Genomic DNA, 115,343 nt, shown 5'->3' with positions numbered 1-115,343 from the left:
TTAGTAAAGCCTTTAAAAAATACTTCAACCAAAGCCCAAGCAATTACCGCAAAACACTAAAAAATTAAGCAAAAAGCGTTAAGATTCTCTTACCTAACGTTTTTTTACAACACCCAAAATCCTCCAAGAGACTAAGCTCTTGGGGGTGAAATGAAATATATAACTAATCGACTTTAACAAGTCTGACGTTATCGATGTTTAACCATTTGTTAGCAGAGGCATTGACGTAAATGCCGATTTCACATTGTCCGTTTGTGATTTGGATGTTATCAATCGTGTACGTTTTCCATGTGCTAGAGTCTTTAAGGGAGATGTTTTGCTCACTGCCGCCATAATTTTTGATATAAAGCTGAGCAGTCTCAAGGCTAGTGTCCCCCATAGCATCAATACTTAATTTGTAAGTACCTGAGCCGAGGTTGCTAATCATTTGATAAATGGAACTTTCAAAAGCTGTGTCTGACCAGAAAGTGAGCTTGTAACGTGTATCGTCGTAAACTTCTGTCTTGATACCTACATTTTGACTGTTGGTCCATTTGTTCCAAGAAGATGGGGTTTCGGTATAACCGTTCCATTCAAAACTGTTATTAGCAACAACGTTTGTTAGGTTAGCGTAATTAAAGGCTTTGACGGCGCGTAGAGCATTTCCTGAGAAATCAAAGACCGCTTGATTTTCCCATTCATTACCCGTCACATCTGAAACACCAAGATATGACATACCTGCTTGTGTTGCCCATGAGACATTGCCGTTATACCAGAGTGGTTCCCAATAGAAGAAACCGAGACCGTTGTTATTTTTGACGTCTTTAATTTTATCAACCAAGTCTGTCAAAAATTCATACTGACCGTCTTGGCTAGCTTTGTAACCACCAGCAGTCTCTTCTGTTGCCGTAAAGGCATTTGTTTTCTGGTCAGCATTATCAAGGGTATTTGCATAAGCTGTTTCAACCACAACAACTTTTTTGTTATAACGTTCGCTGATATTATCCATATTTTCAGAGAGTTCTGCTAATGTGCCATGCCAATATGGGTAATAGGAAATGCCGACAATATCAAAATCAACGGATTGATTGGTAATTTCATCAAGCCACCATTGGAAAGCTGATTTGTCACCGCCGTCTGCTAAATGGAGCATGATAGGTGTATTACTTGTCTGCGTATCTTTCACAGCTTGAACACCAGATTTTAGGAAATTTGCTAGGCGAGTGAATTCTTGACCGTCACCACCCCAACTTTTCCCGTAAGGCCAAAGCATGCCGCTGTTTAATTCGTTTCCGATTTGCACCATATCAGGGTAAATGCCTTGTGATTTCATCTGATTAAGGACATCAGCCGTGTAAGAATACACTGTTGAATTTAATTGTTCAAAGGATTGATTCTGCCAAGCTTTGGGAAGATTTTGTTTTCCAGGATCAACCCAGAAATCGCTGTAATGAAAATCGAGTAAGACTTTCAAGCCTTTATCTTTAGCACGTTTGGCTAATTTGAGTGTTCTGTTTAAGTCATTGGTCCCTGCGCCGTAAGCATTGCCATTTGCATCATAGGGGTCAACCCAGAGTCGCAAGCGAACGTAGTTAACACCATTTTCTTTCAGAATGGTCAGCGGGTCTTTTTGAGTACCATTACTCTTATAAATCGCTCCGCTTTGTTCCATTTCATCAAGAATCGAAATATCAGCTCCGTTGATGAACTCATCTGCTTTAGTCACGGTATTTCCAAGCGCAGCAAGACCAATAAGTGCAACAGTCGTCAAAAAAATCTTTTTTAGTATTTTCATAATCTTTCTCCCTAGCTTTTTTAGAATAGGTTAGGAAAAATAAAACATTACAAAGGCTACGGCACTTTCTGGGTCACGTGTTAATTTAATGTATTCAGCACCTTTTGTAGCTGCTAACTTTATACCAAGCGCGTCAGTATCTTTCTTAATATCTTCGTAGAATGAGTTGACTTGCGGAGCAAGCACAATCATGTCAAAATCTCTCATAATCTCATAATGTGAACCGTAAGCACCTGCTGACGCTGTGATGTTTGCACCTGTGGCAGCGGCACCTTCAGTAAGAGCATTAGCAAGCATAGCACTTGTACCAGCACCAGCACAAAGGACCAAAACGTTGATTGGTTTGTCAGTTGTGACTTTGACAGCTGGTTTTTCCTCAACAACTTTTTCAGCTGCTGCTTTTACTGGAGTTGCACTTTCAGCAGCAGTTTCTTGCGCAGCAATTTCAGCTTCTTCTTCAAGAAGTGATGCGTCATAAGCTTTAATGAATGGGAAGTAGATAATCGCATCAACAACGATTAAAACAAGGACAAGAACAACAGCTAGAAGGCTAACGCCTGTACCAAGAATAAGTCCGATTGGCGCTGGTGTTGCCCAAGGAAGAACATACATGAAGCTATTCATCTGAAGCACATCAACAAAGAATTTGAAAATCCAAACGTTGGCAATTGGTGCCAAAAGGAATGGAACAAAGAAATAAGGGTTAAGAATAATTGGTGTTGCAAAAAGCAAAGGTTCGTTAACGGCGAAGCTGACTGGGATAAATGAAGCCTTACCAACAGCTTTCAATTGTTTTGATTTGGCAAATAGCAAGAAAAGATAAGGGACAACAAGTGTTGCACCAGTACCACCCATAGTACCAACGAAATTACCAAGACCAACAGTCAAAACGTTTGAAGCATGTTCACCAGCTTTGAATAATTGAAGGTTCGTTTCAACATTAGCATAGATAATAGCTGCGATAGCTGGCTCTACAATTGACGGACCATGCACACCAACGAACCAGAAGAGCGCCATAGCACCCCAGATAATAGCAATTCCAAGATAACCGTCTGCTGCTGTAAACAATGGTTGAAGAAGTGTAATAACAGCTTCTGCAAATGATGCTCCAAAGAAATAACGAATGATAGTATCAATGATAACAGCTGCAAATACGGCAAATGAGAATGGGAAGATATCACGGAATGTTTGCGAAATCGTTCCTGGTACTTCTTTTGGCATCTTGATAGTGATGTCACGAATAACACAGAATTTGTAAACATTAACAGTGATAAAGGCAGCTACAAAGGCGGCGAGGATACCTTTTGTCCCCATATAACCACTAGCAAAACCACCGTCAAGCTCATCAGCACTCAACATCAAGAAGCTGACAATTGAGGCAAGCATAACAGAAACCGCATTGATTTTCTTATTACCTGGCATCTTACGGTTAACAGATTCTGCCAAGCAACGTGCAGTTGTTGCTGAAACCAGAAGCGCAACGACACCCATTGAGTAGTTATAAATCTTCCAAAGCCAATTTGAGAAATCTTCTGGCAAAGTCACTCCGAACACATCTGGAATCGATGCAATCAAGATAAAGATACTAGAAAAGAGAATCGCTGGCATTGCCGCAAGGAAACCATCACGAATGGCACCTAAATAAATGTTACGAGAAACTTTTTCAAAAAAAGGTTTCCCTTTTTCAATTTGTTGAATGAGTTTGTTCATGATACAACTCCCTAAGAACCTAGGCTTGGCTAGTCATCTCTAATACGTCTTAAGGGTAAGCAAGACCTGTCAGAAATGACTATTGAGAATAAGGATACTCACTGAAAATCGAAGTCAGGCTAGGCGACGCTGATGCAGATTAAACTGAAGTTCATCAAATCAAGTCAACAACGCCTGCATTTGATTTTCAAAGAGTGTAAGATTTTACCAAGCCATGTTCCGTCCTTTCTTTTTTCAAAAATTAGCGATTTTTATATAATTCAATAAAATCCGTAATGAGGTCACGTAGCAATAAGGTTGTCATCAAGTGGTCTTGACCGTGAACAAAGATGAAACCAAGTTCCAAATCTTCACCGCCTGCTTCTTGTGCTAACAATTGTGTTTGCGCATTGTGAGCTTTAGCCAAATTTTCGTCAGCATCTTTAATCGCTTTATCAACATTATCAAAGTTGCCAGAGCGAACTTCCTTAAGCAATTGAAGAAGTGTGCTCCTTGCATCACCTGAGTAAGCCACAATTTCAAAACCTAACATTTGTAATTCTTTTTTATCCATTTTCTAAATCCCCTATTCTACAATTTTTGTATCGCTAATGTGTTTGTACCAGTAAGCTGACGCTTTTGGATAACGTTTTTGTGTTTCAAAATCCACATAGAACAAACCATAGCGTTTATTATAACCATTTGACCATGAGAACAAATCCATCAATGACCAAAGGAAATAACCTTTAACATTAACCCCAGCATCAATTGCTTTGGCAAGAGATTGCAGGTAAACTTTCAAATAATCAATACGCGGTTGATCTATGATGATACCATCGTCAAATTCATCTTTATAGCCCATACCATTTTCTGTGATATAGATTTTATTGTAATGTGGGTAATCTGCTTTGATACGAAGAAGCAAGTCATACAGACCTTCTGGATAGATAATCCAATCCCAGTCCGTTCTTGGAATACCTTCTTTGTAAATGCGTTCGCCAATACCTTTAACTTTGTAAACAGATGTTCCTTTGTCACCTGTACCGTTGTGATGAATGGCATTTTCGCCATTGTAGGCTTTAACAAAGTGACATTGGTAATGATTGATACCAAGATAATCGTTGCGGTGACTGGCTTTTTTCATTTCCTCAAAGTCACTATCAAGGAAATCGTAGCTGGCATTGTTAGCTGCGCAGATTTCGTTAAGCGCTTCCATTGTTTCGTTTGAATAATAACCTAAATAAGTTGCATCCAGTAAAAATCGAATAGAAAGGGCATCATCTAAGAAAGCAGCATGTTTATCTTCTTTACTATCTGTTGCTGGGTATTTTGTTTCAAGAGAATGTACCACACCAATTTCACCTTGGTAGCCACCGTCTTTGAACAAATTAACCACACGCGCATGCGCATACATCATATTGTGCAGACATTGAATGACTTTTGACAGGTCATATTTGATTCCTGGTGGGAAAATACCAAGCAAATATTGGTTGGTTGCTACTGGGTAAATTTCATTGAATGTACTCCAATGACGAACTTCTGTAAATTCTTCAAAACAGAATTTTGCATAGTTAACAAAAGCTTCAATCGTATCACGGTTTAAAAAATCACCATTGTCAAACAAAACTTTTGGCGTGTCAAAGTGATGAAGCGTGACAAAGGCTGTGATGTTACGTTTTTGACATTCCGCAAACACTTTGTGGTAATAATCAACTCCTTCTTGGTTGACCTCACCAGTACCATTTGGGAAGATACGGCTCCAAGCAATGGATAACCGAAGTCCGTTGACACCAAATTTTTCACAAAGTTCAATATCTTGTGGGTATTGATGATAAAAATCACTAGCAGGGTCTGGACTGAAACGCCCTTGTTCTGCTAAGAAATCATCCCAAGCTACTGGACCTTTACCGCCTTCTTTAGTAGCTCCTTCAACTTGGTAGGCTGCTGTTGCACCACCAAAAATAAAATCTTCTGGTAATTGATACATAATTTTCTCCTTATTTCAATAAGCGTTGAATGTGAATCACAAGGTAAACACGTTCACTACGCGATAAATCTATTTTTAATTCTTGTCCAATCAAATCATAAATGGCTTGCCCAATTTGATAGGCTTTCGGATAATCTGATTTCACATATTCTTCCAAATTAATCAACGATGCATTGTCTTGCTGGTTCATCTGCAATCGATTAATGAGGTAGGTTAAATGAATCATCAAACGGTCGTAAAGATTACTATTTTCTGTGCTCCGCTTGATATTATTTTTTGCCAATTTGTCCTCAATCAAAGCTAGTACTTTTTTAGTTGCATCCTCTTTGTTATTATCAGAAACTTCGTAATCACCTTTAGCATTAATGAAATGCAGAGCCATTCGTCCGACTTCATCATCTGGAAAAGTTACTGACAACTTTTGACCTAAAATAACAACAGCTTCTTGCGCCATTTGAAACTCGGTAACATACGCCGCTGAAATATCTGGTAAATGACTTTCCTGATAAGCTCCCTTTAAAAGCTTTTGATATACCGAATAAACGTGGTCGGTAAGGGTTACATACAGGTATTCCTGAACCGGAAAATGATATTTGGCTACCAAATCATCAATCATATTATAAGTCACCGTTAGAATATCAAGCGGAATATTTTTCAAAAGGGTTAAAAAATTTTCTTTGGATTCCTCTGTTTTCAAAAGGAAAACTTTCTCGACTTTGCTTGGAGTGATTAAATCACCTTTTTTCTTTTGAAAGACTATCCCTAGCCCCATGACAACGGCTTGTTCATCCTGCTCATTTTTTACCAGAGCAACATTATTGTTGAGCGCTTGTACAATCCGAAACATTCTACTCTCCTCACGTGGTTCCTAGACAAATAAAAAAACCACAAACAAACTAGAATTCTCCCTCCTAGATCATTTGCGGTCTTGCCTAATGTCTTAGTTACAATCCACTCTATTAATTTCTACGGTTATAATATAACACACAACTTTAATTTTGTAAACCCTTTCTTTGTATTTTTTTGTTTATTTTAAACAAATTCAAAAAATCGTAATATCAAAGGATTTTTCACTCATTTCGCCACTCGCCACAAAAGTCACTTGGCGTTTATCTTCTAAAATATCACTTTCATCAAGTGACGTTGACAAGCCGCTCCACGGCTCTAGAGCAATAAAAGGACTCTTATTGACGGTTGACCATAAAATCAAATTTGGAAAATCTTCAAAATCCAAACGCAATCCTTTTTCGTGTTTATGAGATTTCAAAGAAACGCTGCGTGAAGCTAATTTATCCAAAGTAACAACGTCTTTGGCAAACAAAGCATAATCCAAATTTAGAATGTTTTGCTTTTCCAAAAAAGGCGTACGCTTGTTCACATCAAGAAGCCCTGTTTCTGGAAACGATTCTGGAACAGTACAAGTTTCCTCTTTTTCAAATTCGAGATAATAATCTTCATAACATTCATCAGCAAGCAATGGGCAATTAAACCCAGGATGCCCACCAATAAAGTAAGGCATAGCCTTTTCTGTCTCACGATTGGTCACTTGGTAACTTGTTTTAATCGTCTTTCCAGTCAAAGTGTAAATGATTTTCAACTCAAAATCATAAGGATAATTTGCCAACATTTCCGCATCAGGGGTGATTGAAAAAGCAAGGCTATTTTCAGATAATGGTTCATAAGTAAAAGTCTTCTTACGCACCAAACCATGTCGCGGTATCACACCTGTAAAATGGGGACGGCTACTAGGACGATAAATAGCTTCATCATCACGTAAGCTCCCACAAATCGGAAATAATACTGGTGCTTGTGAACTCCAATACTCTGGATTTCCTTGCCACAAATATTCGACGCCGTCTTTATCTTTTATGGATGACAAAGCACCACCAAATTCCTTAAACTGAACTGTTAAGAAATCATTTTTTAATTCAATAACCATTATTTTCTCCTAAATAAAATGAGAATGAACAGCCTCATAACTGCCATTCTCATCACGCGTAAAAACAAAATAATAAAAGAAGTTTTAGTGAGTTAGATTAGATGTATTACTATTTGGCTTCTTGATAAGCTTGATTACGTTTTTTCATTTCTCCTTTATACCAGAAGAAGAGTAACGTGTAAACAACTAAAGCAATTGCTGCATAAAGAACGTAAGTCAAATCACCAGTTGAAGCTTTACCAACAAAGAATGCCAAGAATTTTTCAATTGGACCTTCCATTGTTGTGTGAGAAATCATGGTCGAAGCATCTAAACCACTTGGAAAGGCACCCACTTTTTTAGCAGTTTCTGTGATAAATGGTGCAATCAACGTTCCTGACCACAAGAATAGCGGTAATTCAATAGCACCAATGACAATCATGCGGATTAATTTACCACGTGTCACAACTAGCAAAGCAGGAGTAACCCCCATCGCAATAATACCTGCGAGCGGTAATAATTTATTTCCTGGTAAAACAATTGCTTCTAACAACATAATTGGAGCTAAAATATTAGCGGCAGCCCATACTTCTGCACGACCTGCAATGAATGGCCAGTCCAAACCAATATTTAATGTGCGTCCTTGTAGTTTTGAAGAAGCAAAGTCAGTAATACCTTGAGAAAGTGGTTCAACAGAAGCGATAAACCATGATCCAATCAATGAGAACAATTCCAAGCAGACAGCTGCTGTAAAAGCTAAAGAAGCAATTTCTGTTGGTGTTTGACCTGCTAATAGGCCAACAAAGATTCCTAAATAAATACCAATTGCAAATTTTGAACCCCAGAAACCAATTTTAGCATTTAATTTAGCAGCATCGAAGTCATATTTATCAAGCCAAGGGAAAAGCTTGTCAAAAATTTTATCGAATACCATAATAATTGGATTCATCATGTAGTTCATGTGAGTTGTTGTCATCGGATTTTCATCACCAGCACCCAATAAATCATTAAAAGTAGGTTTCATAAGGTCTGAATTGATAATTTTTAAAATACCGATAAAAATAACCAAAATCGTTGCAATCATGAGGTTTGCTCCACTATAAATAGCAAACAAGCCAACAATTGATAAGTGCCAAATATCGAAAATATCAACATCAAGCGTATTGGTTTTATTCAATACCAACATAATGATATTTACAATGACCATTACCATCAAAAAATATAGGGTATAAGGTGAGCCCCAAGTGATAGTTGCCAACGGTGCCCAACCAACGTCAGTGATATTTAATTCCAAACCAGTTCGGGCAACAAAGTCAGCCATAGCACCCGAAAATGCCGTTGACAAGATATTGATAATTGCGCTAATACCTGTTAAGGCAATTCCTAGTTTAATACCGCCTTCTAATGCTCTAGTGAATTTCACTTTAAAGAAGAGGGCAATGACAGTCAGGATGATTGTCATTAACGGAGCGGCGCCAAGATCAATAATTGGTTGGAAAATCGTATTTGCAAAGTCGATAATTACATTCATTTCATCTCTTACCTTTCTTTCGAAAGCGCTTTAATTTATTTGTTTAAGCTATTAATAACGTCTTCCATTTTCTTATAAACAGGTTCTGCCATTGCTGGAATACGATAAAGAATAGCACCAGCATCAACAACTGGAAGCTTAACATCAAAACCTAAATCAGTCTTAGAAATTTGTGCAAAGATGTCATAATGCGATAACAATTCTTCATTAATATCTTTAATCATAACAGCATCACACGACACTTGATAACCACGTTTAGTCAATTCTGTTTCTAGGGCGTTTTTAATTTGATGGCTTGAGTTAACCCCGGCTCCACACGCTGCTAAAATTTTAATCATGAGAAATTCCTCCTTAAAAATTATTTTTCAAAAATTGATAAATTCTTTCTGTATTTTCAGAATTAAAAAATTTAATTAATGCTTCCTTATCTTGTCTATTAATAAAATCCATTATTGCTGCCAATAAACCAGCTTGCTCTTTTTCTTCATTGTTTAAAATCATGAACAAAAATGAAACCTCTAGTTTTTCATCTGGCAAAATCATATTATGAAATGTTATCGCATGTTCCAGTTTAACTGGAACAATACGAGTAACATTTACAAACTGACTTTCTGTATGTGGAATAGCAATATTAGGAAGACTCGAATCAATTGGACTTAACGGTAAGGCAGTCGGATAATTTTCCTCTCTATCGATTAAATTATCCAAGTATTCTTCTGTTACAAGACCTTTTTCAAATAATTTCTGAGCAATTTCTTTAAAAACACTTTTTTGATCTTGTTGTTCAGATATATATACCGTATCTTCTGCAAATAATTGAGTCATTTGATCACCTTCTTACACTTTCTCAGTCCAAGAGCTAGCTGTTTTGGCAAGGACTTCATTAAGTTCTTCAATGTTTTTACGTCCTTGTGTTCTTAACCAATCACGGGCTGCTGCTTCGCCTTCTTCGATATACACTTGTACAGAGCCAGCCCAAGTAGCACGTCCACAAAGGACACCGTTGAATTTAGCACCTGACTCAGCCGCAAATACCAACGTTTCTTGGAAAAGTTTTGCTGAAACACCCGCGCTAAGATAGATATATGGCAAATGACTTGCTGCTTCTTGATCTTTGAAAGCTTTAGCGGCTTCTTCTTTAGTGTAAACCACTTCACCTTCCGCAAAACCTTCAACATATGTCATGTTGACAGGGACTTCAACCTTGAGCACATCAATACCAAAGCGGGCATCAGAGAAAACTTTCATGGCTTCGTTAACTTTGTGAGGTTTTACTTTGGCAAAGGCTGCGCTTGTATTATCAGAGATAGTTTCATCATAAGTTAAGATTTCAAGGAAGAAAGGCACATCTTCAGCTTTACATTCTGCACCAATACGTTCGATATAAGCTTGTTTTTGAAGATTAACGTATTCATCACCATCAACGTCATAATAAAGCAAGAATTTCACTGCATCAGCTCCCGCTTCTTTAAGACGTTTAGCTGACCATTCTACCAAACAATCTGGTAAACGACTTGTTGTTGTCGCATCGTAACCTGTTTTTTCATAAGCTAACAAGAGACCTGAATCCGCATCACGAACCTTACTTGCTGGCAAACCATACTCAGGGTCAAGAAGAATAGATGACGCATACGGTGTCAATTCTTCTGAAACCAGGGCTTTCAATTGTTCGATTTGTTCAACACTTGGTTCTTCTGTTTGATAGTTTGCCATCATGCGTTTAAGTGCTCCTCGTTGGTCAAATGCCAAAGCAGAAATCACGCCATCACGACTAAGCTTTTCAAGCAAGTTACGTTTTTCTTGTGTTAATACCATGTTTTCTTATACCTCTTCTACCTGAATCTGATTAAATAAGTTTTCGTAATTTGTCATATTGACATGACCTGTCATTTTTTCTTGAGCATTTAGCATGCCGAGGGCATTCGCATGACGTAAGAAATCTTTGTCGGAAAGATTATGAACAATCGCTGACGCAATACCAGCCACCGTTGAATCACCAGAACCAACAGGATTGACCACATTGATTTTTGGAATGATAACACGGTAATAGTGGTCACCATGTTTCGCAAAAGCTCCTTTGCTGCCTAGTGAAACAACCACCCAATCAATCCCTGCAAACAAATCATCTTGCAAGATTTGTTTTAACTCATCCACATCATCGCTCACTTCTCTTCCAACAAGTTGTGATAATTCTTCTGTGTTTGGCTTGATAACAAACGGTTTATCATTACCTGTTAAAACAGCTTCCAAAGCCTTACCAGAACAATCTAGCACTACTTTTTTGCCTTGGGAATTAGCAAGTCCAATGACTTTTTGATAATAATCGCTTTCAAGCCCCGCTGGAAGGCTACCCGAAATTGTGATGACATCATAAGACGGGCAAAGGTAACGAAAATGATTAAGAAAACCATCTGCCTCATCTTGGTCAATCATCGGACCTGCTTCCAAAACTTCTGTCTGCAAGCCTTCATGCAAAATCGCAATGCAATTGCGGGTTTCCCCATGAATCGGAAAGAAACGATGTTGGATACCATTTTGGTCAAGCCTACTTGTTAAAAAGTCACCTAGCTTTCCACCGATAAAACCTGTCGCAGTCACATTATCGCCAATTTCTGACAATACACGTGTGACGTTCAAACCCTTACCACCTGCTGTTTTTTTAACCTCGGAAACACGATTGACCGTATCCAAAGTTAGCTCATCAAGCGGATAAGAAATATCAATTGACGGATTCAATGTTACAGTAAGAATCATCTGATTTTCTCCTAATCCTGATATTCGCCACGATTCCATTTTTCAAGAAATTCATCAAAGAAATCTGGTGATGTTTGGTCCTCATTGACCGTTTCGACTTGTGCAATTTTTTCAATCAAAGCTTTATTTTCTGCTGTTGGTTTGTATTCAGCTTTGATAAATGCTTCAATAATGTCGCACATGAGTAATTCACCTGTGATTTTACCACCAAAACCGATGACATTAGCATTTAATTCTTCTTTGGCGTAAATCGCTGTTGTCATGTCGCGAACCAAAGCTGAGCGAATACCTGGAACTTTGTTGACAGAGTTGTTGATTCCAACACCTGTTCCACAAATACAAACACCTAGGTCTGCTTGACCGCTTGTCACCGCTTCACCGACTTTTTTACCAAAGATAGGATAATGTGTGCGTGTGTGGTCATATGTTCCACAATCAATAACCTCATAACCTTTTGATTTCAAGAAATCTGACACTGCCATTTTTTCTGTTGTTACGATATGGTCACATCCAATTGCAATTTTCATTTTATCTTCCTCGCTCCTAACACATTTTATTCAACATATCAACACGGATTTGGTGACGACCACCGTCATAGTGACCTTCCAAGAACCCTTTGGCAATATTTTTAGCTAATTCAACACCGACAATTTCTGCCCCCATAGTAATCATACGAGCATTGTTGTGAGCACGTGTCATGTAAGCAGAGCGTTCATCTGAAACTTCCGCTGCGACCATCCCTTTGATTTTAGTTGCTGTCATAAAGCTACCAGCACCATAAGCATCAATCATAATGCCAAGATTGCCTTCAGCCGCATTGACACCCGCTGCAACAGCAAGCGTATTATCAACAAAATCTTTAGTCACATCTGTCACATCATTAACATCATAATCATTTGCAAGCAAGTATTCTTTGATAATATTTTTCAAAGTTTCACCTGCGGCATCTGAACCAAGAATAACTGTCATTTTAACACCTCAAAATTCTTCTTTTATCTAGATAATTTTTAAAAACGTTTTTTTATATTTATATAATAAAACCAAAACAAACATTTGTCAACACATTTGTTTAATATTTTTTGTTTTGTTTGTTGTTTTATGTTTACCAATAATGTAATTATATCCACAAAACTAATGATAACATCAGAGTTATCAGCTTTATTACAGTTTTATTTCGTAGTGTTTCTTTTTTTTCTTATTTGTTGAGTTCGTCTATTTTTTATGATAATATAGAAGTAAGATATCATTTATTATGCAAATGGAAAGGAGATTATTATGCTAAAAAAAGAACGCCTCCAGTGGATTCTTGAAAAAGTCAATGTCAAAGGCATCATTACCGTTAATGATGTCATTAAAGAGCTTGGCGTTTCAGATATGACTGTCAGACGAGACTTGGATGAGCTTGATAAAGACGGCTTACTTATCCGCATCCACGGTGGTGCACAGAGCATTGATAGCCCAAAAATCAGAAGTAAACACGAAAAATCAAACACTGAAAAACAAGAACTTCAAATTGAAGAAAAACGTGCTATCGCTAAATTCGCTAGTCAGCTTGTTCAAGAAGGAGAAACAATTTTTATTGGACCAGGAACGACACTCGAACATTTTGCAAGTGAACTCGTCGCCAAAAATATTCGAGTTATTACAAACAGTTTGCCTGTTTTTAACATTTTAAATGAAAATAAAAACACCGATTTAATCTTAACTGGTGGAGAATATCGTGATATTACAGGCGCTTTTGTCGGATCTTTGACTGCCAACTACCTCCAAAACCTAAAATTCTCAAAGGCTTTTGTGAGTGCCAATGGTGTATTTGGTGATTCTATTGCCACATATAGTGAGAGTGAAGGAGAAATTCAACGTATCGCACTTGATAACGCCATTGAAACATTCTTGCTCGTTGACCATGAAAAATTCGACAAATACGACTTTTACGATTTCTATCGCATTAGCGATATCAATCATCTGGTAACCGATTCTGCTATTACCAGCGACACCAAAGAAAAATTCGGTCCACTAACCGATATTATCGTTGCCACAGACTGATTTTAGTCACAAAGAAACTGCTTATCCCCTGATAAACAGCTTTTTTATGAATTTATCAATCAACAAAAAATCCCTACACTTGCTGGTGTAGGGATTTTTATATTGTATTCTAGAATAGTTTTGTTTTGGAAAAATTAGCGAATAGCTGCTTCTGTTTCAGGGTCGAAGAAGTGACCTTTAGCCACATTTAAAGTCAATTCAACTTGTTCACCTGGTTCATAAGTATCACGCGCATCTGTACGTGACACGAGTTCAACATCACCAGATTTGACATAAAGCATTGTTTCAGCCCCAAGCAATTCTGACACAGTTACTTCTGCTTTGATTGTTGCACCAGGATAAGTATCGCGGACCAATGGATTGTTTGAAATATCTTCCGGGCGAATACCAAAGATAACTCTTTTACCATTATACCCTTTTGTTTCAAGCAATTTCTTTTGACCTTCTGGCAAAGTTATCTTGAAGCCAGCATCATTGACCAAAGCATCGCCTTCAACCATTGCTTCAAAGAAGTTCATGGCGGGGCTACCGATAAATCCTGCAACAAATTTATTAGCAGGACGGTTATAAAGTTCTTGTGGTGTACCAATTTGTTCGACACGACCAATTGTTCCTGAACCGTCAGGATTTTTTGTAGAACTCATGATAACAATACGGTCAGCAAGTGTCATGGCTTCTGTTTGGTCGTGAGTAACGTAGATTGTTGTTGAACCAATACGACGGTGGATTTTGGCAATTTCAGCACGCATTGACACACGCAATTTAGCATCCAAGTTTGACAAAGGTTCGTCCATCAAGAACACTTTGGCATCACGGACAATGGCACGCCCCATGGCAACACGTTGTCGTTGACCACCTGAAAGGTCAGCAGGTTTACGTTGAAGAAACTCTGTCAAGCCAAGAATTTCAGCAGCTTCACGAACACGTTTGTCAATGTCATCTTTTTTATATTTTCTAAGTTTTAGCCCAAATGCCATGTTATCGTAAACAGTCATGTGTGGGTAAAGGGCATAGTTTTGGAAAACCATGGCAATGTCACGGTCTTTTGGTGCTTTGTCATTAACAACTTCACCATCAATTTTAAGTTCACCTTCTGTGATGTCCTCAAGACCAGCAACCATACGAAGTGTTGTTGATTTACCACAACCTGAAGGTCCTACGAAAACGATAAATTCTTTATCTTTGATGTCAAGATCGAAATCTTCAACAGCATAATGACTTGCATTTGGATATTTTTTGTAAATGTGGTTAAGGTTTAATTCTACCATTTTGTAACTCCTTTAATCTATGTGGCTTTATTATAACAAAGATAACGCTTACATACTATAGACAGAAATGACAAGATTTTTTGTGCAAAGTGCCCAAAAATTATGGCATCATGATTAGGAGATAGCAAAAAGCAAGGCTATCAAGATTTTTCAAATTCAAACCAGACAACAATCGAAATTTTTCTAATTTATATTGAAGTGAATTTCGATGAATATAAAGACTTTGTGCCGTTTTGGCAAGATTTCCCTGCTCCTGCCACATGGCAACAATGATAGCTCGAATATCCTTGCTATCATCAATAGATTGCAATATTTTGTGTTTTATCGTTGGAATATCAAGATGACGTGCAAAGTCTAACAACAACATTTCAGAAAACGTCGCCACCCGTTCGTTACCACGATAGTGACTCACATCAGAAAAAAGCTTGGTTTCTTCATCGAAATAAGCCTGCAAATCATTTGCTTGCAATTTACTCCAGCCATTGCCAAAGAAAACAGTCAATTTAATCCCAAAATCATTTTCCAAAGTTGGTAAAACATCTTTTACCAATTCTTCTACCTCAATCAGCTCTGATTGATCCAGCAAAAGAATGGTCCGATTATCTGAAAGACTGACTTCTGTAATCATATTTGGTAAAAGAGTTGCTAAAAAATCAACCAATTCTTCTGGTAATCGATATTGATGGTCAATGTAAATCATCTGAAGGCGTTTGTACTCTTGGGGTAAACTGCCCTTTTTTTGCACCAAATACTGATACCAAGGATTTTCAGAAACACGACTAGCTGAAATCGTCATCTTTTTAAGCGTCAGCAATGCTTTTTCACGCTCACTAAGACTGGCTAGAGGAAGATAATAAGACGTTCCATTTTCTTCTAAAATAAGCCATTCTTCTGGATTTTGGATATTTCCTTTTGATGTCGCTTCAGGAAACAATTCATCTAGTGACATGATTTACCTCCATTTTTAATAACTGTTGCGAAATTAATACCAGTTTTATATTAATTCAATGCAATAAGTCTCTACTTCAATCAAGGGATTAGCGTGCCTTAGTATCCAAGATAATGGTAACAGGACCATCATTGACAAGACTAACATACATATCAGCTCCGAAAACGCCTGTTTCAACAGGAACGTATTGCGCTAGTGCTTCATTGAAGGCATTGTATAATTGCTCGGCTTTGTCAGGTTTGGCAGCACCAGTAAAGGCTGGTCGGTTACCCTTTTTCGTATCCGCAAACAAGGTAAACTGTGACACCGATAAAATGCTTCCCTTGACATCTTGAACAGATAAATTCATTTTTCCCATATCATCTGAAAAAATCCGCATATTCGTGATTTTTCGCACCGCATAATCAAGGTCCTCTTGCTCATCATCTGGACCGACCCCAACCAAAAGCAACAAGCCTTGTTTAATATCACCGACAAGCTCCTCATCAATCACGACTTGGGCTTTCTTGACACGCTGAATAACAACTTTCATATACAATCCTTTCTAAAAAAGCGGGCTGACAAAGTCAACTCGCTTGAAAAACGCACTCATTACCCATTTGTTCGTTTGACAGAGTAAACATCTGGAATAATTTTGATTTTATCAACGACAGTTGTCAATGCTGTTAAGTTTGGAATGGCAAAGCTGACGTGAATATTAGCAAATTTCATATCTTTACTTGGTTGGGCATTGACAGTTGAAATATTCTTAGTGGCATTTGATAACACTTGAAGCACATCATTGAGCAAACCTGAACGATTAAGTCCGTAAATGTCAATTTCAGCCAAGTAATCATTGCTGGCACTAGTATCATCCCATTCAACTTCAATAAGACGTTGTTCGTAACCCTCTTGGCTCTTGATATTATGACAATCTGCACGGTGAATAGCCACCCCACGCCCCTTAGTGATATAACCTTCGATTGGGTCTCCTGGGACTGGGTTACAACATTTGGCAATACGCATCAAGAGACCTGAAGCTCCTTGGATAATAACGCCATTTTCGCTACGAACTTTCAGAACATCTTTGTTTTCGGTTTTAACTTCGCCACCGTTCATCAGTTCTTCGGCTTCAGCTTTCGCCTTCGCACGTTCTTCTTCACGGCGTTCTTTTTCTGTCAATCGATTAAAGACAGAAGCAGCGCTAATTTCACCAAAACCGACAGCAGCGTACAAGGCTTCTTCGCTACGAACGCTAAAGCGTGGCAAAATTTCTTCAATATGCTTTTTATCAAGGTATTTGTTAGCCACATAGCCTTGCTCTTGGAAATAATCCACTAAAAGCTCGCGACCTTTATTAATTGAGGTTTCTTTATCTTGATTTTTGAAAAATTGGCGAATGCGATTGCGAGCTTTATTGGTTTTGACAATTTTAATCCAATCACGACTTGGACCAAATGAATTAGGATTAGTGACAATCTCAACCACATCACCTGTTTTCAATTTAGCGGTCAGTGGCACCATACGTCCGTTAACCTTAGCACCAACTGCTTTTTCCCCAACCTGCGTATGGATAGCATAGGCAAAGTCAATCGGACCTGAATCTTTTGGCAATTCTTGCACGGCACCTGTTGGTGTAAAGACATAGATACGTTCTGAGAAAATATCCTGCTTAACCGAATCAACGAAATCAACCGCATCACCGTTTGAAGCGTCTTGCAATTCCACCAATTCCTTAATCCAGTTCATGCCGACGGCTTGTTCTTGGTTGTCAACTTTCCCTTTGATACCTTGCTTGTAAGCCCAGTGAGCAGCAACCCCGTATTCGGCAACTTGGTGCATTTCTTTGGTACGAATTTGAATCTCAATCGGACCTTTTGGACCATAAACTGTCGTATGAATAGATTGGTAACCATTAGCTTTAGGCGCAGCAATGTAATCCTTAAAACGACCAGGCATTGGACGCCACAATTCATGAATATAGCCGACCATGGCATAAACATCGCTCGGCGTTTCCATAATACAACGAATGGCAATCAAATCGTAAATTTGGTCAAAACGTTTTTTCTTGTCACGCATTTTGCGATAAATCGAGTAAATGTGTTTTGGTCGTCCGTAAACTTCACCATAAAGCCCTTGTTCTTGCGTGTAATCCTTGATTTTCTTAACAATTTCATCAACCAAAGCTTCACGTTCACGACGCTTTTCTTTCATCATGTGAGAAATCTTGTAGAACTCAATTTCATCAAGATAACGGAAGGACAAATCTTCCAATTCCCACTTGATACGGCTAATCCCCAAACGATGAGCTAGGGGTGCATAGATTTCCATTGTTTCTCGTGAAATACGCTCTTGCTTATCTTTACGCAGATGTTTTAAAGTGCGCATATTGTGGAGACGGTCTGCCAATTTAACCAAAATAACACGAATGTCCTTAGACATCGCCATCAACATTTTACGGTGATTTTCTGCCAATTGTTCTTCATGTGATTTGTACTCAACTTTACCAAGTTTTGTAACACCATCGACAATATCACGAACATCTTTGCCAAATTCCGCTTCAATGTCATCTAAAGTAACTTCAGTATCTTCAACAACATCATGCAAAAAACCGCAAGCTACCGTCACCACATCAAGATGCAAATCTGCTAAAATACCTGCAACTTGGATAGGGTGAATAATGTAAGGCTCACCTGATTGCCTAACTTGAGAAATATGTGCTTTTGTTGCGTAATCCAATGCCTTTTGAACAATTGCCACATCAGATTCGCTCATGTATTGGGCTGTGAGTGCAACCACCTCTTCGCCCGTTAAATTCACAGTTTTTGCCATAAAGACCTCTTCAGATTGATATTGTATTTATTTTAACACTAAACTGCCTAAAATACCAATTCATAAGCCAAAAAGCCACGTTTTGGAAGGAGAAATGTGCTAAATATTATCCAAATAAGAAATAGCCAAACTTAGAACAAATAAAATCTGGCGAATTGGCGCTTATTCCTCATTTCTTGCTGACTGACCGACAGCCTAAACCACCGCGTATAGCAATATAATGACATAAAGAAAGCTGAGCACTTTTGTCTCAGCTTTCTTTCACTCTTTTTCAACTTACTTTCCACCTAAAATCTGGTGAACCTTGTCGTTAAATTTTGGCAAGTATTCGTGACCGTATTCTGGGTAAAAATAAAGTTTTTTCGGTGCTTGAATGTGGTTATAAACAGCAAATTGTGTTTTTGGGTGACAAACTCGGTCTTCTAAGCCCATCGCCCATATCACTTCTGCTTGGATACGGTCCACCAAATATTGAATATCAACATAATCTAAAGCAGCAAATACAGCTTCTTCTCGTTCATGAAGTGGGTCACGATAGCGGAAATAGTATGCCAACTCCTCATAAGCTGATTGTGTGACCTCTAAACCATATGCGGTACGATAATCGCTTAAAAAAGGATACTGCACAAATGTCCGTTTAACCTTTGGACACAGCGCCGCACAGACAAGCGCTAAAGCTCCGCCTTGTGATACGCCGTAAGAAGCCATTTTAGAACTATCCACAAATGGCAGACGACTCACCACATTTGTCAGTTGGTAAACGTCCTGAAAAACCGCACGATAAAAAAGCTTCTCTGGACCGTCCTCAATGCCACGGATAAGGTGTCCTTTCAAGGTGCCACCACTTGTTTGCAAACGGTCTTCTGACTCGCCACCTTGCCCTCGAACAGACAAGGCAACCACAACATAGCCTTCAGACACAAAAGCTAATTTATCCGACCAATCACCGACATCACTATGATAACCATGAAATTGAAAAATAACAGGGTGTTTCGCACTTGATTTCTTTGGCAAAAGCAGTTGAGCATAGATTTTTGACTCATGAACACCTGTAAAATACAAGTCATAACACTCTGCCACTTTTGATGTAAAATCAGTCGGTGTCAATTCATAATGAAGCCCCAGCGAATCCACCTCTTTTTTGGCTTTATCCCAAAAATCGTCAAAATCATCAGGCTTATCTTGACGCCCTTGGTAATCGCCCCACTCTCTCAAAGCATCTTCTGTTTTCATTGCCTACCTCTACTTTCAATAAATAAACGTTAGGCGTTTTAGGATTTCTTGAGCAATGATATTAGCGCCAACCAATGTTGGGTGAACACCGTCATCACCTGTCAATTCACGTCTGCCATAAAGCAATGCCTGCTCATTCATCAAGCCATCCAAAGGAACCAATTCCAATTTAAACTCACGCGCAAGATGACGGACAATTTGAATCTTAGGGTCCAAATCTCGACGCCATTCCATACGGTCTTCTGGATAGTCCAACACAAATGGTTCCATTAACAAAATGCGCTCAATTCCTGCTTGTTTCAATGCTTGCAGAAGCTGACGATAGACATTTTCAAAACGTTGTTGTTCTTCTTGACTAGCAAAGCCATCTTTACCAACCAAGTGCCAAACATCATTGATACCAACCATTAAAATGACAGCATCGGGTTGGCAAGATAAGCAATCGTCCACACGATTTAACAAATCTTGAACCTTATCACCACCAACACCTCGATTGTAAAAATGCAATCCTAACTCTGGAGAACGATCCAGTAAATCTGCCGCTACAATGCTCACATAGCCATGTCCTAGACTATCTGGATTACTTTTATCACGTCCCCACTCCGTAATGCTATCTCCGAAAAAAACGATACGGTCATGTTTCTTAATTTCCATAGGCTACCTCACTTAGTGTTTAAAAAATTTGAAGCGGCTCCTAATAAGTTGGCGTCATTTTTAAATTGACAACTTTTAAGTTCGTAAGTTAATTCACTGGCTTCAGTGTCATGAATTAATTTTTGAATACGTTTATCAAGTTCAGATACCAAATCTGGTCGAACTGAGATACCGCCACCGATACCGACCAAATCTGGGTTGAAGCTGACAAGGCAATTGAAAATACCAGTAGCCAAAGCATCATACAAGCCTGCCAAAGCAGCCTTAGCTTCTTCATCTCCACTATCTGCTAAATCAAACAAGTCTTTCCCAGAAAAATCAGTTAAACCATGAGCTTTAGCATAACGGTCAGCTACTTGAACTGGACTAGCAAGCGTACTTAATGTCTTACCATTTTCGATAATCATATAGCCAAATTCACCACCGAAAAGGCTGCTACCTTTGTACAATTGACCATTTTGACAAACTGCACCGCCAATACCAGAACCAATGATAAAGTAAAGGGCATTTTTGCTGTCTTGACCAATACCAAATTTGCTTTCAGCTAGACCTGCACAGTTGGCATCATTTTCAATAGCAACAGGAAGTCCAAACAAAGCTTCTAATTCATCAACAATTTTGAAGCGATGAATATATGGAATCGCACTAAGCCCTTTGATAACACCTTCTTCTGTATCTACGGCACCCGGGCTTGATATGGCAACACCTTTTGTATCAGCATCTGATAATTCTTTAAAGACTTGATACAGATTTTCTTTCATTTCATCCCAAGTTTTTGGCGTAGCAAAAGAACTTTTCTTTTCGATACTACCATCTTGGTAAAGACCGTATTTTACAGATGTTCCACCAATATCAAACACAACTAAATTCATTTTTTTCTCCATTCTAAGTGACAGAGATTGCCATTAATTATGTGTTAAAACAATCTCCACTGAAAATTCATCATAACGATGGGTACTGATTGAATACTCAAAAACGGCACCTGTGCTTAGGTAACCTGTTTGAACGGCAATCGCAACTGGGTCCCCTTTTTCCAAGTCTAGGTATTCAGCTTCCATATCCGTTGCACGACGTACTGTAATCGTACGGTGACCAGATTGGATTTTTAGCCCTAAACCACTTTCGATATAATCATAAATTGAGCTTTCAACATGCTCTAATTTCAGACCGTTAATTAAATCAATCGGCATATATGTTTCTTCAATAACCGTTGGTTTATCATCAACAATACGCACACGATGAATTTTGTACACAAAACTTGTTTCTTTAATTTTTAATTTGTCTGCAATTTCAGGCGTTGCTTTTACCACAGAAAAGTCAATCACCTTACTTGTAATGTTTTTGTCTGGATAGAATGCGGTTGTCCCCATCATTTGAATGTCCATCAACATTTTTTCCATTTTTTCAACAGATAGGTCCATCACAAAAGTTCCAGCACCACGACGCTTGTAAATTAATCCCTCTGCAACTAGCATATCCAAAGCCTTTTTAACCGTCATTTTACTAACATCGTAAAATTGACAAAGGTCTTTTTCAAAAGGTAATTGCTCATTTGGCTGATAAACACCTTCTAAGATTTTCTTGCGAACATCATTTGCAATACGATTATATTTTTCCATTTTTTCTCCTCTGCTCATTTTGATTACTCTTTTCCTTACTTTTATTGTAAACTAGAACGCAAGAAGTTCCAAATGTTATTTATCAATTTGTTGCAAATAATAAATTTTTCCGTTAAAATCACCCGGCATTTCGCGCGACCAATACTCATTTTCTCTACTGATATAATTTTTTCCTAAAACAATACCGATAGAAGTTAGGTCACGTCCATACCTTACCTCGTCTTTATCTTTTCCGAGAATATGATAGGCTTTATCAGGGTCGAGACCAACTAATTTTAAACGTTCGTAAATTGGATTTGGTTGCGCCAAAATCGTATAATAGCCAACCAAAGCTTCTGTTCTTTCTTTATTGACAACCAGCCAGCCGACATGGTTTTTGTCCATCAAATCCAAGCGATAGAAAATACCATTTTGAATCAATTCTTGATAGGTATGGTATTCTTTAATCTGCGCTTTTACAGCTTCTTTTTCCTCTTCTGTCAAAGCTAATGGATTTAATTCGTAGCCAAAGACACCAAACATGGCAACGTCTTTTCGCATATCAAGTGATGTCACACGTGCGACTTGATGATTAGGCACCGCTGAAACATGGGCACTCATGGTTGATAACGGATAGACCATAGAAGTCCCCCATTGAATAGTCAAACGTTCCACCGCGTCCGTATCATCGCTTGTCCAGATTTGTGGCGAATAATAAAGCATTCCAGGGTCAAAACGTGCCCCGCCACCCGCACAAGATTCAATAAGAACATCAGGAAATGCCTGATTTAGTTTTTCGTATAAGCTGTAAACACCCAAGATGTAACGGTGGTTAACCTCACCTTGCTGTTTACTTGGCAAATGACTTGAAAAACTTTCTGAAATGTAGCGGTTCATGTCTAACTTAATGTAATCAATCGGCACCGTTGATAACAAACGTGCCATTTGATTGTAAATTGCTTCGACCACTTCTGGATTGCCAAAATCAAGCACAAATTGATTACGACCATGCGAAATGTTTTTTTCTGGATTGCCAATGACCCAACCTGGATGTTCTTTAAACAAATCAGTATCATCAGAGACCATTTCTGGCTCAAACCAAAGCCCAAATAACATTCCTTTTTCTTTGATAGCCTTAGCTAAATAAGCAAGTCCGTCTGGTAATTTTTCTTTGTTTTCCGTCCAATTACCAAGTGAACCCGTGTCACTATTTCGCTTGCCAAACCAACCGTCGTCCAAGACAAAAAGTTCAATTCCTAATTTACTGGCTTCCTCAGCCACTTCTAAAATCTTTTCTTGATTAAAATCGAAATACATCGCCTCCCAACTATTTAGTAAAACAGGGCGTTTTTTATTTTTCCATGAACTTCGTATTAAATGTTCTTTATAAAAATCATGAAAAACCTGACTCATCCCATTAAAGCCCGACTGGTTCACAACCAAGACAGCTTCAGGAGATTCGAACAGTTGTCCTGGATAAAGTTGCCAATCAAACTGGAAGGGATTGATACCCATTTGTATGCGTAGGGTATTGTAGTTGTCTAATTCAATTTGGGCTAAAAAGCTTCCACTATAAATCAAACTAAAGCCATATACTTGTCCATTATTTTCGGTTGCTTCTGGTGAACAAATGGCAAGGAAAGGGTTGTGAACATGACTGCTGTGCCCTCTCGTGCTTGAAATATTTTGGATACCTTTTTGAATGGAACTACGCGACAAATGATTTTCACGTGCCCAAGCACCATCTAAATGAACCCAGTCATAATTCTCATTTGGAAGGTCTAAACTAAAACTAGCAAAACGTTTAATCGAGACCGTTTGTGTGTCCTTGTTAATGATTTTTTGCTGACGCGTAATGATAGGATAATTCGCATAAATCGCATAATGCAATTCAAGCTCTAAATCAGCATAGTCATCTTTCAAACAAACAATCAACGTTTCAACATCTTCTTCATTTCCAAAAGTCCCTGGAAGAGCACCCGTTACCGTCTTTCCTTTTTCAATACGATAGCCCACATAGCGAAAATGTGAAATCAAATCTCCCGTCGGATATTGAATTTCTAAAGCAGGATAGCGAAAATCCGTCGTCCCAAATACGGGATACTCTTGCTTAATATGCTCAAGCGACATTAAGCTCGACCCCATATAAAGATTATTTCCTGGGCGAATTTCACGCTCAATCAAAAAGGTAAACGATTCGTAATCAGAAATGGCAGGTCCGCAATATAATTGCTCTAAAACCCCTGTTCTCTCCATTACTCTAAACACATACGATACTTTTCCATTGGTCAAATGAAAAGAAAGTTCTTCCTCATTAATGAGAATCATGACTTGACTCCTTTAAATTGTACTTTTTGAATACGTCCAACAAGATAAAAATAAATTCCTGGGAACAATAACCAGCCCAACATTGTTTTGGTTAATGTTAACCACACAAAGATAAAAGCAAGAAGAAAGGCTAAAATAACCTTTTGAAAGTCCTGTTTCATTTCAAGAAGGCTTTGATAAAACTGATTTTCTCCGCTTGACGACTGTGTTTTAACGTAATAAATCACGATAACTAACCAGACTAGCCAAGCAAGCCCACCAATATAAAACATGGCAAACGATAACTGGCTGATATTGACCAGACTAAGTAACCAACCAGTCAATCCCAAGCTAAAGAAGAAAGTCATCATAGCCGAAATCACTTTAGCATAAGGAATACTTTCTTTTTGCTTTAACAAATCTCTAAATCGCAACGTCTGAGGATTTTCAGAAGTGAAATAAAGAGACACTATCTTTATGGCAAAGACCCAGCCATAAACAAAACCTCTACTTAGCAAAGCCAGCCAGAAGAGCACTGAGCCCTTCATGACGGTATAAACTAAGTTAACAGCATCTATCAAACGCGATGATTTTTCGGTCATAGCTGTTCCTTTCTAGACAATTTCTAAATCTTTCTATTTTACTGAACCAGCAACACCATTGTAGATGTACTTTTGAAGTGATAAAAAGACAATTAAAATTGGCAAAATAACGATGACAACCCCTGCCAAAATAACAGGCCAATTAGTTCCGTAAGGTCCCTTAAAGGCAAAGAGCGCTGTTGAAATAACTTTCAAATTACGGTCTGGCATATAAAGGAAAGGATTGTAAAAGTCATTGTAAACACCGACACCACTGATAATTAACATGGTAACAATCGGAGCTTTCAAATTTGGGAGAATAATGCGCCAGAAAATACCAAAATGACTAGCACCGTCAAGATAAGCTGATTCATCAAGAGAAATTGGAATTTCATCCAGATATTGTAAAAAGACATAGACGGAAATAACATCAGTTCCCAAATTGAGCAAAATAACTGACCAAATTTTGTTAAACAATCCAAGTGAATTGATGATTTGGAAAGTTGCAACTTGGCTAGTGATACTCGGAATCAGCATTGCCAACATAAAGAGCGTCAAGATAAGCTTTTTCAGTTTAAAATCAAATCGACTAACCGCATAAGCAAACATTGAGGCAAGAGTCAATTTCCCAACCATACTAACCACAAAGATAAGCAACGTATTTTTAAAACCGAGCAACATTTGCCCATTCACAAAAGCCGTCTTATAATTTGAGAAATCTAGTGATTTTGGTAATTCCAAAACACCCGTACTCAAAAATTCAGTATTTGATTTGAATGAGCCGATAAAGACAACCAAAATCGGCAAAATCGCAACGGTTGCTCCAATTAGCAAGATAAGGTATTGAAGAATTTTTCCAACTGTTATTTTTTTCGTTTTCATCAGACATTCTTCCTTTCACTAGTAACAACCTTTTGAATCACAGAAACAACAATAACGATAAACAAGAGAATGATTGCCATAGCCGATGCCAAACCGACTTTATTGTACTTGAAGGCTGTATCAATGGTTTGAATAACGAAAGTTGATGTTTCATTTGAACCGCCTGTCATGATATATGGAATATCAAAGACGCTTAGTGAACCACTCACACCCAAGATAATGTTAAGAAAGACAATGTTTCGAATACTTGGAATGATAATGTATCTAAATTGATTCCAGCGATTAGCACCGTCAATCTCAGCTGCTTCATAGACTTCAGGGTTAATAGACTGAATCGCTCCTAAGAACACCAAGAAATTAAACCCTGTGTAACGCCAAACAGATGTAAACGCAAGCGAGATATTATTGATTGAACGGTCTCCCAACCAAAGTCTGATTTGGTCTCCAAGACCAATAGCTTTCAAAACCGTATCAAGCGTTCCACCGCCTTTATAGAAATAAAGGAAGATAAAACCAATCGCAACACCATTTAGAAGATATGGGAAGAATAAAATCCCTTTCCAAAAATTAGCAAACTTCACTTTGAATGAAAGAATCGTAGCAAATAACAGTGCAATTCCTAATTGGAAAAATGTTGCAATAAAGTAGTAGAGACTTGTTTTAAAAACTGAAAAGTAATTCGGATTTGTTAAAACCGTTTTATAATTATCAAGCCCAACAAAATTTGAATTTTGACTATAGCCATTCCAATCTGTCAAACTGTATTGGATCATTTTTATCAATGGATAATATGAAAAGACAAGCAACAGAAGAACTGGAATAATGGTGAAAGAGAAAACAAGAATCCGTTTTTCCCATTCTTTACTCAATTTACTTTTTGTCATAATAACCTCCACCATGACAAAGATGCTTTCGCATATTTAACACTAAATGAGCATAAGTAAGGAAGCCAGACATTTTTCGACTCCCAAACTTTCCCATCTCACTAAATTGAATTTTAGTTATCTGAAACCACCTTGATGGCGTTAGCCCATCGTGTGTTAAAGTCTTTCATAATGTCATCAAATGATTCTTTTGAATTTCCAACAGCAGCGTCAATGATACGTTGTTTTTCAGTATCAGTAGAACCGATACCTAATTCAGATTCATTATTAATGTCGCTAAAGAGTGACTCTTTACCTTCTGGAGCTGGATTTTCTTCAATCAATTCAACGCCCGCATCTTGACTATCTTGAAGTGCTTTTGGATATTCTGCGCCTTTCACAGTTGGAATACCACCATTGTCAACTGCGTAGTCAGATTCATTAACCATCCAGTCGATGAATTTTCGGGCTGCTTTTTTGTGTTTACTGTTAACATTAATACCGTAGTTGTAGTCACCACCGATTGGCATATATTGTTTGCCATCAGATGCTGTTACTGGGAATGCTTCAAACATAATGTTGTCCGCATTATCTTCATTGATTTTTTGAATTTGTGGAACTGCCCAACTTCCAAGTACCATAACAGCTACTTTACCATTTGCCAAGTCAACTTTTGATTGTTCCCAATCACTTGTTGTAGGGTCAGATTCAATCAACCCTTCTTTAGCTACTGTGTAAAGAGTGTTGTAGATAGTGTACATTGTGTCACCTTCATCAAAGGGTGATGTATCTGAAGTCATTTCATTAGTGAAATCAGGGTCACCTGATACACCTGGACGCGTGAAGTCCCAGTTAGATAAGGTCCAACCAGCAGCATAGTTTGTATAAAGTGGGACAATGCTACTATCATTTTCTTTTATTTTCTTAAGTGCAGCAATGAAATCCTCTGTTGTCTTAGGGAATTCTGTAATACCTGCATCTTCAAAGACTTTCTTATTAACAACCAAACCAGTTGCATTCATTTGGCTCGGAATACCGTATTGAACACCTTCATATGAACGGTCATTAAGCCCTAAGTATTTTTCTGATAATTCTTCTGTGTCACCAAGTGGTTCAAAGAAGTTTTCATAATCTTTCGGGCTAATATCACCAGGAATCATTAAAACGTCGCCGTACTCTTTACTGTTCATACGAGTTTTCATTTGACCTGCATAATCAGTAATGGTTTGTACTTCAACTTTAATATCAGGATATTTCTCGTTAAATTTTGCAATGTACTCATCCCATTTACCGTTAGTTTCCCAATCGGTCTTATGGTTGATGAATGTAATTGTTTCAACATCGCTATCACTGCTTCCGCTTGAACAACCAACTAATGTCACGGCTGCTAATGCAGTCATCCCAATTGTAAGCAAACCTTTTTTCATAGGTTCTTCCTCCTAATTTTAACTTCTTTTTTGTTTACGCTTACAGTATAACACTTTATGTCACAAAAGTATATACTTTTGTTGAAAATATTTTGTGCTTTATTTTATTGCAATAAGTTGACCGAGGGGCAACTTGGTTTCTTTACATTATGTGACATAACAAAAGGCTTATATAATTTTTAAAAATTCAAATTTATTTTGATTTTATATATACTTTTAAGACATTGTATTATAATCATTTTAGAAACACATCCTAAAAGTTTTGTATTATTTTTGTACACATCTACTAGTAGTTTGTAAAGGAGGAGGCTTTTTTCTGAAAAACATTATTTCATAACATTCAGAGATGACATTATGTCCTAACGCTTTTCTTGGGAGGAGAAAAAACATTATGAAAAAAGCATTAGTTGGATTTTTAGCGCCCCTAACTGTCGTTGCCGGTCTCGCATCAGCTCAAGGGGTAAAAGCTGACGAAATCATGTCAGGAAATACTTCCAAAGTTACCACAAAACATAGTGGTAAAGCTCTTGACGTTGCAGCAAACTCTAATGATGACAGTGGTGACCACGTCATCATCATGTCTTACGCTAGCCTAACACCAGAGGAAACAAATCAACTCACACGCTTAACACATTACAAAAAAGCAGGTCGCTTATACACCAAGAAACTGAATAATAATGAGACTAGGATAAAAGTACCCAGCTTCTTTGTTTATATAGTTATTATTTACAAGATGCAGTAGTTGAGTGGGTTCTAATAAGCTTTTACAACCCTCTTTTGACATCAAGCTGCACTTGACTCCATTTCCCACCTCGAAAGCTTCCCCAAATCTTTCGAGCCATGTATGGGTTGGTTATAAAGGTTCGGGGAAGCCTTTATAATCGGGAAATAAAGCTTACGAAGTAAGTATCACAAAATGGTCTGGGAATAGACCACTTTAGGTCAGAAACAAGAAATTAAGACTTACTGAGAAATCGAATTTCTTCGAAATTACCGATTCGCTTTTTACTTTTTAGGCTCATGAATAAAGTATCCAGTGGAGACTGTCTAACAATTACCCCCAACACAATTTATCAATATCATCATTTTAAAAACGAAAACAATTTAAATTGTCGGCAAATCATTCTACTGCTCAATAACATGGTTCTAGTTAAAACCGGAATTTATTTCTAGGTGAGAATATAACAAAAGAGTTCTGGAATCACTCCAGAACCCTTTGTTTCAATCATATTTATGAACAATAATTATTTTTCGTTTGCGTGACTAGCAATAATTTCTAGCTCGCCATCAAATTCCCATGATTTAACATCATTCGGAAGGATAAAGTGGTCACCTTTTTTGATGTTATAAACACGGTTATCAATATTCAAGCTACCTTGACCTGAAAGAACACTTACCAACAAGTATGGTGCTGTTTGTGTAAGATTAACGACACCAGATACCACCCATTTATAAACAGCAAAGAATTCATTTGAAACCAAAAGGCTTGAACTCAAGTTGTCAACATCAATCGTTACAGGTGTACTGTTAGCAGGTTCACCAATTGTTAAAACATCAATTGATTGCTCAATGTGTAAGTCACGAAGATTGCCTTGTGCATCACGGCGGTCAAAATCATAAACACGGTAAGTTGTATCACTTGATTGTTGTGTTTCTAAAATTAAGATGCCTTTACCAATAGCGTGCATTGTACCACTTGGTACGTAGAAGAAATCCCCAGCTTTTACAGGGATTTTTGTTAACAAATCATCCCATTTCCCAGCTTCAATCAATTGACGAAGCTCTTCTTTTGATTTGGCATTGTGTCCGTAAATAATTTCAGAATCTTCATCCGCAGCAATAACATACCAGCACTCAGTTTTACCAAGTTCGCCTTCATGTTCAAGAGCGTAAGCATCATCTGGGTGAACTTGTACACTAAGCCAATCATTGGCATCAAGAATTTTTGTCAATAATGGAAAGACTTCAGATTTTGGATTGCCAAAAAGTTCTTTGTGTTCACGATAAAGTTTATCTAGACCTTCACCTTTATAAGTACCATTATCTACGATTGAAACACCGTTTGGATGAGCTGAAATTGCCCAGTATTCACCAGTTGTTTCTGTTGGAATGTCATAACCAAACTCATCACGAAGTTTAGTTCCCCCCCAGATTTTATCATGCATTTGTGACTTTAGAAATAATGGTTCTGCCATAAAATTTTCCTTTCCTTCAAGCAAAATATGCTTGTTCACCAAGAAGAAACCCAAAGCATTTTTGGGTTTCTTAGTTAAATGTTCTTAACATCCAATAATGAATAACCTCTAGTATCGAAACGATTTCTACTACGAGAGTATTCAATCGGTCTCCCATTTTCCAAGTAAACAACTTGTTCGACTTGCAAAATGGGATCATCATCTTTGCAGGCTAAATAATCTTTGTCATAATGATCTGGCTTTTCAGCCGTGATATGTCGGTAGGAACCTGCAAATTTGAGACCGAGTTGATGCCAAAGGTAATCATAAACAGATGTTAATAAGATATCATCATCCAAACCAGGTGTTAAATCGCAAGACATATGAGTGTGTTCCAAAGCATAGGGTTTACCGTCTAATAAACGAAGTCGGATAATTTTGTAAACAGGTGTTGCTGAATCAACTTGGAGCCGCTCTGCTATTTTAGCATCTGGAAATTCGACAGTAAATTCAATGATTTTACTTGTCAATTTCCGAGGGTCGTCTTTCATATCATAGCTCAACCCATTATAATTGTTCAAACGGAATTTTGAGTCCTCCTTATCCCAAAACGAAGAATTTAAAACCTTTGTTCCATTTCCTTGTTTTGAAAGGACCAAACCTTCGATGGTTAACATCTCAATAGCCTTTTTGATTGTCATACGGCTTACCCCAAATTCTTTTGCTAAGTCCGATTGAATCGGTAGCATTGAATCAATTGGATAAGTACCGTCTGAAATCCTCGTTCGAATAATACTTGCAATCTCTTCATATTTTGACATAGATCGCTCCTACTATACTTGTATAGACTAATTTTTTTAAACTATAGTTCTATTATAACGCAGAATCAGGTTGTTTGTCTAGCATACGTAAGAATGGATACCAAATAAATCCGACGATGAGACAGTCAACGATTTGAAGAAGTCCACCTGCAAGTGAGTTTGTAGCAATCATACCACTAAAGAATACTGGTACAGTCCAAGGCACTGATACACCTGTTGGAGCAGGTACAAGACCAATTGCCATTACGAAATAGTTAAGCGCTGTAACGATGATTGGTGAAATTACCCAAGGAATAAGAATTGTAGCATTCAACACAATTGGCAAACCGAAGATAACAGGTTCGTTAACGTTGAAGATACCAGCACCTAATGCCAAACGGCCAACATCACGATATTGTCTTTTCTTCATAACAAATGCCATAAGGATAACAACTGCCAAAGTCATACCTGATCCACCTAAACCAACAGTAAATGTTTCCATGAATGGTTTAGAAATAATGTGTGGAATATGTTCACCAGCTTTATAAGCATCCAAGTTGTCGTACATCAATGTATTCCAGATTGGATCCATTACTGAGTTAACAAGGATTTGTCCGTGAAGTCCAAAGAACCATAGAAATTGGATAAAGAAGATTGCGATCAATGTTGCCCAAATACTACTTCCTAGACCCACTAAAGGCATTTGGATGACATTATAGATAACATCATGAAGGTTTGTATTGAAACCAACTGTTACAATAGCATTAAGAGCTGTAAAAATTGATAATGTCAAAATAGCTGGGATAAGCGCTGCGAATGATTTAGCAACTGCAGGTGGAACACTGTCTGGCATTTTAATTTGCCAACCTTTTTTACTGATACGGCAGTAAATTTCTGTTGCAATGAAAGATACGATCATACCAAGGAACATCCCTTTGGCACCAAGACGATCAAGGCTCAAAATATTTGAAACTTGTTCACCACTGTCAGTAGTTGTAAAGAATGGTGTCAATAGGAGGAAGCTTACAAATGAAATGGCGCCACCGAAAATACCATCTTCATCATAAGATTTTGATAGATAATAACCAATCCCCCAAGTAACAAATACTGTCATAATAGACATTGTTGCACTTTGTGCACTACCAAAAAGTTCAGACAAAAGCGATTTCAAATCATCGCTTAAAAAAGGAAGGTTACAAATAACCACGACAATTGAACCAAACATAGTCAATGGAAACGCCAACATGAAGGCATCTCGTAAAATAGCTAGGTAACGGTTAGAACCTAACTTGTTTGCCAAAGGCAAAAGTTTGTCACTGATAGCATCTAGAAACTTGTTCATAAATACTCCTCTTTCCATTAATTGTTTTTACACTATAACTATATATTATTTATCATTAAATGTCTAGTCTTTTTTATAAAAAATATTGTCTTTTTATTTAAAAGGTGTATAATTATATTTGTAAATGAAAATATTTTAAGGAGAATCTAATGGCAACTTACACATTCCCAGAAAACTTTTGGTGGGGCGCTGCTACATCTGGTCCTCAAAGCGAAGGGCGTTTCGATAAGAAACACGCTAATATGTTTGACTATTGGTATGAAATTGAACCTGAAACTTTTTATGATCAAGTAGGGCCTGACACAGCCTCTAACTTCTATAACAGTTATAAAGAAGATATTGCATTGATGAAAAAAGTAGGACTCAATAGTGTTCGTACTTCTATTCAATGGACACGTCTTATTGATGACCTTGAAACAAATACTGTCAACCAGGATGCAGTAGATTTCTATAATAACGTTATTGATTGCTTCATCGAAAATGGTATTCGTCCAATCATGAACCTTCACCATTTCGATTTACCTGTTGAACTTTATCATAAATATGGTGGTTGGGAATCACGCCATGTTGTTGATCTTTACGTTGGATTTGCTGAACAAGCTTTCAAAGCATTCGGTGACCGCGTTAAAGATTGGGCAACACACAATGAACCAATGGTTGTTGTTGACGGTGAATATCTTTACCAATTCCATTATCCAAAATTAGTCGATGGTAAGAAGGCAGTTCAAGTTGCGTATAACTTGAATATTGCTTCCGCAAAAGCTATCGCTAAATTCCGAGAACTTGGCTTAGACAAAGATGGGGGGCGCATTGGTACTATTTTGAACTTAACACCAACTTACGCCGCCTCTGATTCTGAAGATGACCAAGCGGCAGCACACTTTGCTGAACTTTGGAACAACAAAATGTTCCTTGAACCAGCTATCAACGGACATTTCCCAGAAGAATTAGAAGCTGTATTAGAAAAAGATGGTGTTATCTGGCAAACAGAACCTGAAGATGCTGAAATCTTCAAAAACAACACTGTTGATTTCTTGGGTGTTAACTTCTACCATCCAAATCGTGTGAAAGCTCCAGACATCGCGCCTAACTCTGTCGGTGCTTGGTTGCCAAGTCGTTACTATGACGAGTACAACATGCCTGGTCGTCGCATGAATATTGATAAAGGCTGGGAAATCTTCCCAGAAGCTATTTACGATATTGCCATCAACATTCGCGACAACTACAAAAACATCCCTTGGTTTGTTTCTGAAAATGGTATGGGTGTTTCTCGTGAAGAACGCTTCATGGACGAAAGCGGACAAGTTCAAGATGATTATCGTATTGACTTCATCAAAGAACACCTCGCTTGTCTCCACCGAGGAATCGAAGAAGGTTCAAACTGTTTCGGTTATCACCTCTGGACACCAATCGATTGCTGGTCTTGGATGAATGCTTACCGCAACCGTTATGGATTTATTTCAAACAATATTCACACACAAATTAAGACCATTAAAAAATCTGGCGAATGGTTTAAACACGTTACTGTTGATAATGGATTTGAAGAATAATCATTTAATATTCTAATATTATTTGATTTCAAATACTCCTAATAAATTTCTACTTCATGATTTTCACCCAGCCAATGAAAATTAACTTAACAAATTCTTTTTATCCATTTAAAACTATTTACTAGATTCCACCCCTCTTCTGCATAGGAGAGGGATTTGCTATACACAAATTTTTTATAAGCGTAGCCAAATTTATTTTTTCAAAAACAAACTTCAAATTTTACTAAGCTTGCTTGATTTTGAGAATATTGACAAGGAACAGCGAGTATAAATTATTTGATGTTGTTATAGCCTAAGACTGAACAGAGAAATATCCAAAAAGAAGACTTTCTACCTTCTTTTTGGATGATTAAATTGTTCTCGTGTTTCAAACGATAAAATAAATTGTGTTGGGTGTACAAGGGTTAGACAATGAAAAAAACAGTCCGATGGACTTGACTCGCTTGTTAGTTTCTAGGCTCGTGAAAAAACAGTCCGATGGACTGTTTTTTTCCTTATTTTTCATCGAGTCGTTGGTACAATGTGATCATTTCCACCGCAACTTCTTTCAAAGTCATTGTAGTCATCAAATGATCTTGTGCGTGAACCATAATAATCTCGATTTTAACTTCGGTACCGCTTGCATATTTCTGTAACAAATCAGTCTGAGCATGATGTGCTCCCAAAAGTTCTGCATCAGCAGCATCTAGTTTTTCTTTTGCTTCGTCATATTTGCCTTCTTTCATTTTAGCAAATGCTTCGTGAACAGAAGTGCGGGCGTTACCGCTGTGCAAGATAATTTCAAAAGCAGCAAGTTGCAATTCTTCTTCAGTCATCTCTAACAACACCTCATTAAATGTTTTCTACGATAAGATTAGCCATTTTCTCAACACCCATTGGGATTGGAACATAAGCTTGTGGTGGAACTTTAACAACTGGACGACCTGATTTTTCACCAGCAGCTGCAAATTGGTTATAATACATACCAGCTTGTGGGCTAACTAGATACAAATCGTAGGTTGCATCAGTAATAACTTGTTCACCTTCGTTAGAGCTGATAGCTTCTACAGTGATGTCTTTACCTTGTTTTTCGAAAAAGTCTGTTGTTTTTTGGGCCATTAGTGATGATGACATTCCAGCTACACAGATAATCAATGCTTTTGACATAATCATTCTCCCTTTTAGAATAGAATATAAAATAATTGTTTAAGATGTTTTACGCTCCCCAACATCTTTGTTAAAAGTATATCATATATATCTTAAAATGTATAGTCTTTTATTTTTAAAAGTTCAAACTTTTAAAAATTTGAACGCTTTCTAAATCATATAAATTTCAGAGATAAATTCTTGTCTATAACCATATATTGTGTTATATTACTATGAGAAGCACAATATATAGTAGGATGGTTATTATGTCACAAGAAAAAAGATTAGCTCCATTAAGCATTGTTTATATCAGTTTAAGCGGTAACACACAAAGCTTTGTAAAACGATTAACTGAACACTTACTGAACCATTATTCCCTAGATACACAAACCATTAATATCAAGGAACTCAATCATGAAACATTTCCAATCACGACACCTTTTGTTGCTGTTTTGCCAACCTATCTTGAAGGTGGTAATGGTATTGATTCAGGTGATGTTGAAATCTTGACGAATCCGCTAGGTGATTTTATTGCTGCTCATGACAACTACAAACATTGTTTTGGTATTATTGGTTCTGGCAATCGGAATTTCAACGAACAGTATTGCCTGACAGCCAAACAGTACGCCAAACGTTTTGGTTTTCCGATGTTGGGTGATTTTGAATTACGAGGAACAAGCTCTGATATTGAGCGCCTAGCAGAGATTATTGTGAAGCAACACCAAGGATTTGCCAATCCTAGTTAAATACATACAACCCTTTCTCAACTAAATTTAGCAGACATGGTATAATAACATAGATGATATCGCGTATTTTATCATCAATATGACTACTAAATTTTAATTGGAGAACTCATGAAAACAACAGTTGATTATATTACAAAACTTGCAAATATCCCTTCACCTACTGGCTACACAAGTCACATTATGAATTATGTGATTGCTGAACTTGAAAGCTTTGGCTATGCGCCTGTTCGCACGAATAAAGGCGGAGTTATGGTCACAATCACAGGTAAAAATGATAGCAAGCACCGTGTAGTGACTGCTCATCTGGATACACTTGGTGCTATGGTTCGCGCTGTCAAACCTGATGGACGGCTCAAAATGGACCTTATCGGTGGCTTTGTTTACAACGCTATTGAGGGAGAAAATTGTACCGTTCACGTTTCTAAAAATGGCAAGAAAATCAGTGGTACAATCCTTATGCACCAAACATCTGTACACGTTTATAAAGATGCTGGTACGGCTGAGCGCAACCAAACTAACATGGAAGTTCGCCTTGATGAAAAAGTAACAAATGAGAAAGAAACACGCGCTCTTGGTATCGAAGTTGGTGACTTTATCTCATTTGACCCACGTGTTGTCGTTACCGAATCAGGTTTTATCAAATCACGTCACTTAGATGACAAAGTGTCAGCAGCTATCTTAATTGAATTGCTTAAAGAATATAAAGCGCAAAACATTACTTTGCCATACACGACACACTTCTACTTCTCAGCATTTGAAGAACTTGGTCATGGAGCGAATTCGAGTATCCCGGTTGAAACTGTTGAATACCTTTCGGTCGATATGGGAGCAATGGGAGACGACCAACAAACAGATGAATACAGTGTGTCAATCTGTGTCAAAGACGGTTCAGGACCTTATCACTATGAATTGCGCCAACATCTTGTCAAATTAGCAAATGACAATAAGATTCCTTACAAATTGGACATTTATCCGTATTATGGTAGTGACGCTTCTGCTGCTCTTCGTGCAGGTGCTGAAGTCAAACACGCCCTTTTTGGAGCTGGTATCGAATCAAGTCACTCATACGAACGCACACACATTGACTCTGTCCAAGCAACAGAACGCCTCGTTGATGCTTACCTAAAAAGCCCAATTGTGGAGTAAAAATTGAATACAAAAAATAAGAGTGAATGTTATGTTCACTCTTTTATCGTTCTCTATTCGGATATAACCCTAAGTTCGTGACCTTTATAATTATTTTCGTCTAGGACAATATTTTCTTGACTGTACTGTTTGCTTACCAATTTTAAAATTTCGTTTTCATCTCTTGCCTCAACTTTTACAATTCTTTGAAGCACTTCCTCAATTTCTACATTGAATGCCCTCATCTTTTCTCCGTAATTAATCATTGATTATTTTAATGCTATTATTGCGGATCCATAATACCTAAAATCGCCCCTGAAATCAGGAGCGATTGTGTAAAAACAAACAAATAAATTAGGAGGTAGTGTTATTAGTAGTTAAGCTCAACGGCAAGACCGAAATGGTCACTAACGATTGGTGCCTCACCGCCGTCAAATGTGACGGTTGATGATAGAATATCAATACCTTTACTTGTGAAAACATGGTCAACTTTGAGGGATTGTTTATTGCCCTCCCAGCCGTCAATGTCTTCAATAATCGTATGGTCGCCTTGGACTTTCTTAGCCACTTTGTGGCTGTCTTGTAAATCAAGTGGGCTGTTTAAAATCATATCATAGCCAGCAGTATCCGTTGGGTTGTTAAAATCACCCATGAGTACCAATGGTTTGGGGGAATCAAGCAGCGCTGTCTCCAACTTTTGCCATTCACTTTCAAAGCCTTTACCAAACCAAGACATGTGTAAGCTAACAACCGTAATTGGTTTCTGATCAATTTCCGTCTCCGCAACAAGAACACGTCTTGTGTGAAAATCAGTTTCGTCATCAACATCAGATACCAGAATATCATTCACTTTGATAGGTGTTTTTGATAAAATAACAACACCCTCATTGTACTTTTCGTATCCAATATGATTATATGCCCAAGACCAATAATAATATCGTCCTTGACTTCTCAGATAATTCACGAGTTGTAAAGCGTAGTTATCGCGATGCAAAGCTGGGCTTCCTGGTAATTTTTCATAGCCATCAACTTCTTTGGTTAACAGTCCACGAATATCTTGGTTAATTTCTTGAAGGCAAATGACATCATAATTTTCACTATAAATCGTTTCTGCCAAGTCGAATAATTTCTTTAATGAATTTGCCTCCAACCAAGAATGCGTATTAAGTGTTAAAAATTTAGCCATATCTGTTCCCTTCAAGTCAAAGGAGAGTCCATGATTCCTGTCTCAGACTCCCTTTTATTTAGATTTAACCTAAACATCTCTTATTCATATGAGTAATATCAGCTTAAAGTTCTACTTTGGCAACAGGTGTGTTAGCAGAAACTTTTCCTGTTTGGGTTAAATTGACTGCTTTGATTTCTGCTGTATTTGTGAAGGCAACAATAATTGTTGTTTCACGACCTGCTGAACGAATAGCTGCTAAATCAGCTACCACCAAAAGCTCACCAGCTTTAACACGTTGACCTTCTGTAATCTTAACTGAGAATGGTACTCCATTAAGAGCAACAGTATCTAAACCAATGTGAACAAGAACTTCAAGTCCATTGTCTGTTAATAGACCAAAGGCGTGTTTTGTTGGAAAAACGCTTGTTACAATACCTGAAACTGGTGCGTAAATATTGCCATTTTCTGGTTCAACAGCGAAGCCATCACCCATCATTTTACCAGCAAAGACAGGGTCTTTAACTTCTGTGATAGGTTTTACATCACCATCTGCAACTGCATTGACATCTTCTGTCACACCTTTATAAGAAACTTTTGTAACATCGTTTCCTTCAACTTCTGACAAGTTGACAGTTGGAATTTCTGCGCCAGAATCAAGAAGGTCTTGGATATCAGATTTCAAAATATCCGCTTTTGGTCCATAAACCGCTTGAACACCTGAACCTTTGATGATAAGTCCCATAGCGCCAGCCTTTTTCCAAGTGTCCTCATCACCGACTTTAGCGACATCTTTGACTGTAACACGAAGTCGAGTCATACAAGCATCAACATCTTCGATGTTATCGCGTCCACCAAGGAGATTAATGATTTGAACGATTTGTGAATCTGCAGAGACACTAGCACCGTCTGCTAATGCACTAGCTTGGTCATCATCCATATCGTCATAATTACCATTACGACCTGGAGTAGCAAAGTTGAATTTCTTAATCATGAAGTCTGCAATAAAGTACATCACAACTCCTGATAAAATACAACAGATGACAAAATTAATCAAATCACCGCCAAGTCCAGCTTTGAGAGCCATAGGCGTACGTGTTAAAAGTTCAATATTACCAAATGAATGAAGACGAAGGTTAACTAAATCAGCTAAAGCAAATGTCACCCCTTGAACGACTGCATAAACAACGTAAAGTGGCATTGCAACGAACATAAACATGTATTCAATTGGTTCAGTAACACCTGTTAAAAATGTTGCTGCTGCCGTTGAGATGAACATAGCAGTGTATTTTTTCTTCTTGTCAGGGTCAACATTACGATACATAGCAAGGCTAACTCCCATAAGTGTACCCGTTGCACCAATCATTTGCCCAACTTTAAAGCGAGCTGGTGTTACATTTGTTAAAAGATCTTGGTAAGCTGAAGCATTAGACCCTTTCAGATTGATAAGGTCTGTTACCCATGCTAACCAAAGTGGGTCTTGACCAAAAACTTCTGTTCCTTTTTGAGCCCCTGTCAAAATTTCATAAGTACCACCAAGTGATGTGTAGTTCATTGGGATAGTAATCATATGATGAAGTCCAAATGGAAGAAGCAAACGTTCCAAAGTGCCATATAAGAAAGGTGCTAAAAATGGTGCTGAATCTTGTGAAGATGCAATCCACATACCAAATCCATTGATTCCTGATTGAATGATTGGCCAAACAAGAGACATGAACAAACCAACAAGAACTGAACGATAGATAACAACAAATGGTACGAAGCGTTTACCATTAAAGAATGAAAGAACGTCTGGTAATTTGCGGTAGTTATAGTATTTATTGTAAGCTGTTGCCCCAACAAACCCAGAGATAATACCGACAAACACACCCATATTAAGAGCAGGTTGACCAAGAACGTTGACAAAGTAGTCAGCTACAAGCATTTTGCCACCAAGAACATTGTGAACTGTACTTGTACCATCAGCAATCATATCAAGTGAAATACCATAAACGTGACCTGTGATAAGGTTGATGAGAATAAATGCGATACCTGCTGCAAACGCACCACCAGCACGTTCTTTTGCCCAACTACCACCAATTGCTAATGCGAAGAGGATGTGAAGATTATTGATAATTCCCCATCCGATTTGAGCAATAACATTACCAACCGTAGCAAGAAGGGCTGAGTCTGCATTGATTAGCGGAAGTGAGTTCCCAATACTAACCATTAAACCTGCTGCTGGCATAACAGCAATAACAACCATCAAGCATTTTCCGAATTTTTGCCAAAATTCGAAGCTGGTTAAATTTTTAAATGCCTTCTTCATGAAATACTCCTTAAACCATTTGCTAAGAAACCATTTGCTTTAATTTATGAAAAATAATGCCACTTATATTTTTCAACTTCTTTAAAGAATTGATTTAAGCTTTGTTTTAATTTTGCGCAAACGTTTGCGTTATTTTGATGATTTTATTATAACACGTATTTCTAATTTGTAAAGCGTTTTCCGGATTTTTTTAAAAAGGGTACTTAAGAAACACCTCCTTTGCAAAAAAACCTCCAGCGGAGGTTCAGTTGGTAAAAGCTGTTAACCCAAATCTGGTGTTGATTCGCGTTCAATGATTTTATGTGGAATAACAACTATTTGTTCGGTCAGATTTTTAGGATCAGCTAATAATAATTTAGCGGCATTTTCTCCTAATTCATATGGAAAAATATCCACGGAAGTCAAGGCAGGGCTTGCAATTTCTGTAATCAATGAATTGTTAAAGCCAATCATGGCATAATGATTTTCACGGTTGTTATCTTTGAATAAACGTTGCAAACGAATAGCCATGATGTCATCGCAGGCAACAAAAGCTTCTGTCTGAGGATTTTCAGCAAGAAACGTCTGCAACTTCACCGCATTCTCCTCATCACTTAAACGTGATAATTGCAATGCACTCCCTTTTTTATCATATTCTTGCAAGGCTTCACAGTAACCTTGATAACGTTCGGTTTGCACTAATTCATCCATATCAGTATAGGCAAAAACAAGATGATTATAACCTTTGACTAACATGAATGTCGTTGCGTCTTTACCAGCTTGGTCATTATTATTATCGACAAAACGCACCGTTTTTTGCGGAGCATCTTCGTAAGAACGACCAACGACGACACAAGAAACCTTCTTTTCTTGTTTGACAAATTCAAAAACTGGATCTGCTTTTCTTGAATAAAGAAAAATAAGCTTAGTGATGTTGCCGCTACGAATTAAGGTTTGGATATTTTTTTGCAATTCGTCATCTGTTCGTCCTGTTGCCAAGCTGACCATGTAGTCATTCTCGCTACACACGCTTGAAATACCTTGAATAATTTGCATGAAAAATGGGTTATTTCCAAGTGAATCCTGACTTTCTCGCACGGGCAAAATAACCCCTATTGTATTGGTTGTACGATTGACTAGATTTTGTGCCGAATAGTTTGGAGAATAATCCAGTTCTTTCATCGCACGACGCACACGCCTTTTAGTCGCCTCGCTAATCATACTACTATCATGCAGAGCACGTGAAGCTGTAGACGTTGATACCCCCGCAACCCTTGCGACATCCTTAATTGTTGCCATTATATTATCCTTATTTGTAATTTGTATATATCTAGAATAAAAACTTTTTAAAGCGCTGTCAACCCAAAACCTTCACAAGTACCAGTAAAAAATGAGTAAATAAAAAGAAAACACCTATAACAGTGTTTTCCATTATAAATTGTTAACAACCTAGGTTTCTAGCTACTTCATCAATTCCAAGGCATAGCTAACGCTCGCTAAAGCATATAGCGGTGCGGTTTCAGCGCGCATGATACGTGGTCCTAAACCGATTTTCAAACCACCTTTTAATTCAAATGTTTCGATTTCTTCTGGCGAAATGCCGCCCTCTGGTCCAAAGATAAAAAGAATTTTCTCTCCTGCTTTCATTTGTGACAATTCACGCGCTAGAACAGCCGTCTCACCTTCCTTGGCTGATTCCTCATAAGCAATAAAAATCCTGTCAAATTGCTCAAGTTCTGCTAAAAAAGCTTCTTTTTTCTCAAAAAGAGTAACTTCTGGAATCACATTACGTTTGCTTTGTTCCGCAGCACCTAGTGTGATTTTTGCCAGCTTATCGGCTTTTTTGGCTAATTTTTTGCCGTCCCATTTGACCACTGACCAATCCGCTGGAAATGCCCAGAGCTTTGCCATACCAAGTTCAGTCCCTTTTTGTGCTAGAAATTCCAATTTATCACCCTTTGGAAATCCTGCGACAATCGTCACCTCAGCAGGCAATTCAACATTGCTATCTAGTTCTTCAATGATTTCAAAACGGTGTTCAGCACTATCAATGACTTTTGCCAAACGCTTCACGTGGTCATCAAAGACAAGGACAACTTCGTCGTTTTCTGTCAAACGCATGACGTTAAACATATGCTTAATCGTATCTTTATCTGTGATTGTAACGACATCTTGAGCTTGTCCTGCTACAAAATACTGTTGCATTTATCCTCCAATTACACCTGAAATATCATCTGTTTTTTTGAAAACACAAGCATTCCATTCGCCTTGAACCATGTGTGTTTCAAGGAAGAAACCTGCGTCCTCAGCTGATTTACGAACCATATCCCATTTATCAGAAATAATGCCTGACATGATAAGGTAACCTTCATCTTTAACAAGACGATAAGCATCTTCTGTCATATTGACCAAAATGTCCGCAAGGATATTTGCCACGATAACGTCTGCTTGAATGCCAACACCTTGCAAAAGATTTCCAGTAGCCACGTGGATATTTTCAGTATTAGCGTTCAAATCAATATTTTCTTGTGCCACGCGCACTGCTACTTCGTCAAGGTCATAAGCGTAAATGTCTTTTGCCCCAAGTAGTGAACTTGCAATCGAAAGCACACCTGAACCAGTACCGACATCAAGGACCGTTTCACCACCACGAAGCACCTGCTCGAGCGCAAAAAGACTCATTTTTGTGGTTGGGTGAGTTCCTGTACCAAATGCCATACCAGGGTCGAGACGAATTATTTTCTCACCCTCGCTAGCTTCATAATCGGTCCAACTTGGAACGATTGTCAAATCATAGCTGATACGCGTTGGTTCATAATATTTTTTCCAGTTTTCTGCCCAATCCTGCTCTGCCAATTCTTGCGTTGCGTAGTGAACATCACCAGCATCAACGCCAAAATCAGTCAATTCCGCTAAGCGGTCAGCCACTTCTTTTTCAACAGCCTCAATATCAACATTTTCTGGGTAGTAAGCTGTGATTTTAACAGTTTCCACTTGTTTGATTTCTGGAAATACTTCGCCATATTTGCCAACATGACCGAAATAGTCCGCACTATCATCAATCGCCACACCTTGACTACCTAATTCAATCAAAATATTCGATGCAGCTTCTTCTGCATCACGTAAAACCTCAACAGTTAACTCTTGCCATTTGTCCATAATTAAGATACCAAGCCCGTAAAATACAAAACCAAAATAGGAAAGTCACCGATGACGCTTGCGTCTAGGGGAACTTTATCTTTTTGGCACAGTATTTCGGGCGGGTTCAGTTTAAAATTACCTGCCCCCTTTTTCCTTTCTATCTGTATTAAAAGGTCATAAGTTCGTGCTCAAAGCAAACACTTATCCTTTTCCTTTCTTGCTTTTTATTTGAAATATATTCAGTTCGAGATATTAACTAACCCTTCCCTGTGTTTTATCCGATTAGACCTCAATACCTCGGATAAGCAAAATATTCTGTTTCTTTCAGAGCTACTTTCCCATTTTCAAAGCTTTCAGTGTCCCATTCGAGTGCAAAGTCAGTCGCATTTTCGTCTGCTAAAAAGTCCATTAAATCATCAAGACCTTTGGTTGCTACGTCGTTCAATGTTTCAGCAAAATAAGCTAAAAATTCACGTGAAAAGCCTTTTTTGGCATCAAATGGAATAGTCACCAAATAATCATCTTCATCAACTTTTGATTTTGCTTGATTGTAAAAAAGCACATAATCTTCAAAAACGATGTCGTCGTTGTTGATTTCACCTTGGTCATCCACAGTTTCAACCGCAGATTGATTCTGCGCTTCCAAAATAAAAGTCACTTCCACCGCATGATTTTTCTTATTCCAATCAATAGCATAATCAAACGTGAAGTACTTGTCCATTTCTTCTTCTAATACTGATAAAAAGCCAAATTTAGCCATTAAAAATTTCTTCCAATCTTCTTTTGTGTTACAATTATTTTATCATACTTAAGGGGAAATGACATGCAAATACGACCAATGGAGCTAGAAGATGTTGAACAAGTGGTTATACTAGAAAACCAAACATGGAATGCAATTAACACACCAGCTCCGCTACCTATTGCAAATAAGGATAAAATCATCAAAGATTTTGAAAATGGAACACATTATCTTGTCGCTGAAGAAAATCAGGATATTTTAGGTGTTCTTGATTACCATACTTATTATCCTTTCCCTAGCGGTCATCACGTGGTAACCTTTGGCATTACCATTTCTGAAAAAACGCGCGGTCAAGGTATCGGACGCAAACTTATCCAAACTTTCTTTGATATAGCAAAAGCTGACGGCTACCAAAAAGTTCTCATTCATGTGCTATCATCAAATGAAAAAGCCTGCATATTCTACGAAAAATTAGGCTTTAAACAAGAGGCTATTTTGAAAAATCAATTTTACCTAAACCATACTTACGTTGATGACCTCGTTTACAGTTATTATCTGGAGGATATTCATGCCAAATAATCTCGCTTTGCGAATGCGCCCTAAGAATATTGACCAAGTGATTGGGCAGAAGCATCTAGTCGGTGATGGAAAAATCATTCGCCGTATGGTGGAGGCCAATATGCTGTCATCAATGATTCTCTACGGTCCTCCTGGTATCGGGAAGACCTCAATCGCTAGCGCTATCGCAGGAACAACCAAATACGCTTTTCGGACGTTCAACGCTACAACAGACAGCAAAAAGCGCCTGCAAGAAATTGCCGAGGAAGCTAAATTTTCTGGCGGTTTAGTCTTACTGCTTGACGAAATTCACCGCTTAGATAAAACCAAGCAAGATTTCTTGCTACCTTTACTTGAAAATGGCAATATTATCATGATTGGGGCAACAACTGAAAATCCTTTCTTTTCGGTGACGCCAGCCATTCGCTCAAGGGTACAAATTTTTGAATTAGAACCTTTGTCAACTGATGACATAAAGACAGCTTTGCAAACAGCTTTATCTGATAAAGAGCGCGGATTTGACTTTGATGTTGATATTGATGCCGATGCGCTTGATTTCATTGCAACGGCAACCAACGGCGACCTACGCTCAGCTTTTAATTCGCTTGATTTAGCGGTCATGTCAACCAAAGCAGATGATAACGAGCTGCGCCACATTAGCCTTGACACCGTTGAAAATAGCTTGCAGCGCAGTTATATTACCATGGATAAAGATGGTGATGGTCACTATGATGTGCTGTCAGCTTTGCAAAAATCCATTCGTGGCTCTGATGTCAATGCTAGTCTGCACTACGCTGCTCGTCTGATTGAAGCTGGTGATTTGCCAAGCCTTGCTCGCAGGCTGACTGTGATTGCTTACGAGGATATTGGGCTTGCTAATCCTGACGCTCAAATTCATACGGTTACGGCCCTTGATGCTGCCCAAAGAATTGGTTTTCCTGAAGCACGTATCTTAATTGCCAACGTCGTAATTGACCTTGCCTTATCACCAAAATCAAATTCTGCCATTACAGCGATTGACAAGGCTATCAGCGACCTTCATCAAAACGGAAATTTGCCAATTCCACGCCATCTACGCGACGGACATTACGCTGGCAGCAAAGATTTGGGAAACGCACAAGGCTACAAATACCCTCATGATTATCCTGAAAAATGGGTTAAACAGCAGTATTTACCAGATAAGTTAGTCGAAAAAAATTATTTTGATGCTAACCAAACTGGGAAATACGAGCGTGCCCTCGGTGCTAACAAAGAGCGAATTGATGAACTGTCTAAATAATGATAATATGGTACTTTCTCATTTTAATAGTTTTCATTAATGCTTAAAAAGGAAAGTTCTAAAATGAAGTTAGCCACCTAAGGGTATCAAAAAACATCTCAGAGAGATATAATTGTAATCACCACAACAACAATTAGAAAGACTCTGAGATGCAAAACTATTATACACCAAAAAGTAAACATTTAACACTAACTGAACGTAGAATGATTGAACGTTGGCTTCAAGAAGGGCTCTCAAACCGTGAAATCGCTAGGAGATTAGCTAAAGCTCCTCAAACCATTCACAACGAAGTCAAACGTGGTCAGGTTAGACAACAAGTGCGTAAAGGAAAATTTGAAGTGATCTACTCAGCTGATTTTGCTCAAAAAGCCTATCAAAACAATCGCAAACGTTCTGTTAAACAAGTCTCCCTAACCAAGGGACTCAAAGAAAAGATAACTCACTACATCGAACAGAAATACTCTCCCGAGATGATGATAAAGTCAAAAGGGATACCTGTTCCCATCTCTACCATTTACTACTGGATTCATCATGGACACTTAGGATTGACCAAGGCTGATATGCTTTATCCTCGACAAGAGAAAGCTAAGAAAAAGCATGCTAGTCCCAATTTTAAGCCAGCTGGAAAGTCTATTGAGGAACGACCAGAAAGCATTAATAAGCGTGAGAATATCGGTGATTTTGAAATTGATACAGTTATTCAAACACGGGCAAAAAACGAGTGTCTGTTGACTCTAACCGATAGAAAGAGTCGTTATCAAATCATTCGACTCATTCCCGATAAGTCCGCGTTTTCAGTCAATCAAGCTCTGAAAGCAATCCTCAAGGATTATCAAATGAACTCTATCACAGCTGATAACGGGGCTGAGTTCAGTCGTTTAGCAGAAGTTTTTGACCCTACTCATATCTACTATGCCCACCCGTATTCTTCTTGGGAGCGTGGTACTAATGAGAATCATAATAGACTCATCCGGCGTTGGTTGCCTAAGGGAAGCAAAAATGCGACTCAACAACAAGTCGCATTTATTGAAAACTGGATTAACAACTATCCAAAGAAACTATTCAATTATAAATCTCCTAAAGAGTTTTTACAGACTGGCTAATTTGAACTTGAAATTTGGCTAATGCTTAAAAAGAAAACCGCTTTCTAAAAAATAAGATTTGCCCTTGAAATATTTTTTAAAAATGCTATTATAGATATATAGGTTATTGCTGTGGCATACGAATTCACATCAATGTGTTGACCGACTAAATATTTGTATTTCGGGAAACAGTAGTCTTTCTCCAGTATGCAGGCCGTTACACGCGGAAGCAACTAAGGAGAAGCGAGTTGCCCACCTGCTTGTAGATTGCGGGTTCAATACAAATCGTGAATCACGGTGCCAATACAGCTTCTTATCCTTCCTTAGCTCAGTTGGTAGAGCAGTGGACTCTTAATCCATGGGTCATAGGTTCGAGCCCTATAGGGAGGACTAAACATCATAAGAAAAAGCCCTTTGTTTGGGGCTTTTTGCTTGTTCTAAAATCGATTTATTGCGATTTTATCATAAATTTTTGACGGTCTGCTGGTCGTCTTTATTCATAAATGAAAAACGTCGTTAAATACGATACTGTGTTAAATCTTGTTTTAAAAAGTAGTAAAATAAGTTGCCATAATTTCCTGAATAGTCCAGTACATGACCATTATAAACGACCTTAGTGACTTTGTAATAGTCAGCAATATCGATTGAGCAAGCTTGCTGTGAACGTTCGAATTCCTCGTATGAGTCAAACGTCACCACTCGTTCTTGGTTTCCTGCGTTTAAAAATGTAATTTCAATCATTATTTACATTTCCTTTCTAATTCGTCATACTATATTACTTCGATGTTGGAATACAGTATGTAGAATTGTATAACGTTATGCTACTACAAAGTGTGTTTTCACACAACTATTTTGCTCTGACTGGATTTTCTCAATCATAATGCAAGAATCAATTATAAATAATAAAAAGAGATTCCAAACAGAAATCTCTTTTTAACTGAGTTTGTAAAACGATATTATCCTTTATGATACTCAAAAGCGATTGTGTAGCTTTTCTCCTCATTTGCTTGCAGGGTAATGTCACCAAAATTATCATGATTAATAGCATCTGGGAGAAATTGTGCTTCAAGTGCTAAGGATTCAAATTCTTTAGCCATTTTGCCCTTATCACGCGCTGGATAAATACCTTCAGGAATACCACCCATGCTGTAAACGACCCAAGCATCACGGTCAGAATAAAGGTGAACAGAATCGCCACTTTCCTCATCTTTCAATTCTCCACAAGGTTTATCAAGCGAAGCATTTACCAAGAAAGCATCGTCAAGCCCGCCTGTATCAGCGATAGCCTCTCCAAGGTTTTGCCCAGTTTGAAAATCATAAGCTGTGCCAGCAACGTCAATGAATTTTCCTGTCGGAATCAAATCATCACGAGTCTCTAAATAATGGTCTGCTGCCAAAGTGAAGGTGTGCTGACTTAAATCTTGACGATTTCCCAAGTTAAAATAAACATGGTTGGTTGGGTTAAAAAGCGTTGTTTTAGTAGTATTTTTGCCCGTATAAACAATCGTAAAACGATTTGCATTGTCTAGCGTAAATCGCACTTCTACCTGCATATCTCCTGGGAAATGGTCAATTTCCTCTTTAGCGTCATAAGTCATCACCACACTAAGCGCATTTTGACCAGCTTCGATAAATGCAGTCCAGATTTGCTGATGAAATCCTTGAGGTCCACCGTGAAGAGTGTTTCCTTTTTCATTTTGTTGTAGCTGAATTTCTTTGCCATCAAGGTTAACTTTCCCTTGATTAATACGCCCTGCAACACGTCCGATTGATTGACCTGCACATAAAGGATTTTTCAGATAATCACTTGGCTTATCAAAACCAATGATAAGATTTTTCTGACCTCCTTTGTCATCTGGCACTAAAAATTCTTGCCAAGTTGCTCCCAGCGTTAGTAAACCAACTTGGACACCATTATCATTAATAATAGTGTATTTTTCAACCTTTTGCCCATTAATTGTCTCAACAATTTCTTGTTTGACTTCCATTTTTTGCCCTCTTTCTTAGATTCTTTCTTTTATTTTACTCTTTAGCTAATTTTTTGTAAACGTTTACCATGAGGTTTTACCAAGTTTTACCAGACATCATCTTCATAAACCAAAAACTCCTACCCATTGGACAGGAGTTTTTGGTTATATATAGTGATTATTTTACCACGAGATTCAAGTTTGTTAGGCACTGCTCAAAAGCTCCGGGAGAGGGGATGAGGTTGGAAATAAAGCTAACAAACTTGTATCAAAAATCTATTTCACAACAATATTTACAAGTTTGTTAGGTACCGCAATTACTTTAATAATGTCTTTGCCAGCGATTTCTGTTTGGATTTTGTCGTTAGCAAGGGCAAGTTTTTCAAGTTCTTCACGGCTTGAATCTTTTGGTACAACAAGTTTAGCACGTACTTTACCTTTGATTTGGATAACAATTTCAACGTCGTTTTCAACGAGTTTTGCTTCGTCCCATGTTGGCCATGCAACGTATGAAATTGATTCACCTGATTGTGTCAATGTTTGCCACAATTCTTCAGAAAGGTGTGGTGCAAATGGTGCTAACAATTGTACAAATCCTTTAGCGTAGTCAGCAAAGAGTTTGTCCTCTTTGTTAGCAGCGTTGACGAATACCATTAATTGCGCAATAGCTGTATTGAATTTCATGGCTTCAAGTTGTTCAGTTACAGCTTTGACTGTTTCGTTGTAAACTTTATCCAAATTGCCATTGTTTTCTGCAACAATTTCTTTTGTTGTCAACAAGCGATAGACGCGGTCGAGGAATTTACGTGAGCCTTCAAGACCTTCTTCAGACCATGCGATTGAGGCATCAAGTGGTCCCATGAACATTTCGTACACGCGAAGTGTATCTGCACCATAATGTTCAACCACATCATCAGGGTTAACAACGTTTTTAAGTGATTTAGACATTTTCGCTGGTGCTTGTTCAAGTTCTTCACCAGTTTCAATGTGGAAGAATGAACCGTCACGTTTTTCAACTTTGTCAGTTGCCACAAGTGCACCACGGTGATCGCGGTAGCTTGTTCCCAAAATCATCCCTTGGTTAAAGAGTTTTTGGAATGGTTCTTTGGTTGGAACAACACCTAAATCATAAAGGAATTTATGCCAGAAACGAGCATAAAGAAGGTGAAGCACAGCGTGTTCTGCACCACCGATGTAAATATCAACTGGCAACCAAGCTTTGAGAAGCTCTTCATCAGCCAATTTTTCATCGTTGTGTGGATCAATGTAACGCAAGAAGTACCAGCTTGAACCAGCCCATTGTGGCATTGTATTGGTTTCACGGCGACCTTTAACGCCGTCTTCGCGTGTCACTTCAAGCCAATCAGTCAAGTTAGCAAGTGGTGATTCACCCGTACCTGAAGGTTTGATGTCTTTTGTTACTGGCAATACAAGTGGTAATTGCTCCTCTGGAACAGCTGTTGTTGTACCGTCTTCCCAGTGGATGATTGGGATTGGTTCACCCCAATAACGTTGACGTGAGAAAAGCCAGTCACGCAAGCGGTAAGTTACTTTCTTGTTACCAACGCCTTCTGCTTCAAGCCATTCAACCATTTTATCAATAGCTTGCGCTTTATCAAGTCCATCTAGGAAACCAGAATTGACGTGAAGTCCGTCTTCTGTGTAAGCTTCCTCTTCAACATTTCCGCCTTCAAGAACTGGAATGATTTCCAAGTCAAATTGTTTTGCGAATTCCCAGTCACGTGTATCGTGAGCAGGAACAGCCATGATAGCACCAGTACCGTAGCTTACAAGAACATAATCAGCAATCCAGATTGGCATTTCTTTACCAGTTACTGGGTTAATGGCATAGCTACCAGTCCAAACACCTGTTTTTTCTTTAGCAAGGTCTGTACGAGCAAGGTCAGATTTAAGGCTTGCTTGGTGTTGGTAGTCAGCAACTGCTTGCGCTTGTTCTGGTGTTGTAATAGCTTCAACAAGTGGGTGCTCAGGCGCTAAAACAGCGTAAGTCGCACCAAATAATGTATCTGGACGAGTTGTAAAGACGGTGAAATCTTTATCCGTATCTTTGATTTTAAAAGTAACGTTAGCACCAGTTGATTTACCAATCCAGTTACGTTGCATATCTTTGATTGATTCTGGCCAATCAAGGTCTTCTAAATCTTCGAGCAGACGTTCAGCGTAAGCTGTGATTTTAAGCATCCATTGGCGCATCGGTTTACGAACAACTGGATAACCACCACGTTCAGATGTCCCGTCAGGCAGCACTTCTTCGTTGGCGATAGCTGTCCCTAATTCTTCAACCCAGTTAACTGGTACTTCAGCTTCGTACGCCAAGCCTTTTTCGTATAATTTTGTGAAAATCCACTGAGTCCATTTGTAATAATTAGGGTCAGTTGTGTTCACTTCACGATCCCAGTCATATGAGAAACCAAGTGAGTTGATTTGGCGTTTGAAGTTTGCAATGTTTTTAGCTGTAAATTCAGCTGGGTCATTACCTGTATCCATTGCGTATTGTTCGGCAGGAAGTCCGAAAGCATCCCAACCCATTGGGTGAAGAACGTTGTAGCCTTGAGCGCGTTTGAAACGGCTAAGAATATCAGTCGCAGTGTATCCTTCTGGATGTCCTACGTGCAGACCAGCTCCAGATGGGTAAGGGAACATATCCAACGCATAAAAATTTGGTTTATCAGCGTCTGTTCCTGTTTTAAACGTATGATTAACAGCCCAATAGGCCTGCCATTTTTTCTCAATTTCTTTATGATTATAAGTTGCCATGTCATTCTCCATGTTCTTAGTGTTGGTTACTATTATACCACGAAAAGAATAAAGAAAAAAGGCGAAATCACAAGGGATTTCATGCCTGTTTTCAGTTGATAAGAAGAATTTTTAGTCAAATCAAATGCTCATTTAGTCATTTGCTAAATAATCTTTCAATTGTTCCATGATTGCTTTGGTATCTTTGACACCGATTTGGTAAATTTCTTCGTATTTGTCGGGGTTGGTTTCAAGTCGTCCGATTTCCAGATTTTGGCTTGGGCGAATGGCAAAAAGTTCGCCTTCATTTTCCAAATTGCTAATGTGTTCAATGGTGTCGTTATAGTGTTGATAACGTTTTGAAGCGACTTCTACAAACTTAGGGTATTTTCTGTAAAAAAGTTTATAGACACGACCATTACTTGGCTTTTTACGGTAATCAATTGGACGTGTTAAAACAACAATCAATTTATCAAAACCAAGGCTTTTGGCAAAATCGACTGGAATACTGTCTGACAGACCACCATCAAGGTATTTATTGCTTTGCCACTCAACGATTTTTGACGCCAAAGGCAATGCTGAACTCGCACGAAGTAACTCCATTTGTTCAAAGACATTGTCAACCTTATGATACTCAGCTTTTCCTGTTGCTAAATTAGTTACTGTTACATAGAAAGGTACACCTGATTTTTCAAAAGCTTCCTCGTCAAAAATATCCAGTTCCATCGGAACTTTGTAGTAGGCAAATTCTTTATTGACCACATTTCCTGTTTTCAACCATGAACGAAGTCCCATGTACCCCGGATTTGTGGCATATTTTTTATTGTAACGGAGGGCTCTGCCTTTTTGTTTTGACAAAAAATTCACCCCAAAAAGGGCCCCAGCAGATACCGAGACAACACCATCCACCTTAATTCCCGCATCTAAAAAGGTATCCAAGACACCAGCGGTGTACAAACCGCGCATGCCGCCACCCTCTAATACTAAACCGACAGCCATCCTTATTCTCCGTTCTTTCTCACTTTGTTACTTAATTATAGCAAAAAACATGCTATTTAGAGTGTTTTTGCTATGTTTATAATAGTCCTAACAACATCAGGGAAACATTTATGAAAAAACAGCTTTTTGATATTATCAAACCTTCTGATAACCTAGCAACCATTGAAAAAATTTACGATGTTTTTATGGTTTGTACTATTGTGATTAACTTATTGCCACTAACAAGCAAGTCAACAACGTCATTTTATATCACGCTTGATACTATCACGAAGAAATCGAAAAAGAAGATATTGAATCAAAATAGCATTCAAATACAAAAAACGCCGAATTCCGTCTAAGAGTTCAGCGTTTTAGAATGTAAGCCAATATACACGTTAGGCTTGTGAAAAATCATTACAATTCAGCGATTTGGTAAAGCTCCAATTCAGCTTGTGTTTCAGTTCCGAACATGTTAATCATCAATTTCACTTTGTTGTTTTCGATTTCAACAACACGTCCTTCTTGTCCTGCAAAGGCGCCGTCAATGATTTGAACCACATCACCTGGTTTGATGTTTGTGTCAATGACATCAACAGTTTGTCCCATTGAGATAAGAATTGAACGGATTTCTTCTTCCAAAAGTGGTGTCGGTTTTGAACGGTTACCGTGTGACCCAACAAATCCAGTAACGTTTGGTGTGTTACGAACAACGAACCAAGCTTCGTCTGTCATCACCATTTCAACTAAGACATAACCTGGAAAACGATTTTCTTCAACTTCTTTGACTTTCCCATTTTTTTCAACATTAACTGTTTGTGTTGGAATTTCAACGCGCAAGATGTTATCTAACATATTGTAAGTTTGCGCACGTTGCAACAATGTTTCTTTAACTTTGTTTTCGTAACCAGAGTAAGTTTGTAAAACGAACCAACCCTTATCAAATGAATCTAACATAATTTCCTCCATTATAAAAAAGCCCCGCAAGGCTCTTTGGGTGTTTTTCTTTATTTTATTATAGGAAAAATAATAAGCGCTGTCAACGAATTGATGCCAAATGTGCACAAAAAAGCCTGAGAAAGGACTTCTCAGACTTCTTTTGACTTAATCATCAATCAGAAGCTTGCTATTGCAAAACCTCCAATCAAACTCAATCTTAAAAACGATTCAATAAATCTGTCACTCCAAGTGAGAGCAATTTATCGAAAATGAAAATAACAATGGTAAAGAATGCTGTATATTCAAGTACAGAAATAAAATCTTTCCAACGTTGTTTACGATTTGGCCATGTTGTGTCTTTTAAAATCGTAAAAACTCCCTTAATGAATGCCACGGGCGCCTCCTTTTTCTATCATCTCCGCTCATTACTCTAAAGCTGAGAATGCCAGTTGCTACATAAAATGATTAACGTGTTTCTTTATGTAGTGTGTATTTTTTACAATGTTTACAAAATTTATTAACTTCTAGTCGTACAGGCTTTGGATTACTACTAACTCCGATAGAGTAGTTACGGCTTCCACATTCTGTACAAGCTAAACTTGCTTTTTTCTGTGCCATAATGCCTCCGAGTCCTTATTTTATCATGTTTTTGATAAGTTGGCAAGTTCGTTAGTTCGTCTGGCTGTTAAACCAACTTGAGAAACTATCCCAAGCGTCTTTAACCGCTCGTCCAATCGTGTCGCCAGCGTTTTGTGCGGATTCTTGCACTTTATCAAGGATACTGTCAGAGCTTGATGACGAACTGCTACTGCTTGTATCTGTTGAATCATCGGTGCTATAAACTAAATCGTATCCATTCTGGCTATAAGCATTTTCGACGGTAAACTCTGTTCCTGCCGTATATGGTAAAATGCTACTTGCTACCGCACTAAAGATGGTCGATGCCGTTCCCGAACTTGCGTCGGTTAGGTAGTGATTTTCATCAGTCGAATCATAACCAATCCATTGAGCAATAACGACATCAGGCGTATAGCCAATTACCCATTGGTCACTTGTCAAGTCTTCATTGAAGCTTGCTTCCACGGTACCTGTCTTACCTGCCATCGTGTAACCATAAGCATTAGCGTTAATAGCAGAGCCGTTTGAAAATGTTCCAAGCATCATGCTTGTCATCTTATTTGCTACGGATTGACTAATGACACGTTTATTGGACTGTTTAAATTCTGCAATCACATCACCACTAGCATTTTCAATTTTGGTAATCAAATGAGCTTTTGGCATCACACCACCATTAGCAAAGGTTGAATAGGCTTGCGCCATTTCAAGTGGATTCGTTGTGACACCACCACCGAGTGCAATACCCAATTCCTCGTTGACGTTGTCCATGTTGAGACCAAATTTCTTACCGTAACCAATTCCCTTACTGATACCAATTTCATTTAATAGGTAAACAGCAGGGATATTGTAAGAATTAGCTAATGCTTGATACATCGGCAAATCGTCTGTCTCAATGCCACCATAGTTTGTTGGTGCATAGCCATCGTAGTCCTGAACCGTATTTGGCAATTCAGTTGTAATTGAATAACCTGAAGCAACTGCTGGTGAATAAACCACCAGAGGTTTGATGGTTGAACCAGGGCTACGTGATGCTTGTGTCGCATAATTGAAACTTCGGAAGATTGCAGAGGTTGAGCTAACACGCCCTACCAAACCACGAACAGCCCCCGTTGATGGATCCATAGCAACACTTGCACCTTGGGCGCTTTCACCGTCATAATCTGATGTTGGGAAGTAAGAAGTATTATCAAAAATAGCCTGCATATTGGCTTGATAATTTTGGTCAAGCTCTGTGTAAATTTTATAACCATTATTGACAATATCATCTTCTGATAAGCCATATGTTTCCTCAGATTCCTGAATAACCGCATCAAAATAAGAAGCGTATTGGTAATCATCAGAAGTCCCTGTATAGGTATCGTTAAGCTCGCTGGAAATATCAACTTGCTCAGCTTCATCAGCTTCTTCCTGCGTGATTTTACCGGCATCAACCATAACATTTAGAACCGTATTACGGCGATTTGTCGCATTTTCAATAGAATAATAAGGATTGTAAATTTCAGGACCTTTCAACATCCCAGCAAGAATCGCTGATTGTTCAATGGTTAAATTTGCTGCGCTAGTGCCAAAATATTTTTGACTTGCGTCCTCAATCCCCCAGACCGAATTTCCAAAATAAGCATTGTTCAGATACATGGTCAATATTTCATCTTTGGTGTATTTTTTGGTTAACTCGAGCGCGAGGAAAAATTCCTTGGCTTTTCGGGTGATTGTCTGTTCTTGACTCAGATAAGCATTCTTAGCTAATTGCTGGGTGATTGTCGAACCACCACCAAAGTGCCCAAAGGTGAACAGAGCCAAGAAAAAACGTGAATAATTAATCCCGCTATTTTCATAGAAAGTTCGATCCTCGGTTGCAATAACCGCATTTTTCATGTTATCACTAATAGCGTCTAATTCGACATACGTTCCTTTTTGACCTGAAAGCGAACCAACTTGATCACCATTTTGGTCATAAATGACAGTTGTTGCTTTCAAAGCATCTTGCAAATCCGAAACATTCGTTGATTTGGCGACAAAGTAAAGGTAAGAACCAATCGCTAAAACACCAATTCCCGTTAAAATAAGCAGAATTTTTCCGATACGGTAGCGACGCCAGAAACGTCGGATTGGATTTTTGGTGGAGGGCATGAAGCGAGAGATTTTTTGCACCCAAGCAGGTGATTTTTTCACCTTTTCGTGGTGTCCTTTGCTTCGCTGATACGTTGGTGTTGCTTCTTTCTCTTCCGTTTTGTCTGTTTCAAATTCATTGACAGTAGCGCCTGATAACTCCTCCTCAGATGAGTTACGCTTACTGTGATTGTGAGAAGATATTCTCTCCTTGATGTCGTTAAACAAAGAAAGAATTTTTTCTTTAATCATTTTTAATTTTGTCATAGCTACATTATATCAATTTCTTTTAAAATCGTCAGAGATAAAGGGATTTCTTAAATAATACAACGTTTTCATTTCATTTTAGTCTTTTTGTGATAAAATAAAAGCATAGAAAAATAGGCACAACTGGTCTCAAACAGCCACTCATTCCCACAATACTTCTACCTATTATTAGAAAGGATTTCACGATGAACAAAGGATTTGAAGCATTTAAAAAAACATTGTCACACGAAAGTTTAAAAGCCGTTTATGATGAAACAAAAATTGAAGTTTCTGAAAGCGAGGCCGAAGGCACTGAAGCCTATTCAATAGCAGTCGCAACTCAAATGGCAGTTAATTTGTTGGAACAATACCACGATTGGTTGCATGAAAACGACAAAAAATAAACTACCAACGCACCAAACAAGGTGCGTTTTAACTTGTAGTCATGCTATAATAGAGCTATGACTTTATCATTTACGCTTAAAAATTCTTATCCAGACTGCACGGTCAAAGAACTTTTAGAGGAGCATTTGCTCATTCCACGAAAAATTCGCCACTTCTTGCGCACTAAAAAACATCTTCTTATCAACGGAGAAATGATTAATTGGCAAAGTTTGGTCAAAACTGGTGACACGATTCATTTAATTTTTGATGATGACGATTATCCCCAAAAAGAGATTCCTTTTGGACAAGCTGAGCTGGTTGATTGTCTTTACCAAGACGAGCACCTCATCATCGTCAACAAACCAGAAGGCATGAAAACCCATGGCAACGAACCCAATGAAATTACTCTGCTTAACCACGTCTCTGCCTATGTCGGACAAACGTGCTATGTGATTCACCGTTTAGACATGGAAACTAGCGGAGCTGTCATGTTTGCCAAAAATCCTTTTGTTTTGCCAATCCTCAATCGCCTGCTAGAAAACAAAGACATTGCTCGCGAATACTGGGCTTTGGTGCAAGGAAAATTCGAACCCAAACACCAAGTCTTTCAAGATAAAATTGGGCGCGACCGTCATGACCGTAGAAAGCGCGTGATTGACCGCAAAAATGGGCAAACTGCCTTAACCATCGTTGACCGACTCAAAGTTTTTCCAAATGGAACTCTGGTCAAATGCCGCTTAAAGACGGGACGCACACATCAGATTCGTGTGCACTTATCAGCTCACAACCATGCCATTATCGGCGACCCACTTTATAGCAAAATCCCTGCCAAACGTCTTATGCTACATGCGCACAAATTAAGTTTCACCCACCCATTTACCCTTGAAAAAATCAGCGTTGAAGCCAAATCTCAAACCTTTGAAGCAGGCTTATCATAAAACAAAAGCACCCCAATCGTTAGATTTTGTGTCTAACTTTTGGGGTGCCGTTCTTTGTGCGCTTTTCAACTGTTAAACAGAATAACTTTCTATTTTTTCGTTAATGTGTTGCCGTAAAGTGGTTTACTGTAATCAAAATCGTCATTTGTTCCAGTTTGCCAAAGGACTAATTTCAAATGTGACCCATCAATTTTAATACCGAAGGCATATTTGACACCGATACCGCCAATACCGCTAGTAATAAAGGCTGATGTATCGGTACCGTCATCGTAAACATAACGATAAATATTATCCCCCTCTTCTTCAAGTTTAGTAACTTTTGCTGTTTTGACTTCGTTATCTTTCGTTGTTTTAGTAATCATACCGTCAGCCTCAAACTTGAAAATGATGTCATCCTTATCATCAACCTTCCATGTTCCCAAAATTTTTTCTGGGAAGACTGAATCTGATTTTACTTGATTATTCTCACCTGTCACGGTGATATTTTTTTGCCCAGAATTAGCCACAACATAGCTTGAACCTGATTTTTTCAAGGTCATCTTGCCTTCCAAGGTCTGAATAACATCACCAGATGTATTTTTCTCGCTATCTGTTGATTTATCATAATAAAAATCATAAGTTGCTGAAAAGTTAACGAGATAGGACTCCTTGCCAATCTGAGACAGACTCGTCAGCGTGATGGCTGGCACAGTCAGACTTGACGCCTTACGAGTATCTGTCTGCATTTTCGCCTTAATGCTCTCTTTTAAGCCTTTATAAAACTCATTATTCGCTCCATCTTCAAATACCGTAGAGACAGTTGATGAATCTTGCCCCGTGCTTAAATACGAAATCAATTGGTCAAAAGCTGACACAAGAATCTGACCAGCACTTGCTTCATCTAAGAGATTTTCAGCATCTAAAGCCACCGTATCACCATCAGAAATGCCAGAAAGAGCCTGCTTTTGTGATGTCAATTCTCCGTCTGAATAATTCTTTTTAACATAAGCTTGCGCAGAATCCGTCAAAGGATAATCACTCACATCATACTCACCATTTGACAAAGTCCCAATGCGTGTGTCATCAAAATAAAGCTCACCGTCAGTCAAATTACTTGTTACTTTGAATGTTTTAAAACTAACAGTCAAATCCAACAAGCTATTTTCACCGTCATAAGCCTTACTTAGCTCTACTGACTTCCCATTGTAAGTGCCTGAAATACTCGCCGTATAATCCGCAATTGGTAAACGCTCAAGTGTCAGCGTATAATCTTCCGAATCACTAACCGCTACTTTTTTCTCGTTTAAAAGAACATCAACCTGATTAATATTTGTCTTAATGGTTAAACTCATTGGTTTTAAAGCTACTCGGTAAGCGGGGAAAAAGAGAAATCTTCGCCCCACTTTTTTAATGTAGGAATCATCCGAACTGTCTGCCTTCTCTAGCGTCTCTGACAGTTTTTGGGCTTCACTTTTAGAAAGCTTTGTAAACATCGTATATTGCGCTTGGTCATTCGTCACTTGTTGATTGGTATCCGACCAGACGACATATCCCTTGATATTTTCAAACGTATCGCCAGACTGACGGTAAGCGGAGACATATTCCTCAATCAAATGTTTCTTTGAATAATGAAAACTCCCCCACACCAAAAATAGTACCAAAGCAAGTCCTAAAATAAGACTAGGTATCCAAACTTTTTTTAATCTTAAAATGCTTTTTATCTTTTTCATGACTTTTCTCCATTATTCTTACTATTTCACATATTATATCAAAAATTCTTTAACTTCTTGTTACAAAATAGCCACACCACATTACAGTAAAAAACAGAAAAAACGACTCAAAAAGCCGCCATTAGTCAAAAATCATCTTTATTATCACTCCTAACAATATAAATAGCACCCAAAACAGCACCAACAACACCTAACCAAAAGAACATAAGCTTACCCCTTTCACCTCAAAAACTCCTACACTCACGAGTAAACTGTTATTGTTGCTTTTAGTATACTACACCTTCTATTATTTTTCGACCATTTTAATGCTTCGTGGAAAAATTGATGCAAAAGAAAAACGAACCCCACCAAATCAAAAAGTTCGCTTTTTCTTTAAGTTTTTTAGTGTAGCTTATCAGTCTTTTCAGAAGGTAATCATTCATCAAGCTGCACCAACATATTTTCAGCTGCCCCCAACCGAAAATACGGTATCAAATAAATATAAGGTCTACGAGGATGTCTAGGTTAGCTATCAGTACTTTTATAGGTGAACAATCATGTCTAAAACAAACCTTATAAACCGTTCTTAATGTTATCATACCTCATGGATATACTAATTTGTAATTGAGTAAATAATACTACTACGAATACTACAGATGGTGTCACTCAATTGAAAAAGGTATGATTTGTTAACTTGAACCGGTCATTGTTCAAGTCTTATTTAGCAATTCTGCTAATTTTCTCCTAGGAAAGTCCAATTCCCTTAGAACAATATCTTGGTTTTCGAGTATGCTCCCAAAATCAAAAGCTCCCAATCAATTGATTTTCATACTTGAAACTTCTTACATATAAGAACGACATGGTTCCATTAAGCATTAATCAAAATACTTATGGATATAATATAACATAGAAAACTGCCGATATTAAAAATTCTCAAATACGAAAATTTAAAAATATTTTTTTCATATTTGAGAATTTTAGCTTTTTTTCTTATTTTATTCTATAATAAATAGAAAAGGGAGGTAATGTTATGCTCAAAAAATTGATTGCTGTAGCAGCTGTTCTTCTAACTTTTAGAATTTGGCCATTTTAATTAGTGCCAACTATTTCCGAACACAGAGAGTAGATAACAATTATCCACTATTAGGTTAGCGGTGGTTGTTTATCTGCTCTTTTCTTGTCTTTTAGGCAAAATGCTTCTAACCGTTCTCTTAACACCAAAGCAGTTGTAGGGTTACCTAGTTTTTCTACCATTTCAATATATTCTTCCATTGGTTCGGTCGTTGTTATTTCACCTTTTAAATAAGCTAGAATTTGCCTTAAGAAATTTAAAACAACAATCGCAAACATATCTTGATAATTTAATAATTTTTCCAGTTTATCAATAAAAAAAGTGGTGTAATAAAACTCTTCGCGATCAATTAGCGCAAAGATGATATTTAAAAAGGTTAGCTCTGCTGTTTTTTTATGCTGCGGCAACGATAAATAAAACTTATCACGTTCTGCAAAAGCTTTCCCTAAGAAAATCAAATCTGCATCTGACAAAATAGCCATTGTATTTCCAAAAATGTACAGCTCATACTCCGTCCATTCTTCTATACCATAAAGATAGTCTGTCAAAAACTTCTTGTCCTCATCGGCGATTTCATAATTTGGGTCTAGTGAATGAATAGCGCTAGCGACATCTATCCTATTTAGCCGGTTATAGGTGTCAAATGTTTCCGTATCTTCCAAAGTGTTCAGCAATTGTTTTAATCCTTCAACATCACCCTTTAACTGTAATTTTGCAATCTGTTTACCAACAGCAAAAAAGGGGCTTTCTTGATAATGATTTAAAGCATGCCCGAACTCGGCGAAACTCATGTGAATACCAGAAATAGCTACTAACAATTTATCAGCTGCTAACATTGTTTGCCCATTTTCAAATTTTGATAATTGTGAAAGAGACACATTGCCACGCGCCACTCTGAGTTCCCGATAAAGTTCACCTAAATTCATTAATTCTTTTTCGTTCAATATCATTTTTCTCCATAATTAATGAGCGCTAGCTCTTTTTCACGTTATCTATACTTTGCCTTATTATATCAAATTTTGTTATAAAACTCTTAAATAAAGACATTGCTTTCAAGGCAAATGAAAACTCCTCAGAATTTGAGGAGTTTTCGTTATTTTTAATAATCATTTATCTAGCTTAGAAGCCACCCATCATTGATGGATCCATACCTGGAGCTGCTGGCGCTGGTGCAGCTGGTTCTGGATGATTAGCCACAACGGCTTCAGTTGTCAAAATAAGACTTGCAACTGATGCGGCATTTTGAAGGGCTGAACGTGTTACTTTAACAGGGTCAATGATACCTGCTTCAACCATGTTTACCCATTCACCATTGGCAGCGTTAAATCCTGTACCAACTTCTGAGTTTTTCAAGTGTTCGATGATAACTGAACCTTCGTAACCAGCATTGAATGCAATTTGACGAACCGGTTCTTCAAGAGCACGAAGAACAATGTTACGACCAGTTGCTTCATCACCGTCAAGTTCAAGTTCAGCAACTTTTGAAATGACATTGACAAGTGCTGTACCACCACCTGCAACAATACCTTCTTCAACGGCAGCGCGTGTGGCATTAAGCGCATCTTCAATACGCAATTTCATTTCTTTCAATTCTGTTTCTGTCGCTGCACCAACTTTGATAACAGCTACTCCACCAGCTAATTTAGCCAAACGTTCTTGTAATTTTTCACGGTCAAATTCTGATGTCGTTGCTTCGAGTTGTGATTTAATCACATTGACACGATTAGCGATAGCTGAAGCCTCACCAGCTCCTTCAACAATAACTGTGCTATCTTTATCAACAGTTACTTTAGCAGCTTGTCCAAGAGCTGTCATGTTTGCATCTTTCAAATCAAGACCAAGGTCTTCTGTGATAACAGTACCACCAGTTAAAATGGCAATATCTTCAAGCATTGCTTTACGACGGTCACCAAATCCAGGAGCCTTAACAGCTACAACGTTGAAAGTACCACGAATTTTGTTAAGCACAAGTGTTGGAAGAGCTTCACCATCAACATCATCCGCAATAATAAGAAGTGGACGACTAGTTTTAAGCACTTCTTCAAGAAGTGGCAAAATATCTTGAATGTTTGAGATTTTCTTATCTGTAATCAAGATGTATGGATTTTCGAGGTCAGCAACCATTTTTTCATTGTCAGTAACCATGTATTGTGAAAGGTAACCACGGTCAAATTGCATACCTTCAACAACGTCAAGTTCTGTTTCCATACCACGTGATTCTTCGATAGTGATAACACCGTCGTTGCCAACTTTTTCCATAGCTTCTGAAATGTATTCACCAACTTTTTCAGAACGTGATGAAACCGCAGCAACTTGAGCAATCGCTTCTTTATTAGCAACTGGTTGAGCAATAGCTTTCAATTCGTCAACTGCAACAGCAACAGCTGATTCGATACCACGACGGATACCAATTGGGTTTGCACCCGCAGTAACGTTTTTAAGACCTTCACGAACGATAGCTTGCGTCAATACTGTGGCAGTTGTTGTACCATCACCAGCGATGTCGTTTGTTTTTGAAGCAACTTCTGATACAAGTTTAGCTCCCATATTTTCAAAATGGTCTTCTAATTCGATTTCTTTGGCGATTGTCACACCATCATTTGTGATAAGTGGTGAACCAAATGATTTTTCAAGAACCACGTTACGACCTTTAGGACCTAAAGTTACTTTAACGGTATCTGCCAAAATATCCACACCACGCATCATGCTTGCACGTGCATCTGCTGAAAATTTAATATCTTTTGCCATGATTAGTTTCCTCTATTTTATTTCTATTTGATAAATTTTCTAAATAAACATTAATAGCACAATTTCTCTTATGCTAGAATAGCCAAAATATCTGCTTCACGAACAATAGTTACTGTGTTATCGTCGTCTTTGACTTCAATTCCAACACCGTTTTCAATAATGACTTTATCACCTGCTGCAACACTTGGCGCTACCAGTTCACCTGTCAAGGTACGAGCACCGTCACCGACTGCTACAACAGTTGCTACTTGAGTTCTTTCTTTGCTTGCGCCAGCAAGGACAAAACCACCAACTGTTTGCTCTTTTTCTTCCTCAACTTTCAAGACCACACGGTCACCTAATGGTTTTAACATGCTTTTGCCTCCAATTATCTCTTAATTTTTGTTTGAAAATAGCAGAGCTAAATTCTTTTTTAGCACTCTAATGTAACGAGTGCTAATTTCTACAAAAACTATTCTAACACTTGATCATAAATAGTCAAGAAAAAAACACTAATTCTCAGAAAAAGAAAACTGAGTTGAAATTGTTCCTATTATGAAAGTAATTTTTCTCAATTAATCTATGTCACCCCAGCACTAGGGCATCGTCGTTTAGGGCTTGACCGCTATTTTTGTGGAAGAGGTCCATGAGTTGAGCAACGGTGAGGTTTTTCTTTTCATCGCCACGAACATCAACCACGATTTTGCCATGATAAAGCATGATAAGACGATTACCATACTCGATAGCGTGTTCCATATTATGAGTAATCATTAGGGTTGTTAGCTCTTGTTCTTCAACGATTTTTTTCGTTAAATGCATAACCATGTCACTTGTTTTTGGGTCAAGGGCTGCTGTGTGTTCATCTAAGAGAAGAATTTTGGGGCGTACCAAGGTTGCCATAGCAAGCGTTAGTGCTTGGCGTTGACCACCTGATAAGAAAGCCGCATCTGTTTTCATACGATTTTCCAGTCCTAAACCAAGTTCTGTCAACGTTTCTTTGAACAATTCACGTTCTTGTTCGGTGACAGATTTTTTGAAGAAGCTGCGCTTTTTACCACGACGGTAAGCAATCGCCATATTTTCTTCAATCGTTAAATTGGTTGCTGTTCCCATTCGTGGGTCTTGGAATACACGGCTAATATCTTTTGAACGTGCGGCAACAGAAGCTTTACGAATAGATCCTCCTTCCAGAAGAATGTCTCCTTCGTCAATGTCAACGACGCCAGCAATGGAATTCATAAGTGTTGATTTCCCAGCACCATTTCCTCCAATGACAGAGATGAAATCACCTTGTTCAATGTCTAAATCTAAGCCACGCAAAACGTGATTTTCGTTAACAGTTCCTTTTTCAAAGGTTTTATGAATATTTGATAATGTTAAAAGTGCCATTAATCTTCACCTCCTGGAGTTAATGTTTTTGAGGGTTTGATATGAAGTTTGTTGCGAATTTCTGGAACATAGAGAATCAAGGCAAGCAGAATCGCTGACGCTAATTTGAGCATTTGCGCATCGACATTCATGGCTAGAATGATAACAAGCACCAGACGATATAAGATTGAACCAAGAACAATTGACCAGAGACGTTTGCCAAGTGGCAAATATTTCACGATAACTTCAGCAAGGATAATAGATGCCAAACCATTAACAATCGTACCTGTTCCCATATTCATATCCGCGTAGCCATTATTTTGCGCCAAAAGTGAACCAGCAAGGGCAATCAAACCATTTGAAATCATGTAACCCAAAATCTTCATGCGGTCAACCTTGATACCATTAGCTTCACCCATAGCAATATTATCACCTGTTGCACGAAGCGCGAGACCGACTTGCGTATTTAACAGAACCACCAGCAAGATAATGACTAATGCGACAAAGATAACACCAATCAAAATCACAGCATATAGTTTCGACAAGTTAAGTGCTGACGTCATTAAGGTCACGAGTGTTTCTTGACCTGCTAACGAAACATTGGCACTACCTAGCACCAAAAGATTGATAGAATAAAGTGCCGTAAGGGTAATAATCCCTGTTAACAGAGCTGGAATTTTCATCTTGGTGTGCATGAAACCAGACACTGCACCAGCAACCATTCCTGCCACAAAACCACCAATAGTAGCAATTAAGGGATTAATGCCATTGACAATCATAATCGCTGTTGAAGCTGCCCCGAGTGGGAATGAGCCTTCGGCAGAAAGGTCAGCAATATCTAAAATACGGAAAGTAATAAAGACACCAATTGCCATGATTGACCACAAAAGACCTTGTGAAATTGCCGATAAAACAATATCAAGCCAACCGTTCGTACTTGATGAATCTGACGTTTGTGTTGACGTGCTTGATGAACTGGTTTTCGTTGTGCTTGAGCTTGCTGATGTGCTTGTTTCGGTCGTATCAGAAGACGATTCTGTCGTGTCGTTCTCAATACTGCTTAAATCAATTCCTAAAGTCTCAGCCATTTCATCATTAGTAACGACGTTTAGCGTCTCTGGATATTCCGCAGCAACATCACTAACATCTTCACCTTCAAGGATACGAATGGCTAATTTTGCCGTTTGACGACCAAGGGCTTCGTAATTGGCACCGTACGTAAAAAGGACACCTTGTTCCACAACATCTGCTGAACCACCGACAACTGGGATTTTTGTTTCTTTCGATAATTCTGTAATGAGCGAGATAGCACTAACAATCATGTTATCCGTTGGGATAAATAGAACTTCTGTCTGGCTCATCAGGCTTTTAGCGGTATCTTGAACATCGTTCGTTGATGAAATACCTTTGGTAATGGCCTCGATACCTGCCTTAGCAAACGCTTCTTTTGCTTCTTCAACTTGAACTTCGGAATTGCGTTCATTTGTCGTGTACATGATGCCAACTTTTGTTACATTCGGCATAACTTTTTGTAATAATTCGACTTGTTTTGAAATAGGTGACATATCGCTTGTCCCTGTTGCAATACCCCCAGGATTTTTCATTGAATCAACTAATTTTGCTGATACTGGGTCGGTAACTGCTGTAAACAAGACTGGAACGTCGGTTGATAGATTAGCCAAGGTCTGTGCGGCTGGTGTTGCAATCCCTAAAACAAGGTCATTATTAGCAATCAAATTGGTTGAAATGGTTTGTAAATTTGACTGGTCACCTTGTGCATTTTCATAATCAATGACAATATTATCCCCGTCAATATACCCTTCTTTTTCTAATTCATCCACAAATCCCTTGCGAGCTGCTGTTAGCGATTGATGTTCAACATACTGAAGAATCCCAATATGGACACCATCGTCACTAGTACTTTTTGATGATGAACATCCAAATAATGTGAGCACAGCTAACATCAAAACCATAATAGTTGCCATGTTTCTTTTCATACTACTTACCTCCGCTTTTCTTGCTCCCAATCTTGCTGTCGAAATTGGAAAACTTTCTCAATATTAGAACTGCCTAGTTCTACATCAGCCACAATAAATAAAACCAGCTAGGCTCAAAAGTCTAACTGGTTTCCAATACATGCGTAAAAACATATCTTACTTGCCAATTAGAACTCAAAGTATCTAATCGGCTTTTCTCAACAGTAAAATGCTTTAGCTTCATAGATACAAACGGTATGACGTTTGCATCCATGATTGGCTACAAACGTCTATCTAAAGAAACTAAAGTAATAGTAATGATTTAGTTTTTCAGTCATTACAGACGCCTTTTTCAGCATATTTCCTCCTGTTAAGTTGTAAACCATGAGACATTTCACATAGCTTACTATCATTGTTTTTGATTGTTTACAGTTTACCCTTATTTTTGCTTTCTGTCAATATATTTTTAAAATTCAGAAAAAAGAGTTATTAAAAAAGTCCCTAGCAAAGAGATTATGTACTAGAAACTTTTTGTTTTTGAAATAAGTATTGTAATGAGATTAAAAAGGTATCTTTAAAGGAATTTATATTTAAAAGGATTGGAGTTTCATTTCAAAATCATCAATGAGTTTGGCGACATTCTGTTTGCCACGGTAAATGCCGTAACCAAAAAGCAACATTCCCGAAACACCGACAAAAGCTAGGACGTAGCCAAGAATAGATAAAATGAGATTTGTTTGACGAAAGAAATATACTAGCAAAAATCCAATACTTGCTACTAAAAAGAGCAAAGTTAGCCAACGTCCGAGATTTTCAATCATATGTTTTTGGTAGGCTATTTCTGTTTGATAACCATTAAGCACTTCTGATTTTGTCATGAATTTTTCCTCTTTTGATTGATATGATACGCAAGAAAGCCCTAGTAAGGTTGATATTTCTAAAGCGTGTTAGTAAGACAAACCTGGATCGAAGAATCCAACGAGAACACCAACAAAGGCAATAACGACAAGTAATAGCATGACTTTAATTGGTGAGATATTTTTCTTAGCCATTAGCCACCAGCAAAAGACGATGAAGATTGCTGTTAGCAAACCTGGATAAACAGCGTCTAATTTATCTTGAAGAACCAAGTACGGATTTTTAGCACTACCAAGTTGGAATGATGTTTGGACAGATACCCAAGTGGCAGCAACACCACCGACAACCATACCACCAACGATAGAAACGGCTTTACGAATGGCTTGACCTTGAGCACCGACGAGAAATTCAACAGCTTTATCACCGAGTTCATAACCTTTAAAATAGGCAAATCTCATACCGAGATAAGCTAACAAGTTCCAAACGACAATGTAGAAAACGGCACCGATTGGTGAGCCACCAGTTGAAAGACCAAGGGCAATCCCTAAAATAACTGGAATCAAAGTTCCAACAACAAGTGAGTCACCGATACCAGCCACGGGTCCCATAAGCCCTGCACGAAGTCCGTTAATGGTTTCGTCATCAACCTCTTCAGAACCATTAGCACGCGCTTCTTCAAGACCTGCTGTGATTCCGACAATGAGTGAACCAAGCTGAGGTTCTGTATTGAAAAAAGCTGTGTAAGTTTGCATTGAACGCGCTTGGTCTTCTTTATTGTCATACAATTCTTCCACGATTGGAAGCATTGATGTCAAATAACCAAAGGTTTGCATATGCTCTTGTGAGAAGCAAGTAAGGTTACCATAATACCAATGATGGAAAGATTTCATCAAGGTTTTCTTTGTTAATTTCTTTTGAGCCATTTTAGATATCCTCCTCATCATCGTCATCAAAGTCATCAGCTGCTGTGGCTGTTGCTCTTACAGTTTTAACCATTTCAAGCTCATAGAATAATACGGCAAAGATTAATGAAATCACTGCACATGAGACCAAATTCAAACCAAGTGAAGCTGCCAAAGTAAAACCAACAAAGAATGGAATAAAGTCAGTCACTTTTTCAACAATTTGTTTCAAAAGAATGGCAATTCCGACACATGGTAACAAAGCCCCTACTGTAAAGAGGGTTTTCATTGGAATACCATCCATTGGAAGTGCATCTTTCATTGCTGTAACAGCAGTCGCACCAAGTTTACACATTACCAATGTTGGGATAAATGAGAATACAAAATGTGATACCCATGGATAGAGCCAGTCAACTTGATAAAGTTTTCTAAATTGACCTTTTTCTACCGCACGCCAACCAATGTGTTGCCAAATAAGATTCATGGTTGCTGTTCCGTAGAAAAGAACCGTACCGACAGTACCAACAAGCGTACCCATTGATTTAGCCAAGTTAGCCGCATCAGCTGAATCAGCTGATAAACCTTGAGAATGGATGGCTACCATTGCCAAAGGAATACCGATATAAGACACCGCACGCACGTCAGCTGAAACAGTACCACCAGGTGTTACAAGGGCAATGTAAACCAACTGCATAGCAACACCACAAATGATTCCTGTTTTAACATCGCCAAGAATAAGTCCACAGACAAGGCCACCGACAAGAGGACGACCAAGCGTATAGTTACCAATGGTTGTACCACCAAGACCTGGCATTGAAGACAAACATGCAAACAACCCTAACAAAGCTGCTTGAAACCAAGAAATTGTCATAATACATCTCCTATACTAAGATACAAAGAGCGTCAGCGAGCAAAGGGAAAATAGGAGTTTTGACGAAGAGTCGCTAGACTCTAGGAGAAACTATCTTTTTGACACAGCTCGCAGCTCGTGTTCAATTAACAAGATACAAAGAGCGCAAACGAGTTTTGGCATCAAAAATAGCTATGCCAACTCACTTTATTCGCTGCTAAGTAACAATAAATTAATAACCAAATTTTGATTTGAAATCTGACCAGTAACCGATTGAAACATCTGGCAATAATTGGAATTTCACTTTGTATCCAGCTTTTTCAATTGCTTCAAGGGCATCTGCTTCTTCTTGGGTGATAGATTGATTATTCCCAAGTTTGACAGCACCTGGTCGGTCATTACACGGACCAACGATAATTTCTTTTACATCACTAGGAACAAAACCTTGGTCAACCAGAATTTTTTTCATGTCAATTGGATTCTTGGTAATCACAAAATAGCGCGTGTCAGAATCCAATACTTTTTGAGATTTTTGTCCAAAAGCATCTACCGACCAAACAAAGGTTTTCTTGTCCGAAGCTCCTTTGTAAGCTTGGGTTAAAACTTTGTTTTTTGAAGCAGCATCGTTTACGGCAATCAAACCGTCACAAGGGTATTCTTTTGCCCAACGTGTTACAGTTTGCCCATGAATCATGCGGTCATCAATACGTACAAATGATACAGTCATTTTTTATCTCCTTTTTTAAATATCATCGTCATCATCATCTGAAGTGATTTTGAATTCTTGAAGAGCCGCTTGAGCTTCTGGCAAAACGGCTTGTACAAAATCATCGCCCTCAAGCATATCTTTCATCACTGCAGAAGTAATTGCCATTGGTAAATTCATACCACCTAAAACAACAGCATTTTCCAATTTTCCGAGTTCGTCCAAGACGTTACAAGCAGTTGTCAAAGGGCTACCGCCAATAATATCAGCAAGAACAACAACGGAATCGTCAGCTGTTAAACCTGAAATAGCTTGTCTGAAGTCTTTTTCAAAGTCATCAACTGTTTTGCCATTTTTTAGACCGACAGCGATGACTTGATCAATTTTATCTTCCGAAAACATCGCCAAAGACGTTTTGAGACCCGTCGCAAAGTCTCCATGACTGACTAGTAGTAAATACTTCATAGAACTTATCTCCTTATCTGCCTTTTATTTTAGCTTTAAATAAAACGTTTTCACACTCTCGTTTGTCACTTTATTCTGATGACATTTATCACCTCGAATATGACATTTGTCATTTTGAAAACAAACAAAAACATCTGGAGATCAAACTCTCCAGATGTCATCAAGATTATTTCAAACTGTCTTCTATTGTCTTTTGGATTGTAAATAAATCTGTCTCGATACTGTTATTGGCAATAGATTTGCTAATCAGATAGTCTGCTTGTTCCAGTACGGTGTTATACGTTTTAAACGTTGGCTGGGTAATTCCTTGGCTAAGCATTGAATCTAATGTTGAAACCGTCAAAGAATCTGAACCAAAACCATCCTCTTTTAGTTTTTCTTTCGTGGCGTCACTTTGCATCACACTTTTCAAAACAGATGTCCCTTGCGAATAATCAAAGACTGATTGTTGAATGTCTTCATCGGTACAGAGTAATTGCAAAAATTCCCACGCCAAGGTACGGTGTTTGGTTTTTAAGGACATGGCATAAAGCGATGTTGCGACTTGCGTTGCATCGCCGTCCTCACTACTTGCTGGCATTGTCACACAAGACCATGAGAAGCTAGAATATTTCGCAACATGATAAGGATAAGGCTTATAAGTGCGATATTCTGCCAAAGTCATTGGCAAAAAAGCAACCTTTCCTTCGTCAAAATCTTGTGAAGTGACCTCATAATTTCCACTAAGAGCATTGAGTTGCGTAATCAAGGAAAGGGCATTTTTCACGTCATCACTGTCAAAATAAGCTTTCGTTCCCGTTGTGTTAAATAGCTTCGCACCATAGGCAGCGACAGCTTGTTGCCAAGTGTAGCCTATACAACCATACTGGTCAATCACCCCATCACCGTCAGTATCCTTAGTCACTTGCTTGCAAATATTGTAAAAGTCCTCTAAAGTCCACCCAGAATCTGGAATCGAAATTCCCTCTTTTTCCAAAAGGTCAATATTAATACACATCATGGTTGGATTGCTTTCAAATGGCAAAGCGTACTGCGTATTATTATAATTTCCTGCCTTATAAGAGGATTCATAAAATATCGAATCATCAAAGCTTGTACTAATATGCTCATCTAACTTGGCAAGTACGCCTGTTGAGGACAAGAGGTTAAAGTCATCTTCTGGCACGATAAAAACATCTGGTTGTGTTCCTGCAACAATCTGGTCTGTTAACCAATCAGAATAATCATCCTTTGAAATACCACTCTCATAGACCACCTCGACATTTGGGTACAATTTTTCAAAGCGTGAAATCGCAGTATCAATGACTTTATAATCATTTCCATTCGGCACATCCCAGCTACTTCCTGCATAAATGCCGATTTTTAAAATGATTTTCTGGTGTGTTTGATGATAAATAAAAGCAGCACTCCCAACGACAATTACTAGTAGTGGTAGCAATAACCATTTGTAATATTTTTTGAGTTTAGTCATGGTCATCTTCCTCAAATGATTTCAAGGTGACACCTGTCTGCACCGCCCAAATAGCAAGCTGCGTACGGTCACGTAAATTCAACTTAGAAAGGATGCTAGATAGATAATTTCTAACGGTTCCTTCTGACAGATACAGTTTGGCAGCAATTTCTTTATTGGACAATCCAAAACCAATCTGCTGTATAATACGCCACTCCATTTTACTAATGTCGGTCGTTAGCGCATCATCAACTTGGATAGCAAAGTTTGATTGCGCCATTTGTGAAAAAAGTTTAAAAACTTTTGTGGCAATATCTGGATTTAGCATGGCACGTCCGTCATTAACCGTCACCACCGCATCATGCAATTCATCCATCGAAGTTCCCTTCAGCAAATAACCACTGGCACCATATTTTAGAGCGCTATAAATAAAATCATCATCATCAAAAGTCGTTAGGATAATCACCTTCGTATTTGGGAAATGTTCTTTAACAGCTTTGGTACACAAAACACCGTCCATTTTTGGCATACGAATATCCATTAAAACCACGTCTGGTTTGCTAGTCGGTAGAGCTTCCAAAACCTCTGTCCCATCACTCACCGCGCCAACAACTTCGATATCAGGATAGGCAGACAAGACAATTTTTAACGACTCTCTAATCAATTCTTGGTCGTCAGCAATTAATACTCGTATCATTCTTCTTCTCCTTTTATTTTAGGGATATGAATCGTTGTGGCAAAACCATCCTCACCTGAAAATTGGACACAACCACCAATAATGGCTAAGCGTTCCGTCATTTGGGTCAACCCAAAACCGTATTGAATCGTTTCACTCCCCACTCCATTATCTTTAATGAGCAAAACGTAATCATCTTTATTTAGCATACTAATCTTAATTTCAGTTGCTCGTCCATGACGCAAAGAATTGGTCACAGATTCTTGAATGACACGGAAAATGACATCTTCTTTTGTTTTGTCAAAATCAACATTATCCCACTGATAATTCAAATCAATCTGCAAATGCGATAATTCTTGATACTCGGCAAGCATTTTTTCAATAGCGTCTTTTAAACTACGATTTTCCAGAGCACCTGGACGCATTTTATTCAGCGAGCGTCTAACATCAACAATCCCTTCTCGCACAACGTTGGAAACATTGGTCAATTGCTTTTTAGCGTTATTTGGGTCAAGGTCAATCAAGACAATCACCGCATCAATTCCTGCAGAAATGCCTGTCAAGGCATGACCAATAGTATCGTGAATTTCACGCGCAATACGCCTGCGTTCCCTATCCTCAGTAATTTTTTCAGACACCGCCACGTATTCTTTCAAACGCGTATTTGCCTGCGAGGCCATGAGCAATTCTTCCTCAATCTTATGGTTTTCAGTCACCGAATAAACAATGTAAGTCACTAAAGAAATAATGAAAATGATAATATTTAGCGATACCAGACAATTTTTGATGAAAAGAATCACTAAACGCGTGCTTGCAGGGAAAAATCCGATATAAACATCCAAATCAGGCGTTCTAATCAGAAGCGACAAGACGTCATAATTTGACAGCAAAAGCGCACCGAAACTAGCGACAATAAAGAGCAACCATGACTTTTTCTCACGAAACGTGTAAAAATCCGTGTAAGAGAAAAAGATATCCATAAAAACAAGCAAAATTAAACCGTTATAGGAAAATTGCAGCGCTACAAAGGTAGCTAACAACAAGAGCACCTCAAAAATCGCAAACCAATCACGCGCCGTTGTCCCTTTTTTAAACTTTTGATTTCTGATATAAATAACAAGTAAAAGCCCTGCAAAAAAGAGATTTGACAACCAAAAAATTCGCTCTGGTGAACTTGGAATGACGCTAATTTCTTCTAATAAAGAACGACTCAAACCATTGTCAATAATGTACTTTGTAGCTGACAAATAAACTGAGCTATAAAATAACACCGCCAAGAAATTAATAATAATCAGGGCACGTTTTGCAAAATCAATATTTTTCAAAGCTTTCATCATTGCCACCCCGCTAAATCAAAGTCAGAAACGTTCTCACTAGTCATAAATTCAACTGGAATGACAATTTCCTTATCTACTGATTTGTTGTGATATAGCGAGTAACCCGCCTGAATCGCTCGTTTACCGATTGTTAACGGCGATTGAGCTACTGTTGCTTGAATTGAACTCGTCGTTGCCAATAAATTTTTCATATCTGGCGAACCATCTACACCATAGATTTTAATCGATGTTGTCACATTTGAATTTTCAATTGCAGCCAAAGCTCCGATAGCCACTTGGTCATTAAGCGCCATCACCGTGTCAAATTCGACCCCTGAAGCGATGACCGATTCCACTTGCGGCATCGCTATTTCGGTTTGCCCTAAGCAATCCTTGCGGTCAACCACTTGATAGGTATCATTTCCTTCAATCGTATCTAAAAATCCATTGATACGATCTACTGCTGATACTGCATTTTGATGTTCCAATAACAAAATTTTGGCACTTGATTGCGTCTGCATTAAATTTTGAGCGCATAAAACACCAGCTTGATAATTATCCGATACAATTGTCGTATCTACTGAAGAATCATCTGATAGTTGACTATCGACAACAACAATTTTTATCCCAGCTCTTTTCGCTTTCTTCAAAGCTTTTATTAATTTTTGACTGTTTGCATCAACAGGATTGATGATAATGATATTAACACCCTTTTCAATAAACGATTCAACCTGTTGCGTTTGTTTATCAACGTCCAAAGCAGGGTCTCTAGTGTACAAAATATCATTATTTTCCTCAACAATTTTTTCAACCTCGTTGTTTAATACCTTGTAAAAATCATTGTTCATGGTCATGTAGGTCGCACCAATCTTAACCTGATTTTCATTTGAAGGAACCATTTTATAGTTCCAATAAACTCCCACAATGGCAAGAACCCCAATAAAAGCGCTTACCAAAACACCGACATATTTCCGTTTTTTCATCTCATACCTTTTCAATAAAATCAAGAGACCACTGATAGCTATATTTGCCTTAATTATAACACGTTTAAATTGTACAGACAATTCAGTCAGAAATAGCCCCTCATTCTATCTAACGAATTTAAAAAACACCCGCAGGTGTTTTTTATACTCTATTTATTCGAAACTACTTATGCCAAGTTTTTCCAGAACTAAGGCAATACCGTCATGATTGTGACTAGCTGTTACGTGTCCGACTTGCTCCTTGACTTCTTGAGGCGCATTTGCCATAACATAAGCTTCACCTACTGCCTCTAGCATGTCTAAATCGTTAAAATTGTCACCAAAAGCAAGCGTATCTGCCATATCAACCTCGTAATGCTGCGCCAAAGTCTGGACTGCCCTTCCTTTATGAATCCCACTTGCCATAATTTCAATATAATAAGGCAGCGACCTTGCAATTGATAAATCTGAATAGAGACTTTTTAGCTTATTTTCCAAAGCTTCCATGCGTTCTGGTTCACCCATTAACAAGATTTTATGAACTTCTGGCAATCGACCGATTTGTTCCAAGTTCGCTTCCTTAGAGGCTAAGCCCACCACGCGCTCTTCACGTGAAATCCAACGATTAGCACGGTTTTGGGACAACCACTTTTCACCGCTGTAAACATTCCAAGCAACGTCAGAGACTTCTTTTTCTAAATACTGACAAATCGCTTGCGCTTCTTGTGGACTCATCGGACAACTATCAATTACTTGCCCTTGTTCATCTTGGATGAGGGCACCATTATAGGAAATCATGGGTACATCAGGTAAAAAATCTTTCAAAATTGGCTTAATCGCCTCTGGCATACGCGCCGAAACTGGAACAAATAAAATACCTGTATCAACAGCATGACGAAGGGCTTGGCGTGTCCTAGGCATCACTTTTAAGGCATCATTAATAAGAGTGCCGTCAATATCACTAAAAATTATTTTTACCATTGTACTTTTCCTCCTATTTTCTCTCAGTATAGCATTTTTTGAAAAGGGTTTCAAAAAAACTATTTCCTGATAATAACAAAAAAAGCTCAAGTCAAAAACTAACTCGAGCTTGGGTTGGTTAAAATGGTAATTCTTCCTCTTCCAAAACTAAATCAGCGAGGTCGTTTGCCACATTATTTTCTCGCATAGCACGTTGGGCACGGCTTTCTAAAAGTTGGAAAGAATGGCAAAGCACTTCTGTCACATAATTCGTGTGACCATCTTTTTCATATTTGCGTGTGCGAAGCTCGCCATCAATCGAAATCAGACTTCCTTTTCCAGCATAAGAAACAAGAGTTTCTGCTAAACGTCCCCAAACCACAATTGAAATAAAATCAGCCTCACGCTCACCATTTTGCGATTTAAAACGGCGGTTAACTGCTAATGTTACACGTGTAACAGATTTCTCATTTGACGTCGTCACAAGCTCAGGCTGCGCCGTCAAACGACCAATCATAATAACTTTATTGTACATCATTACCTCCTTATCTTATTATTCGAAAAAGAATCTAGAAAACAGTAAATTAATGTAGCAAAAAAAGTCCTAGTTTCCTAGGACTTTCCTATTTCTTACCCTTTCCAGTGTTTTTCTGGGTTAAAGGCTTCGCCGACTAGGGCTGTGTCATCAAGTTCGATGATACCACGTTTTTGTGGGGCGTTTGGAAGGGCTAATTCGCGAGGTGAGCACATCATACCAAAGCTCTTTTCGCCACGAAGGGCACCTGGGAAAATAAGGCTTCCGTTTGGCATCATAGCACCTGGAAGGGCTACGATTGTCTTCAAACCAACAGCGGCATTTGGCGCACCTGCAACGATTTGAACGATTTTGTCATCTGAGATTTGTACTTGGCAAATGTTCAAGTGGTCGCTGTCTGGGTGAGCAACCATTTCTTTGATTTGACCAACAACAAATTTTGGTGAAGGCTCATTTTCCAATTGTTCGCTAAAACCTTCTTTTGTCAATTCAGCGTTCAATGTTGCAACGTCTTGGTCAGATAGAGTGACTTGACCAACACCTTCAATTGTAACCAAGCTTGACACTTCAAAAATATTCCAAGCAACTGTTTCACCATTTTTCTCAAGGAAAACGCGTGAGACATTGCCTTTGCGTTCATAGTCAAGTTTAGCACCTTTGCTATCTTTGACAATTACCATGAGGACATCACCGACATGTTCTTTGTTGTACGTAAAAATCATTTTCTCTCCTATTTCAATCCAGCTAAAAAGCTGTTAATTTCTGCTTTGGTTTTGCGTAATTTATTAACTAAACGGCCAATTTCTTTTCCTTTTTCAGTCACTACAAAACTTGGAATCCCAAAAATATTCCAACGTTGTGCTACTTCCATGAAATCATCACGGTCCACACGGACAAAGGTGAATTCTGGATTTTCTGCTTCAATTTCAGGCATGACTGGATAGATGAATTGGCAGTCTGGGCACCAATTTGCCGTAAAAAAGAAAACCACTTTTTCAGGTTTTTCTAGATAGGTAGCCATTTCTTCATAGGATTTTGGGCTAATCATTTTTCTCCTCCTCATAGCTAATCTCACCATTTTGGTAAACAAATTGAAACGTCCGACCGTCCTCTAAAACAAGACCACCAGTCGTTCTCTCCTTATCAGATTCAAAAGCATTTACATAAAGCACCGAGATATTGTCAAATCGACTAAAATAATCACGAATGGCTTGCTTAATTTTTTCTTGTCGCTTTTCTTCGCATTGTTTTTTTAGGATTGCTCCCAAAATGATGACACCACCGACTCCCACTAAGCTAAAACGTGACAGTAAGTTTCTTTTTTTGTTTCTCATACGCTTTATTTTAGCATATTTCCTAGCAGATTTCCAAAGAACAAGACATAGGATTTTGAGTCGAAATGCTGCAGTTGCCATTACTAAGACATCTAACCTAGCAGTCACGGTAGGTGATTGCTACCACTTCAGCACTATATAAGCACTAAGATTAAACAAATCTACTTGGTTAAGATTGAGACTGTCAGACTTTCACAGAATATGATATAATGCAGTCACGTAGAAACAATTACGACAAAGCTAGCCACTGGTTCAGACTATCGGATTTCGTAGCATCGTTATGGTAGAGGGATTCTCAGTTAGTATCTTGTTTGCCTTTGACTGAAGGCTAAGAAGAACGCCGACCAACAAACTGTTACTCAATGTCAACCTGAAGTTGCCATAGTTGCTACTGACAATGCTTACCAAAGGTTATAGTTACAGGATACAAGAAGCACAAGGAGAACGCATGTTTATTAAACAAGAGCAAGCATCAGATATTACTGCTGTTGATCAGGTTATCAAAAAAGCATTTGCATCCCTACCTTATTCTGATCATCAAGAACATTTACTTGTCCGACGACTACGTCAAAGCAAAGAATTCATTCCCGAATTGTCTTTGGTTGCTGAGCTTGACGGTCAGATAGTCGGTCATATCTTATTCACCAAAGCACAGGTCAATCATACTACTGTCCTAGCTTTAGCTCCCCTCGCTGTCCATCCCGATTATCAACAGCAAGGGATTGGATCCGCCCTAGTTAAGAAAGGGCATCAATTAGCGCAAACTCTACAGTTTCCTTATAGTATTGTCTTAGGTGACCCTCAATATTACTCAAGATTTGGCTATCAAGCAGCAAAAAACTGGGGCATTTTCCCTCCCTTCGATGTTCCGAGCAATCATTTTATGGGGATTAAATTGATTCAATCAGCTCCTCCGTTTCATGGCACATTAGCCTATTCTGAGGCATTTGGAGTTTAAATCAAAAAATAACTATTCATTTATGAAAGAATCGAGGTTTTTATGTCAGAATTATTTTCAAAAATAAAAGAAATCACAGAACTGGATAGTATTGCAGGATACGAACATAGCGTTCGTAACTATCTTCGTTCAAAAATCACACCGCTCGTTGATGACGTGCAAACTGACGGTCTTGGTGGTATTTTTGGTATTAAAAACTCTGCTGCTGAAAATGCACCACGCATCATGGTTGCCGCTCACATGGACGAAGTTGGTTTCATGGTCAGCGACATCAAAGCTGACGGTACCATGCGTGCTGTTGGTATTGGTGGGTGGAATCCTTTGGTGCTAAGCTCACAACGTTTTACTCTTTACACACGTGACGGTCGCGCAATTCCAGTCGTTTCTGGTTCTGTTCCACCGCATTTCCTTTGTGGAGCAAATGGCTCTGCTGCTCTTCCAAAAATCGATGACATCATTTTCGACGCTGGATTTACAGACAAAGCTGAAGCAGAAGCATTTGGCATTCTTCCAGGCGACATCATCGTACCAAAATCTGAAACAATTCTCACAGCCAACCAAAAAAATGTTATCTCTAAAGCTTGGGACAATCGCTTCGGTGTGCTTATGGTAACCGAATTGCTTGAAAGCCTTAAAGGGCAAAAACTTGATAACACTCTTATTGCTGGTGCTAATGTTCAAGAAGAAGTTGGTCTTCGTGGCGCACACGTTTCTGCCACAAAATTCCAACCAGAACTCTTCTTCGCCGTTGATTGCTCACCTGCTGGTGACATTTATGGCAACCAAGGTAAAATTGGCGACGGAACACTTTTCCGTTTCTACGACCCAGGACATATCATGTTAAAAGATATGCGTGATTTCTTACTCACAACCGCTGAGGAATCTGGTATCAAATATCAATATTATGCTGCCAAAGGTGGTACAGATGCTGGTGCTGCTCACCTTAAAAACGGTGGTATCCCATCGACAACTATCGGTGTTTGTGCGCGTTATATTCATTCGCACCAAAGCCTTTATGCTATGGATGACTTCTTGCAAGCGCAAGCTTTCCTTCAAGCTATTGTTAAAAAATTAGACCGCTCAACTGTTGACCTCATCAAAAAATACTAGAAAGGAGCTAGGGGACTCAGGTCATTAAGCATCTCTGTTGCACTTCCCCTTTGTCTTACTATGAAAATTGGATTTATCGGAGTTGGAAAAATGGCAACTGCCATTATCAATGGACTCAACACAACATCGCACGATATCATCATTTCAGGTTCTTCACTTCCTCGCTCACGCGAAATCGCAGAGCAACTTGGAGTTAAAGCAGCCCTTTCACACCAAGAACTCATTGACAAATCTGACTTGGTTATCCTTGGTATCAAACCACAAATGTTTGAACCAGTCCTTGCTGGACTTCACTTCCACCAGCCCATTCTTTCAATGGCGGCAGGGGTAACATTGGAACGCCTTGGCAAATTAACAGACCCAAATCTTCCATTAATTCGTATCATGCCAAACCTCAATGCTCAAATTCTAAAAAGTACAACAGCGATTTGTACCAATGACAACGTTTCTGCAGAACTCATAGCAACCGCCAAAGAAATCACTGACAGCTTTGGTTCAACCTTTGATATTCCTGAAAAAGACTTTGATACTTTTACAGCTCTTGCAGGCTCTAGTCCAGCTTACATTTACCTATTTATCGAAGCTCTTGCTAAAGCTGGTGTCAAATATGGTATTCCAAAAGAAAAATCACTCGATATCGTGACACAAACGGTCCTTGCTAGTGCTGAAAATCTTCTTCAAGGTTCTGACAGCCCACATGACTTGATTGATAAAATCTCAAGCCCTGGTGGAACAACCATCGCAGGACTTCTCAACCTTGAAAAAACAGGATTGACAGCAAGTGTCATCTCAAGCATCGATGCCACTATCGATAAAGCAAAAGCTTTGTAAAAAAGCGCTGAACTAAATCGTTCAGCGTTTTTCTAATTTTACTCTATAGAAGAAGCATAAGAAGTACTCCCAATGCATTATTAATAAAATGGATAGCTATTGTATATTCCAGTTTCTGTGTCTTATGATAAACAACAGCAAGTACCAATCCCATACCACCATAAATAATCCAACTTCCAATATTAGTTGGTATATGCAATAAACCAAAAAGCAGAGAACTAAGGATAACACCAAGGTAAGAATTATTAAAGACACGTCCTAAGATAAGTCCACGCATAACCGTTTCTTCCACAATTGGCGCTGCAATAGCAGTCAATACAATTAACAAAAGAGGTGACATACCAAGTTGCTCAAGCGCTGCTTGATTTTCTGTATTTGCCCCAATACCATTTTCTAAAAGTAAGACAACACCACCGATATACTTGACAATAGTTAGCACAACAAAACCAACCAAAATTGTTTTCCAAGCTTTCCATGTTTTTAAGTCTTTTAAATGATTCAACAGCCCCACTCGCTTAGCAACAAAAACTGTAAGAGCCGCAACAATCAAGAGAGCTAAAATAATCAAAGCAGACTGCCAGAATGGTTGGTCTGCTGCAATAAATGCTGTTGGCAATTGTTCCAAGAAAAGCAAGCCTAGAGCTAAAAAGAAATATTTTAAAGCTGTTAAAAGTTTTTTCATGATATCACCTCTTATAAAATTCTTGTAAATATTAGTTTAAAGAAAACAAATCCCCAAAATAAACTATACAACCAAATCAGCAAGACTATCGGATAAGTCAATACAATACCTATAAAAGCATACAAGATAATCAACATAAAATTCTCTAAAAATAAGAGAATCAGCGTTGATAAAGCCGTCACTCGCAAGATGAGTTGATTGCGTTCATCATAAGCAGCAATATAAGCTGCTTTTAAACGATTCGGTTGCCTAATTAAAATAAGACGATAAATAGCAGCCACTAATCCTGCCACTCCTCCACCTAGTAACAAACCAGCCGCAAAATCATTGGTCTTGATAAAAAATGAAGTCAGTAAACATGAAGCAGCAACAAATAGAAAACTTAGGGATACCGTCATCATATAATGACGATATTCTTCCAATGTCTTTTTCCGAGTCATACTTATTAAAGCTTTTAAAACCACAATTTTCTCCTTTTATTTCCCCCAAATTTTACCTTGAAAAAAAGTAATAGATAATCCGTTTAACATGATACTCATTGCTAGTAGAAAACCTGATAAAAAATCACTCAGATTAGCCACCAATACTGTAAGTAACAATAGTTGCCCTAAACTTAGCATAGCAAGACCAACGTTTTTCAACGTCTCACGGTTGCCATTTTTCATAGTCTCATAAAGTGTATTCATCTTTTTCTCCTACTTTTCATCTTCAAAAATAAAAATCTCTTCAATTGTTTTCCCAAAATATTTAGCAATTTTACGGGCTAATTCCAAAGAAGCATTATATCGTCCCTTTTCAAGCGAGATAATGGTTTGCCTTGTCACATCTAACGCTTCTGCTAGTTCTGCTTGGCTGATTTTACTAGCCTTACGCAGTTCTTGAATTTTTGTTTTCATTTCCTCCTCCATATCAGCTTAATTAGTAAAGGAAACTTTACATTTTTAGTATAGTACGCTTTACATTTTTTGTCAAGTTTATTTTACATTTTTATGAAACAATCAAAAAAGCTGACCCATTCAGGTCAGCTTTTCTGGTCTTATCATAATATTTGATAACTTAATTAGTAGAATTTTTAAAACGTTCAACGTCACGCGCAATCACAAGTTCTTCATCAGTTGGGATAACCATAGTTTTCACACGCGCTTTATCTGTTGAAATAACGCCATAGGCTCCTGACACATTCTTAGCTGGATCCGTATCAACACCAAACCAAGTCATGCCAGAAATAATATCCTCACGAACAACGCTTGAATTCTCACCGATACCTGCCGTAAAGACAACAGCATCAGCGCCATTCAAAACCGCAAAATACTGTGCAATGTATTTTCGTAAACGATCAATATACATGTCATAAGCTAACTGACATTTTTCATCGCCCTCTTCCTTCCCAGCAAGAATATCACGCATATCACTTGATTTCTCAGAAATACCAAGAAGACCTGAATCGCGATTTAATACCGTACGAATTTTTTGAGGGCTATTAAGGTTTGGTTCACACTCTAATAAATACGTAATCACACCAGGATCAATGCTTCCTGAACGTGTACCCATCATTGTTCCACCAAGCGGTGTCAAGCCCATTGAAGTATCAACAGATTTACCGTCCTTGATAGCAGTCACGGACACCCCATTACCAATATGGCAAGTAATTAATTTCAGATCTTCCAAGGGTTTTCCTAAAACCTTTGCCGCTTCTTGCGCGACATATTGGTGACTTGTTCCATGGGCACCATATTTACGAATCTTATAATCAGTATAATAACGATTTGCAATCGGATAGCGGTATGCTACTTCAGGCATTGTTGCATGAAAAGCAGTATCAAAAACAACAACACTTGTAATGTCAGGCAAAAGGTCTTTAAAAGCTCTAATTCCAAGAGCTGCTCCAGGATTGTGAAGCGGTGCTAATACGGATAACTCCTCAACTTGTTGAATGACTTTATCAGTTACCAAAACCGAATCTTTGAAGTACTCACCCCCAGCAACAACACGATGTCCAACACCCGTGATTTCATCATAACTAGCAATGATGTCCATTGAAATCAAATCATCCAAGAAAATTTTAACAGCTGCTGTGTGGTCTGGAATATCCTTGGTCTCAGATTTCGTCTGTCCATTAAATTTAACCGTAGAAATACCATTGACAAGACCAATACGTTCAATTAGCCCTTTTGCAATAACTTCTTCTTCTGGCATATTATACAATTGCCATTTCAGACTTGAACTTCCTGCATTAATAGAAATAGTTTTCGCCATAAATTTACCTCTAAAGCGCTTTCATGTTATATCTCCATTATATCACATTTTTTTTAAAATTCATATTATCAACTTTCCATTTTTGAAATTTTCCAATGAAATCGGTCAGAGTTTCACGACTTTGTAAGTCAGAAAGTGGATAAACAAAGGTTTCTGGCGTCTGCGCAGCTTGTTTTTTCAAAACAAAAATTGATTTCGCATTCGCTGCATTGCCAAAAATAGATTCTGGCAAAGTAATCACGGCGATAATATCCGCGTAATCTTTCAACCATTGTTTCAATAAATCACTCTGTTTGCTTGTCAAAAGACTAACGGGCGCCAAAAAGACTGCAATACCATCTTTTTTGAGATATTTTAACGATTGTTCCATTAACAAATGGTGGGCATAGGTATGCTCATCAGAACTTGCCACTTTATAACGTTTTGCAATGTCATCATTAGGATAGAAACCCACTGGCAAATCACTAATAATCACATCACTTTCTTGTAGAATTTGTGGACGCACAGCGTCTTCTTGAATAAACCGAGCATCAGAATCCATCACTTCTGCAATACTTGCTGATAAATCAATCAACAAATCGTCAACTTCAATACCAAGATAATTTAATTCTTTAGACGAATTATTTAAGAATGTTTGAGCAAGGTTCCCTGTCCCACTACCAATTTCTAAAAGGTCAATTTTATCTGAATCTGTCAGATTTTCAATCAAGAACAGCAAAATAAAACCAATAGCATCTGGTGTAAATTGATGATTGGCTTGCAGTTGCTCTGTTTGACCAGCTTTGATAAAGATAAATTGGAAAGCTCGACGCCACTCTTCTTTGGTCAATGCAAGCTGACGCAGTTTCTCATTGTTGGCAGCAACTTCTTCACTGGCACCTTCAGCACCCAAGTAAAAAGAGTTCTGTTCAATAAGCGCATCATAAATATGAGTTTTTAACTCATTTTCAATTAATTGGATATTTTCTAAAATCAGCTCATAGGCTGTTTCAATTTTTTCAAAATTCATCTTGTCCTCCGCAACCCTATCATATCAAAAAACGCAGGAAATGAAAAGAAAGCCCTAATTAGCTTTCTCTTTCTGAACACTTTGGAAAACATAGTCAAATTCTTGTTGATTAGGCAGTTTGACCATCACCTGCAATCGATTATCTTGGAAGTTGTAGTCAGTTACTCCTTGGTCAAATGTAAGGTGACCAGTATCCTCTTTTGCCAAATCTTTTGTTAATTCTGCCATTAAATAAGCCTGACTAGCAGATAGCTGCGCTTGGTGTTGTCGCTCCATTGCCACGACACGTCCTAGATAAAATTGCAAAAGCAAGGCAAAAATTGCTGCCATAAGCAAAGCATAGATTAAAATCCCTGCCTTAACTTGCCGTTTCAAAAGTGTAAACAAATGTCCTCTCCAAACCATTCTCTAAAGTCAATGTCATTGTCACCTTCTGACCATCTCTAGAAATAGCAGAAGATCTTACTCCAAATATCATTGGCTGATAGCCTTGACCAGATGCGTTTGTTTTACGAAAATCATCAGCCTTTGACTGTCCAAATGCCAACTTTTGACTGGACTTCGTCACATATAGCTTGTTATTTTCAACCTTATCTAATTGACAATTGGCAAGTTCCGCACGCAGCTGTTGTGAAAACAAAAGCCAGTTTTCCTCTTGATTTTCCGACAAATAATGCACATTTGCAGAAATAGATTGCGTTAAGCCATTGTAAACAAGAATAGCACCCGAAATTACCAATAAAGAAACCAAACATTCTATGAGGGTGAATGCCTTTAAACTAGTCTTTTTTAACATGTAATATTTCCGTTTTCGCCTCATAAACATAGACCTCTCCATCTTTTTTGATAATCTCAACCTCAATACCATTCATCTTCAAATGATTTTGCCCTGTTTGCACAGCCATTGTTGCCACATTAAGAACTTCCTGCTGCCGTAAACTTTCTTGCATAAACTGCCTATTTTTATCAATTTCCCCTAAAACAATACTCGTAATCATCGCTAACAATCCTAGTGCTATCAAGCTTTCAAGGAGTATGTAAGCTTTTAGTTTCTGTCTTTTTATATTTACCACTCCCTAAATATAATTGATAGTTGAACTCTTTATCTGACGTTTGAAAGGCTAATTTTGCCAAGGACGAATTACCTCCTGCTTTGTCAAAATTGACTTGATAAGTTTTATCAACTTTGACCGATGGAGGGAGTTTTACCGCTGAGAAATCAGTAGATACTTCCTCTTGCGAAACAGTCAACGTAAAACTTTGTTGCCTAGCATTAGCTAATTTTTGCGTGTCACAATAGAGATTTTCAAACGATAAAAAGAAAATCTTTTCTTCTACATTTTGAAAAATACCATTCAAAGAGCCTGACAACATCATGATAATAAAACAGGCAATTCCTAGTGTTAATAAACTTTCTAAAAGGGTAAAAGCTGAAACTGTTTTATTTTTTAGCTTCATTGTAAGTTTTTGCTTGTTCAGAAGTGATGTAGCCAACTTCAACTAAATCATCAACAGTCGGTTTATCTCCCGTTTTCAGTTCGTACAAATCCATCTGGCTTTCAACCACTTTCACAACAGCAGCATCGCCTTTTTCACGAACAACGTCCTTTTGCTTACTCAAATTCGGTACAAAAAGCAACATTAAAACACTGATAATAAGAAGCACAATCAACATCTCCACAAGTGTGAAAGCAGCCACAGACTTTTTACGTAATTTTTTCCAAATCTTTTTCATTAAAAATTTCCTCCCATATTTTGATACATTGGCAACAGCATTGCCACATAAATTAACACAATAATCAAAGCTACAAAGACAAAAACAAGTGGTTGAATGAGCTGTGTTGCTTGAGTCAATTTGCCAAAAAAGCTCTGCCATGTTTCCTCAGCATAAATGTCCAACTCACGCCCAAGCTTTGATTTGATCTCACCATATTCAATCATCAAGCTCAATTCTCGCAAAAAGAATGGATAATCCAGAACTTTTTGATGAAAAGCTTGCCCTGAAAGCAGCGCTTCTTCCATATCCTTTCCAATCTCTTGAAATAAGAGCGACTTTTGCTTTTGCATGATTCCCACGATTGCCATTAATTCAATACCTTGCCCAATCAAATTCCCCCATTCACGCGCATAGTAAGCTGTCAAATATAACCTAACATAGTTTCCCACAAGTGGAATCCGGCTTATTCGACTATATAAATCAATCTGCGATAAACGCCTAGCATAAAATGTCGTACAAATAAGCAACACTCCAATCGAGAAAATACTTAACAAAAAAATCGTTGGAAAATGCGCAATAATCTGCGTTGCCACATTTTGGCTTTCCAGCTGCGGCAGTAAATAATTCTTCAACCCCAGCATAATCAAAATAAGAAACAAGAACAAAATCAATGGATACGTTGCAACTTCAATTAACTTTTTTCTGACGACAGTCATGCTAGAAAGGTAAGACTCAATTTTTAGCAGACTTTTCTGACTGTTTCCATGAACATCAGCCAAAGCAATTTGTGTGACAATATTGTCCGAAAACCCTAAATCTACCATCATTGCTGCTAGACTAGCACCATTTAACAAACTTTCTTGCATCCTCTCAACATAAACCTCTGACAACAATTGACTTCTTCGGAGAAAAAACACAATTTCTGTTAAATTAAACCCACTTTTAAAAAGATTATTAAAGAGTTGGATAACCTTGCGCTGTTTTTTAAATGGCAATTTTTTCGATTTTTGCTTGTTCAGCTGTGATATGTCCGTCTTTAACAAGACTTTCAATTTTTGCATTCCAGCATTCTGGTCGGTGACTTTCAAAGTTTTCTTTAACAAAATCAATCACACCTCCTCCACCAATTAAGCGTTGATAAACAATGGCACGCAAACTATTTTCCAATTCTTGCTTACTAACACCCAATTCCAAAAGACGTTCGTAAACGCCAGGGATACTTTTCGCATGAATGGTCGAAAACACAATAGCTCCTGTCAAACTTGCACGAACGACTGCACGCGCTGTCTCGCTATCACGAATTTCTCCAATAATCAGAATATCTGGTCTATGGCGAAGCGATAATTTAATTAGCTCATCATAAGTCATCCCAATATCACTATTTAACTGCAACTGCAACATTTGTTCTTGTTTGATTTCAACAGGGTCCTCAATTGTAATGACTTGCTTATCAGGAAATTTTTCACGAACCAATTGGTACATGAGAGTGGTTTTTCCACTCCCTACTGGTCCCGAAAAAAGGTAAAGTCCCCTACTATCAATGGCTTCTAAAATATTTTTCATCCCATCAAACCAATATTGCAAGTCATGACGGCCAGAATAAAGCAAGCGAATCACTAAACTTTCTCGTCCACGATAATCACCAACACTCGACAAGCGAAGCGAAATCTCTTCCTCATCTGCAAATTGATAATCACAAGAACCTAACTGACTGCGACGTTTCTCACCAACATTCATACCAGCCACAAATTTAAAATGACTAATCAAGCTAGTCATCTGCTCTATCTCAAAATAATCAACAAATCGCCGTTGGTCTCCTACGCGTTGATACACTTCATAACAATCTTCTCTAGGTAAAATGTAAATATCTTGCGCATTAACTTCAACAGCATCTTTAATGAGTTGCTTTGCTTCTTCCTGAATCATCTTGACCTCCTACTTTTCTATTCGTAAATTAGTCATAAAAAACAAAAAAATCATGGAAAAAATTCCATGATTACGATTCGAATTTACAATTTTGGGGTCTTAACTCATCATTTTGAACGTTAAAATGATAAGAAAAAGTCCCTTCAGGCAATTCTTTACCGTCTTTGAGCATTAAAATGGAATGGTACTGTTGCAGATAATCCCCACAATTCTCACACCAACGTTGATCTGTCTTATCCCAGAAAGCCGCCTGAAGATTATCATGATATTTACAACTTGGTAAAGTCGTTTTAAGAGATAACCATTCTGTTTTGTAAAAGGAGAAAGCATCCTCAAAATACTCAAAACGTTTTTCTTCTATAATATCTTTTTGCCAATCTTTCAAGAACCACCACGGCTCATAATCCCCATACATTTTTATCACTTGATACATTTAACACACTTCCTTACGGAGTTTATTATATAAAAATCAAAAGCTTTTTAAAAAGAATTTGCTTATTTAGAATTATTATCAGTAAAGTTCGGTGATAATAAGCACAAAGGTCTGAGATGAAAATCTCAGACCTTTTCATTTATTAGCATAAAATGTGAACTAACCTTATTCAGCACCTGTTGAAACGGTTGCTTCAACTGTTTCTGCTTCTTCACTTATTTCAAGTTCATTAACAGCTTGTGGTTCAAGGTTACGGTAACGAGCCATACCTGTACCAGCTGGAATGATTTTACCGATGATAACATTTTCTTTAAGACCAAGAAGATGATCTTTCTTACCACGGATAGCAGCATCTGTAAGAACACGAGTTGTTTCTTGGAATGATGCGGCTGACAAGAATGAGTTAGTTTCAAGCGAAGCTTTTGTAATCCCCATAAGCACTGGACGTGATGTTGCAGGGATACCACCAGAGATAACAACATCTTTGTTAGCATCCGTAAAGTCTGCAATATCCATAAGTGTGCCTGGGAGAAGTTCTGTATCACCTGGATCCATGATACGAACTTTGCGAAGCATTTGGCGAACCATTACTTCGACGTGTTTATCACCGATTTCTACCCCTTGGCTACGGTAAACTTTTTGTACTTCAGCAAGAAGGTAAGTTTCAACTGATAATGTGTCACGAACTTCAAGGAGACGTTTAGGTTGGATAGAACCTTCAGTAAGTGGAGCACCACGGTGTACCTCATCACCAACAGCAACTTTCATGCGGGCAGTGAATGGTACCACGTATTCACCCATACCAGTTTTACCTTGAACGTAAACTTTCTTAGTACGTGTAGAAGCATCTTCTTCGATGTCAACAACAGTACCTTTAACTTCAGTAATAACGGCTTCCCCTTTAGGATTACGAGCTTCAAAGATTTCTTGGATACGAGGAAGACCTTGTGTGATATCGGTATTTGACGCAACACCACCCGTGTGGAAAGTACGCATTGTAAGCTGTGTACCAGGTTCACCGATAGATTGAGCGGCAATTGTACCAACTGCTTCACCAACTTCAACCGCATCACCTGTTGCAAGGTTGACACCATAACAGTGACGGCAGACACCATGACGAGTGTTACATGTGAATACTGAACGGATTGTAACTTCTTCAACACCAGCTTTAACAATTTCAGCTGCCATATCTTCAGTAATCAATACATCTGAACCAACAATAACTTCGCCAGTTTCAGGATGTTTAACAGATTTCTTAGTGTAACGACCAACCAGACGCTCTTCAAGAGTTTCTGTCACCTCTTTACCGTCAGTAATGGCACGAATAACAAGACCACGGTCAGTTCCACAATCATCTTCACGAATGATAACATCTTGGGCAACGTCAACCAAACGACGAGTAAGGTAACCAGAGTCGGCAGTCTTAAGGGCTGTATCGGTCATACCTTTACGAGCACCGTGAGTTGAGAAGAACATTTCCAAGACAGACAAACCTTCACGGAAGTTAGATAGGATAGGCAATTCCATGATACGTCCGTTCGGAGCAGCCATCAAACCACGCATACCGGCAAGTTGTGAGAAGTTAGAGATGTTACCACGAGCTCCTGAGTCCATCATCATAACGATAGGATTCTTAGGATCTTGTGTTTCAATCAGACGTTGTTCAAGTTCTTCTTTAGCTTCACGCCATGTTGTTGTAACAGCAACATAACGGTCATCATCAGTCATCAAACCACGACGGAAGGCTTTGTTGATTTGTTCAACTTTGCTGTGAGCTGCATCGATAATTTCTTGTTTGTTATCGATAACTGGGATATCGGCGATACCTACTGTCAAACCAGCAAGAGTTGAATGATAGTAACCAAGGTCTTTCAAGCGGTCAAGGAAAGCTGATGTTTCTGTTGTACGGAAACGTTTAAAGATTTCCGCAATGATATTTCCAAGATTTTTCTTCTTAAATGGTACATTGATTTCCAAGCTGTCAATAGCAGATTGAATATCTTGTCCTGGTGCTAAGAAGTATTTATCTGGAGTTTTTTCTGTTAGGTTAGCATTGTTTGGCTCTTGAAGGTAAGGTAAATCCTCAGGCATGATATCGTTGAAGAGAATCTTACCTACAGTTGTAACCAGGATTTTATGTTTCTGTTCGTCAGTCCATGGTTTATTTGGCATGCTATCAACGGCAATACCCACACGAGTATGCAAGTGAACATAACCATTACGGTAAGCCATAACTGCTTCATCACGGTCTTTGAAGATCATTCCTTCACCTTCACGACCTGGTTCTTCCATAGTAAGGTAGTAGTTACCAAGAACCATATCTTGAGATGGTGTTACGACTGGTTTACCATCTTTAGGGTTAAGGATGTGTTCTGCGGCAAGCATAAGAAGACGTGCTTCAGCTTGTGCTTCTTCAGAAAGTGGTACGTGGATGGCCATTTGGTCACCATCGAAGTCGGCATTGTAGGCTTCACAAACAAGTGGGTGAAGACGAAGTGCTTTACCATCGATAAGGACTGGTTCGAAGGCTTGGATACCCAAACGGTGAAGAGTCGGTGCGCGGTTAAGCAGTACTGGATGTTCTTTGATAACTTCTTCAAGAATATCCCAAATACGTTCATCACCACGTTCAACCATACGTTTCGCTGCTTTAACGTTACCAGCATAGTCACGCGCAACAATTTCACGCATTACGAATGGTTTGAACAATTCGATAGCCATTTCACGCGGCACACCACATTGATACATTTTAAGTGTTGGACCTACGGCGATAACTGAACGTCCAGAGAAGTCAACACGTTTACCAAGCAAGTTTTGACGGAAACGACCTTGTTTACCTTTAAGCATGTGGCTCAAAGATTTAAGAGGACGGCTACCAGGACCAGTGATTGGACGACCACGACGACCGTTATCGATAAGAGCATCAACAGCTTCTTGCAACATACGTTTTTCATTTTGCACAATGATACCTGGGGCATTCAATTCAAGCAAACGAGCCAAACGGTTGTTACGGTTGATAACACGACGGTAAAGGTCATTCAAGTCAGATGCAGCGAAACGTCCACCATCCAATTGAACCATTGGACGAAGATCTGGTGGAATAACTGGCAAGATGTTAAGTACCATCCATTCTGGTTTGTTACCAGATTTGTAGAAGGCATCAAGCACGTCCAAACGACGGACAGCTTTGATACGTTTTTGCCCTGTTGCTGTTTTCAATTCTTCCTTAAGTTCAGCGATTTCAGATTTCAAATCAACGCGTTTAAGAAGATCTTGGATAGCTTCAGCACCCATTTTCGCAACAAATGAGCCTTGTCCGTATTCTTGTAATTTTTCACGATATTCACGCTCAGTCAAAAGTGATTTTGGTTCAAGCGGAGTATCTTTTGGATCAATAACTACGTAAGCAGCGAAGTAAATAACTTCTTCAAGAGCACGTGGACTCATATCAAGAGTAAGTCCCATGCGTGATGGAATACCTTTGAAGTACCAGATGTGTGATACTGGAGCTTTCAATTCAATGTGTCCCATGCGTTCACGACGAACTTTAGCACGTGTTACTTCAACACCACAGCGGTCACAAACAATTCCTTTATAACGAATACGTTTATATTTACCACAAGCACATTCCCAGTCTTTTGTTGGTCCAAAGATTACTTCATCAAAAAGACCTTCACGTTCTGGTTTGAGCGTACGATAGTTGATTGTTTCAGGTTTTTTAACTTCACCATAAGACCATGAACGGACTTTACTTGGTGAGGCTAATGTGATTTGCATACTTTTAAAACGATTTACGTCAACCACTAGTTTTACCTTTCTTTATTGTTCTTTTGAAAATAGCAGAGCTACTTTCTAATTTGTCACGACTTACAAACTTTTGTCTGCAAGACATTATTTATCGTTATAGGACTCATTCAAACAATCTGACTAGGAAAGGCAAGGTTGGCTTGCACTTTCCATGTCTAAATTGTTATTTCCTATTATTTATTTTCTTCAGCAGAAACTCCTACTTTTTCAGCAGATTCAGTTTCTTGCTTTTGACGAGCTTTTTCAAGGTCATCAACGTGCATAACGTCGTCGTCTTCACCTTCATCAAGATCACGAAGTTCTACTTCGTTATCATCTTCATCAAGCACACGCATATCAAGACCAAGTGATTGCAATTCTTTAACAAGCACTCGGAATGATTCTGGTACACCTGGTTTTGGAATTGGTTTACCTTTAGTGATAGCTTCATAAGCTTTAAGACGTCCAGTCACATCATCTGACTTGTATGTCAAGATTTCTTGAAGGACATTTGATGCACCATAAGCTTCCAAAGCCCAAACTTCCATTTCACCGAAACGTTGTCCACCAAATTGTGCTTTACCACCAAGAGGTTGTTGTGTAACAAGTGAGTAAGGACCAACTGAACGAGCGTGAAGTTTATCATCAACCATGTGGTGAAGTTTGATCATGTACATGATACCAACAGAGACACGATTATCAAATGGTTCACCTGTACGACCGTCATAAAGAACTGTCTTAGCGTCGCTATCCATACCAGCTTCACGAACAGTATCCCAAAGGTCTTCTGAAGTTGCCCCGTCAAAGACTGGAGTTGCAATGTGAATACCGAGGTTACGAGCTGCCATACCAAGGTGAAGTTCCATAACTTGTCCGATATTCATACGAGATGGCACCCCAAGAGGGTTCAACATGATATCAACTGGAGTTCCGTCTGGAAGATATGGCATGTCTTCAACAGGAACGATACGAGAAACAACCCCTTTGTTTCCGTGACGACCGGCCATTTTATCTCCGACTTTGATTTTACGTTTTTGTGCAATGTAAACACGAACGAGCATGTTGACACCTGATTGCAATTCATCACCGTTAGCACGTGTGAAGATTTTAACGTCACGAACAACACCGTCTCCACCGTGTGGTACACGAAGTGATGTATCACGTACTTCACGAGATTTATCACCGAAGATTGCGTGAAGAAGGCGTTCTTCAGCAGAAAGGTCTTTTTCACCTTTAGGTGTTACTTTACCTACAAGGATATCACCTTCTTTAACTTCAGCACCAATACGGATAATACCCATTTCGTCAAGGTCTTTAAGAGCTTCTTCACCAACGTTTGGAATTTCGCGAGTGATTTCTTCAGGGCCTAACTTAGTATCACGTGTTTCTGATTCAAATTCTTCCAAGTGAACTGATGTGTAAACATCTTCTTTAACAAGACGTTCGCTCATGATAACGGCATCTTCATAGTTGTAACCATCCCATGTCATGTAGGCAACGATTGGGTTTTGACCAAGTGCCATTTCACCTTTTTCCATAGAAGGTCCGTCAGCAATGAAGTCACCTTTTTCAACAATATCACCAACTTTAACAAGTGTACGTTGGTTGTATGCTGTACCTGAGTTTGAACGACGGAATTTAGTAATGTGGTAAACATCAAGTGAACCATCTTCACGACGAACTTCAACTTTTTCAGCGTCTGAGAAGACTACGCGTCCATCATGTTTAGCGATAACAGCGGCACCAGAATCGTGAGCTGCTTGATATTCCATACCAGTACCAACATATGGTGCATGTGGGTCAATCAATGGCACCGCTTGACGTTGCATGTTGGCACCCATAAGGGCACGGTTTGAATCATCATTTTCAAGGAAAGGAATACATGCTGTCGCAACGGCAACTACTTGTTTAGGAGAAACATCCACGAAGTCAACGATGTTTGATGGGAATTCTTGGTTATTACCTTGATGACGTCCCATAACAATTTCTTCAGCGAATGTTCCATCTTCGTTAAGTTTCGAGTTAGCTTGCGCTACCGTGTATTCATCTTCTTCATCGGCAGTCAACCAAACAATTTCGTTTGTAACCACACCAGTAGTACGGTCAACTTTACGATATGGTGTTTGGATGAAACCATATTTATTAAGATGTCCGTATGTTGACAAGTTATTAATCAAACCGATGTTAGGTCCTTCAGGAGTTTCAATCGGACACATACGACCATAGTGAGTGTAGTGCACGTCACGAACTTCATAACCAGCACGGTCACGAGTCAAACCACCAGGTCCTAAGGCTGACAAACGACGTTTGTGAGACAATTCAGAAAGTGGGTTGTGTTGGTCCATGAACTGTGACAATTGAGAAGAACCGAAGAATTCTTTAACAGCCGCAGTTACAGGACGAATGTTGATGATTTGTTGTGGTGTCAACACTTCATTGTCTTGAACTGACATACGTTCACGAACATTACGTTCCATACGAGCAAGACCAATACGGAATTGGTTAGCAAGCAATTCACCAACGGCACGAATACGACGGTTACCAAGGTGGTCGATATCGTCAACTTTACCAAGACCTTCAGCAAGATTAAGGAAGTATGACATTTCAGCCAAGATGTCTGCTGGTGTAAGTGCACGCGCTTTATCATCAGGATTTGCATTACCTACGATTGTAACAACGCGGTCTGGGTCAACCGGTGACACAACTTTGAATTTTTGAAGAACGACAGGTTCAGTGACAACAGCGTAATCATTTGGTGTGTAAACAAATTTGTTAAGGTCACCATCTAATTGTTCAGCAATTGAATCAATCACGTCACGTGTCATTACTGTACCAGCTTCAACAAGAATTTCACCAGTTTCAGTATCAACCAAGTTTTCAGCTATAGTTTGGTTCAAGAGACGAGTCTTGACGTTAAGTTTTTTATTGATTTTGTAACGTCCAACAGCTGCCAAGTCATAACGACGTGGGTCAAAGAAACGAGCTACAAGCAAACTACGTGAGCTATCGGCTGTTTTTGGTTCACCTGGACGAAGGCGTTCGTAAATTTCTTTAAGCGCTTCGTCAGTACGTGAATCTGCTGGATTTTTATGAATATCTTTTTCAATAGTATTACGAACAAGCTCGCTGTCACCGAAGATATCCACGATTTCATCATCACCTGAGAAACCAAGTGCACGTACAAGTGTTGTAAATGGAATTTTACGTGTACGGTCAATACGTGTGTAAGCAATGTCTTTTGAATCTGTTTCTAATTCAAGCCAAGCTCCACGGTTAGGAATTACAGTTGAACCGTAACCAACTTTACCGTTTTTATCAACTTTATCGTTGAAATAAACACCAGGAGAACGAACTAACTGAGAAACGATAATACGTTCACCACCGTTGATGATGAATGTACCCATTTCAGTCATGATTGGGAAATCACCGAAGAAAACTTCTTGAGTTTTGATTTCTCCTGTTTCTTTATTAATCAAACGGAAGGTTACAAAAATAGGTGCTGAATAAGATGCATCGTGGATACGAGCTTCTTCAAGCGTATATTTAGGCTCTTTTAATTCGTAACCAACAAATTCAAGCTCCATAGTATCCGTAAAGTTTGTAATCGGAAGTACATCTTCAAAAACTTCTCTCAATCCATTATCCAAGAAGTCTTTAAAAGAATCCGTTTGAATTTCAATCAAGTTAGGTAAATCAAGAACTTCCTTGATTCTTGAAAAGCTACGACGTGTACGGTGTTTTCCGTACTGAACTTCATGTCCTGCCAAGTTTTTTACTCCTTCATTAAAATACAGAGGTCAATAAATGTCACATAACCCGATTCCCTTCATTTTGACGAGAATCATCATTATTTTTCATTTTGACCTTTATAGTTAGGTTGCTCATTAAAACACCCTGCCAAGTGTGTCGTTGATGTGAATTTTTAGAATCTTTAAATATAGGTTACAACTCCTATTTTTTCTAAAATTAGGCACAAAAAGAGCAGCTAAATCTGACCAGTAAAAGTGTGATTTAACTGCTGTAAACCTTAGTTGGACAATATTTCAACTAAAGCAGACGACAAATAATTGTTAACATTATACCTTATTTTTTTAATTTTTGCAAGTATATTAGTTGCTGCTACTTGTTGTGATAGATGAATTACTCAACAAACTTTCCCAAGCTTTTGTATAATCACTATCTGTCCCACCAATAGCAAATTTATAAGTCATTGTACCTGCACCATTCTTAGCCCAATAACTTGTCGTTGTTTCACCACTCACAGTAAGCGAACGACCATTGACCGTCACCGTACCAGGCTGTAAACCTGTTGCTTTAAGAACAGTTGATTTGATAACATTTGAAGACAAACTATATTTCTTACCAACACCTAAGACACTTGAATCAGCGTTATAGATGGCATTAACCAAATAAGCCATGTACTGCGCATTATAAGAATATCCTGCTGCATCAGGTAAGGAAGTATTGTCGTCATTACCTGCCCAACCACCAAGCGTTACTTTCGGTGTTGATAGCACAAGCCACACGTCTGTATAATTGTCAGTTGTACCGGTTTTACCTGTCCAATCCGCACTAGCGGCTGTCGCATTTAAACTCTTCAAATCTGCATAAAATTTTGTCGTACCACCACCAGTGATAACTTCTTTTAATAACTGATTTAAAATGCTAGCCGTTGCTTCAGAAAAGACACGTACAGGATTAGCTTTATGTTGATAAATAACATTGCCTTGACTATCTGTGATACTGTCAACCATGTAACCTTTCAAGTAAACACCACCATTTGAAATCATTTGGTAAGCATTAACTTGTTGAAGAACTGTTGTCTCAATTCCTCCACCTAAAGGCAAGCTTTCAATAGAATAATCATCAATATCATATCCCATTTTCTTCATGTAAGATTCAACATCAACGTCATCATTGAGCAACATTTGATACGTCCAATAAGCTGGAATATTCCATGACGTATTCAAAGCTTCTTGGAGAGTAACCATTGCCGTTCCTTCTTCACTACCGTGCATGATTGACTGACCACTAGAGAAAGTTGTCGGATAGTTAGATAACATACTAGCACTACCTAAAAGCCCTTGGTCAATAGCAATCCCATATGCGATAATCGGCTTAATACTTGACCCTGGCGACCTCGCAGTATCAAACGCATGGTTGTTCTGGTTAGTTGAATAATCCCGTCCACCAATAAAGCCTAGAATAGCTCCAGTAGAATTATCCATCAAGACATTACCAACCTCAACTGTTTGAGAGCTTCCTTGGTCAAGCGTGCTACCATACTGTGCCACAGCATTCTGCATGGTATTATAAACATCTTTATCAATCGTTGTTTTAACGGTATACCCCCCCTGTTGCAACGCTTCTAAAGCCAATTTTTGGTAAGATTCCTTCGTTGAATCATTTTTTAGTTCTTGTTCAGAAACACCATTTTGCTCAACCAAATAATCATACATGATATCCTGAGCTTCTTCTAAAACAGCATAATAAAGAAAATCATGTTCACTCGTTGTCGTCGATTCAGGTTGAATGAAATCCCGACTAACATCATAAGCCTTATATTCCTCATATTCAGCTTTAGTCAAATAGCCTGCGCGATATATATTGTAAAGGACATCTTGCTGACGAGACAAACCATAAGCCATATCCTCCTCGTCTTTCAACTGCCCTGTAGCTGTGTATGGGGAATAGACAATCGGACTTTGTGGCAAACCAGCCAAAAATGCCGCTTGTGGAATTGTCAAATCACTGGCTGAAACGCCAAAAATACCTTGCGCTGCTTCCTCAATCCCAGCAATATTTTCACCTTTATTATTACGTCCGAATGGAGAGACATTAAGATAATCAGTCAAAATCTCATCCTTACTCAAATAACGTTCCAGCGCTAATGCGTAGATAATTTCGCGTGATTTACGTCTAAAGGTTGGATCGTCTCCCAAAATTTGTTGTTTAATCAACTGTTGCGTAAGAGTTGATCCACCACTTGTCTCACCCAAACCAAGCACTGAAGCCAAGGTTGCACGAAAAACAGCTTTTGGAACAACACCATCATGGCTCTCAAAATTTTCATCCTCAGTCGCAATAATGGCTTTTTTAACATTGTCTGAAATCTCGTCGCTTTCAACAGGTGTTCGCAACAAATCAGTATCAATACTTGCAATCGAACTACCATCAGAATACGACATCTCTGAAATCCTAGTCAAAGATGTTACCTGACTAACCAGACTTTCCTTGCTAGGAACTTTGACAGAATCAATCTGACTCGCAAGATAACCAAAAGCAGTACCCGCCCCTAACATCCCAAACAGGATAATAATAATATAAAAAAAGTCGGTTAATAATTTCACTGTTCTTAAAGCAACCGAACCCAAATCTATAACACTAAGTTTCTGGTGATTTGTTTTTTTCTTTTCCTTGTTTCTCTTAAACATTCTAATACCTCATTAATATTATACCAAACTTTGATAAAGCTTGCATAGAAGTACCGCTTTTTGATATAATAGCCTGTAAACTACAATATATCATTGAGGTAGAGTTAACTTAGCTAGAAATTACTATTAACCTCAAAATTTTAAGTAAGGAGAAAGCTCGTGAACATATTCGAAGAACTCAAAGAACGTGGCTTAGTTTTTCAAACTACTGATGAAGAAGCCCTTGTCAAAGCATTAACAGAAGGGCAAGTATCCTATTATACTGGTTATGATCCTACAGCTGATAGCTTACACCTTGGTCACCTCGTTGCTATTTTAACATCACGCCGCCTGCAATTAGCAGGGCATAAACCATATGCTCTTGTTGGAGGAGCTACCGGACTTATCGGCGACCCATCATTCAAAGATGCTGAACGCAGTCTTCAAACTAAAGAAACTGTTGACGGCTGGGTAACTAAGATTCAAAATCAATTATCACGTTTCCTTGATTTCGAAAATGGTGACAACAAAGCCGTTATGGTAAACAACTATGATTGGTTTGGCAATGTCAGTTTCATTGACTTCCTACGTGATGTCGGAAAATACTTTACTGTCAATGCTATGATGAGTAAAGAATCCGTTAAAAAACGTATCGAAACTGGTATCTCATACACTGAATTCGCCTACCAAATCATGCAAGGTTACGATTTCTATGAATTAAATGACAAATACAACGTTACCTTGCAAATCGGTGGTTCAGACCAATGGGGAAATATGACTGCTGGTACAGAGTTGCTACGCCGCAAAGCTGATAAAACAGGTCATGTCATGACCGTACCACTCATCACTGATTCAACAGGTAAAAAATTCGGTAAATCTGAAGGAAATGCTGTTTGGCTTGACGCTGAAAAAACATCTCCATACGAAATGTACCAATTCTGGCTCAACGTTATGGATGACGACGCTGTTCGCTTCTTGAAAATCTTCACATTCCTTTCACTAGAAGAAATTGCTGAAATAGAAGAAGAATTCAACGCAGCTCGTCACGAACGCTTAGCACAAAAAATCTTAGCACGCGAAGTTGTCACACTTGTTCACGGCGAAGCAGCTTACAAACAAGCCCTTAAAATCACTGAACAACTCTTCGCCGGAAACATCAAAAGCCTTTCAGCAAAAGAATTGAAACAAGGTCTAAACAATGTTCCTAACTACGCTGTTCAAGCAGACAATAACCGCAATATCGTTGAAATTCTTGTAGCTGCAAAAATCTCACCATCAAAACGTCAAGCACGTGAAGACGTTCAAAATGGTGCCATCTACATCAATGGTGAACGTATCCAAGATTTAGACTACACACTTTCTGACGACGATAAAATCGATAACGAACTAACAGTTATCCGTCGCGGTAAGAAAAAATACTTCGTACTGGACTTTAGCTAACTATATACTAGCATAGAACCCTTGGAACGTTGATATTATAGGATTTCTGGAAAAACCTATCTCCTTACATTTTTACTTATTTTTATCAAAAGTCCACAAAAAGGGGAGTAAATTTTAACGAGTTCAGCAGGCAGGAAAAAAGCACCTTAGCAGGTGCTTTTATAATATAGTGAAAATGTTCGGGCTGTTTTTCATCCTCTGGAAGAGTGGCGATTAGGTAGAGGGCTGATGAACCTAAATGGTGCAACGTTGCACTATTTGGAAGTTCATGAGCTACTTTCATCATTCTTTTAGCTCTTCCAAAACGTCTGCTACTCGTTCAGTAGTAACTATCTCATAGGGCTTTACTGGTTCGTTAGGGAGAACATAATCAAATACCATCCCATTCTTTCTCACAATTTGAACGGTATCACCCTTTATAAAACCTCTATCGATTGCCTCTTTTAGTTCATCATAATATAACATAACGATACCTCCTTACTTATTTATTCGTAAAAGAAACAGAAAAAGTACTACTTTTTACTACATTCAGCGCCTTATATTAATCATTTCAATAACCGCTTATGCTATAATAGTAGTGTACTTAGATAGATATATTGTGATTTTCTTCCGTGGTTTATTCCACGGCTTTTTATTTGCATAAAAAAAGGTATCCATGTTCTTATTGTAGCACTGTAAGCGATTGTGGTATAATATGAATAAGTTTTTTATGTGTGTTGTCCTGCTTGCCCGAGCAGGCTTTTTTATTTGGCTATGTCACAACAAACAGTTGATAAATAGCCATTTTTATAGGGGAGTATCAGAACTCCCCTACAAACTGTTATTTGCAGTTATCTATACTCATTTGGAATTTCGATATGAAATGTCTCACACAATAACTTCACATCATGTGCATCATTTTCATCAAACTCGTATCCCAGATGGAACATTACTTGACTATATGGTTCAATACAGGAAACCTCTATTTCCTCAATTCTTCCTTTACCCGAAAAAGTTTCTACCGGAAAACAATCCCCATCATAAAGAATTTCACCTTCGTCCGTATATTCAAAACAATGCAAATCAATAATTCTGTTTTTCAAATCTTCCCATACAGTATGGTTCAATGTTGTATATTCCATCTTAATCTCATAAAAGCCATTAGCTTTCATTATTTCTATAAAGTTCTGATAATCGTTCTTTTCTACAAAAATGTCAATATCATTATGGGCTCTTGACTGATATCCAAGAAGAGCATCTACACCCCAGCCACCATCAAGAAAGACTTTAATCTCCGCATCTATTGCAAATTGAAGAATCTGTTTTACATCTGTTATATTGACCATCTTATCATCTCCACAAATTCTAATTAGGCGACCAGAGGAACTGCTGGTCTGTTTGATAAATCTCTGCATTTAGCAGTTTTCAATGTTGCCAAAACAAAAGTTAAGAAGATGTTCCTTTTCTCCATGTCGCTTTCTTTGGCGTAATTTACAAGGTTATTCCACACAAGATAGTTGTTCAGATACTTGGTAGAAACACCGTTAAAGCCACGCATAAACCTCTTTAGCTGGCTATGGTAGCTATTGATATGTTGGATATTATAAATGCCTTTCTTGGCTTTGCCAGTCTTTAACTGCACAAGGTCAATGCCATTGGCATTTGTAAATCTCACATAGGAGTTCATCTTGTCCGTAACAAGAGTGGAATTGGTCTTAATCCTACCATCATAAATATGATGTAAATCTCTTGTAGAAACTCTACCAGTATTCGTAATCTTGGAGATAGACAAGCCATTCCTATTAACCGCACAAGGAACACATACCTTTTCTTGGGACAAGCCTCTGATATGTGTAGAATGACCACGCTTATAAGCCTTGCGTGGCATAGCAAATGTCTTACTCTTGCTATGATTGCCCTTGTACGAGATGGCGAAAAAAGTTTCGTCAGCCTCAATAATGCCGTCAAGAATAATTGGAAAATGGAGAAACACCCACGTCTCAAGTATACCAAAAAGCAATATCAGTAGCAATCTAAAAGCGGAACAAATAGAAAGTTAACTGATAAACAAAACACAATCAAAATAAGACTTTTCAAGGTTATATGACACCCCTTAAAAATCTGAAAAAATGGCGCGTGATACAAGCTAACACCTTGTGGTGGCTCTCCTCGGCTCAAAATAGGGGGCGGGGGTCAATTAAAACAGCAAGGCAATATAATTTATACCCCCAATAATTAAAATGCCATACAGGGCTTTTTAGGGGCTAATAAGGACGTGCTAGAAAAATCAAAAAGGGAAAATCACACACGGAAGAGGGCAGCGTTGTTATCTCCGAACAATACCAAGCCCCATTAAAAATCAATGGGGTATTTCCGAATAATAAACAAGGGAAGCGCGTGCTTTCTCGGACTTCCCTCGGTGTTCGTTTCACTATCCAAGCAAACAGAAAAAGCCTACTGATAATCAGTAAGCTTCCTCTTGTCTATGTTAACGCTTGATACTATGATAACAGATTTTTTATTTAATCTTCTTTGTTTAGACTTGTATCATAGTATTCTAAGCCTTGATACTCGTTATCAATATCTAAAGACTTAAATAAATCAATCGCTTCATTATCTAACATCTCAAGCGTTCCGATTGCTGTTTCACTATCTGCAATCAATGGGTCATCACTCAACAAACGTTCAGCATAATCTAACAACTCACTTTCATATAACGCAACCTTATCAACCAATTCATCAAATGTTGCTTGTTCCTTTAGTTGTTTTGCTCGTTTGTCAATATACTTATCAATAGTATCACCGTAAGCAATCTCACGCGCTTCCTTGTCGCTATCCTCTACTTCTTTCATCAGCTCGTTATATTGTGCCATTAGCTCGTTATATTGTGCCATTTCGTTAGCTTGGTTATCGTCTATCATTGTTTCCTGTGGGTCAATTGTGTATTCAACTAATTCTAATCCATCATTATCAAACATTTCTGTTAAACAATCTAAACAGTTGTAAATTCTGTTTGTGATACTTCCGAATGCTTCTTGGTGACCTGTTGGCATATAACCATGATACTCATCTTGTAAGTACTCTACCCAGTTGCGTGCTTCTTTAGTCCATGCTTTTAGTTCTGTTAGGGTCTTTGGTGCTGTTGTTTTGTTTGTGTTAGTCATATTAGTTTACCTCTTTCTATTTGTGTTAGTCTTCATACATAACTATGATTGTTAAATATGCATCCATTTCCTCATAAGTGCCATAAGTTGCTTCTTGATATTTAATATCAATCACTTTCTTATCAGCAATAAAAGAATTCACCCTGTTTTCAAATTCCTCATTAGTTTCATTTCTGAATTTTGGCAAATCCATATACTCGTTAAAGCCTGTTTCAATTCGCTTGCGGTTGAATAGTTTAATTTTCATTTTTCTTTATCCTTTCTGATTTTTACTCCAAAATACCCCAAATTTACACCATTGAAATTTTTTTACTCCATGCCTTAACTCCTTGATACATAAGGGATTGACCGTATTTATGGAGCAAAAGAGTAAAAATTTCCGTCCGCTATATTATATATATGCATATGGTATATTGCTATATACTAAAATATTTTATTTTTAGATATAAATATTATTATATTTACTCCACAAATACACTTAAACCCTTGATACATAAGGTTTTGAGCTATGGAGTAAAATTTTTAAAAATACGATTTTATGGAGTAAAAACGGCCTTTCATGGAGTAAAAATTTAATGCTTTTTGATAAATCCGCTTGTTCTGCGCTTACCAAAATACATAGCCTTCTGATATTCCCAACCGTCAAGGCTGTTCATATAAATTTTGATTTTATTCTTGATTTTGGAAGCTGGTTCACTCTCATCTTCAAATATCTCATAAATAACATCATTGACATTCAAACGGTCACGCGCTACCGTTCCAATCCACTCTGTGCCTTTTTCTCGGTCGTCATTGGTCTTGTAGGCCGTGCCTGTTTCTTCTAAATCAGTATAATACTGTTTGCGGTAGTGCTTTTTGGTGGTGACTTCAAAAAAATCTTCTGGGATTTTGATAGACAAATACCACTCTAATTTTTCAATAATATCATCTTGATACTTGTATTTCACACGTTCTCTAGCTATTAATTTGCCCTCTTCGCTAGTATCATCATAATAAAGTTTGCTGTTAATCTCATAGGCTTTATAGTAGTTGCCCCAGATATTCAATAAGTCCTGTGAGCTTATCTGGTTAACTTGCTTGTCCGTCTTTGGCAATACCTCAACACCTAAAAAGCGCCTATCGCCTGTAAAGTCCCTTAAATGCCCTGTATCGTTTGTTGTCCGTGTGAAAACAAAATCAACGGGTATAATCTCTGTTGATTTTCCGTATGGTCGTCTGATTCTGATTTCTCTCATGGTGATAATCTGCTTTAATTCGTTCGGTTTGATTTTATTAGTGGCGACTAACTCATCATCATTTACCGCCCACAATTCAAGCATTTTCAAAAGGTCGTCTTTTTCGGTGTAGGAACTAATTTCACCGTAAAAGCCTTTAAAAACCTCACGTAAGAATGTTGTTTTGCCTGTTCCCTGCTTGCCAACCAAGTCAAGACAATAGTCAAACTGTATGCCTGCATGATAAACCCTTGCAATCGCTCCACGGAACATTAAATCAAAAACAATTCGGTTATATTGGTTATCTTCGATATTGATATACTTTTGAATAACCGCAAACGGGTCTACTGGTTCGGCGGTTGCTTTGGCTTTCTCTAAAAATATCTTGATAGGGTTATAGCTCTTGTTTAAAGCAATGATTTTCACAACGTTAGCTATGTCATTTTCTTTATACTCCAACCCCCAGCATTCGGACAAATAAGCCCATAACTGCCTAATGGTATCATCGGACAACAGCCCATGTTTGATAGTGATATAGTCGGATAACTGTTGATTTCGGGTAACCTCTACATTTTTGGTAGCTTCATTGTATTTAAACAGCTTATTTAACTTAATATCCTCCCCACGGAACAATAATAAGAGGTTGTTTCGGTTTTTGATAATTTTCCCGTTCTCATCTCGTTTTAGTCGTCTACTGTTGATACTCGTAACATTGGTTTTATGGTCTGGCACTTTTTCGTCAAGCTGATTTAAAAAGTCGCTCATTCATTTCCCCCTTAAAAAAATTATTTAATGTATTCAAAAAAATAACATTCAATTTATTGCTTTTAGTTAAATTGGTGTATAGCTGTATTATTTGCTCGTATGAATAGCCGTTTAGATAAAATAACTTAACAAAGGCTATCATATCTTCTTTGCTAGATAGTCCGTAAGCTATCCAATGGTACACAACGTCATTAATAGCTAGTGGGCTTCCTGCTCTCTGTCTGTTCAGGTATTCATGTTCTAACTCGTCTAACACGTCCGCTAGCTTGTCTTGTACGCTTGCTATCTGATAATCTCTAGCAATCTGCCAACCATCATCTAAATAGCTTTCTAGTTCGTCTGTGACGGTTACAGTTACCGTTATACCTTTATAGCTAAATGGCACTAGATGAAAGGCTGGTGGTTGGTAGTAGGTCATCATGACGTGATTGCCTTTGGCTATGGTTCGTGTTGGGTTGTCCTTTAGAAAATTAAATAAAGGTAAAACCTGTTTATTAATTTGTAAGTTAATGAGTTGGTACATTAGTTTTCTACTCCTAAAAACAATAAAACGTCATCAATTTTGTAGAATACGGTGCGCGTGCCTTCGATTGGTGGCATGTATCGCTTTAATCCTGCCTGTTCCCAACGTTGCAACGTGTTAAAGCTAACAGATAGGTCTGCTAGTAGTTCATCTTGTGTGATTAGCCCCAATGTTTTAGGTTTCGGCTTGGTATAGGACTTTAGAAAACCAGATACCAGTTTAAGCACTTCCATTTTTAGGCTTTCTTCGCTTTCTTTACTTAATCCAAACATACTTTATCCCCTTATTCCAAAAGTTCTTTTATAAGCTCCCGAGACTTTTCAGGGTCTGAATTGGCTAGGGCTGTCACTCGTTTCTGCTCCTCACTAATTTGGTTTATAAGAGAGGTTACGCCCTCCAATAACTCCGTTTGTGTTGTTGCAATAAATACCCCGTTAGTGGCTTTATTTCGTAACCCTGTTATGGGTATGCTGTATTTAATCGCTAAGCGTCTAAGAATGTCACGCGCTCCCCTTTCTGTGATTGGTAGCCCTCTGATAATCTCTTTTGTGGTCTTTGCGTTTTCTTTACCAAGTCCCAACCGTCTTAGTAAATGCTTTTCGTTCTTTGATAAGCTCATAAAAGCACCTCCATATCATTTTCTAATACTTCCACTTTATCGCCTAATTGGATAAGTTGCTCTTGAATTGCAACATCGTTATCTTTTAACGTTTTAATAACGTCTATTATTTTTTCTAGCGTGTTAGAAATGATAATAAGATTGTTTGCGAGTTGTTCCGTGGTTAATGCTGTAGCTTCCTCAAAAGTGAGGCTTGATAGGTTGTAACGTGTTTTCTCTAAATCCTTTTGAATGTCTTGAAAGTTGATAACATTGTCTGTCATAACAATATTTCTCCTTTATCTAGCTTAGCAATCTGATTTTTAACCCATACTATTCTATCCGCTCGCTCTTCCAAGTGTTTGAAATCTTCTAATTCGGCAAACGTTACACGTTCATTGATAAGGTCAGCTATTTTATTTAATTCTTTATCTGTCATGGTCTGCCTCCTTAATTGTAATATCGTCCCTGTGATTGAATATAAGCCCCGTATCGCTCTTTAACATGGTTGTCGGGTATTTCTTCCTTAACTTCTTTTGGAGCTTCTACAGGCTTGATTTTGGCCAATTCAATGCCAATTAGAATAAGAATAGCCATAATAAGCAACTGCGCCCAAATTGGTAAATTAATTTCTTGGTATATCATGATTTAGCCTCTTCTTTCTTGCTTGATACCTGCTATTTTACCCATGAGGAATATTTTTTTATAAACTTCCCCTAAGCTATTTCCTTTCTGTGATTGGCTTAAAATGGTACTGCCATAATAATTTAAATCACTTTCTTCTTGTTCGGTTAAATCGTTGTTATGAAAGCTACTCTGTAAGAACTCATCATAAAAATTACCGTGAAAGCCTAGCTCTTTAATCCGTTTTAGTTCCATTGTGTTTTACCCCACTTTACATTTAATGATTTTTACTATACATATCAATTATTTTGTAGTTTTAAGAGTTATCGCTCTCTGTCTGGACACAATAGTCTAACTTTGATAAAATTAAACTATATAAACTTTGCTAAAACCCTTTTAATAATAGCTTGCCTGCTTTATTAATTTTGTTTTAGTTTCATTTCATAAAAGGCTTGTGAGTTTGGCGACTGGTAAGCCTTTTTTTGTGGGGTCATTAGAAATGAGCCCATTTTTTTAATAGTCTTCTACTAGCCATTCCATAGCTTTTTGATAAATGCTAGGCTTGACTTCGCCACCATTGCATAACTTGCGGTATGTAACTGGTACTACACCAATTTCAGCACTTGCCTGCTTAGCAGTAAGTTGCTTGTCCGCTTGTTTGCGTCTGATAGCTTTTGCTTGTTGCGAGGTGATAAGCATTTTTTAACTCCTTTCTACTCACATTATGTGAATATAATACACTCACATTTTGTGAATGTCAAGAACAAAATTCACATTTTGTGAAAAAATATTGGTTTTTTTATTCTTTTGAGTTATAATTTAAGAAATAAAAACAAAAAGGTAGATACAAATGGAGAACAGAATAGCCGAATTAAGAAAAGAAAAAGGCATGACTTTAAAACAACTAGGTGAAACACTAGGAGTAAGAGACAACACACTAAGTCAATACGAAACAGGAAAAAGAAATCCTCAATTGGGGTTATTGCAAGAAATTGCGGATTTGTTTCAAGTTTCTATTGAGTATTTAACAAAAAATACTGATAAAAGGGATTTCCCTGTTAACAATGATGAAGACATGTTAAAGATTCTTGATATGATAGACGACCACACAATATCATTGTTAAACTTATCAAAACTAACTATGTTAGAGTTAGCTTTAAGAATATTGAAAAAGCGTAAAGAATTTTCTGAAGGGAAATACCAAAAATACAAAGATACAGCTTTCACCACACTACATATCATTGAAAAAGAAGTTGAAGTTTTAGATAGATATAAAAAAGTAAGAAAAGAACACAATGATACTGTAGAATTAATTTACGAAAAATTAATACATGATGAGACAAATATAACTCCAAATGAAGTATTAACTTTTATCGAAGAGGCTGATAGGATTGATTTTAAAGAATTAAAAAAAATCCTAGATTACATGAAAAAACTCCCAAACGCCAAAGACTAACCCACGCGCCAACATTTTGGTTTACAGTAGCGCTCAATTTTGAGCTATTTCTATACTATGATTTTCTATGATTTCTGACCTGCCTAGATATTACATAGGTCAGCAATCTACTGCTTTTTACTACATTCTTAAACTTATACACTCACATTTTCCAACAAATCTGACACCCTAAAAAGCATGAATGGTTTTATAGTCATACGCTCACAAATGCAACTATAACAATGGTTACCGCTGTTTTAGGGACTTGCAAAAATTCATGTTTTTTTCATATTGGCTACCTCAAAAAACCTCAAATCTTTCCATTATGGAGACTACTAAAAATTACTAAATTCAAATCTATATATGATTTACACTGATATTTTCTAATATGGAGTACCGTTTTGTTACGTCATATACTAGGATTTTCTCGTATTTCATTCCAGTATTTTCCAGTATTTCATACCAACATTTTCCAACAATTCATATAAACCTAAAACCTTTTTAATAATGGCTTGCCTGCTGTAGAAAGGTTTATCATGAATATCAAAGAAGTTATTAAAAAAGACGGTACAAAAGTATACCGCTCAAATGTTTATCTTGGAGTAGATAGCATTACAGGAAAGAAAGTTAAAACGACTGTAACAGGGCGAACAAAAAAAGAGGTTAAAACAAAAGCCCAGCAAGCCCAAAGCAATTTCAAAACTAATGGGTCAACTGTGTTCAAAAGAGTAGAAGTTACCACATACAGAGAACTTACTGATTTATGGTTAGAAAATTATCAAATGACGGTTAAACCTCAAACACTCGTAAGCACGCGCCAATTTTTGAAAAATCATATTTTGCCCGTGTTTGGTGATATGCAACTGGACAAGATACATATAGCACACATACAAAGCTGGGTAAACAAGCTAGCTTTCAAGATTGTTAATTATGGGGTGGCTGCCTCAATCAACAAGCGTATTTTACAGTATGGAGTTAGTATGCAATTGATACCGTTCAACCCTGCGCGTGAGGTTATTCTACCAAGACCACAAAAGGCAGGCGCTAACCGTATCAAATTCATAGATAAGGAAGACTTGAAAACATTCCTAGACTACATGGAACGACTAGCACCAACCGCCTATAACTATTACTATGATAGTGTACTGTATAAGCTGTTGCTTGCTACTGGGTGCCGATATGGGGAGGCTGTAGCTCTTGAATGGTCTGATATTGATTTTGACAATGCAACTATCAGCATTACCAAGACTTATAATAGAATTGTAAAACAGGTTGGCACACCTAAAAGTAAAGCAGGAATTAGAACTATCAGCATAGATAACAAAACTATTCTCATGCTCAAACAGTACAGGAACAGACAACGTCAAGCATTTATGGAGATTGGTGCGCCTGCTCCTGCCTTGGTATTCTCTACAACGATATCACAATACCCAAACAGTGATGCTAGAACCAAGTCACTTAGACACCGTTGCAAGGAAGCGGGTGTCCCACAATTTACGTTTCACGCTTTCAGACACACACACGCTAGTTTATTGCTTAATGCTGGAATTGGCTATAAGGAATTACAACACCGCCTAGGACATGCAACGTTAGCCATGACTATGGATACTTATAGCCATTTATCAAAAGAGAAAGAAAAAGAGGCGGTACTATATTATGAAAAAGCTCTCCAAAATTTGTGAAAGTCCACAAAAAGGGGAGTAAATTCAAAAAAATAGACCTAAAAACACCCCTCAAACGTTGATATTATAGGATTTTAGATATCAAATAAGAAAAAATACTTCGTGTTAACATACTAATTAGCACAATCTTTACAGGCACCATTGGGTGTCTGTTTTTTATAACAGCAAAAAAAGAGGGGCGGCTCCTCTTTTTTAGCTATTACGATGAAGAATCATATTAAATAAATTCACCAAAAGGAAAATTCCCACAAAAATAACCGTAATGGTTGCACTCGCAGGTGTTTCCCAGTAGTAAGACGTGATAATACCAGCCACCATACCAATAAAACCAACGATTACGCCAATAAGAATGACTGATTTAAAATTCTTCCCCAAGCGCATAGCAATACTTGCTGGCAAAACCATAATCGTTGAAACTAAAAGAGCTCCAGCCGCAGGAATTGTCAAAGCGATCGCAATCCCTGTCACAATATTAAAGAGAACAGACATTAAACGGACAGGCAAACCATCAACAAAAGCGGTCTCCTCATCAAATGTCAAAATGTACATCGGTCTAATAAATAAAATCGTTAGAAGCACAACAACAACTGCAATGGCAAACAACGCAATTACCTGCACCATATTTATCGTAATAATCGAACCAAACAAATATTGATCCAAATTAACACTACTACCATTTTCAGACTTACTCGTCACAATCAACGAAATCGCCAAACCAAGCGACATTAAAATAGCTGTTGAAATTTCAACATAATGCTTATAAACCGTCTGCAAGTACTCCAAAATAACCGCAGCAATCGTGACAACAAGAATCGTTGACCAAGTTGTTGAAGTCCCAAGCAAAATGCCTAAGGCAACACCGGCCAAAGAAACGTGGCTAAGCGTATCACTCATTAAACTTTGATGACGTAGGATAAGGAAAATTCCTAAAATCGGGGCAAAAATACTAATAGCAATTACTGCCATAATAGCACGTTGCATAAAATCATAAGAAAATATTTCAATCAACATCAGTAGCCCCTTTCACATCAGTACCATGCACATTAAAACAACGCCATGGCATCTTTTGATTACGTACCAAATGAATGTTACGGTCAGCATAATGTTTTACCTCATCTGGATCATGAGTAATCATCAAAACAGACTTTCCATGTTTATGCGCACTATGATGCATCAACTCATAAAAAGTTTCTGTCGTTCCAGCATCCATACCAGTAGTTGGTTCATCCAAAATAAAAATATCAGGATCAGATGCAAAAATTCTAGCAATAACAACACGCTGTTTTTGCCCACCTGACAAGCTACCAATTCTCTTATGACGATTTTCCCACATGCCAACAGATTCTAAGCTAATTTTGACATGCTCATCATCATGCTTGGTCAGACGACGAAACCAACCATTCCTTGGATAACGCCCTGATTTCACAAATTCATAAACCGTTGATGGAAAACCTGCGTTAAAACTCGCAATTTGCTGTGGTAAATAAGCAATGCGGAGCTTCTTACCCTCTTTATTCGTTTTTGAAATGGTTACTTGACCACTCTTTGGTGTCAAAATACCTAATGTCGCCTTTACCAACGTAGATTTGGCAGCACCATTTTCACCTGTTAAAGTGACAAATTCTCCACTATCAAGATGATAGTTAATTCCTTCTAAAACTGGCTCACTATCATATTGAAAAGACAAATCTTCTACAGTAATATATCTCATTCTCGCCCTTCTAACTCATCTGAAAAGACCTTCAAAAATCGTGCAATAACGTCTTGTTCATCCTCAGAAAACTGGTTAAATAAATTTTTGTAAACAGCCAATGTTGCATCATGATGATGAGTATGCTCTTTGGCAACTGGCTTAGCAATGTCTGTCAATTCAAAATAAGTCACTCGCGCATCCTCTTTATTTTTCACAGACGCTAACATTCCTTGACTCACCAAATACTTAATTGCCTTCGTTACTGCCGCCTGACTAATATTCAAACGTTTTGCCAAATCAGAATTTGTCAAACGTTCATGTGACAGAAGCATTAAGATATGCTCTTGAGTATTTGTTATGGCTACACCACTCTGACAATCACCAAACAACAATTCATGCTGATTTTCTGATTTCAACAAAATTTGATTTACTAACTTATCTACTTGCTTCTCTAGCTGCATATTTCACACCTCATTTCATTAACCAGTTAATTATATCAAAAACTAAAAAAAGAATCAATGACTTGACTCTTTCCTCTATAAAATACGAACTTTGTAAACTTCCTTACAAAAACCACGCATACTATTGACCAGACGGTCGGCTTTTTTTTCCGAACGACACAAAGCATAAACTGTCGGACCACTTCCCGTCATCAAAGCAACATCTGCCCCACAACTCATCATCCGATCCTTGATTTTTTGAATAAATGGCTTGCGCTTAATAGTAATATCCTCCAAAGAATTTCCCATATATGCAATCATTTTTTCGTAATCCTTAGCAAGCACCGCCTCTCGTAACGAAGCAATGTCTACACGTGAAATCGTCTTACAATCAATCTCGGGAAAAACCGTACGTGTTGAAACACCAAACTCAGGTTTCACCAAAACAACCCAAGCTGATAATTGATAATCAAGACATTCTACAATCTCTCCCTTACCAGAAATACACGCACAGCCTGCCTCCAGACAGTACGGAACATCACTCCCTATTTGAAATCCAACATCAATCATTTCATTCTTAGAAAGATTAAGCTGCCATAATTTATCCAAAGCTCGAATTGTAGCAGCAGCATCTGTTGAACCACCACCTAGACCAGCACAAATAGGAATTGATTTTTTCAATTCAATCTTAACTCCTGAATCAATCTGACAAGCCTCACGAATCAATTTAGCAGCCTTAAAAACGTCATTTTTACCATTTAAGGGCATTTTATGATTATCAGACTCAACCACAATCTCACTTCCATCAATTTCAGAAACCATAATATAGTCATTCAAATCAACACTAACCATAATCATAGATAAATCATGATAACCATCTGGTCGTTTTCCTATAATATCTAGCCCCAAATTAATCTTAGCTGGTGCCTTTTCAATAATAGCCATTCAATAATCCTTTTAAAATATTACATCTATTATATCAAATAATTTTAGAAGATAACAAAAATATCCATATTCATTCCAAGCCATAAATTTTTATGGTATAGCAATAAAATTAGCAGTAACAATTTTAAGACTTAGGTACTCATATTTTAAGCAACTGACACCCTTACAAAGATAGAATTTTCAGTATTAAGAACATACCATATTTTAAAATTAAACATTAAAAAAGCGAGAGCAAACTTTGCTCTTGCTAGAGCTCAAGTCCCATCATATACTATAATTGACAAAATTTTAAAAATAATTCAATCTTATCCTCTTCTTCAGGCAACCATTGGTAATCAAGAAAAGAGGTTTGACGGTATCACTTAACACGAGATCTGGTTCTAATTTCTTTTTTGTCCACAGTGTGATTTAGTAAGACGATAGACTGTTTGTGCCCTACTAGGTGAATAGTTGCCTTGTTTTGAATGACGTTGCCATTCTTTGAGAAAAGGTTATCCCTTGAGTACGATAACTAAGAATACTTTCACGCTCATCTATGGTAAAATGGTGATAGCTCATAAGATTTCCTTTCGTAATAAGAGGTTTGGTTAAGTCTATTTTACTAGAAAATCTTATGAGTTTTTATTATGCACTTATATTGTAAATTCAAGAATAAAAAATCCCATTATTCTTAACAAATAACAGAAAAATAGCAAAAAGTCCTAACCTATAGGACTTTTTGCTATTTTATACCGGCGGCCGGGGTCGAACCGGCACGTCCTTGCGGACACTGGATTTTGAGTCCAGCGCGTCTGCCAATTCCGCCACGCCGGCAAATAAACTGGGGTAGCTGGATTCGAACCAACGCATGAGGGAGTCAAAGTCCCTTGCCTTACCGCTTGGCTATACCCCAATAATAGAAAGGCGAATGATGGGAATCGAACCCACGCATGCCAGAGCCACAATCTGGTGTGTTAACCACTTCACCACATTCGCCATAACGTCAACACGGGCAGTAGGAATTGAACCCACACTGAAGGTTTTGGAGACCTTAGTTCTACCTTTAAACTATGCCCGTAATATGGAAGGGGAGGGATTCGAACCCCCGAACCCGAAGGAGCGGATTTACAGTCCGCCGCGTTTAGCCTCTTCGCTACCCTTCCTAAAAATATAAAACTAATGGCGCGAGACGGAATCGAACCGCCGACACATGGAGCTTCAATCCATTGCTCTACCAACTGAGCTACCGAGCCTTCTATTGCGGGAGCAGGATTTGAACCTACGACCTTCGGGTTATGAGCCCGACGAGCTACCTAGCTGCTCCATCCCGCGTCAACAATACTAAAGGAGGATGTGGGATTCGAACCCACGCACGCTTTTACACGCCTGACGGTTTTCAAGACCGTTCCCTTCAGCCGGACTTGGGTAATCCTCCAAATTATAATAGTCCGTACGGGATTCGAACCCGTGTTACCGCCGTGAAAAGGCGGTGTCTTAACCCCTTGACCAACGGACCATATTTATAATGGGCACAAGTGGACTCGAACCACCGACCTCACGCTTATCAGGCGTGCGCTC

119 protein-coding genes, 11 tRNA genes, 1 other RNA gene and 2 pseudogenes (2 of these 133 running past the window's edge) are annotated in these 115,343 nt (G+C 38.2%); 20 read left to right on the top strand and 113 right to left on the bottom strand.

What is annotated here, in order from left to right; genetic code table 11:
* Positions 1-68, top strand: partial view of an AraC family transcriptional regulator gene (locus E8M05_RS01310; RefSeq protein WP_003063094.1) — the 3' portion only. It extends 766 nt beyond the left edge of the window; the window shows 68 of its 834 coding nt (coding positions 767-834); the start codon falls outside the window, past its left edge; its stop codon occupies positions 66-68.
* Between the two features lie 95 nt (positions 69-163).
* Here the strand turns inward: E8M05_RS01310 and E8M05_RS01305 are convergent, their stop codons facing one another.
* The 13 genes from E8M05_RS01305 to lacA form a co-directional block, all read right to left on the bottom strand.
* Positions 164-1,774, bottom strand: a complete 1,611-nt coding sequence (locus E8M05_RS01305) for a glycoside hydrolase family 53 protein (RefSeq protein ID WP_003063092.1) — start codon at positions 1,772-1,774, stop codon at positions 164-166.
* A 30-nt stretch (positions 1,775-1,804) separates the two neighbouring features.
* Positions 1,805-3,484, bottom strand: a complete 1,680-nt coding sequence (locus E8M05_RS01300; RefSeq protein WP_003063088.1) for a PTS lactose transporter subunit IIBC — start codon at positions 3,482-3,484, stop codon at positions 1,805-1,807.
* Between the two features lie 241 nt (positions 3,485-3,725).
* Entirely contained in the window at positions 3,726-4,037 is a 312-nt protein-coding gene (locus tag E8M05_RS01295; RefSeq protein ID WP_003063087.1) for a PTS sugar transporter subunit IIA, read from the bottom strand.
* Between the two features lie 12 nt (positions 4,038-4,049).
* Complete coding sequence (lacG, locus tag E8M05_RS01290) at positions 4,050-5,450, bottom strand: 6-phospho-beta-galactosidase (protein ID WP_003063084.1); 1,401 nt, start codon at positions 5,448-5,450, stop codon at positions 4,050-4,052.
* A gap of 10 nt (positions 5,451-5,460) precedes the next feature.
* Positions 5,461-6,297: a PRD domain-containing protein gene (locus E8M05_RS01285; protein ID WP_003063083.1), complete on the bottom strand. Its 837-nt coding sequence runs from the start codon at positions 6,295-6,297 to the stop codon at positions 5,461-5,463.
* Positions 6,298-6,492: 195 nt separating this feature from the next.
* Entirely contained in the window at positions 6,493-7,389 is an 897-nt protein-coding gene (locus tag E8M05_RS01280) for an aldose 1-epimerase family protein (protein ID WP_003063081.1), read from the bottom strand.
* Between the two features lie 109 nt (positions 7,390-7,498).
* A complete protein-coding gene (locus tag E8M05_RS01275; RefSeq protein ID WP_003063078.1) occupies positions 7,499-8,899 on the bottom strand; it encodes a PTS galactitol transporter subunit IIC in 1,401 nt (466 codons plus the stop codon).
* 35 nt (positions 8,900-8,934) lie between these two features.
* Positions 8,935-9,237, bottom strand: a complete 303-nt coding sequence (locus E8M05_RS01270) for a PTS sugar transporter subunit IIB (protein WP_003063077.1) — start codon at positions 9,235-9,237, stop codon at positions 8,935-8,937.
* Positions 9,238-9,250: 13 nt separating this feature from the next.
* Positions 9,251-9,724 carry a PTS sugar transporter subunit IIA gene (locus tag E8M05_RS01265; RefSeq protein ID WP_041973863.1) on the bottom strand — a complete coding sequence of 158 codons (474 nt, stop codon included), beginning with the start codon at positions 9,722-9,724 and terminating at the stop codon, positions 9,251-9,253.
* Between the two features lie 12 nt (positions 9,725-9,736).
* Positions 9,737-10,714 carry a tagatose-bisphosphate aldolase gene (lacD, locus tag E8M05_RS01260; RefSeq protein WP_058692673.1) on the bottom strand — a complete coding sequence of 326 codons (978 nt, stop codon included), beginning with the start codon at positions 10,712-10,714 and terminating at the stop codon, positions 9,737-9,739.
* Positions 10,715-10,720: 6 nt separating this feature from the next.
* On the bottom strand, positions 10,721-11,653 hold the full coding sequence (locus E8M05_RS01255) for a tagatose-6-phosphate kinase (RefSeq protein ID WP_003063073.1): 933 nt from the start codon (positions 11,651-11,653) through the stop codon (positions 10,721-10,723).
* A gap of 11 nt (positions 11,654-11,664) precedes the next feature.
* Positions 11,665-12,180 (bottom strand): galactose-6-phosphate isomerase subunit LacB, encoded by a 516-nt coding sequence (lacB, locus tag E8M05_RS01250; protein ID WP_003063071.1) that lies wholly within the window; start codon positions 12,178-12,180, stop codon positions 11,665-11,667.
* 16 nt (positions 12,181-12,196) lie between these two features.
* Positions 12,197-12,622 carry a galactose-6-phosphate isomerase subunit LacA gene (gene lacA / locus E8M05_RS01245; protein WP_013851430.1) on the bottom strand — a complete coding sequence of 142 codons (426 nt, stop codon included), beginning with the start codon at positions 12,620-12,622 and terminating at the stop codon, positions 12,197-12,199.
* 306 nt (positions 12,623-12,928) lie between these two features.
* On the opposite strand from lacA, the gene E8M05_RS01240 reads away from it, so the two are divergent.
* Entirely contained in the window at positions 12,929-13,699 is a 771-nt protein-coding gene (locus E8M05_RS01240) for a DeoR/GlpR family DNA-binding transcription regulator (protein ID WP_013851429.1), read from the top strand.
* A 134-nt stretch (positions 13,700-13,833) separates the two neighbouring features.
* Here E8M05_RS01240 and E8M05_RS01235 read toward each other — a convergent pair whose 3' ends face one another.
* From E8M05_RS01235 to E8M05_RS01175, 13 genes are all read right to left on the bottom strand, one after another.
* Complete coding sequence (locus E8M05_RS01235; protein ID WP_003063066.1) at positions 13,834-14,967, bottom strand: ABC transporter ATP-binding protein; 1,134 nt, start codon at positions 14,965-14,967, stop codon at positions 13,834-13,836.
* Positions 14,968-15,067: 100 nt separating this feature from the next.
* Positions 15,068-15,916: a helix-turn-helix domain-containing protein gene (locus E8M05_RS01230; RefSeq protein ID WP_013851428.1), complete on the bottom strand. Its 849-nt coding sequence runs from the start codon at positions 15,914-15,916 to the stop codon at positions 15,068-15,070.
* 88 nt (positions 15,917-16,004) lie between these two features.
* Positions 16,005-16,448: a D-aminoacyl-tRNA deacylase gene (dtd, locus tag E8M05_RS01225; RefSeq protein ID WP_003063063.1), complete on the bottom strand. Its 444-nt coding sequence runs from the start codon at positions 16,446-16,448 to the stop codon at positions 16,005-16,007.
* Positions 16,449-16,507: 59 nt separating this feature from the next.
* Positions 16,508-18,727 carry a RelA/SpoT family protein gene (locus tag E8M05_RS01220; protein WP_013851427.1) on the bottom strand — a complete coding sequence of 740 codons (2,220 nt, stop codon included), beginning with the start codon at positions 18,725-18,727 and terminating at the stop codon, positions 16,508-16,510.
* 276 nt (positions 18,728-19,003) lie between these two features.
* A complete protein-coding gene (locus tag E8M05_RS01215) occupies positions 19,004-19,960 on the bottom strand; it encodes an acetylxylan esterase (RefSeq protein WP_003063060.1) in 957 nt (318 codons plus the stop codon).
* Positions 19,961-19,975: 15 nt separating this feature from the next.
* Positions 19,976-20,614 carry an SGNH/GDSL hydrolase family protein gene (locus E8M05_RS01210; protein WP_003063058.1) on the bottom strand — a complete coding sequence of 213 codons (639 nt, stop codon included), beginning with the start codon at positions 20,612-20,614 and terminating at the stop codon, positions 19,976-19,978.
* 8 nt (positions 20,615-20,622) lie between these two features.
* Entirely contained in the window at positions 20,623-21,486 is an 864-nt protein-coding gene (locus tag E8M05_RS01205) for an ROK family protein (protein WP_013851426.1), read from the bottom strand.
* 33 nt (positions 21,487-21,519) lie between these two features.
* Entirely contained in the window at positions 21,520-22,233 is a 714-nt protein-coding gene (locus E8M05_RS01200) for a GntR family transcriptional regulator (protein ID WP_013851425.1), read from the bottom strand.
* 75 nt (positions 22,234-22,308) lie between these two features.
* Positions 22,309-24,540: an alpha-galactosidase gene (locus E8M05_RS01195; RefSeq protein WP_013851424.1), complete on the bottom strand. Its 2,232-nt coding sequence runs from the start codon at positions 24,538-24,540 to the stop codon at positions 22,309-22,311.
* Entirely contained in the window at positions 24,537-25,121 is a 585-nt protein-coding gene (locus E8M05_RS01190; protein ID WP_003063051.1) for a hypothetical protein, read from the bottom strand. Before E8M05_RS01190 ends, E8M05_RS01195 begins: the two co-directional genes overlap by 4 nt.
* Positions 25,122-25,154: 33 nt before the next feature.
* Positions 25,155-25,982: a carbohydrate ABC transporter permease gene (locus E8M05_RS01185; protein WP_003063047.1), complete on the bottom strand. Its 828-nt coding sequence runs from the start codon at positions 25,980-25,982 to the stop codon at positions 25,155-25,157.
* Positions 25,982-26,866: a carbohydrate ABC transporter permease gene (locus E8M05_RS01180; protein ID WP_013851423.1), complete on the bottom strand. Its 885-nt coding sequence runs from the start codon at positions 26,864-26,866 to the stop codon at positions 25,982-25,984. The genes E8M05_RS01185 and E8M05_RS01180 overlap by 1 nt, the downstream gene beginning before the upstream one ends.
* 113 nt (positions 26,867-26,979) lie before the next feature.
* Complete coding sequence (locus E8M05_RS01175) at positions 26,980-28,272, bottom strand: ABC transporter substrate-binding protein (RefSeq protein WP_003063043.1); 1,293 nt, start codon at positions 28,270-28,272, stop codon at positions 26,980-26,982.
* Positions 28,273-28,663: 391 nt separating this feature from the next.
* Here E8M05_RS01175 and E8M05_RS11385 point away from each other — a divergent pair, with 391 nt between their 5' ends.
* The gene (locus E8M05_RS11385; protein WP_048791044.1) at positions 28,664-29,014 is read left to right on the top strand and encodes a hypothetical protein; all 351 of its coding nucleotides are present in this window, start codon (positions 28,664-28,666) and stop codon (positions 29,012-29,014) included.
* Positions 29,015-29,516: 502 nt separating this feature from the next.
* On the opposite strand, the gene manA is transcribed toward E8M05_RS11385, so the two are convergent.
* From manA to celB, 3 genes are all read right to left on the bottom strand, one after another.
* On the bottom strand, positions 29,517-30,467 hold the full coding sequence (manA, locus tag E8M05_RS01160) for a mannose-6-phosphate isomerase, class I (RefSeq protein ID WP_013851421.1): 951 nt from the start codon (positions 30,465-30,467) through the stop codon (positions 29,517-29,519).
* A gap of 74 nt (positions 30,468-30,541) precedes the next feature.
* On the bottom strand, positions 30,542-31,267 hold the full coding sequence (locus tag E8M05_RS01155) for a GntR family transcriptional regulator (protein ID WP_003063037.1): 726 nt from the start codon (positions 31,265-31,267) through the stop codon (positions 30,542-30,544).
* Positions 31,268-31,319: 52 nt separating this feature from the next.
* Entirely contained in the window at positions 31,320-32,588 is a 1,269-nt protein-coding gene (celB, locus tag E8M05_RS01150; RefSeq protein WP_048791135.1) for a PTS cellobiose transporter subunit IIC, read from the bottom strand.
* 149 nt (positions 32,589-32,737) lie between these two features.
* Here celB and E8M05_RS01145 point away from each other — a divergent pair, with 149 nt between their 5' ends.
* Positions 32,738-34,138, top strand: coding sequence for a glycoside hydrolase family 1 protein (locus tag E8M05_RS01145; protein ID WP_003063032.1), 1,401 nt, complete (start codon positions 32,738-32,740; stop codon positions 34,136-34,138).
* Between the two features lie 494 nt (positions 34,139-34,632).
* On the opposite strand, the gene E8M05_RS01140 is transcribed toward E8M05_RS01145, so the two are convergent.
* Entirely contained in the window at positions 34,633-34,953 is a 321-nt protein-coding gene (locus E8M05_RS01140) for a PTS cellobiose transporter subunit IIA (RefSeq protein ID WP_003063031.1), read from the bottom strand.
* A gap of 16 nt (positions 34,954-34,969) precedes the next feature.
* Positions 34,970-35,284, bottom strand: a complete 315-nt coding sequence (locus E8M05_RS01135) for a PTS cellobiose transporter subunit IIB (RefSeq protein WP_013851418.1) — start codon at positions 35,282-35,284, stop codon at positions 34,970-34,972.
* 245 nt (positions 35,285-35,529) lie between these two features.
* Here E8M05_RS01135 and nrdI point away from each other — a divergent pair, with 245 nt between their 5' ends.
* Positions 35,530-36,009, top strand: a complete 480-nt coding sequence (gene nrdI, locus E8M05_RS01130; protein ID WP_013851417.1) for a class Ib ribonucleoside-diphosphate reductase assembly flavoprotein NrdI — start codon at positions 35,530-35,532, stop codon at positions 36,007-36,009.
* A 108-nt stretch (positions 36,010-36,117) separates the two neighbouring features.
* The gene (locus E8M05_RS01125; protein ID WP_013851416.1) at positions 36,118-37,155 is read left to right on the top strand and encodes a M42 family metallopeptidase; all 1,038 of its coding nucleotides are present in this window, start codon (positions 36,118-36,120) and stop codon (positions 37,153-37,155) included.
* Between the two features lie 53 nt (positions 37,156-37,208).
* On the opposite strand, the gene E8M05_RS01120 is transcribed toward E8M05_RS01125, so the two are convergent.
* From E8M05_RS01120 to E8M05_RS01090, 7 genes are all read right to left on the bottom strand, one after another.
* Positions 37,209-37,400 (bottom strand): DpnD/PcfM family protein, encoded by a 192-nt coding sequence (locus E8M05_RS01120; protein WP_003063023.1) that lies wholly within the window; start codon positions 37,398-37,400, stop codon positions 37,209-37,211.
* Between the two features lie 104 nt (positions 37,401-37,504).
* Positions 37,505-38,320, bottom strand: coding sequence for an endonuclease/exonuclease/phosphatase family protein (locus E8M05_RS01115; RefSeq protein ID WP_013851414.1), 816 nt, complete (start codon positions 38,318-38,320; stop codon positions 37,505-37,507).
* 103 nt (positions 38,321-38,423) lie between these two features.
* The gene (locus tag E8M05_RS01110) at positions 38,424-40,607 is read right to left on the bottom strand and encodes a PTS transporter subunit IIBC (RefSeq protein WP_003063019.1); all 2,184 of its coding nucleotides are present in this window, start codon (positions 40,605-40,607) and stop codon (positions 38,424-38,426) included.
* 261 nt (positions 40,608-40,868) lie between these two features.
* Positions 40,869-41,885, bottom strand: coding sequence for a LacI family DNA-binding transcriptional regulator (locus E8M05_RS01105; RefSeq protein ID WP_003063016.1), 1,017 nt, complete (start codon positions 41,883-41,885; stop codon positions 40,869-40,871).
* A gap of 162 nt (positions 41,886-42,047) precedes the next feature.
* Entirely contained in the window at positions 42,048-42,791 is a 744-nt protein-coding gene (locus E8M05_RS01100) for a 16S rRNA (uracil(1498)-N(3))-methyltransferase (RefSeq protein WP_003063014.1), read from the bottom strand.
* Complete coding sequence (gene prmA / locus E8M05_RS01095; protein WP_003063011.1) at positions 42,792-43,745, bottom strand: 50S ribosomal protein L11 methyltransferase; 954 nt, start codon at positions 43,743-43,745, stop codon at positions 42,792-42,794.
* A gap of 271 nt (positions 43,746-44,016) precedes the next feature.
* Positions 44,017-44,487 carry a DUF3013 family protein gene (locus E8M05_RS01090; RefSeq protein ID WP_003063009.1) on the bottom strand — a complete coding sequence of 157 codons (471 nt, stop codon included), beginning with the start codon at positions 44,485-44,487 and terminating at the stop codon, positions 44,017-44,019.
* A gap of 63 nt (positions 44,488-44,550) precedes the next feature.
* Between E8M05_RS01090 and E8M05_RS01085 the strand changes: the two genes are divergently transcribed.
* The 5 genes from E8M05_RS01085 (at position 44,551) to E8M05_RS01065 (ending at position 47,775) form a co-directional block, all read left to right on the top strand.
* Complete coding sequence (locus tag E8M05_RS01085; RefSeq protein ID WP_003063007.1) at positions 44,551-45,045, top strand: GNAT family N-acetyltransferase; 495 nt, start codon at positions 44,551-44,553, stop codon at positions 45,043-45,045.
* Complete coding sequence (locus E8M05_RS01080; protein ID WP_003063005.1) at positions 45,035-46,303, top strand: replication-associated recombination protein A; 1,269 nt, start codon at positions 45,035-45,037, stop codon at positions 46,301-46,303. The genes E8M05_RS01085 and E8M05_RS01080 overlap by 11 nt, the downstream gene beginning before the upstream one ends.
* Before the next feature lie 149 nt (positions 46,304-46,452).
* Positions 46,453-47,406 (top strand): IS30 family transposase, encoded by a 954-nt coding sequence (locus E8M05_RS01075; RefSeq protein ID WP_003067143.1) that lies wholly within the window; start codon positions 46,453-46,455, stop codon positions 47,404-47,406.
* Positions 47,407-47,509: 103 nt separating this feature from the next.
* A non-coding RNA gene (ssrS, locus tag E8M05_RS01070) (6S RNA) lies at positions 47,510-47,701 on the top strand.
* A gap of 1 nt (position 47,702) precedes the next feature.
* Positions 47,703-47,775, top strand: a tRNA-Lys gene (locus E8M05_RS01065).
* Positions 47,776-47,901: 126 nt separating this feature from the next.
* Here the strand turns inward: E8M05_RS01065 and E8M05_RS01060 are convergent.
* The 4 genes from E8M05_RS01060 to E8M05_RS01045 form a co-directional block, all read right to left on the bottom strand.
* Positions 47,902-48,126 carry a DUF4649 family protein gene (locus E8M05_RS01060; RefSeq protein WP_003063003.1) on the bottom strand — a complete coding sequence of 75 codons (225 nt, stop codon included), beginning with the start codon at positions 48,124-48,126 and terminating at the stop codon, positions 47,902-47,904.
* Positions 48,127-48,341: 215 nt separating this feature from the next.
* Positions 48,342-49,373 carry an aldose epimerase family protein gene (locus E8M05_RS01055; protein ID WP_003063001.1) on the bottom strand — a complete coding sequence of 344 codons (1,032 nt, stop codon included), beginning with the start codon at positions 49,371-49,373 and terminating at the stop codon, positions 48,342-48,344.
* 255 nt (positions 49,374-49,628) lie between these two features.
* On the bottom strand, positions 49,629-52,130 hold the full coding sequence (gene leuS / locus E8M05_RS01050; RefSeq protein WP_013851413.1) for a leucine--tRNA ligase: 2,502 nt from the start codon (positions 52,128-52,130) through the stop codon (positions 49,629-49,631).
* A gap of 132 nt (positions 52,131-52,262) precedes the next feature.
* Positions 52,263-53,108, bottom strand: coding sequence for a patatin-like phospholipase family protein (locus E8M05_RS01045; protein WP_003062997.1), 846 nt, complete (start codon positions 53,106-53,108; stop codon positions 52,263-52,265).
* 110 nt (positions 53,109-53,218) lie between these two features.
* Here E8M05_RS01045 and E8M05_RS01040 point away from each other — a divergent pair, with 110 nt between their 5' ends.
* Entirely contained in the window at positions 53,219-53,446 is a 228-nt protein-coding gene (locus E8M05_RS01040) for a hypothetical protein (protein WP_003062994.1), read from the top strand.
* A gap of 55 nt (positions 53,447-53,501) precedes the next feature.
* Here E8M05_RS01040 and nusG read toward each other — a convergent pair whose 3' ends face one another.
* The 4 genes from nusG to pbp2a form a co-directional block, all read right to left on the bottom strand.
* Complete coding sequence (gene nusG, locus E8M05_RS01035) at positions 53,502-54,041, bottom strand: transcription termination/antitermination protein NusG (protein ID WP_013851412.1); 540 nt, start codon at positions 54,039-54,041, stop codon at positions 53,502-53,504.
* Positions 54,042-54,240: 199 nt separating this feature from the next.
* The gene (secE, locus tag E8M05_RS01030) at positions 54,241-54,417 is read right to left on the bottom strand and encodes a preprotein translocase subunit SecE (RefSeq protein WP_003062989.1); all 177 of its coding nucleotides are present in this window, start codon (positions 54,415-54,417) and stop codon (positions 54,241-54,243) included.
* A gap of 71 nt (positions 54,418-54,488) precedes the next feature.
* Positions 54,489-54,641, bottom strand: a complete 153-nt coding sequence (gene rpmG / locus E8M05_RS01025; RefSeq protein WP_003062986.1) for a 50S ribosomal protein L33 — start codon at positions 54,639-54,641, stop codon at positions 54,489-54,491.
* A gap of 51 nt (positions 54,642-54,692) precedes the next feature.
* Positions 54,693-57,017, bottom strand: coding sequence for a penicillin-binding protein PBP2A (pbp2a, locus tag E8M05_RS01020; RefSeq protein WP_003062984.1), 2,325 nt, complete (start codon positions 57,015-57,017; stop codon positions 54,693-54,695).
* A gap of 185 nt (positions 57,018-57,202) precedes the next feature.
* On the opposite strand from pbp2a, the gene E8M05_RS01015 reads away from it, so the two are divergent.
* Positions 57,203-57,400, top strand: a complete 198-nt coding sequence (locus E8M05_RS01015) for a hypothetical protein (protein ID WP_003062980.1) — start codon at positions 57,203-57,205, stop codon at positions 57,398-57,400.
* A gap of 57 nt (positions 57,401-57,457) precedes the next feature.
* Positions 57,458-58,318, top strand: a complete 861-nt coding sequence (locus tag E8M05_RS01010; RefSeq protein WP_003062979.1) for an RluA family pseudouridine synthase — start codon at positions 57,458-57,460, stop codon at positions 58,316-58,318.
* An 89-nt stretch (positions 58,319-58,407) separates the two neighbouring features.
* Here E8M05_RS01010 and E8M05_RS01005 read toward each other — a convergent pair whose 3' ends face one another.
* The 20 genes from E8M05_RS01005 to E8M05_RS00905 all read right to left on the bottom strand — a co-directional run bounded on the left by E8M05_RS01005 (position 58,408) and on the right by E8M05_RS00905 (position 78,163).
* On the bottom strand, positions 58,408-60,027 hold the full coding sequence (locus tag E8M05_RS01005; RefSeq protein WP_041974072.1) for a zinc ribbon domain-containing protein: 1,620 nt from the start codon (positions 60,025-60,027) through the stop codon (positions 58,408-58,410).
* Positions 60,028-61,149: 1,122 nt separating this feature from the next.
* Entirely contained in the window at positions 61,150-62,028 is an 879-nt protein-coding gene (locus E8M05_RS00995; RefSeq protein WP_003062973.1) for an Rgg/GadR/MutR family transcriptional regulator, read from the bottom strand.
* 169 nt (positions 62,029-62,197) lie between these two features.
* Complete coding sequence (gene groL / locus E8M05_RS00990; RefSeq protein WP_003062970.1) at positions 62,198-63,826, bottom strand: chaperonin GroEL; 1,629 nt, start codon at positions 63,824-63,826, stop codon at positions 62,198-62,200.
* 68 nt (positions 63,827-63,894) lie between these two features.
* The gene (groES, locus tag E8M05_RS00985; protein ID WP_003062968.1) at positions 63,895-64,179 is read right to left on the bottom strand and encodes a co-chaperone GroES; all 285 of its coding nucleotides are present in this window, start codon (positions 64,177-64,179) and stop codon (positions 63,895-63,897) included.
* Positions 64,180-64,390: 211 nt separating this feature from the next.
* On the bottom strand, positions 64,391-65,194 hold the full coding sequence (locus E8M05_RS00980) for an ABC transporter ATP-binding protein (protein WP_003062962.1): 804 nt from the start codon (positions 65,192-65,194) through the stop codon (positions 64,391-64,393).
* Positions 65,194-67,170: an ABC transporter substrate binding protein gene (locus tag E8M05_RS00975; protein WP_003062960.1), complete on the bottom strand. Its 1,977-nt coding sequence runs from the start codon at positions 67,168-67,170 to the stop codon at positions 65,194-65,196. The genes E8M05_RS00980 and E8M05_RS00975 overlap by 1 nt, the downstream gene beginning before the upstream one ends.
* A 569-nt stretch (positions 67,171-67,739) precedes the next feature.
* Positions 67,740-68,027 carry a hypothetical protein gene (locus E8M05_RS00970; RefSeq protein WP_003062957.1) on the bottom strand — a complete coding sequence of 96 codons (288 nt, stop codon included), beginning with the start codon at positions 68,025-68,027 and terminating at the stop codon, positions 67,740-67,742.
* A 69-nt stretch (positions 68,028-68,096) separates the two neighbouring features.
* Entirely contained in the window at positions 68,097-68,930 is an 834-nt protein-coding gene (locus E8M05_RS00965) for a PTS system mannose/fructose/sorbose family transporter subunit IID (RefSeq protein ID WP_013851407.1), read from the bottom strand.
* 1 nt (position 68,931) lies between these two features.
* Positions 68,932-69,780 carry a PTS mannose/fructose/sorbose/N-acetylgalactosamine transporter subunit IIC gene (locus tag E8M05_RS00960; protein WP_003062954.1) on the bottom strand — a complete coding sequence of 283 codons (849 nt, stop codon included), beginning with the start codon at positions 69,778-69,780 and terminating at the stop codon, positions 68,932-68,934.
* A gap of 211 nt (positions 69,781-69,991) precedes the next feature.
* Positions 69,992-70,486 carry a PTS sugar transporter subunit IIB gene (locus E8M05_RS00955; RefSeq protein ID WP_003062952.1) on the bottom strand — a complete coding sequence of 165 codons (495 nt, stop codon included), beginning with the start codon at positions 70,484-70,486 and terminating at the stop codon, positions 69,992-69,994.
* Positions 70,487-70,501: 15 nt separating this feature from the next.
* Positions 70,502-70,930 carry a PTS sugar transporter subunit IIA gene (locus tag E8M05_RS00950; RefSeq protein WP_048791008.1) on the bottom strand — a complete coding sequence of 143 codons (429 nt, stop codon included), beginning with the start codon at positions 70,928-70,930 and terminating at the stop codon, positions 70,502-70,504.
* Positions 70,931-71,096: 166 nt separating this feature from the next.
* On the bottom strand, positions 71,097-72,401 hold the full coding sequence (locus E8M05_RS00945) for an ABC transporter substrate-binding protein (RefSeq protein ID WP_048791007.1): 1,305 nt from the start codon (positions 72,399-72,401) through the stop codon (positions 71,097-71,099).
* On the bottom strand, positions 72,394-73,077 hold the full coding sequence (locus tag E8M05_RS00940) for a response regulator transcription factor (protein WP_003062946.1): 684 nt from the start codon (positions 73,075-73,077) through the stop codon (positions 72,394-72,396). Before E8M05_RS00940 ends, E8M05_RS00945 begins: the two co-directional genes overlap by 8 nt.
* Complete coding sequence (locus tag E8M05_RS00935; RefSeq protein ID WP_370695861.1) at positions 73,074-74,399, bottom strand: sensor histidine kinase; 1,326 nt, start codon at positions 74,397-74,399, stop codon at positions 73,074-73,076. The genes E8M05_RS00940 and E8M05_RS00935 overlap by 4 nt, the downstream gene beginning before the upstream one ends.
* Positions 74,390-75,355, bottom strand: a complete 966-nt coding sequence (locus E8M05_RS00930) for a sugar ABC transporter substrate-binding protein (protein WP_013851405.1) — start codon at positions 75,353-75,355, stop codon at positions 74,390-74,392. The genes E8M05_RS00935 and E8M05_RS00930 overlap by 10 nt, the downstream gene beginning before the upstream one ends.
* A gap of 153 nt (positions 75,356-75,508) precedes the next feature.
* Positions 75,509-76,315, bottom strand: coding sequence for a Cof-type HAD-IIB family hydrolase (locus tag E8M05_RS00925; RefSeq protein ID WP_003062940.1), 807 nt, complete (start codon positions 76,313-76,315; stop codon positions 75,509-75,511).
* A gap of 118 nt (positions 76,316-76,433) precedes the next feature.
* Positions 76,434-76,829: a single-stranded DNA-binding protein gene (locus E8M05_RS00920; protein WP_013851404.1), complete on the bottom strand. Its 396-nt coding sequence runs from the start codon at positions 76,827-76,829 to the stop codon at positions 76,434-76,436.
* A 95-nt stretch (positions 76,830-76,924) separates the two neighbouring features.
* Complete coding sequence (gene ytpR / locus E8M05_RS00915) at positions 76,925-77,551, bottom strand: YtpR family tRNA-binding protein (RefSeq protein ID WP_003062937.1); 627 nt, start codon at positions 77,549-77,551, stop codon at positions 76,925-76,927.
* Between the two features lie 8 nt (positions 77,552-77,559).
* Positions 77,560-77,877 carry a thioredoxin family protein gene (locus E8M05_RS00910; RefSeq protein WP_003062936.1) on the bottom strand — a complete coding sequence of 106 codons (318 nt, stop codon included), beginning with the start codon at positions 77,875-77,877 and terminating at the stop codon, positions 77,560-77,562.
* Entirely contained in the window at positions 77,870-78,163 is a 294-nt protein-coding gene (locus tag E8M05_RS00905; RefSeq protein ID WP_041974068.1) for a DUF4651 domain-containing protein, read from the bottom strand. Before E8M05_RS00905 ends, E8M05_RS00910 begins: the two co-directional genes overlap by 8 nt.
* 448 nt (positions 78,164-78,611) lie before the next feature.
* On the opposite strand from E8M05_RS00905, the gene E8M05_RS00900 reads away from it, so the two are divergent.
* Genes E8M05_RS00900 through proC form a run of 3 tightly spaced genes read left to right on the top strand, consistent with a single transcriptional unit; the run spans position 78,612 to position 81,062 of the window.
* Positions 78,612-79,121, top strand: coding sequence for a GNAT family N-acetyltransferase (locus E8M05_RS00900; protein ID WP_003062934.1), 510 nt, complete (start codon positions 78,612-78,614; stop codon positions 79,119-79,121).
* Positions 79,122-79,163: 42 nt separating this feature from the next.
* Entirely contained in the window at positions 79,164-80,231 is a 1,068-nt protein-coding gene (pepA, locus tag E8M05_RS00895; RefSeq protein ID WP_136596397.1) for a glutamyl aminopeptidase, read from the top strand.
* Positions 80,232-80,291: 60 nt separating this feature from the next.
* Positions 80,292-81,062, top strand: a complete 771-nt coding sequence (gene proC / locus E8M05_RS00890; RefSeq protein ID WP_003062932.1) for a pyrroline-5-carboxylate reductase — start codon at positions 80,292-80,294, stop codon at positions 81,060-81,062.
* A 43-nt stretch (positions 81,063-81,105) separates the two neighbouring features.
* Here proC and E8M05_RS00885 read toward each other — a convergent pair whose 3' ends face one another.
* The 17 genes from E8M05_RS00885 to pbp1b all read right to left on the bottom strand — a co-directional run bounded on the left by E8M05_RS00885 (position 81,106) and on the right by pbp1b (position 99,305).
* Positions 81,106-81,744 carry a CPBP family intramembrane glutamic endopeptidase gene (locus E8M05_RS00885; protein WP_003062931.1) on the bottom strand — a complete coding sequence of 213 codons (639 nt, stop codon included), beginning with the start codon at positions 81,742-81,744 and terminating at the stop codon, positions 81,106-81,108.
* 11 nt (positions 81,745-81,755) lie between these two features.
* The gene (locus E8M05_RS00880) at positions 81,756-82,184 is read right to left on the bottom strand and encodes an ABC transporter permease (RefSeq protein ID WP_230321696.1); all 429 of its coding nucleotides are present in this window, start codon (positions 82,182-82,184) and stop codon (positions 81,756-81,758) included.
* A 36-nt stretch (positions 82,185-82,220) separates the two neighbouring features.
* Positions 82,221-82,430 (bottom strand): hypothetical protein, encoded by a 210-nt coding sequence (locus E8M05_RS00875; RefSeq protein WP_003062929.1) that lies wholly within the window; start codon positions 82,428-82,430, stop codon positions 82,221-82,223.
* 9 nt (positions 82,431-82,439) lie between these two features.
* On the bottom strand, positions 82,440-82,640 hold the full coding sequence (locus E8M05_RS00870; RefSeq protein ID WP_136596396.1) for a helix-turn-helix transcriptional regulator: 201 nt from the start codon (positions 82,638-82,640) through the stop codon (positions 82,440-82,442).
* Positions 82,641-82,800: 160 nt separating this feature from the next.
* On the bottom strand, positions 82,801-84,000 hold the full coding sequence (locus E8M05_RS00865; RefSeq protein WP_003062927.1) for an acetate kinase: 1,200 nt from the start codon (positions 83,998-84,000) through the stop codon (positions 82,801-82,803).
* A 37-nt stretch (positions 84,001-84,037) separates the two neighbouring features.
* The gene (locus tag E8M05_RS00860; RefSeq protein WP_003062926.1) at positions 84,038-85,009 is read right to left on the bottom strand and encodes a class I SAM-dependent methyltransferase; all 972 of its coding nucleotides are present in this window, start codon (positions 85,007-85,009) and stop codon (positions 84,038-84,040) included.
* A gap of 54 nt (positions 85,010-85,063) precedes the next feature.
* Complete coding sequence (comGG, locus tag E8M05_RS00855; RefSeq protein WP_003062925.1) at positions 85,064-85,396, bottom strand: competence type IV pilus minor pilin ComGG; 333 nt, start codon at positions 85,394-85,396, stop codon at positions 85,064-85,066.
* Positions 85,368-85,805 (bottom strand): competence type IV pilus minor pilin ComGF, encoded by a 438-nt coding sequence (comGF, locus tag E8M05_RS00850; RefSeq protein ID WP_041974065.1) that lies wholly within the window; start codon positions 85,803-85,805, stop codon positions 85,368-85,370. The genes comGG and comGF overlap by 29 nt, the downstream gene beginning before the upstream one ends.
* The gene (comGE, locus tag E8M05_RS00845; protein ID WP_080543606.1) at positions 85,789-86,082 is read right to left on the bottom strand and encodes a competence type IV pilus minor pilin ComGE; all 294 of its coding nucleotides are present in this window, start codon (positions 86,080-86,082) and stop codon (positions 85,789-85,791) included. The genes comGF and comGE overlap by 17 nt, the downstream gene beginning before the upstream one ends.
* Complete coding sequence (comGD, locus tag E8M05_RS00840; RefSeq protein ID WP_003062922.1) at positions 86,036-86,467, bottom strand: competence type IV pilus minor pilin ComGD; 432 nt, start codon at positions 86,465-86,467, stop codon at positions 86,036-86,038. The genes comGE and comGD overlap by 47 nt, the downstream gene beginning before the upstream one ends.
* Positions 86,451-86,744 carry a competence type IV pilus major pilin ComGC gene (gene comGC, locus E8M05_RS00835; protein ID WP_003062921.1) on the bottom strand — a complete coding sequence of 98 codons (294 nt, stop codon included), beginning with the start codon at positions 86,742-86,744 and terminating at the stop codon, positions 86,451-86,453. The genes comGD and comGC overlap by 17 nt, the downstream gene beginning before the upstream one ends.
* Positions 86,744-87,787 carry a competence type IV pilus assembly protein ComGB gene (gene comGB, locus E8M05_RS00830; RefSeq protein ID WP_003062919.1) on the bottom strand — a complete coding sequence of 348 codons (1,044 nt, stop codon included), beginning with the start codon at positions 87,785-87,787 and terminating at the stop codon, positions 86,744-86,746. Before comGB ends, comGC begins: the two co-directional genes overlap by 1 nt.
* Positions 87,711-88,652, bottom strand: a complete 942-nt coding sequence (gene comGA, locus E8M05_RS00825; RefSeq protein ID WP_003062917.1) for a competence type IV pilus ATPase ComGA — start codon at positions 88,650-88,652, stop codon at positions 87,711-87,713. Before comGA ends, comGB begins: the two co-directional genes overlap by 77 nt.
* A 70-nt stretch (positions 88,653-88,722) precedes the next feature.
* Positions 88,723-89,085 (bottom strand): DUF1033 family protein, encoded by a 363-nt coding sequence (locus E8M05_RS00820; RefSeq protein ID WP_003062916.1) that lies wholly within the window; start codon positions 89,083-89,085, stop codon positions 88,723-88,725.
* Between the two features lie 165 nt (positions 89,086-89,250).
* Positions 89,251-92,889, bottom strand: a complete 3,639-nt coding sequence (gene rpoC / locus E8M05_RS00815; protein ID WP_003062914.1) for a DNA-directed RNA polymerase subunit beta' — start codon at positions 92,887-92,889, stop codon at positions 89,251-89,253.
* 176 nt (positions 92,890-93,065) lie between these two features.
* Complete coding sequence (gene rpoB, locus E8M05_RS00810) at positions 93,066-96,638, bottom strand: DNA-directed RNA polymerase subunit beta (protein ID WP_048791005.1); 3,573 nt, start codon at positions 96,636-96,638, stop codon at positions 93,066-93,068.
* A 342-nt stretch (positions 96,639-96,980) separates the two neighbouring features.
* Positions 96,981-99,305 carry a penicillin-binding protein PBP1B gene (pbp1b, locus tag E8M05_RS00805; protein ID WP_003062910.1) on the bottom strand — a complete coding sequence of 775 codons (2,325 nt, stop codon included), beginning with the start codon at positions 99,303-99,305 and terminating at the stop codon, positions 96,981-96,983.
* Between the two features lie 159 nt (positions 99,306-99,464).
* Between pbp1b and tyrS the strand changes: the two genes are divergently transcribed.
* On the top strand, positions 99,465-100,724 hold the full coding sequence (gene tyrS / locus E8M05_RS00800) for a tyrosine--tRNA ligase (RefSeq protein ID WP_136596395.1): 1,260 nt from the start codon (positions 99,465-99,467) through the stop codon (positions 100,722-100,724).
* A gap of 85 nt (positions 100,725-100,809) precedes the next feature.
* Here the strand turns inward: tyrS and E8M05_RS00795 are convergent, their stop codons facing one another.
* The 15 genes and pseudogenes from E8M05_RS00795 to E8M05_RS00730 form a co-directional block, all read right to left on the bottom strand.
* On the bottom strand, positions 100,810-101,010 hold the full coding sequence (locus E8M05_RS00795) for a hypothetical protein (RefSeq protein WP_020915981.1): 201 nt from the start codon (positions 101,008-101,010) through the stop codon (positions 100,810-100,812).
* On the bottom strand, positions 101,007-101,189 hold the full coding sequence (locus tag E8M05_RS00790) for a competence regulator inhibitor paratox (RefSeq protein WP_020915980.1): 183 nt from the start codon (positions 101,187-101,189) through the stop codon (positions 101,007-101,009). The genes E8M05_RS00795 and E8M05_RS00790 overlap by 4 nt, the downstream gene beginning before the upstream one ends.
* A 365-nt stretch (positions 101,190-101,554) precedes the next feature.
* Positions 101,555-102,049 (bottom strand): lincosamide nucleotidyltransferase Lnu(C), encoded by a 495-nt coding sequence (lnu(C), locus tag E8M05_RS00785; protein ID WP_002837187.1) that lies wholly within the window; start codon positions 102,047-102,049, stop codon positions 101,555-101,557.
* 23 nt (positions 102,050-102,072) lie between these two features.
* Positions 102,073-102,678 (bottom strand): annotated as a pseudogene (locus E8M05_RS00780) (IS1595-like element ISSag10 family transposase); the annotation flags it as partial.
* 547 nt (positions 102,679-103,225) lie between these two features.
* On the bottom strand, positions 103,226-103,867 hold the full coding sequence (locus E8M05_RS00775) for a hypothetical protein (protein ID WP_052317403.1): 642 nt from the start codon (positions 103,865-103,867) through the stop codon (positions 103,226-103,228).
* Between the two features lie 25 nt (positions 103,868-103,892).
* Positions 103,893-104,114: a hypothetical protein gene (locus tag E8M05_RS00770; protein WP_043894876.1), complete on the bottom strand. Its 222-nt coding sequence runs from the start codon at positions 104,112-104,114 to the stop codon at positions 103,893-103,895.
* 325 nt (positions 104,115-104,439) lie between these two features.
* Positions 104,440-105,846 (bottom strand): VapE domain-containing protein, encoded by a 1,407-nt coding sequence (locus E8M05_RS00765; RefSeq protein ID WP_020915976.1) that lies wholly within the window; start codon positions 105,844-105,846, stop codon positions 104,440-104,442.
* The gene (locus E8M05_RS00760) at positions 105,821-106,369 is read right to left on the bottom strand and encodes a hypothetical protein (RefSeq protein ID WP_020915975.1); all 549 of its coding nucleotides are present in this window, start codon (positions 106,367-106,369) and stop codon (positions 105,821-105,823) included. Before E8M05_RS00760 ends, E8M05_RS00765 begins: the two co-directional genes overlap by 26 nt.
* A complete protein-coding gene (locus tag E8M05_RS00755) occupies positions 106,369-106,641 on the bottom strand; it encodes a helix-turn-helix domain-containing protein (protein WP_020915974.1) in 273 nt (90 codons plus the stop codon). The genes E8M05_RS00760 and E8M05_RS00755 overlap by 1 nt, the downstream gene beginning before the upstream one ends.
* Before the next feature lie 11 nt (positions 106,642-106,652).
* Positions 106,653-106,988, bottom strand: a complete 336-nt coding sequence (locus E8M05_RS00750; protein ID WP_020915973.1) for a hypothetical protein — start codon at positions 106,986-106,988, stop codon at positions 106,653-106,655.
* The gene (locus E8M05_RS00745; protein WP_020915972.1) at positions 106,985-107,251 is read right to left on the bottom strand and encodes a hypothetical protein; all 267 of its coding nucleotides are present in this window, start codon (positions 107,249-107,251) and stop codon (positions 106,985-106,987) included. The genes E8M05_RS00750 and E8M05_RS00745 overlap by 4 nt, the downstream gene beginning before the upstream one ends.
* Complete coding sequence (locus E8M05_RS11200; protein ID WP_020915971.1) at positions 107,248-107,406, bottom strand: hypothetical protein; 159 nt, start codon at positions 107,404-107,406, stop codon at positions 107,248-107,250. Before E8M05_RS11200 ends, E8M05_RS00745 begins: the two co-directional genes overlap by 4 nt.
* 11 nt (positions 107,407-107,417) lie before the next feature.
* Complete coding sequence (locus tag E8M05_RS00740) at positions 107,418-107,612, bottom strand: hypothetical protein (protein WP_020915970.1); 195 nt, start codon at positions 107,610-107,612, stop codon at positions 107,418-107,420.
* A 3-nt stretch (positions 107,613-107,615) separates the two neighbouring features.
* Positions 107,616-107,846 (bottom strand): hypothetical protein, encoded by a 231-nt coding sequence (locus E8M05_RS00735; RefSeq protein WP_020915969.1) that lies wholly within the window; start codon positions 107,844-107,846, stop codon positions 107,616-107,618.
* Positions 107,847-108,104: 258 nt separating this feature from the next.
* A complete protein-coding gene (locus tag E8M05_RS00730) occupies positions 108,105-108,290 on the bottom strand; it encodes a hypothetical protein (protein WP_013851587.1) in 186 nt (61 codons plus the stop codon).
* Between the two features lie 151 nt (positions 108,291-108,441).
* On the opposite strand from E8M05_RS00730, the gene E8M05_RS00725 reads away from it, so the two are divergent.
* Both E8M05_RS00725 and E8M05_RS00720 read left to right on the top strand, forming a co-directional pair.
* Positions 108,442-109,047: a helix-turn-helix domain-containing protein gene (locus E8M05_RS00725; RefSeq protein ID WP_020915968.1), complete on the top strand. Its 606-nt coding sequence runs from the start codon at positions 108,442-108,444 to the stop codon at positions 109,045-109,047.
* A 515-nt stretch (positions 109,048-109,562) separates the two neighbouring features.
* Positions 109,563-110,708: a tyrosine-type recombinase/integrase gene (locus E8M05_RS00720; protein WP_020915967.1), complete on the top strand. Its 1,146-nt coding sequence runs from the start codon at positions 109,563-109,565 to the stop codon at positions 110,706-110,708.
* 192 nt (positions 110,709-110,900) lie between these two features.
* Here E8M05_RS00720 and E8M05_RS00715 read toward each other — a convergent pair whose 3' ends face one another.
* The 15 genes and pseudogenes from E8M05_RS00715 to E8M05_RS00650 all read right to left on the bottom strand — a co-directional run.
* The gene (locus E8M05_RS00715) at positions 110,901-111,719 is read right to left on the bottom strand and encodes a metal ABC transporter permease (protein ID WP_003062905.1); all 819 of its coding nucleotides are present in this window, start codon (positions 111,717-111,719) and stop codon (positions 110,901-110,903) included.
* Positions 111,709-112,419 (bottom strand): metal ABC transporter ATP-binding protein, encoded by a 711-nt coding sequence (locus tag E8M05_RS00710; protein ID WP_003062903.1) that lies wholly within the window; start codon positions 112,417-112,419, stop codon positions 111,709-111,711. Before E8M05_RS00710 ends, E8M05_RS00715 begins: the two co-directional genes overlap by 11 nt.
* Positions 112,416-112,862: a zinc-dependent MarR family transcriptional regulator gene (locus tag E8M05_RS00705; RefSeq protein WP_003062900.1), complete on the bottom strand. Its 447-nt coding sequence runs from the start codon at positions 112,860-112,862 to the stop codon at positions 112,416-112,418. The genes E8M05_RS00710 and E8M05_RS00705 overlap by 4 nt, the downstream gene beginning before the upstream one ends.
* A 75-nt stretch (positions 112,863-112,937) precedes the next feature.
* Positions 112,938-113,786 (bottom strand): 4-(cytidine 5'-diphospho)-2-C-methyl-D-erythritol kinase, encoded by an 849-nt coding sequence (gene ispE / locus E8M05_RS00700; RefSeq protein ID WP_003062897.1) that lies wholly within the window; start codon positions 113,784-113,786, stop codon positions 112,938-112,940.
* A gap of 313 nt (positions 113,787-114,099) precedes the next feature.
* Positions 114,100-114,344, bottom strand: a pseudogene (locus E8M05_RS11920) (IS30 family transposase); the annotation flags it as partial.
* Positions 114,345-114,515: 171 nt separating this feature from the next.
* Positions 114,516-114,599 (bottom strand) — tRNA-Leu (locus tag E8M05_RS00695).
* Positions 114,600-114,606: 7 nt separating this feature from the next.
* Positions 114,607-114,678 (bottom strand) — tRNA-Gln (locus E8M05_RS00690).
* 10 nt (positions 114,679-114,688) lie between these two features.
* Positions 114,689-114,761, bottom strand: a tRNA-His gene (locus E8M05_RS00685).
* Positions 114,762-114,772: 11 nt separating this feature from the next.
* Positions 114,773-114,843, bottom strand: a tRNA-Trp gene (locus tag E8M05_RS00680).
* 4 nt (positions 114,844-114,847) lie between these two features.
* Positions 114,848-114,928, bottom strand: a tRNA-Tyr gene (locus tag E8M05_RS00675).
* Positions 114,929-114,945: 17 nt separating this feature from the next.
* Positions 114,946-115,018, bottom strand: a tRNA-Phe gene (locus E8M05_RS00670).
* A 5-nt stretch (positions 115,019-115,023) separates the two neighbouring features.
* Positions 115,024-115,097: transfer RNA gene (locus tag E8M05_RS00665), tRNA-Met, on the bottom strand.
* A 13-nt stretch (positions 115,098-115,110) separates the two neighbouring features.
* Positions 115,111-115,200 (bottom strand) — tRNA-Ser (locus E8M05_RS00660).
* A gap of 9 nt (positions 115,201-115,209) precedes the next feature.
* Positions 115,210-115,281, bottom strand: a tRNA-Glu gene (locus E8M05_RS00655).
* A 10-nt stretch (positions 115,282-115,291) separates the two neighbouring features.
* Positions 115,292-115,343 (bottom strand) — tRNA-Ile (locus E8M05_RS00650) (it continues 22 nt past the right edge of the window).

This window comes from Streptococcus pasteurianus (assembly GCF_004843545.1).
Classification (GTDB): Bacteria; Bacillota; Bacilli; order Lactobacillales; family Streptococcaceae; genus Streptococcus; species Streptococcus pasteurianus.
This window is presented reverse-complemented; position numbering and strand designations above follow the sequence as displayed.

What these genes read in the sequence shown, in the direction of transcription:
- E8M05_RS01275 (WP_003063078.1), bottom strand. Translation starts at nt 8,899, where the DNA reads ATGAATGTAATTATCGACTTTGCAAATACGATTTTCCAACCAATTATT.
- E8M05_RS00730 (WP_013851587.1), bottom strand. Translation starts at nt 108,290, where the DNA reads ATGCTTATCACCTCGCAACAAGCAAAAGCTATCAGACGCAAACAAGCG.
- E8M05_RS00910 (WP_003062936.1), bottom strand. Translation starts at nt 77,877, where the DNA reads ATGATTAGCCCAAAATCCTATGAAGAAATGGCTACCTATCTAGAAAAA.
- E8M05_RS00920 (WP_013851404.1), bottom strand. Translation starts at nt 76,829, where the DNA reads ATGTACAATAAAGTTATTATGATTGGTCGTTTGACGGCGCAGCCTGAG.
- E8M05_RS01010 (WP_003062979.1), top strand. Translation starts at nt 57,458, where the DNA reads ATGACTTTATCATTTACGCTTAAAAATTCTTATCCAGACTGCACGGTC.
- E8M05_RS00980 (WP_003062962.1), bottom strand. Translation starts at nt 65,194, where the DNA reads ATGGCACTTTTAACATTATCAAATATTCATAAAACCTTTGAAAAAGGA.
- E8M05_RS00705 (WP_003062900.1), bottom strand. Translation starts at nt 112,862, where the DNA reads ATGCAGCTAGAGAAGCAAGTAGATAAGTTAGTAAATCAAATTTTGTTG.
- E8M05_RS00995 (WP_003062973.1), bottom strand. Translation starts at nt 62,028, where the DNA reads ATGATATTGAACGAAAAAGAATTAATGAATTTAGGTGAACTTTATCGG.
- E8M05_RS00765 (WP_020915976.1), bottom strand. Translation starts at nt 105,846, where the DNA reads ATGAGCGACTTTTTAAATCAGCTTGACGAAAAAGTGCCAGACCATAAA.
- comGD (WP_003062922.1), bottom strand. Translation starts at nt 86,467, where the DNA reads ATGAAGCTAAAAAATAAAACAGTTTCAGCTTTTACCCTTTTAGAAAGT.
- ytpR (WP_003062937.1), bottom strand. Translation starts at nt 77,551, where the DNA reads ATGATTTTTACGTACAACAAAGAACATGTCGGTGATGTCCTCATGGTA.
- groL (WP_003062970.1), bottom strand. Translation starts at nt 63,826, where the DNA reads ATGGCAAAAGATATTAAATTTTCAGCAGATGCACGTGCAAGCATGATG.
- E8M05_RS01200 (WP_013851425.1), bottom strand. Translation starts at nt 22,233, where the DNA reads ATGGAAAAATATAATCGTATTGCAAATGATGTTCGCAAGAAAATCTTA.
- E8M05_RS01180 (WP_013851423.1), bottom strand. Translation starts at nt 26,866, where the DNA reads ATGACAAAAAGTAAATTGAGTAAAGAATGGGAAAAACGGATTCTTGTT.
- E8M05_RS00885 (WP_003062931.1), bottom strand. Translation starts at nt 81,744, where the DNA reads ATGAAAAAACTTTTAACAGCTTTAAAATATTTCTTTTTAGCTCTAGGC.
- E8M05_RS00880 (WP_230321696.1), bottom strand. Translation starts at nt 82,184, where the DNA reads ATGACTCGGAAAAAGACATTGGAAGAATATCGTCATTATATGATGACG.
- E8M05_RS01220 (WP_013851427.1), bottom strand. Translation starts at nt 18,727, where the DNA reads ATGGCAAAAACTGTGAATTTAACGGGCGAAGAGGTGGTTGCACTCACA.
- E8M05_RS01235 (WP_003063066.1), bottom strand. Translation starts at nt 14,967, where the DNA reads ATGGTAGAATTAAACCTTAACCACATTTACAAAAAATATCCAAATGCA.
- E8M05_RS00720 (WP_020915967.1), top strand. Translation starts at nt 109,563, where the DNA reads ATGAATATCAAAGAAGTTATTAAAAAAGACGGTACAAAAGTATACCGC.
- nusG (WP_013851412.1), bottom strand. Translation starts at nt 54,041, where the DNA reads ATGTTAGATTCATTTGATAAGGGTTGGTTCGTTTTACAAACTTACTCT.
- pbp1b (WP_003062910.1), bottom strand. Translation starts at nt 99,305, where the DNA reads ATGTTTAAGAGAAACAAGGAAAAGAAAAAAACAAATCACCAGAAACTT.
- E8M05_RS00960 (WP_003062954.1), bottom strand. Translation starts at nt 69,780, where the DNA reads ATGACAATTTCTTGGTTTCAAGCAGCTTTGTTAGGGTTGTTTGCATGT.
- rpmG (WP_003062986.1), bottom strand. Translation starts at nt 54,641, where the DNA reads ATGGCACAGAAAAAAGCAAGTTTAGCTTGTACAGAATGTGGAAGCCGT.
- pbp2a (WP_003062984.1), bottom strand. Translation starts at nt 57,017, where the DNA reads ATGACAAAATTAAAAATGATTAAAGAAAAAATTCTTTCTTTGTTTAAC.
- E8M05_RS00795 (WP_020915981.1), bottom strand. Translation starts at nt 101,010, where the DNA reads ATGATGAAAGTAGCTCATGAACTTCCAAATAGTGCAACGTTGCACCAT.
- E8M05_RS01215 (WP_003063060.1), bottom strand. Translation starts at nt 19,960, where the DNA reads ATGAAAACAGAAGATGCTTTGAGAGAGTGGGGCGATTACCAAGGGCGT.
- E8M05_RS00865 (WP_003062927.1), bottom strand. Translation starts at nt 84,000, where the DNA reads ATGGCGAAAACTATTTCTATTAATGCAGGAAGTTCAAGTCTGAAATGG.
- E8M05_RS00790 (WP_020915980.1), bottom strand. Translation starts at nt 101,189, where the DNA reads ATGTTATATTATGATGAACTAAAAGAGGCAATCGATAGAGGTTTTATA.
- E8M05_RS00735 (WP_020915969.1), bottom strand. Translation starts at nt 107,846, where the DNA reads ATGGAACTAAAACGGATTAAAGAGCTAGGCTTTCACGGTAATTTTTAT.
- E8M05_RS11385 (WP_048791044.1), top strand. Translation starts at nt 28,664, where the DNA reads ATGAAAAAAGCATTAGTTGGATTTTTAGCGCCCCTAACTGTCGTTGCC.
- groES (WP_003062968.1), bottom strand. Translation starts at nt 64,179, where the DNA reads ATGTTAAAACCATTAGGTGACCGTGTGGTCTTGAAAGTTGAGGAAGAA.
- E8M05_RS01190 (WP_003063051.1), bottom strand. Translation starts at nt 25,121, where the DNA reads ATGACCGAAAAATCATCGCGTTTGATAGATGCTGTTAACTTAGTTTAT.
- E8M05_RS00905 (WP_041974068.1), bottom strand. Translation starts at nt 78,163, where the DNA reads ATGAGAAACAAAAAAAGAAACTTACTGTCACGTTTTAGCTTAGTGGGA.
- E8M05_RS01105 (WP_003063016.1), bottom strand. Translation starts at nt 41,885, where the DNA reads ATGGCAACAATTAAGGATGTCGCAAGGGTTGCGGGGGTATCAACGTCT.
- E8M05_RS01145 (WP_003063032.1), top strand. Translation starts at nt 32,738, where the DNA reads ATGGCAACTTACACATTCCCAGAAAACTTTTGGTGGGGCGCTGCTACA.
- dtd (WP_003063063.1), bottom strand. Translation starts at nt 16,448, where the DNA reads ATGAAAGTTGTTATTCAGCGTGTCAAGAAAGCCCAAGTCGTGATTGAT.
- lacA (WP_013851430.1), bottom strand. Translation starts at nt 12,622, where the DNA reads ATGACAGTTATTCTTGGTTCAGATGCCGCAGGTGAAACTTTGAAAAAT.
- E8M05_RS01240 (WP_013851429.1), top strand. Translation starts at nt 12,929, where the DNA reads ATGCTAAAAAAAGAACGCCTCCAGTGGATTCTTGAAAAAGTCAATGTC.
- comGA (WP_003062917.1), bottom strand. Translation starts at nt 88,652, where the DNA reads ATGATTCAGGAAGAAGCAAAGCAACTCATTAAAGATGCTGTTGAAGTT.
- nrdI (WP_013851417.1), top strand. Translation starts at nt 35,530, where the DNA reads ATGTCACAAGAAAAAAGATTAGCTCCATTAAGCATTGTTTATATCAGT.
- E8M05_RS00820 (WP_003062916.1), bottom strand. Translation starts at nt 89,085, where the DNA reads ATGTATCAAGTGATAAAAATGTATGGGGATTATGAGCCGTGGTGGTTC.
- E8M05_RS01195 (WP_013851424.1), bottom strand. Translation starts at nt 24,540, where the DNA reads ATGATTCTCATTAATGAGGAAGAACTTTCTTTTCATTTGACCAATGGA.
- E8M05_RS01075 (WP_003067143.1), top strand. Translation starts at nt 46,453, where the DNA reads ATGCAAAACTATTATACACCAAAAAGTAAACATTTAACACTAACTGAA.
- lacG (WP_003063084.1), bottom strand. Translation starts at nt 5,450, where the DNA reads ATGTATCAATTACCAGAAGATTTTATTTTTGGTGGTGCAACAGCAGCC.
- E8M05_RS00760 (WP_020915975.1), bottom strand. Translation starts at nt 106,369, where the DNA reads ATGTACCAACTCATTAACTTACAAATTAATAAACAGGTTTTACCTTTA.
- E8M05_RS00875 (WP_003062929.1), bottom strand. Translation starts at nt 82,430, where the DNA reads ATGAATACACTTTATGAGACTATGAAAAATGGCAACCGTGAGACGTTG.
- E8M05_RS00740 (WP_020915970.1), bottom strand. Translation starts at nt 107,612, where the DNA reads ATGATATACCAAGAAATTAATTTACCAATTTGGGCGCAGTTGCTTATT.
- E8M05_RS01295 (WP_003063087.1), bottom strand. Translation starts at nt 4,037, where the DNA reads ATGGATAAAAAAGAATTACAAATGTTAGGTTTTGAAATTGTGGCTTAC.
- E8M05_RS01175 (WP_003063043.1), bottom strand. Translation starts at nt 28,272, where the DNA reads ATGAAAAAAGGTTTGCTTACAATTGGGATGACTGCATTAGCAGCCGTG.
- E8M05_RS01285 (WP_003063083.1), bottom strand. Translation starts at nt 6,297, where the DNA reads ATGTTTCGGATTGTACAAGCGCTCAACAATAATGTTGCTCTGGTAAAA.
- E8M05_RS01055 (WP_003063001.1), bottom strand. Translation starts at nt 49,373, where the DNA reads ATGGAAGTCAAACAAGAAATTGTTGAGACAATTAATGGGCAAAAGGTT.
- manA (WP_013851421.1), bottom strand. Translation starts at nt 30,467, where the DNA reads ATGGCAGAACCATTATTTCTAAAGTCACAAATGCATGATAAAATCTGG.
- E8M05_RS01210 (WP_003063058.1), bottom strand. Translation starts at nt 20,614, where the DNA reads ATGGAAATTAAGAAACATGACCGTATCGTTTTTTTCGGAGATAGCATT.
- E8M05_RS00955 (WP_003062952.1), bottom strand. Translation starts at nt 70,486, where the DNA reads ATGACTGTATCATTTGTACGTATTGATGACCGCATGATTCATGGGCAA.
- E8M05_RS01305 (WP_003063092.1), bottom strand. Translation starts at nt 1,774, where the DNA reads ATGAAAATACTAAAAAAGATTTTTTTGACGACTGTTGCACTTATTGGT.
- E8M05_RS01045 (WP_003062997.1), bottom strand. Translation starts at nt 53,108, where the DNA reads ATGGCTGTCGGTTTAGTATTAGAGGGTGGCGGCATGCGCGGTTTGTAC.
- E8M05_RS01015 (WP_003062980.1), top strand. Translation starts at nt 57,203, where the DNA reads ATGAACAAAGGATTTGAAGCATTTAAAAAAACATTGTCACACGAAAGT.
- E8M05_RS01120 (WP_003063023.1), bottom strand. Translation starts at nt 37,400, where the DNA reads ATGATTAATTACGGAGAAAAGATGAGGGCATTCAATGTAGAAATTGAG.
- E8M05_RS01270 (WP_003063077.1), bottom strand. Translation starts at nt 9,237, where the DNA reads ATGATTAAAATTTTAGCAGCGTGTGGAGCCGGGGTTAACTCAAGCCAT.
- E8M05_RS00870 (WP_136596396.1), bottom strand. Translation starts at nt 82,640, where the DNA reads ATGAAAACAAAAATTCAAGAACTGCGTAAGGCTAGTAAAATCAGCCAA.
- pepA (WP_136596397.1), top strand. Translation starts at nt 79,164, where the DNA reads ATGTCAGAATTATTTTCAAAAATAAAAGAAATCACAGAACTGGATAGT.
- comGB (WP_003062919.1), bottom strand. Translation starts at nt 87,787, where the DNA reads ATGCAAAAATTGAAAGTCTTGTTAAAGACGGACATATCACAGCTGAAC.
- E8M05_RS01140 (WP_003063031.1), bottom strand. Translation starts at nt 34,953, where the DNA reads ATGACTGAAGAAGAATTGCAACTTGCTGCTTTTGAAATTATCTTGCAC.
- E8M05_RS01085 (WP_003063007.1), top strand. Translation starts at nt 44,551, where the DNA reads ATGCAAATACGACCAATGGAGCTAGAAGATGTTGAACAAGTGGTTATA.
- E8M05_RS00775 (WP_052317403.1), bottom strand. Translation starts at nt 103,867, where the DNA reads ATGACTAACACAAACAAAACAACAGCACCAAAGACCCTAACAGAACTA.
- E8M05_RS01060 (WP_003063003.1), bottom strand. Translation starts at nt 48,126, where the DNA reads ATGATTGAAATTACATTTTTAAACGCAGGAAACCAAGAACGAGTGGTG.
- E8M05_RS00755 (WP_020915974.1), bottom strand. Translation starts at nt 106,641, where the DNA reads ATGTTTGGATTAAGTAAAGAAAGCGAAGAAAGCCTAAAAATGGAAGTG.
- E8M05_RS01005 (WP_041974072.1), bottom strand. Translation starts at nt 60,027, where the DNA reads ATGAAAAAGATAAAAAGCATTTTAAGATTAAAAAAAGTTTGGATACCT.
- proC (WP_003062932.1), top strand. Translation starts at nt 80,292, where the DNA reads ATGAAAATTGGATTTATCGGAGTTGGAAAAATGGCAACTGCCATTATC.
- celB (WP_048791135.1), bottom strand. Translation starts at nt 32,588, where the DNA reads ATGAACAAGTTTCTAGATGCTATCAGTGACAAACTTTTGCCTTTGGCA.
- E8M05_RS00750 (WP_020915973.1), bottom strand. Translation starts at nt 106,988, where the DNA reads ATGAGCTTATCAAAGAACGAAAAGCATTTACTAAGACGGTTGGGACTT.
- E8M05_RS00770 (WP_043894876.1), bottom strand. Translation starts at nt 104,114, where the DNA reads ATGAAAATTAAACTATTCAACCGCAAGCGAATTGAAACAGGCTTTAAC.
- comGC (WP_003062921.1), bottom strand. Translation starts at nt 86,744, where the DNA reads ATGAAAAAGATTTGGAAAAAATTACGTAAAAAGTCTGTGGCTGCTTTC.
- E8M05_RS00925 (WP_003062940.1), bottom strand. Translation starts at nt 76,315, where the DNA reads ATGGTAAAAATAATTTTTAGTGATATTGACGGCACTCTTATTAATGAT.
- comGF (WP_041974065.1), bottom strand. Translation starts at nt 85,805, where the DNA reads ATGTTAAAAAAGACTAGTTTAAAGGCATTCACCCTCATAGAATGTTTG.
- E8M05_RS00900 (WP_003062934.1), top strand. Translation starts at nt 78,612, where the DNA reads ATGTTTATTAAACAAGAGCAAGCATCAGATATTACTGCTGTTGATCAG.
- E8M05_RS01265 (WP_041973863.1), bottom strand. Translation starts at nt 9,724, where the DNA reads ATGACTCAATTATTTGCAGAAGATACGGTATATATATCTGAACAACAA.
- lacB (WP_003063071.1), bottom strand. Translation starts at nt 12,180, where the DNA reads ATGAAAATTGCAATTGGATGTGACCATATCGTAACAACAGAAAAAATG.
- E8M05_RS00945 (WP_048791007.1), bottom strand. Translation starts at nt 72,401, where the DNA reads ATGACTAAACTCAAAAAATATTACAAATGGTTATTGCTACCACTACTA.
- E8M05_RS00710 (WP_003062903.1), bottom strand. Translation starts at nt 112,419, where the DNA reads ATGAGATATATTACTGTAGAAGATTTGTCTTTTCAATATGATAGTGAG.
- lacD (WP_058692673.1), bottom strand. Translation starts at nt 10,714, where the DNA reads ATGGTATTAACACAAGAAAAACGTAACTTGCTTGAAAAGCTTAGTCGT.
- E8M05_RS01300 (WP_003063088.1), bottom strand. Translation starts at nt 3,484, where the DNA reads ATGAACAAACTCATTCAACAAATTGAAAAAGGGAAACCTTTTTTTGAA.
- E8M05_RS01185 (WP_003063047.1), bottom strand. Translation starts at nt 25,982, where the DNA reads ATGAAAACGAAAAAAATAACAGTTGGAAAAATTCTTCAATACCTTATC.
- E8M05_RS00745 (WP_020915972.1), bottom strand. Translation starts at nt 107,251, where the DNA reads ATGACAGACAATGTTATCAACTTTCAAGACATTCAAAAGGATTTAGAG.
- E8M05_RS00970 (WP_003062957.1), bottom strand. Translation starts at nt 68,027, where the DNA reads ATGACAAAATCAGAAGTGCTTAATGGTTATCAAACAGAAATAGCCTAC.
- E8M05_RS01230 (WP_013851428.1), bottom strand. Translation starts at nt 15,916, where the DNA reads ATGTCACTAGATGAATTGTTTCCTGAAGCGACATCAAAAGGAAATATC.
- E8M05_RS00940 (WP_003062946.1), bottom strand. Translation starts at nt 73,077, where the DNA reads ATGATACGAGTATTAATTGCTGACGACCAAGAATTGATTAGAGAGTCG.
- E8M05_RS01110 (WP_003063019.1), bottom strand. Translation starts at nt 40,607, where the DNA reads ATGAAGAAGGCATTTAAAAATTTAACCAGCTTCGAATTTTGGCAAAAA.
- E8M05_RS00965 (WP_013851407.1), bottom strand. Translation starts at nt 68,930, where the DNA reads ATGGCTCAAAAGAAATTAACAAAGAAAACCTTGATGAAATCTTTCCAT.
- E8M05_RS01155 (WP_003063037.1), bottom strand. Translation starts at nt 31,267, where the DNA reads ATGTCAAAATATGAAGAGATTGCAAGTATTATTCGAACGAGGATTTCA.
- E8M05_RS00930 (WP_013851405.1), bottom strand. Translation starts at nt 75,355, where the DNA reads ATGAAAAAACGGAAATATGTCGGTGTTTTGGTAAGCGCTTTTATTGGG.
- leuS (WP_013851413.1), bottom strand. Translation starts at nt 52,130, where the DNA reads ATGGCAACTTATAATCATAAAGAAATTGAGAAAAAATGGCAGGCCTAT.
- E8M05_RS01135 (WP_013851418.1), bottom strand. Translation starts at nt 35,284, where the DNA reads ATGTCAAAAGCATTGATTATCTGTGTAGCTGGAATGTCATCATCACTA.
- E8M05_RS01125 (WP_013851416.1), top strand. Translation starts at nt 36,118, where the DNA reads ATGAAAACAACAGTTGATTATATTACAAAACTTGCAAATATCCCTTCA.
- E8M05_RS01280 (WP_003063081.1), bottom strand. Translation starts at nt 7,389, where the DNA reads ATGGTTATTGAATTAAAAAATGATTTCTTAACAGTTCAGTTTAAGGAA.
- E8M05_RS01080 (WP_003063005.1), top strand. Translation starts at nt 45,035, where the DNA reads ATGCCAAATAATCTCGCTTTGCGAATGCGCCCTAAGAATATTGACCAA.
- E8M05_RS00950 (WP_048791008.1), bottom strand. Translation starts at nt 70,930, where the DNA reads ATGAAGTATTTACTACTAGTCAGTCATGGAGACTTTGCGACGGGTCTC.
- E8M05_RS01090 (WP_003063009.1), bottom strand. Translation starts at nt 44,487, where the DNA reads ATGGCTAAATTTGGCTTTTTATCAGTATTAGAAGAAGAAATGGACAAG.
- E8M05_RS00860 (WP_003062926.1), bottom strand. Translation starts at nt 85,009, where the DNA reads ATGAATTTTGAAAAAATTGAAACAGCCTATGAGCTGATTTTAGAAAAT.
- E8M05_RS00725 (WP_020915968.1), top strand. Translation starts at nt 108,442, where the DNA reads ATGGAGAACAGAATAGCCGAATTAAGAAAAGAAAAAGGCATGACTTTA.
- E8M05_RS01115 (WP_013851414.1), bottom strand. Translation starts at nt 38,320, where the DNA reads ATGGCTAAATTTTTAACACTTAATACGCATTCTTGGTTGGAGGCAAAT.
- E8M05_RS00715 (WP_003062905.1), bottom strand. Translation starts at nt 111,719, where the DNA reads ATGTTGATTGAAATATTTTCTTATGATTTTATGCAACGTGCTATTATG.
- E8M05_RS01205 (WP_013851426.1), bottom strand. Translation starts at nt 21,486, where the DNA reads ATGAATTTAGTTGTGTTTGATATTGGTGGAACATCTGTAAAATACGGT.
- E8M05_RS01100 (WP_003063014.1), bottom strand. Translation starts at nt 42,791, where the DNA reads ATGCAACAGTATTTTGTAGCAGGACAAGCTCAAGATGTCGTTACAATC.
- E8M05_RS01255 (WP_003063073.1), bottom strand. Translation starts at nt 11,653, where the DNA reads ATGATTCTTACTGTAACATTGAATCCGTCAATTGATATTTCTTATCCG.
- E8M05_RS11200 (WP_020915971.1), bottom strand. Translation starts at nt 107,406, where the DNA reads ATGACAGATAAAGAATTAAATAAAATAGCTGACCTTATCAATGAACGT.
- E8M05_RS00975 (WP_003062960.1), bottom strand. Translation starts at nt 67,170, where the DNA reads ATGAAAAGAAACATGGCAACTATTATGGTTTTGATGTTAGCTGTGCTC.
- E8M05_RS01040 (WP_003062994.1), top strand. Translation starts at nt 53,219, where the DNA reads ATGAAAAAACAGCTTTTTGATATTATCAAACCTTCTGATAACCTAGCA.
- ispE (WP_003062897.1), bottom strand. Translation starts at nt 113,786, where the DNA reads ATGGCTATTATTGAAAAGGCACCAGCTAAGATTAATTTGGGGCTAGAT.
- prmA (WP_003063011.1), bottom strand. Translation starts at nt 43,745, where the DNA reads ATGGACAAATGGCAAGAGTTAACTGTTGAGGTTTTACGTGATGCAGAA.